The following is a 110,688-nucleotide window of genomic DNA, read 5'->3' as shown; positions in this document are numbered from 1 at the left end:
GATCCGCGGCGCACAGGCCTTTCTGCGGATCGAAGCGGAGCAAGGGTTTTCGCAGTTCCTGTGGTCCTTCACCAAGGGCGAACCCCTGCAGCCGCGCAGGCAACGCATGTCGGATGTCCCGGGCCATACCCCCGACTCTCTTGCCATGTCGAAGGCGCTCAAGGCGCAGGGGTTCAACTTCGTCGGCCCGACGATCACCTATGCCTTCATGCAGGCGTCCGGCATGGTGAACGACCACCTTGCCACCTGCCCCTGCCATGCAACCGTTGCGGGCCTTGCCTGATCTTCCCCTTGGCCTTTCCCGGGGCAGTCGCCATATATGGGCAAAGCAGCCGCCATGAGGGATGTCATGCTCAATCTGGGCGAAAAGCCGCAACCGCACGCCGATCTGATCAAGGAAACGACCGAGGCCAGCTTCATGGCCGACGTGATCGAAGCCAGCCAGACCGTGCCCGTCATCGTCGATTTCTGGGCCACCTGGTGTGGCCCGTGCAAGACGCTTGGCCCGATGCTGGAGGCCGCGGTTACCGCCGCCGCTGGCAAAGTGAAGATGGTCAAGGTCGATGTCGACAAGAACCAGCGCATCGCAGCACAGCTTCGGATCCAGTCGATCCCCACGGTCTATGCCTTCTGGCAAGGTCAGCCTGTCGACGGGTTTCAGGGCGCGGTTCCGGCCTCTGAGCTCAAGGCCTTCATCGACCGCACCGCAGCCCTTGCCGGGGATGGCGGCCTTGCTGACGCCCTGCAGGCGGCCGAGGATATGCTGACCGAAGGCGCCGCTGTCGATGCCGCCGAAACCTTTGCCGCCATCCTTGGGGAAGAGCCCGAGAATCCTTCCGCCTACGGTGGTCTGGTCCGGTCGCATCTTGCCCTTGGCAACCTTGATCAGGCGCAGGGCTTGCTGGATGCCGCCCCCGCGAAAATCGCCACCGCCAAGGAACTGGACGCCGCCCGCGCGCAACTGGAACTGGCCCGGCAGGCAGCCAATGCGGGGCCCGAGGCGGAACTTCGTGCCGCCGTCGAAGCCGATCCGCAGGACCATCAGGCCCGCTTTGACCTTGCCGCAGCGCTTCTTGCCGCCGACAACGCGGCCGAGGCGGTGGACCAGCTGCTTGAACTCTTCCGCCGCGACCGCGAATGGAACGATGGCGCGGCAAAGACCCAGCTTTTCACCATCTTTGACGCCTTGAAGCCGCAAGACCCCATCGTTCTGTCCGGTCGCCGCCGACTGTCGTCAATGATATTTGCCTGAACCTAACCCCGGCCTATCTAACCCTTATGATAAACGCGGCCGACCTGCCGGATACCATTCCGGTCTTCCCCCTGCCCGGGGCGCTGATGCTCCCCCGGGCACGCCTTCCTCTGCACATCTTCGAACCGCGCTACCTGGCGATGATCGAAGACTGCATGAAGACCAAGCACCGCTTGATCGGCATGATCCAGCCGCGCGAAACCCCCGCCGCTGGCAACCGCCCGGCCGAAAAGCGCCTGCAGGCGATCGGTTGTGCCGGACGCCTGACCGGGTTCTCGGAAACCGAGGATGGGCGATACATGATCACCCTGTCAGGGGCCTCGCGCTTTCGCGTGCGGGAAGAGGTGCAGGGTTTCACCCCCTACCGCCGCTGCCTTGTCGACTGGGCCCCCTTCGTCCGTGATCTTGGCCCGACCGAAGATGACCCCGCCTTCCGCAGGGGCGAGTTCATGGACCTCTTGGGCCGCTACTTCACCCAGATGAACCTGTCGACAGATTGGGACAGCCTGAAAGAGGCAGAGCCGGAGCTGCTGATCAACTCGCTGTCCATGCTGTGCCCGTTCAGCCCCGAAGACAAACAGGCGCTGCTTGAGGCACCAACTCTGGATACCCGGCGGGAAACGCTGGTGACCTTGATCGAATTCGCCCTGCGCGGCGGTGCCGATGAAGAGATGATGCAGTGACCGACCCTGCACCCCAAGCCACGATCACTGATCGCCGGATGCTTGAGGCGCTGGTTTGCCCCGTGACGAACGCGGTCCTCACCTATGATGCGGATCGGCAGGAGCTGATCTCGAAGGCCGCACATCTCGCCTTCCCGATCCGCGACGGTATCCCCGTGATGCTGGTCAGCGAGGCGCGGGAACTGGACTAGGCACCCGGTTGGCAGACTATTGCCAGCGGTGGTTGTGTCGGGCCTTGGCGTGTCGGCAACAAGCCGGGCTCTGCCGCACCAAAAGGCACCGCATCATTGATCCCGGCGGGTCGGCCTTGTATCACAGGGCAATCAGCCAAAGGCTTGCCCGATGAACCGTTTATACCACGTTCCCCTTTCCCCCTTCTGCCGCAAGGTGCGTCTGACGCTGGCGGAAAAGAAGATCGAGGTGGAACTGGTCGAAGAGCGGTACTGGGAACCCTCGCCCGATTTCCTGCGCCGCAACCCGGCAGGCAAGGTGCCGATCCTGAAGATGGGCACCCGCACGATGAGCGAAAGTCAGGCAATCTGCGAATACCTTGAAGAAATCTCGCCCCAAGTTCCCCTGATGCCGAAGGATGCTGACGGCAGGTATGAGGTGCGCCGCCTCTGCGCCTGGTTCGACGACAAGTTCCAGAATGAGGTAACGTCGAAGCTGCTCTATGAACGGGTGAACAAGAAGGTGACGGGGCAGGGCTACCCGGATTCCAAGAACGTCAAACAAGGGTCGGCGCGGATCAAGTATCACCTTGATTACATGGCATGGCTGCTGGATCAGCGGCGCTGGCTGGCCGGGAACGAGATGACGCTGGCCGATTTCACCGCCGCCGCACACCTGAGCTGTCTGGACTACATCAGCGATGTCGACTGGCATCGGCATGCCGTGCTGAAGGACTGGTACGCCAAGATCAAGTCGCGGCCCAGCTTCCGGCCCTTGCTGGCCGACCAGATCTCGGGCTTTCCGCCAGCTGCGCATTATGCCGATCTGGATTTCTGAACCTGACCGGGCGGGGGCCAGCCCCCGCACCCCCGGGATATTTGGGCCAGAATGAAAGGGCTTACGAAAGAAGAGTTGATGGCTCGGGCCCTGGAGGAGGGGTTCGTGAAGGTTGGGGTCTGTCGGCCTGACGCGGTGCCAGAGGCGGCTGGGCGGTTGCGCGCCTTTCTGGATGCGGGGCGGCACGGGCAGATGGGCTGGATGGCAGATCGTGAGGCGTGGCGGGGGTCAGCGGCGGCGCTGTGGCCCGAAGCGCGGTCGGTGGTGATGCTGGCCGAGGCCTACACGCCCGAGGTCGATCCGATGGCGGGACTGGAGGAGCGGGACCGGGGGGTGGTTTCGGTCTATGCGCAGGGCAAGGATTACCACGATCTGGTGAAGCGGCGGCTCAAGCGGCTGGGGCGGTGGCTGGTGGATGTCGCTGGCTGTGAGATCAAGGTGTTCGTCGACACGGCCCCGGTGATGGAAAAGCCCTTGGCCCAAGCGGCGGGGTTGGGGTGGCAGGGCAAGCACACGAACCTTCTGGGCCGCGACCTTGGGAACTGGGTATTTCTGGGCGCGATCTTCACGACGCTGGAGCTGGAGCCGGACTTGGCCGAAGTCAGCCACTGCGGGACCTGCACGGCTTGTCTGGACATCTGCCCAACCCGGGCCTTCCCGGCGCCCTACCAACTGGATGCGCGGCGGTGCATCTCGTACCTGACGATCGAGCATCGGGGACCTGTGGATGTGGAGCTGCGCGGGCTGATGGGCAACCGCATCTACGGCTGCGACGATTGTCTTGCCGTCTGCCCGTGGAACAAGTTCGCCGTGGCGGCGCGGGACGTGGGGTACCAGCCGCGCGTGGGGTTGCCGGAGCTGGCGGACCTGGCGGCGCTGGACGACGCGGGGTTTCGGGCGCGGTTCGCGGGGTCGCCGATCAAGCGGATCGGGCGGGACCGGTTTGTGCGGAACGTGATGTATGCGGTGGGAAACTCGGGGATGGCGGAGTTGATCCCGGTGGCAAAGGCGCGGCTGGGGGATGCGGACCCGGTGGTGGCCGAGGCGGCGCGGTGGGCCTTGGGCAGGCTTTTGCAGGCGCAGGATCACGGGGTGGGGTGATCAGGCGAATCGTGTTAGTCTGGCGATCCATCTGGAAGGAGACGCAACCATGACCAAGCACCTGGCGGATCATCGGACGGCGAGCGGTGGCGGGAAGCTGCGGCACTTCCTGCAGCTGTCAAAGACCCCGCGTGAGACGTGGCACCGGCCGCGGTCGGCGGCAGGCAAGGCCAGGCTGGTGCAGTTCCTGCGGATCGCGCGGGGGCGGACGGCCTGACTGTCCCTGCCGGGGACAGATTCCTAACCTTTGTAAATCAATGGGTTGCGGGCGGGCGTTAACCCAACGTCAAGGTTTGGCGGGCTTTAGCCGGTCGCGCAGCACCGCAAGAATATCTCGCAGGTCGGCAATCTGGGACGGCTCCAAGCCCGTCTTGGCCGCGAAGGCGCGGGGTACCGCAGCGGCTTCGACGGCGAGGGTGCGGCCTGCGTCGGTCAGGGCAAGTCGCACCTTGCGGTCATCCTGACTGTCGCGGCTGCGGGTCAGCCAGCCCGCGCCTTCCATCCGTTTGAGAAGCGGGGTCAGGGTGTTTGAGTCCAGCCGCAGATCGGCACCAAGGTCACCGACAGTGGGCCGATCATTCGCCGCAAGCGCCGACAGGACGAGGTATTGCGGATAGGTCAAGCCAAGCGGTGTCAGCAAGGGTGCATAGGCCGCATGCACGGCATGAGCAGCGGAATGCAGCGCGAAGCAGAGCATGTCGGAGGGCGCGAGTGTCATCCTTGAAATATACATCGCGCGCGATGCAAGCGCAAGCGATTGACACGCGCGCGATTTATATCTACTATTGATCGTGCACGATTTAATCGCAGACGACTAGGAGCATGCAATGACAACGGACGTGAAATACTGGACGGAAGCCAAAGCCACCGGTGGCGGGCGCAACGGTGTGTCGGGGCTGGTCAATGGCCAGCTGACCGTGACGATGACCAGCCCGAAGGAACTGGGCGGGTCCGGTCTTGGGCATAATCCCGAGGAACTGTTCGCCGTCGGCTATGCCGCCTGCTATCTGGGCGCGATGCGCTTTGCGGCCAGCAGTGAAAAACTGGGCACGGTTCCCGACAACGCGACGGTGAACGCGCATGTCGGCATTGGCGGACGTTCGGACGGCGGCTTTGGCCTGAAGGTCAAGCTGGTGGTCAATCTGCCGGGCGTTGACCGCGCCGTGGCCGAAAAGATCGCCGAGCGCGGGCACTTCATCTGCCCGTATTCCAACGCGACCAAGGGGAATATCGAGGTTGTGACCGAGGTCGTCTGACCCTTTGGTGCACTCGTCGTCGCACTTTGTGCGCTCCTCGTGATGTTGCGAGGAGTGCACGAAGTGTTCGACGAGCGGTGGTCAGGCGCGGACCAGCTTTTCGTATTCGGTGGCGACGCGCTTGGTCAGATCACCGACCTCGAAGTTGTAGTCGCCGATCTGGCCGACTGGGGTCACCTCGGCGGCAGTGCCGGTCAGCCAGCACTGTTCGAACCCTTCCAGCTCTTCCGGCATGATGTGGCGTTCGTGGACCTTGATCTGCATGTCTTTCAGCATGCCGATCACGGTCTGCCGGGTGATGCCGTTCAGGAAGGCATCGGCCAGCGGGGTGTGCACTTCGCCGTCCTTGACGAAGAAGATGTTCGCCCCCGTCGCCTCGGCCACATAGCCGCGATAGTCGAACATCATGGCGTCAGAGCAGCCCTTCGCCTCAGCCGCGTGTTTGGACATGGTGCAGATCATGTAAAGACCGGCGGCCTTGGCGGCGTGGGGGATGGTTTCGGGCGAGGGGCGCTTCCACTTCGCGATATCGAGTTTCGCGCCTTTGAACTTGGCGTCGCCGTAGTAGTTGCCCCAGGTCCAGCAGGCCACGGCCATGCGGATCGGGTTCTTGTTGGCCGCGACCCCCATCATTGGCCCAGCACCACGCCAGGCGATGGCGCGAACGTAGGCGTCGGTCAGGTTGTTGGCCTTGAGCGTGGCCTCTTTCGCGGCGTTGATCTCGGCCACGCTGTAGGGCAGCGGCATGTCGAGCAGCTCACCCGACATCCGCAGACGTTCGGAATGTTCGGTCGATTTGAAGATCTTGCCGTTGTAGCAGCGTTCGCCTTCGAACACGGACGAGGCGTAATGCATCGCATGGGTCAGGATGTGGACATTGGCGCTGCGCCAGTCCACCAGTTTGCCGTCCATCCAGATGAACCCGTCACGATCGTCATAGCCCGCCATTTCGCCCACTCCTTTGCGAATGTTGCGCCTGAAAGGTCCGCTTCGGACAGATTCTTGCGCGAAATCGGGGCAGAGTTATGGGTTCATGCTTGGAAAGTCAACAAGGCTGACGTAAATTCACGCCAAAGAGGAGGGCGCGATGGCCGAGACAGCCGGGGGCGAGGGGCTGCTGTTCCTGACGGATGAGCAGTTGCGCAAGGGGATCGAGGCGATGTTCTTCGCCTATCGCGGGTTCACGGCTGACCCGGACCGGATTCTGGAAGGCATGGACTATGGCCGCGCGCATCACCGGGCGATCCATTTCGTGCACCGCAGCCCGGGGACGACGGTTTCAAACCTGCTTTTGATCCTTGGTGTTACAAAGCAATCGTTGAATCGTGTGTTGCGGACGTTGATTGATGACGGTCTGGTGCGCAGTGAAAAGGGCCGTGTTGACGCAAGGGAAAGACATTTGTTCCTGACGGAGAAGGGATTGATCCTGGAACGCGAATTGTCGGATGCGCAGCGGGCGCGGATGCGGGCGGCCTATCGCGCGGCGGGGCCGGCGGCGGTGCAGGGCTTCCGTCAGGTGCTGGAGGCGATGATGGACCCCGAAATGCGCAAGCAATACAACCGTCTGAAGGAGGGCGGCTGATGGTTCCGGATGCGCATCTGCTGATCGTTGACGATGACGAACGGATCAGGGGGCTTTTGCAGAAGTTCCTGATGCGGAACGGGTTCATGGTGTCCGTGGCTCGGGATGCGGCGCAGGCGCGGCGGATTCTGGCGGGGCTGGAGTTTGACCTGATCGTGATGGACGTGATGATGCCCGGCGAGGATGGGGTGACGCTGACGCGCGATCTGCGCAAGAAGCTGCAGACGCCGATCCTGCTGTTGACCGCCAAGGGCGAGACGTCGAACCGGATCGAAGGGCTGGAGGCGGGGGCGGATGACTATCTGGTCAAGCCGTTCGAGCCGAAGGAGCTGCTCTTGCGGATCAACGCGATCCTGCGGCGGGTGCCGCAGGCGAAGCCGGCAGAGCCGGTGCGACAGGTGATCCACCTTGGCGATGTGCGCTATGATCTGGACCGGGGCGAGATGTGGCGCGGGGACGCGATGGTCCGGTTGACGGCGACCGAGGCGGCCTTGATGCGGATCTTCGCAGCAGCGCCGGGCGTGGCGATCAGCCGGGAGCGGTTGGTGGGCGACAGCGCGGGCGCCGATGCCGCGCAGGAACGGGCGGTGGATGTGCAGATCACCCGGTTGCGGCGCAAGATCGAGGTGGACCCCAAGGCCCCGCGCTATCTGCAGACAGTGCGGGGCGAAGGGTACATGCTGCAGCCGGATTGAGCGGTTTCCGCCAAGCCGGGTGTGATCAGAGCGGGATCCGCAGGCCGATTGAGATCACCTGATCGGTGAGATCGAAGTTCAGCGCCTCGACCGGGTTGCCCCCGGCGCCGCTGCCGGGCAGGGGCGTGGTTCCGCCAGTGACCGAGCCAAGGTCGAAATAGCGCCAGGTCAGTTCCAGCTTTGCCGGGGCCGAGCCAAGCACCGGGCCCACGTCCCATGCGACGCCCGCGCCGACGGTCCAGGCAAGGCTGGTGTCGGTGTCCCCTTCAAAGCTGCGGCGGGTGCGGCCTGAATCGGGGTTGATGCGGGTCCAGTCGTCCATCCTGTTGCGGGCGACGCCAAGGCCTGCGGTCAGGAAGGGTGTGGCTTTGCCGGCCATCGCGAAATCGTAATAGCCGTTTGCGAACAGCGCGACGGACGAGACCGCGCCTTCCACATCTGCATGCGGGCCGGGGGTGGCGGGGGCGGTATAGCTCCACGGGCCAGAAAAATCGGCGCTGCCGAACAGGTTCAGCGCGGCTTCGGCGCGCCAGCCGTTGCCGTAGTTGTGGCCGATTGCGATGGATCCCATGGCGGCGGAGTCGAGGTCCAGATCGAAGAAGACCTGCGGGTCGGCGGGATAGCCCGGGGGCAGCCAACTGGCATCGCCTGCGCTGGGCTGGGCCGCGCCTAGTTCGATACGCATGTAGGTTCCGGCTGTGGGCGCAAGGTCCTTGGGACCACCTTTATCCTGACCGGTGGCAGTGCTGGCGCCAACTGCCTGCCCCGCGTCCTCTTGTGCCCAAGCCGGGGCGAAACCTGCTGTGGTGAGTCCGAAGATCCATGCCGCGCCAAGCACAAGTTTGAGCGGCGTATTTGTCCGTTTGTCCTGCATGACAATCCTTCTTTGCTTGTCGGATATCTGCGCCGGCCAAGATATGGCTGGCAGGAAGGCCCCCGGCCGGTAGGTCCGACCGGGGTGCGGAGTTTTCAGCTGTCGTGGCCAACGACAACGGCCAACCGGATCGATTCCGCCTCGATAGCAACGGCCACCGCGTCATCGCCGGTGATGGGGGTGCCGAGGATCGTGCTGACCGCTTCGACGGTGGCAGCGGTGATGCCTTCACCATCCTTGTCGGCGGCAACAGCAAGGAATGTCGCCATCAGCGTGTCGGGATCGGTCGTCACCCCCAGCGCCGTCAGGGCCGACGTTCCATCAAGCGCATCCTTCAGCAGCGCGAGGTTCTGCAAGGGCGAGTCGATGTAGGCCACGTTGTCAAAGTTGAACGAAAGCTCATCGATCATCTCGGCCGTCGTCAGATTGTAGAATTCGATCATTTCCGGGGTGAGGGACGCCAAAGCCTCGGCATAGGCGCGGGCAAGGACCGAGTCCGGGGACCTTGCAACGTTCAGCCGACCAAGTTCGACGACGGGAATTCCTTCCTGCGCCCAGACCGGCTTGCCGCCCGTATTGCCGGCACTGCCAGCCTTCGGACCTTTGCCATCAGAGTCTTCGCCCGGGCCGCCCTGACCGGCACCTTCGCCGCCTTTGCCCTGCCCACCTTCACCCTGACCACCTTGGCCTTGGCCGCCCTGACCCTGACCGCCCTTGCCGCCGCCTTCACCGCCTTCGGTTTGTGCGAAGGCTGTGGAGGCGTTGGGATAAAGGATCTGCGACCCAAGTGTCACAACAGCGCTTAGCGTCAGAACAGCTGCAGTACCGGCAAGGAACTTGGTAATGGTGGAACTCTTGGTCGTCTGCATGATTTCACCCTTTTGCTTACCCGGACACCTCGTCCTCTGGTTCAAATATTATACATTCGAAGATTATAATATGACATTGACGCAGATCAAACACCGTGCAGAAACTGGGGCTTGGCGTCGCAACTTGGGCATGTCAGCCTTGGCTGGTGCGCCGTAACCCTGTCGGATTGTCGAGGTGACATGTCTTGCATCGTATTCTCCCATGCGGACTGTGCCCGCCATGTAACGCCCCCCGGTCACCCCGAGCGGGTGGAACGGCTGACGGCCGTTGAGCAGGTGCTTTCCGGCCTTGGTCTGACGCGGCGCGATTGTCCGGTGGGGGCGGAGGAGGAGGTGCTGCGGGTCCATCCAAAGCGGTATGTCGAGCGGGTCAGGGGAGCCGTTCCGCGCGAGGGGTGGGTGCAACTAGACGGCGATACCTATCTGTCGCCGGGGTCATACGATGCGGCGATGCGGGCGGTCGGGGGGATTTGCGCGGCTGTCGATGCCGTGGTGACCGGCGAGGCGAAGACGGCCTTTGTCGCCGGGCGGCCGCCGGGGCACCATGCCGAGCGTGAAACGGCGATGGGTTTTTGCCTGTTCGGCACAGTGGCGATTGGCGCCAAGCGGGCACTGGATCATCACGGGCTGTCCCGCGTGGCGATCGTGGATTTCGACGTGCATCACGGCAACGGCACGCAGGACCTGTTGTGGGATGAGGGTCGGTGTCTGTTCGTCTCCAGTCACCAGATGCCGCTTTATCCCGGCACGGGGCGGGCGGATGAGCGCGGCGCGCATGGGCAGATGTTGAACGTGCCGTTGCGGGCAGGGTCCGGTGGCAAGGCGATGCGGGATGTCTATGAGCGGGTGGTGTTCCCGTTGCTCAAGGCCTGGGGGCCGGAGCTGCTGCTGATCTCGGCCGGGTTTGATGCGCATGCGGATGATCCCCTTGCGGGGTTGGAGTGGCAGGCAGAGGACTACGCCTGGCTGACCGACCACTTGTGCGATTTTGCCGGGGGGCGGGTGGTGTCGACACTTGAGGGCGGCTATGATCTGGATGCGCTGGCGGCATCTGTTGCCGCGCATGTGGGTGTGCTGAAGGAGCGGGGCTGATGACCGACAAACCGATCGAAGGGATGAGCTTTGAAGAGGCGATGGCCGCTTTGGAGCAGGTCGTCGGTGCCCTGGAGCGGGGCGAAGTGCCGCTGGAGCAGTCGATTGCGCTGTATGAACGCGGGGCGAAGCTGAAAGCCCATTGTGCGGCAAAGCTGGCCGAAGCGGAAGAGAAGGTGGAGCTGATCCGGGCGCAGGAAGGCCGGGCCGTGGGGACGACGCCCGTGGAGGGGATGTGAACTTTCCCGAACGGTTGGCGGCGGATGCCGGGCTGATCGAGGCGCGGCTGATGGCGGCGCTGGCGGGCAAGGCGGATCAGCCGGTGACGCAGGCGATGCGCTATGCCATGCGCGGCGGCAAGCGGCTGCGCGGGTTTCTGGTGCTGGAAGGCGGGCGGATGCTGGGGGTTGACCCGGCATGCACAGTCAGCGCAGCGGCGGCGATCGAGGCGCTGCACGCCTATTCGCTGGTCCATGACGACCTGCCTTGCATGGACGATGACGACCTGCGCCGGGGCCAGCCGACAGTGCATGTGAAATGGGACGAGGCGACGGCGGTTCTGGCGGGCGATGCGCTGCAGACGCTGGCGTTTGAGCTGCTCTGTGATCCGGCGATTGGGTCTGCGGAGGTGCGGATGGCGCTGGTCGACGGGTTGGCGCGGGCCTCGGGCATTGACGGCATGGTGCTGGGGCAGGCGTTGGACATTGCGGCGGAGACGGCGGGGCATCCGCTGACGCTGAAGGAAATCACCACTCTGCAGGCGGGCAAGACTGGTGCCCTCATCGGCTTTGCGGCCGAGGCGGGGGCGGTGATTGCGGGCGCGGACCGGGGGCCGTTGCGCGCCTATGCGGCGGCGCTGGGGCTGGCGTTCCAGATTGCGGATGACATTCTGGATGTGACGGGCGATGCGGCCAAGACCGGCAAGGCCGTTGGGAAAGATGCTGATGCGGGGAAGGCGACATTTGTCTCTCTGCTGGGGCTGGAGGGCGCGCGGGCGCGGGCCGTGGCCTTGGTGGACGAGGCCTGCGCCGCCTTGTCGCCTTACGGGCCGGGCGCGGACCTGCTGAAACAGGCGGCGCGATTCACCATCGCGCGGGAGAGTTGAATGAAAGATCTGAAGACACCGCTGCTGGACCGGGTGACGCTGCCTGCCGACCTGAAGGGCCTGAGCGACCGCGAGTTGCACCAGCTGGCTGATGAGCTGCGGGCCGAGACGATCTCTGCTGTGTCGGTGACGGGTGGGCATCTGGGGGCCGGTCTGGGCGTGGTGGAGCTGACGGTGGCGATCCACGCCGTCTTCGACACGCCGCGCGACAAGCTGATCTGGGATGTCGGGCACCAGTGCTATCCGCACAAGATCCTGACCGGGCGGCGGGACCGGATCCGGACGCTGCGGATGGAGGGGGGCCTGAGCGGCTTCACCAAGCGGAGCGAGTCGCCCTATGACCCGTTCGGGGCGGCGCATTCGTCGACGTCCATCAGCGCGGCGCTGGGCTTTGCCATGGCGGCGGAACTGGGCGGCGACCCCGGTGATGCGATTGCGGTGATCGGCGACGGCGCGATGAGCGCGGGGATGGCATTCGAGGCGATGAACAATGCGGGGCACCTTGGTCAGCGGCTGTTCGTGATCCTGAATGACAATGAGATGAGCATCGCGCCACCTGTGGGGGCACTGTCGGCCTATCTGTCGAAGCTTTATGCCGAACCGCCGATGCAGGACCTGAAGCAGGTGGCGAAGGGGTTTCTGGGCCTGTTGCCTCCGCCGCTGCAAGAGGGGGCGAAGCGGGCCAAGGACATGCTCAAGGGCCTCGCCATTGGCGGCACCTTGTTTGAGGCGCTGGGCTTTTCCTATGTCGGGCCGATTGACGGGCATGATCTGGATACGCTGCTGCCCGTCTTGCGCACGGTGAAGGCGCGGGCGACGGGGCCGATGCTGATCCATGTGCTGACGAAGAAGGGCAAAGGCTATGCCCCCGCCGAGGCTGCGCGGGACAAGGGCCATGCGACGGGCAAGTTCGACGTGCTGACCGGGGTGCAGGCGAAGGCGGTGTCGAACGCGCCGTCCTACACCAAGGTCTTCGCGCAAAGTCTGGTGGCCGAGGCGGAGCGGGATGAAAAGATCGTCGCCGTGACGGCTGCGATGCCGGACGGGACGGGGCTGAACCTGTTTCAGGACCGCTTCCCGAAGCGCTGCTTTGACGTGGGCATTGCCGAACAGCACGCGGTGACGTTCAGCGCGGCGCTGGCGGCGGGGGGGATGAAGCCGTTCTGCGCGATCTATTCCACCTTCCTGCAGCGCGGATACGATCAGGTGGTGCATGACGTGGCGATCCAGCGCTTGGCGGTACGGTTTGCGGTGGATCGCGCCGGGCTGGTCGGCGCGGATGGGGCCACGCATGCGGGGGCCTTCGATGTGGCCTTCCTGGCCAACCTGCCGGGGTTCGTGGTGATGGCCGCTGCCGATGAGGCGGAACTGGTCCACATGGTTGCCACCGCCGTGGCGCATGACGCGGGGCCCATCGCTTTCCGGTTCCCGCGGGGCGATGGCGTGGGGGTCGAGATGCCGGCGCGCGGTGTGCCGCTGGAGATTGGCAAGGGCCGGGTGCTGCGTGAGGGGGGCCGCGTGGCGATCTTGTCGTTTGGCACCCGTTTGGCCGAGGTCTTGAAGGCCGCTGAGGCGCTTGAGGCGCGCGGGGTTTCGGTGACGGTGGCAGATGCCCGGTTTGCCAAGCCGCTGGACCGCGACCTGATCTTGCAATTGGCAAGCCAGCATGAGGCGCTGATTACGGTTGAGGAGGGTGCTATCGGGGGGTTCGGGTCCCACGTCGCGCAACTTCTGGCGGATGCAGGGGTCTTCGACCGGGGGCTGAAGTATCGCAGCATGGTTTTGCCGGATATCTTCATCGATCAGGCCAGCCCGGAGGCGATGTATCGGGTGGCCGGGATGGAAGCGACCCAGATCGAGACCAAGGTGCTGGACGTGTTGGGCGTGGCCGTGGTCGGGAAACGGGCCTGAGAGGGTTTGTGGCTGGGTTTGCCTGCGGCGGACCCCCCCACCCTATCCCTCCCCCACGGAGGGGGGAGGCGCCTTGGCGGGGGCGGTGTGCTTGTGGGTTGGGGCGCAAGAGTCGGGCTGAAGCCCGACCTACGGGTTGCTACGATTTGCGCAGGCCGTCCATTACCTTGACCAGCGCTTCGCTGATCCCCGGTTCTGACAGCGCATGACCGGCGAGGGGGACCATGCGCAGGTCGCAGCGGTGCCAGCCATCGGCCAGATTCCAGGCCGAAACGGGCGGGCAGATCATGTCATAGCGACCCTGGATGACAGTGGCATCGATATGTTCGATCCGCTTGCGCTCTTGCAGGATCCAGCCGTCACATTGCAGGAAGCCGCCGTTCTGGAAGTAGTGATTCTCCAGCCGCGAGAAGGCGCGGGCATAGTCTGACGGGCTTTCGCCCATCGGGCCTTCGTGGTGGATGGACGCCAGCGCGTTTTCCCAGTTCGCCCAGATCCGGCCGAAGCGGGTTTCCTCCATCAGGTTGCCGGAAAAGAGGCGGCGGTTGTAGGCGTTGATCAGGTTGTCGCGTTCCGAGGCGGGGATGGCGGCAACGAAGCGGCCCCAGATTTCCGGGAAAAAGGCCCCGGCGCCGCCGCCGTAGAACCATTTCAGCTCTGACTTCGTCATCAGGAAGACACCGCGCAGCACAAGGTGCCGCACCCGGTCTGGATGGGTGATGGCGTAGATCAGCGCAAGGGTCGCGCCCCAGCTGCCGCCAAAGGCAATGAAACGGTCGATCCCGAGGGCTTTGCGGATCACCTCGACATCTTCGATCAGGTGCCATGTGGTGTTGGCGATGATGCTGGCATGGGGGCGGGACCGGCCACAGCCGCGCTGGTCAAACAGGATGATGCGGTAGACCGTGGGGTCGAAGTACCGGCGCATGGCAGGCGAGCAGCCGCCGCCCGGTCCGCCGTGAAAGACGATGACAGGGATGCCATCCGGCCGCCCGCATTGTTCCATGTAGACGCGGTGGCCATCGCCCATGTCGATGACGCGCTGATCGAACGGATCGATCGGCGGGTAAAGAAACTCGACTGCGCGCTTTTGACCTGATCTTTGATCCATCGCCGTCCTATATAGCGCCGTAAGAGCCCTGTGTCGAAGGGCAATCAGTCGAACGACGGAGCGGAGGCAGCGATGACGACAACGACGGTTGATGCGGCAGAGGTTGCCAAGTTCGAGGCGATGGCGGCGGACTGGTGGGACCCGACCGGGAAGTTCAAGCCGCTGCACATGCTGAACCCCTGCAGGCTGGACTATATCTGCGCGCAGATTGCCGCCGAATTCGGGCGCGACCTGACCTTGGCCGAACGGTTCAAGGGCCTGCGGCTGTTGGATATCGGCTGCGGCGGGGGGCTCCTTAGCGAACCGATGGCGCGGCTTGGCGCGGATGTGGTGGGTGCGGACGCGGCGCCGCGGAACATCCCGGTGGCCCGTCTGCACGCTGAACAATCGGGGCTGAAGATCGACTATCGCCACACCACCGCCGAGGATATGGCGGCGGCAGGGGAACAGTTCGACGTGGTCCTGAACATGGAAGTGGTCGAGCATGTGGCCGATCCGCAGGGCTATCTGACGGCCTGCCAGCAATTGCTGAAGCCCGGGGGGCTGATGATCTGTTCGACGCTGAACCGGAACCCCAAGTCTTTCGTGATGGCGATTGTCGGGGCGGAATGGGTGATGCGCTGGCTGCCGAAGGGCACGCATGACTGGCGGAAGTTCATCACCCCCGATGAGCTTTACAAGCTGATCGAGGGCGCTGGCCTGCGGCCGGTGGATCGCAAGGGGATGGTCTTCAACCCGGTGACATGGCGGTGGAGCCTGTCGGACCGTGACCTGAGCTGCAACTATGTGACCGCCTCGGTCAAGGCGTAGGGCCGCCTACCAGCGCACGACGTCGCGGACCATGTCGGCAAGGCCATCGATATCGGCGGGGCCGTGGTCGGCAGACAGTTGCAGACGCCAGCGCGGCGCATGAAGTGCTACGGTCGGCGGCCCCAGAAGCGTGACCGCCAGACCCGCGCTTTGCAGCAATGCCGTGCGGGCCAGGGCGGTGCCGGGTGGCAGCCGAACCGGCACAAGCGGCGAAGGCTGGCCCATCACGCGTACGCCGTCAGCCATCAGGTGATTGCGCAGGCGCAGGCTGTTGGCGTGCAGGCGGCGACGGCGGCGGACACCTTCCGGGCTGTCGATGATGTCGAAGGCGGCAAGGATGGTGGCGGCAAGGACGGGGGACAGGGCAGCCGTCGTGCCCTGCTGGTCGCGCAGGCGGGCCTTCAGGTTCGGGTCCTGAACGGCGGCAAAGCCACCCGGCGCGCCGAAGCATTTGGCGAAGCTGCCGATGACCACGCTGGGCCGACCGAGGCAGCCCTGAATCTCCATCACCCCGCCGCCGGATTGTCCCATGGCCCCAAGGTCATGGGCCACATCGACGATCAGCCCGGCACCGTGGCGGTTGCACAGGGCGGCAAGGTCGGCCAGATCGGCCATGACGGACGCATGCGCCGAAATCGCGGGCACGGCCACCCAAAGGCGGCCCGCACGGCGCGTCCGAGACAGGCGGAGCAGGCGACGCTCCACCCCCTCAACCGATCCGGGAGGGGAGCGGTGGGGCCGGGCGCCAGCGGTCAAGACAGTCTCGAACATGGCGGGATGTGCGCCTGCATCGACGATCACCGCATCTCCGGGCGACAGGATCGCGCGCAGGGTGGCGCGGATCGCCTCGGCACCTGATGGAAAGACCACGGCTGCGGAAAGGTGCAGGAAGCGCGCGGTGCGATCTTCCAGCGCAAGGACCGGGACGGTCAGGCCAAGGCAAGTTGCAGTGCCGGCTGGGCAAAGCCGGTGCTGGGACAGCGCGGCGGTGGTTGCCGCGCGCAGCCCGGGATGATCCGCGAGGGCAAGGTAATCCTGCACGGCGAAGGTGCGGCAGGGGTTGCCATGCGTTCCGGGGTCGAACGGGGTTGGTCGGTTGGCCGACTGGCCGGGGCGCACGAGGCGGAAGCGGTCATCCCCCCGCGGGTGCAGGTGGGGGCTTTGGGTCAGGAGGTCGATGACCACAGGCGACGCAGGGACAGAGCCGGGCATGGAAATACCTTTGGCAGGAGGGACGTCGGGCGGCACAGGGGAAACTGACTACCCAGAACCGGAACACGCGTTCTGGAGACCAAACGGTTGCAGTTTGGTCGCGGGCTCAACCTGCCTTGGAAGCAGGGAAATCCGCGCGTTAATTCCCCGTGAAATCCGCTAAATCCCAAGGATTGCGGCGCGACAGCGGCAAAACCTGTGGCATGCTGCTGCAACGGCAGGCAAGAGGGTACGCAGATGGCGGCTTGGGAAAGGGTGTCGGCGGGGCTGGACTACGGCGGCTATGTCGCTTGGGAGGCCGCGGTGTCCGAGGCGCAGGGTGACGGTGGGCGTGACCACGTGCCCGTTTTTCTGGTGCTTCAGCCGCCAGCGGGAAGTGCCATGACACTGGCCGAAGCGATTGACGCAACGCTGGCCCTGCCGGACGTGCGCTTTAGCCAGCACGAGCGAGACCTCCTCGCGACCGAGCGGGCGCTTGCCGGGACGGGCTGGCCGCATGAGGTGCGGGTGGTCCTGTTCTGTCCAAGGGCGATGCTGGCGGACTGTCCGGCCTTCTGGCGTGTGCTGCAGGTGGGGCCGGGGCTGGCGATGCCCGATGCCTCAGCCAGCGGAGAGGGCAGGAACCTTTGCACCCTGAAGGGCGATCTTGTTCCGACAGTGCCGCTGGCGGCGGTGATTGATGACGGGATCGGCTGTCTGAACGCCCGGTTCCGGCGCGATCTTGGCCACAGCCGGATCAAGGCCGTCTGGCTGCAGGCACCGGAACGCGTTGCCGAAGCGGACGACGGCCTGCGGGAAGATGTCGTCTGCGGTCGGGTGCTGGACGAGGCCGAGATCAACGCCCATCTTGCCGACGGCGGCGATGAGGCTGAGGTTTACCGGGTGGTCAACCGTGCCCTACTGCCGGTGACGGATGGTGCGTTGACGAACCGGAGGACGGCACATGGGACGCATGTACTGGACCTTGCGGCCGGTGCGGCCCCTTGGGGGGATGACCCCCTGACCGCCGTGCCGATCCTTGCGGTGCAATTGCCCCCGGCCAGCGTGCGCGAAACCGCGGGACGGCGGATGGAGACCTATCTGGTGCAAGGTCTGCGCTGGATCATGGCCGAGTCGCTGCGGCTGGCCAACGGGACGGACGTGCCCCCGGTCGTGGTGAACATCAGCCTTGGGTCATTGGCCGGGCCGGGGGACCGCCACGCCTTTCTGGCCGACTGGTTCGATCATGAGGTGGCGCGCCATGACCGGCTGACCGGTGGGGGCAAGCTGCGGCTGGTCATCGCCTATGGCAATGCGCGGCTGGCCCGGCTGGTCGCCCGGGACGAGATGCGCCGGTCATACCCGCTGGAACTGATCTGGCGCGTGCTGCCGGATGACCACAGCTCCAGCCATCTGGAGGTGCGTGTCGATACGAATGTGGTTGCCGGGCTCAAGCTGGAATTGCAGCCCCCTGCGGGATCGGGGCTTTCCGCGTTGGAGGTCGATTGGCCCGAGACGGGAACCGGTTGGCGGCTGGCCGGGCCGGTGGCGGCCGTCGCATCAAGTGCCGAGGCGGGGGGGCAATCGCTGCTGCACCTGTCGCTGGGGCCGACAGTCGGGATGGGCGCGCTGCCGCCGGCCCCGGCTGGGGCGTGGCGTGTAGTGCTGCGCACGACCTTGGCCGAACCGGTGCGGGTGACGGCCCGGGTGCAGCGCGATGACACACCGCCGGGGTACCGGACGCTTGGCCGGCAAAGCTGGCTGGATCATCCGCAAGGCTGGGACTGGGATGATGAGGCGCGGGGCTATCTTGCACCCCGCCCGGCCAGCGATGCGCCTGGCTGTCCGGTCACGCGTGAGGGGACTTGCGTGGCCTATGCAGGGGCCGAAGACCCGGCGATCCTGTTCGTGGGGGCCGTTCGGCCAACGCTTGGTGCGCCGGGGTCGGTGCGGCCAGCGGGCTATTCCTCCGAAGGGGTGGGGCATCTGGCAAGACCGGGCGAATCGCTGGGGCCGGACCTCGTCGCGCTTGGGGATGACGGGACGGCCTTGCCCGGCCGACGCGCGGCGGGCGTGGTCAGCGGGTCGGTCACCCGGATGTCAGGAACCAGCATGGCCGCGCCGCAGGTCGCGCGGGCGTTGCTGCGGTATTTCCTGATGGTGCCGCCCGAGGTGCAAAGCCCTGAAGGCGAGCGGAGTGCGCTGACCGGGAACAGTGACTGGGATGTGCCGGACCGCCGGATGGGGCACGGGGTGCTGGTGGGCTAGGCCTTCGGTGGTTGGCGGCCCCATTCCGCAGCAGCGGCACGCCAGAGCGGTGGAAGCACCTGCCAGTTTTCGGCGCGCGGCAGCGTGGTAGTGCCGTTGCGCCAGCCCGGTTGGGCGCCGTTGCCAAGGGATCCACACCATTTGCGCAGTGTGAAATCGCCCGACCAGTCGTTGCCATCCGCTGCCCATTCCGGGACCGGAAGGTCAGGCCCGCCACCAAGGCAGTGCGCGACAAAGGCAAGCGTGGTGGACAGGCCCAGCAGGGCACCATGCGCGCTGTCGACGGGGTAGTGCACGCCGGCCACGGTGCGGTTGTCCGCGATGCGCGCTGCAAGACGGTACAGCAGGATAACCGGGTCCGTCACTGGGGCGCTTTCGGTGACGGGGGAAAGTTTGGCCAGCGTCGCTTCGACCAGTTCGGCGTCCGGCGTGCCTGCGCCGGTCAGCTTTAGCGCGGCGAGAAGGGTGGCCGTGGCAAACGCCTCGGTCGCGTGGCCGGAGGGGTAGGCGGAATGGCCGGGGGTTTCGATCACCGGCTGGATCTGCGGCGACAGGTCCACCGGACGCGCGACCGAACACAGGTGCTTCATCCGCTGTTCAACCGAAATCACGGTGTCCAGCATCGCCTGAATCAGGTGGACGGTGTAGGGCCGCCGGTTCATGCCAAAGGGCATCTGCGCGGCGAAGAAGGGCAGGAAGCCATCAGTCTGGGCGATAATCTCGGGCAGGCGGTCGGCGCGCAGGTCCATCGCGGCGCGGACATCGGCCATCTGTTCGGCGATCTTGCCGGCCTCGGGCGGGGTCAGGCTGACAAGGTCGCTGTCGGTGCGGACAACGTGGCGCGGCTTTGGGCCGGGGCGGACGGTAAAGAGCGAGATCCCTTCATGCGCAAGGACCGAGGCGCGGGGGAAGGCGGCAAGCCGCATCAGGCGGGTCAGGTCATCAGCGCCATCCGGGTTCAGGACCGGGACGGTGCCATCCCAGAAACCCATCAGCGCTTCGGCTGTCTGGCCAAGGGCAGAGGCGAGAAGGGGAGAGGACCCTCCACCATGGGTTCCATGGGTTCCATGAGTGCCGTGGGTACCATGTGTCCCATGGGTACCGTGGGTCCCGTGCGTACCGTGGGTCCCGTGCGTACCATGTGTCCCGTGCGTACCATGTGTCCCGTGAGTACCATGGGTGCCATGTGTCCCGTGGGTTCCATGTGTGCCGTGGGTTCCGAATACCGACATTGCGGGCTCCCCTGTTCGATCGGCGCTACGGTGCACCGGAATTGAATGTCGGCAAAGACGGCACATACTGCCCGATGTTGAATTGACGCAGAATTCACGAAGATTGCACCTGCTTGTGTGACCGCTTAGCCTTGCGTCAAGTGGTTCGGGGATCAGAATGTTCATACGCCTTGTGGGCGTCTTTGAAGTGCGCGACGACAGCGGGCGGGACTGCACGCCGCGGGGGGCGAAGGCGCGGGCCATTCTGGCCATGCTGTGCCAGACGCCGGACCGCAGGCGGGCCCGCCGCTGGCTGGAAGCGCGGCTATGGTCTGACCGGGGCGCGGAACAGGCCAGCGGCAGCTTGCGCCAGGCCCTGATGGAGATCAGGAAGGCCCTGAACGGTGAGGCTGACCGGCTGGAGACCGACCGCGACACGGTGCGGCTGACCGGTGTCGTCACCGATCTGGAGCGGGACAGCGCAGCCTCGATCAACGCGCTGCAGTCCGGGCGCGAGTTTCTGGAAGGCATCGACATCATCGATCAGGCCTTCGAGGATTGGCTGCGCGATGAACGGGCGCGGGTGGAAAGCCAGCTTGGTATCCGTCGACCGGATCAGGCGCGGATGTCCGTCTCGCAGACGGCGCGGCTGCCCTTCGTCATCCGGATGGGCGGGTTGCCACCGGGGCTTGGTGCCTTTGCCGGGCGGGCCTTGGCCGATGCCATCGGGCGGCTCTTGGCCGAGTTCGCGCATATCGACGTCTACGGGTCTGGCGGGACCCCCATTCCCCCGGACCTGCCGCGCGAAGGCATGGCGCTGCATGTCGAAGGGGCCGAGATTCAGGACCGGGTGCATGTGCTGGTCAGCCTGTCCTCGATCGCCAATGGGCAGATCATCTGGAACCAGCGCGCGGCGATCCCCTTGGCCGAGGCGGATTTCATCGGGGCGGGCGACCTGCCGCCCCTTGTCTATCAGGCGGCGGATGCGGCGCTGGCGCATTTCCCGCAGTTGCCGGAATGTCAGGATGGACCGCGGCGGGCCAATGCGCTGATCGCCAATGCCCTGACCGAGATGTTCAGCTATGACGGCGGGCGACTGCGCAAGGCTGATCGGCTGCTGGCCGAGGCGGGCGAAATTGCCAGCTCTGCCCGGATCTATGCCTGGCGGGTGCTGGTCCGGCAGATCATGTATGTCGAGCGGACCGAGCCGGATTATCCCCGCCTGACCCAAGAGATCGACGATTATTCACGCAAGGCGCTGGAACTGTCGAAGGCCAACCCGCTGGTTCTGTCCCTTGTCGGGCTGGCGCGGGTGATGATCGACGAAAACCCCGATGCGGGCGCGGTGCTGGCGCGGGATGCGCTGGCGCTGTCGCCCTATAACGCCCATGCGCATCTGGCGCAGGCGGCAGCGCTGGGTCGGATGGGGGACCAGATCGCCTCGCTTGAGGCGGCGCGGCGCGGGGCTGAGATTGCCGCCCGCACGGCCCATGTCCATTGGTGGGAGGCGCTGTCGGGTCTGGTGGCGATGCGTAGCGAAAACTACACCGCCGCGATTGCGCATTACGAAGCCGCGCATTACCGCGCGCCGGGGTTCCGGGCGGCGATGCGGCACTTGCTGTTCCTGTATCTTTGGGCGGGCGAGCGGGACAAGGCCAGCCGCGTCTACAAGGCCCTGCTGCGGGCCGAACCGGACTTTACGGTCGATCGCATCCTGTCTGAACCGGATTACCCTGCCGTCACCTTGCGCCGAAGCGGTCTGTTGGAACGCTTCGGCGGCGATGTAGACGGGCTCTGACCCTAGTCAGATGAGGATTTGGCCCAGAGGTTGATGGCCTTTTCTTCGGAAATCGCGTCGATCCCGGCCAGTTCTTCTGCCGAGAAGTCAAGGTTGCGGATCGCGGCGGCGCAGTCTTCCACCTGTTCCGGCTTTGACGCCCCGATCAGCGCGCTGGTGACGCCACCGCCCCGCAAGACCCAAGCCAGCGCCATCTGCGCCAAGGTCTGCCCCCGCGCAGTCGCCATGTCGTTCAGCTTGCGGACTGAAACAACCGCCTTTTCCACCACGGCAGGATCCAGCGATTTGCCTTGTGTCGCGCGGCTGCCTGCAGGGATGCCGTTCAGGTACTTGTTCGTCAGCAGGCCCTGCGCCAAGGGAATGAAGGCGATGGAGCCGACGCCAAGGTCGGCCAGCGTGTCCTTCAGCCCATCGGTTTCCACCCATCGGTTCAGGATGTTGTAGCTGGGCTGGTGGATCAGCAGCGGTGTGCCAAGGTCTTTCAGGATCGCCACAGCCTCGCGCGTGCGCTGGCTGTTGTAGCTGGAGATGCCGACATACTGCGCCCGGCCTGACCGCACGATATGATCCAAAGCGCCCATGGTTTCTTCCAGCGGCGTGTCGGGGTCGAAGCGGTGGGAATAGAAGATGTCGACGTAATCAAGGCCCATCCGCTTCAACGACTGGTCGCAGGAGGCGATCATGTACTTTCGGCTGCCCCATTCCCCGTAGGGGCCATTCCACATGTGGTAGCCGGCCTTGGAGGAAATGATCAGCTCATCCCGGTGGGAACGGAAATCGGTGCGGAGGAGTTCCCCAAACGCCTCCTCGGCGCTGCCGGCGGGGGGGCCGTAGTTATTGGCAAGGTCGAAGTGGGTGATGCCATGGTCAAAGGCAGTGCGGCAGATCGCCTGCTTGGTGGCATGCGGCGTGTCGTGGCCGAAGTTGTGCCACAGGCCAAGGCTGATCGCCGGTAGTTGCAGGCCGGAGCGGCCGCAGCGGCGGTAGATCATCCGGTCATACCGGTCTTCGCGGGGGGTATAGGTCATCGGGTCCTCCAGTTGGCGCACCATTTCACGCGCGGGGGACGGCTTCAAGTTGCGCAAGGGGGCGATCCGGGGGATGCTGACGGGATGATCTGGATCGGACGGTTTTGGAAGTTCCTGGTGGCGGTCTCGACGCGGGTGGGCAACGGCCACTTTGGGTTGATTGCTGCCGGCGTGGCGTTTTACGCGATGTTCGCGGTGTTTCCCGGCCTTGGGGCGGCGGTGGCCCTGTGGGGCTTGGTGGCGGACCCGAATGTGATCACCGGCTATCTGGCCATAGCCGAGCGGTTCCTGCCGCCGGACGCCCGCACCCTGATCCATGACCAGGTGATTGGGCTGGTCACTGCACCAAAGGCGACGCTGGGCTGGACGACGGCGCTGTCGGTTGCCATTGCGCTTTATTCCGCGCGGGCGGGGGTGTCGGCACTGGTGCAGGGGCTGGACGTGGTGCACCGGGCGCAGCCTCGGGGCTGGATCCGGGGCGTGGCGGTCGATCTGCTGCTGACCGTGGCGCTGATCGGTGCGCTGTTCGTGGCGCTGTTGACGGTGGTCGTGGTGCCGATCCTGCTAAGCTACATCAAGCTGGGGACCTTTGGTGCCTGGCTGTTGCAGGTGCTGCCTTGGGTGGCGATGTTCCTGCTGGTACTGACCTGCCTGTCGATCCTGTACCGCTTTGGCCCGAACGTCGGGCGGCGGCGGCGGTCGACCTGGATCACCGTGGGGGTGCTGGTGGCGGCAATTGCTTGGGCGATCGTGTCGTTCGCCTTCTCGACCTATCTGGCGAACTTCAACAATTACAACGCGATCTACGGGTCGATCGGGGCGGTCATCATCCTGATGGTGTGGCTGTACCTGAGCGTCTGGGCCGTGCTGCTGGGCGGCGCGATCAACGCCGAGCTTGACGCCGAGGAATGGTGAGGGGCGCCCGTTTTCCGGGCGCCCAACCTGTCAGACGTAGCGATTCCACAGGTTTTCCAGCCGCTCTTGCCGGCCGGATTTCGGCTGCGGTTCGATCTTTTCGGCGATCACGCGGGCCGCTGCGTCTTCAAGGCTGCCCTTCAGCATCGCTTGCGCCTTGGGGTCAGACCAGCCTGCGTAGCGGGCCTTCACAGCCGCCTCCATCTCACCGCTTTCCATCAGGGCAGCGGCCGATTTCAGCGCGCGGGCGCAGGTGTCCATGCCGCCGACATGGGCAAGGATCAGGTCCTCCGGGTCCAGCGACTGGCGGCGGATCTTGGCGTCAAAGTTCACGCCGCCGGTGGTGAAGCCGCCTGCTTTCAGGATCTCATAGAAGGCCACGGCCTTTTCGGCGTGGTTGTTCGGGAACTGGTCGGTGTCCCAGCCGGACTGATAGTCGTTCCGGTTCATGTCGATGGAGCCGAAGATGCCCAAAGCCGCCGCGAGCCCGATCTCATGCTCGAAGCTGTGGCCAGCAAGGATGGCGTGGCCCTGTTCGATGTTGACCTGAACTTCCTTTTCCAGCCCGAACTCCACCAGGAAGCCGTAGACCGTGGCGACGTCGTAGTCGTACTGGTGCTTTGACGGCTCCTGCGGCTTCGGTTCGATCAGGATCGCGCCGTTGAAGCCGATCTTGTGCTTGTACTCCACCACCTGCTGGAGGAACCGCCCGGCATGGGCGCGTTCGGCCTTGAGGTCGGTGTTCAGGAGCGTCTCATACCCCTCACGCCCGCCCCAGAGGACGTAGTTCTGCCCGCCAAGGCGGTGCGTCACGTCCATGTTCGCCTTCACGGTGGCGGCGGCGTAGGCGTAGACGTCCGGGTCGGGGTTGGTGGCGGCACCCGACATCCAGCGGCGGTGGGAGAAGAGGTTGGCGGTGCCCCAGAGGAGCTTGGTTTTGTGCTTGGTCTGCTTTTCGCCAAGGTAATCGGCAATCTCGTTCAGGTTCTTCAGGCTTTCGGCGAAATTCGCGCCCTCGGGGCGCATGTCGGCGTCGTGGAAGCAGTAGAAGGGCTGGCCGAGGATATCGAACATCTCGAAGGCCACATCGGCCTTCATCTTCGCCAGTGCCATGGTGTCGCCGAACCAAGGACGGTCAAAGGTCTGACCGCCGAAGGGGTCACCACCCGGCCAGGCGAAGCTGTGCCAATAGGCGACGGCGAAGCGCAGATGGTCTTCCATCCGCTTGCCAAGGATCACCTCATCCGGGTTGTAATGGCGGAAGGCGAATTCGTTCTTGGACGAAGGGCCTTCGTATTTGACGGCGGGGATGCCTTTGAAAAAATCGGTCATTTCAGATCCTTGATGGCAGATTGGGCGGCGCGGAAGCGGGCGTGGCCTGCATCGAATGCGTCTTTCAGGGTGGGGTCGGGGTCGATGACCCGGGCGATCTTTGGCAGGGTGGCAATCTCGGCCCCCGCGCCGGTGGCGGCCATCAGGCCAAGGCGGGCCGCCCCGAAAGCACCGCCGAAGTCCCCCGCGACGGGGAGTTGGACGGGGCAGTCGAGTGCCGTGGCGATGAGGCGTAGCCAGTAGTCCGAGCGTGAGCCGCCGCCGACGGCCAGCAGATGCTCCAGCTGGGTGCCGGTGGCGGCAAGGGCGTCGCGGCTGTCGCGGATGGCATAGGTCACGCCTTCCAGCACAGCGCGGGTGCCTGCGGCGCGGTCGGTGGCATGTTCGAGCCCGGTGAAAGCGCCACGGACGGTGGCGGAGTTCAGGGGGGTACGCTCACCGCCGAGGTAGGGCAGGAACACGGTCTTGCCGGGGGCCTGAAGCGCCCCAAGCTCGCCCGTCAGCTTGGCGGCATCGGTGCCGGTCAGCTTGGCGTACCAATTGAGCGCGTCGGTCGCGGCCAGGATCACGCCCATCTGGTGCCAAGTGTTTGGCAGCGCGTGGCAGAAGGTGTGGACGGCAGTGGCGGGGTCGGGCTGGTAGCCGTCATTCGCCGCGAAAAGCACGCCGGACGTGCCAAGCGAGACAAACGCCTCCCCCGCCCGCACGACGCCGACACCCACGCCCGAGGCCGCGTTGTCACCGCCACCCCCGGCGATGACCACGCCTTTCGGCAGGCCCCAGCGGGCGGCCAACGCATCGCGCAGCTGGCCGGAGATGGCAGAGCCTTCGACAAGCCGGGGCATGTGGCTGCGGGTCAGGCCAGTGGCGGCCAGAAGATCATCGGACCAGTCACGCTTGCCGGTATCCAGCCAGCTTGTGCCAGCGGCATCCGACATCTCACCGACATGATCGCCGGTCAGCCAGAGGCGCAGGTAATCCTTCGGCAGCAGGATTTTCGCCACACGGTCCCAGATCCGGGGCTCGTGCGTGCGGACCCACATCAGTTTCGGCGCGGTGAAGCCGGGGAAGACGATGTTGCCGGTCAGGCGGCGGAACATCGGGTCGCCGTCAAGCTCGGCTGCTTCCTCGTGGCTGCGGGTGTCGTTCCACAGGATGCAGGGGCGCAACACTTCGTCCCCGGCGTCCAGCAGGGTAGCGCCGTGCATGTGGCCAGAAAGTCCGATGCCACGGACCTGCCCAAGGCCCTTGGCGGCAAGCTGGTCCAGCACCGCCTCGGCCGCGGAGATCCAGTCGGAGGGGGATTGCTCGCTCCAACCCTCAGCCGGGCGTTGGACGGTAAGGGGGGCGGTCGCCTCGGCGAGAACGGTCTGATCCTCGCCGATGAGAATGCCCTTCAGGCCGGAGGTGCCCAGATCAAGGCCGATATACATCTCAGGCCGCCAGTGCCGGCTTCTTGCCCAGGATGATCATGCCAAGGATGTCTTCATCGGTCACTTCGTTGACGTTCACGGTGCCGACCAACTGGCCGTTCTTCATCACGCTTGCCCGGTCGCACAGCTTCATCACGTTGTGGATGTCATGTTCGATCAGGAAGATGCCAAGACCTTGCGCCTTCAGCTCCTGGATCAGTTCCGACACCATCTGCGTTTCATGCGGGCCAAGCGCGGCGGTGGGTTCGTCCATGATCAGGATCTTGGCGTTGAAGTAGACCGCGCGGGCGATGGCGACCGACTGGCGCTGACCGCCGGACAGGGCCGACACTGGCACGTTGAACTTGCGGAAGTTGGGGTTGAGACGGCCCATGATCTTGCGGGTTTCAGCTTCCATCGCGGATTCGTCGACGAAGCCCATGCCGTTCACCAACTCGCGCCCCAGGAACAGGTTCGAGGCGGCGTCAAGGTTATCGGCCAGCGCAAGGGTCTGGTAGATCGTCTCGATGTTTTGCGTGCGGGCGTCGCGGGGGTTGTTGATCTCAACCTCCTGCCCGTTGATCAGGATCTGCCCGGCATCGGCCTTGTAGGCGCCGGACAGGCACTTGATCAGCGTCGACTTGCCCGCGCCGTTATGGCCCAGCAGGCCCACAACCTCACCCGGGTAAAGATCGACGGTGACGTGATCGACGGCCTTGATCCCGCCGAAGGAGATCGAGATGTCGCGCATCTCGACCAGCGGAGTTCCCGTTTTGGTCATCTCAGCCCCTCCCTTATTTCGCGCGGCGGCGGTAAACGTTGTCAAGATAGACGGCCACCACCAGAACGGTGCCCACCACGATCTGCTGCACGGCGGTGTCGAACCCGATCAGCACCATCCCGGATTTCAGCGATTGCATCACGAAGGCGCCAAGGATCGCGCCGTAAATCGTGCCGACGCCCCCGGCCAGCGAGGTGCCCCCGATGACGGCGGCGGCGATGACGTAAAGCTCGTCCAAGAGGCCCAGTGCGTTGGTGGCAGAGTTCAGGCGGGCCGAGGCGATGACGGCGGAAAGGCCGGCCAGCGCACCCATCAGGGCGAAGATCTTAAGCGTCATCCATTTGACGTTGATGCCGGACAGGGCCGCCGCTTCGGGGTTGCCGCCGATGGCAAAGACATAGCGGCCAAAGCGGGTGCGGTTCATCAGGATGGTCATCGCGATGGCGACGGCCACCATGATCAGGACGGGGATTGCGAAGCCGTGGCTGACGAAGGTATCCTCGGGCAGGTTCTGCTGCTTCAGGATGCCTTTGGGCCATGGGTAGGCGTTCACGACCAGCACTGCGCCAATCACAAGGCCGCAGCCAAGGATCGCCATCGTCACTTCGGCCCACATGGGGCGCAGGGGGAAGTCGTGGCGTTTACGCGATTGGCGGCCCGAGTAGATCAGGTAAAGGATCGCCACGATGGCAATCGCACCAACGATGTAGCTGCCGGTTTCACCCACAGCGCCATAGGGCCCGCCGCCCAGCAACTGGAAGGTGCTGTCAACGGGCGAGATCGTGCGGCCGTTGGCCGACAGGAAGGCAAAGCCGCGCCAGATCAGCAGACCGCCCAGCGTGACGATGAAGGACGGGATCCCGCGATAGGCAATGAGCGAGCCTTGGAAGGCCCCGATCGACCCGCCGACGAAGATGCCAAGGATCACGGTCAGCACCCAGATCATCGGGTGGCCAAGGCCAAGGTATTGCGGCAGCCATTCGACCTGGAAAAGGCCCATCATCATGCCGGTCACACCCAGAATGGCCCCGACCGACAGGTCGATGTTGCGCGTGATGATGACCAGCACCATCCCCGTGGCCATGATGCCGATCGACGCGCTTTGCACGCTAAGGAACCACAGGTTCTGCGGGGTCAGGAACGACCCCTTTTCCCACACCACCACCGGGTTCAGCAGGGCGAAGGCCTCGCCTACGCTGCCTTCGCCGCCGAAGACCGCCCCCAGCAGGGTCTGAACGAAATCGCGCAGGCCGGGGTAGAGATGGAACCCGATCCAGATCAGCAGCAGCGCACCGAACATGCCCAGAAGGCGGGTGTCGATTTCAGTTGCGCGCAGAAAGCGGGTCACAGGGCCCGGCTGCGCGTCATGGGAGATTTTCAGGGATGTGTCGGTCATGTCCTCGTCCGGCGGTCAGAGGGAAAGACGCCGTGACCCCGAACCGTGGCACAAGGCCAGATGACTGGCTGCCAGAAGATCCGTGTCGCGTCTTGGGAACGGCGCAAAGCCGTCAGGATTTGAAAAGGTGGGTGCCGGGACAAGCCCGGCACCCGTTGTCAGACGATCACTCGCAGCCGACGACGCCGGCCATGGCGCCTTCGCAGGCTTGCTCTTTGGTGATGTGACCTGCGTCGATGGCGACGTTCAGGTTGTCCTTGGTCAGCGGCGTCGGAGCCAGCAGGATGGCGTTCATTTCAACGCCCTTCTCACCGCCCGAGAACTTGGTCGCACCTTCGATGCTGTCCAGCGATGCACCGTCAGCCAGAGCCGAGGCGATTTCGCCAGCGGCCTTGCCAAGCTGACGCGCGTCTTTCCAGACCGAAACGGTCTGGGTGCCGCGGGCCACACGGTTGATGGCTGCAAGGTCACCGTCCTGGCCACCGACCGGGATCACCAGACCTTGTGCGCCAAGTGCTGCAACCACACCGCCGGCCATGCCGTCGTTCTGGGACAGGACCGCGTCAACCTCGTTGTTGTTGGCGGTCAGGATCTGTTCCATGTTGGTCTGGGCGCTTTCCGGCTTCCAGCCGTCCGAGAACGCTTCGCCGACAATCTTGATGTCGCCCGAATCCACGGCACCCTGAATGACGGACATCATGCCCTGCAGCAGGAAGCCGGCGTTCGGGTCACCCGGGTCGCCCTTGATGATGGCGTAGTTGCCGGTCGGGACCTGGGCAAAGATGGTTTCGGCGATGATCCGGCCGACGCCGACGTTGTCGAAGGTCAGGTAGAAGGTGCGGTCATCTTCGATCAGGCGGTCATAGCCGACGACCGGGATGCCCTGAGCGGCGGCCAGTTCGATGGCCGGGCCGATGGCGTCCTTGTCCCAGGCGTTGATGATCAGGGCGTCAACACCCTGGGTGATCAGCGCTTCGATGTCGGCCAGCTGCTTGGTGGACGACGACTGAGCGTCAGCGTTCACATAGGTGTTTCCGGCAGCCTCGATGGCGGCGACCATCGCGGCTTCGTCGATCTTCCAGCGCTCTTCCTGGAACGAAGCCCAGCTGACGCCGATCTTCTTGCCTTCAGCAAGCGCAGCCGACGAAAAGCCAGTCACCGCCATCACGGCGACGAGAATTGCGTTACGCATAGTATCCTCCCTATGGACATCGGCCTGCGAGGGGCCGGCCCGGCAGATTCGCCGGAACGGGCGGAAAAATGCCGCGAATAATTTCAGTTGTCAAAATAAAAAAGCGCGGGGCGGCGACCCGTACTGGATCGCCGCCCCTGTTCCGGCCCCCTGCAGAGGGGGTATCTCGTCGACCTGACCGCCTGCCTAGCAGCCGGCGACACCCGGCACGGCACCGGCGCAGGCCGCTTTCTGGGTGATGATATCCGCCTCGATCACAAGGTTCAGGTTCTCCTTGGTGATGGGTGTCGGGTTCAGCAGAATGGCGTTGAAGGTCAGGCCTTTCTCGCCGCCGGTAAAGCGGATCGCCTCGGGAATCCGTTCCATCGAAACGCCATCGGCCAGAAGTCCGGCGATCTTGCCGGTGGCCTTGCCAAGTTCGAGGTTGTTCTTCCAAACCGACACGACCTGCGTGCCCCGCGCCACCCGGTTCAGCGCTGCCGGGTCGCCATCCTGGCCGCCGACTGGAATGCTAAGCCCGCGCGCCGCCAGCGCCTCGATCACGGCGCCGGCGATCCCGTCATTCTGGGCAAGCACGGCGTCGACCTGGTCATTGTTGTCCGCAAGGATCTTTTCCATGGCCGCATAGGCGCTGTCCGGGCTCCAGCCATCGGCATTCGCCTCTCCGACGATCTTGATCGTCCCGCCTGCAACGGCGGCGCCGATCACTTCTTCCATGCCCTGCCGCAGGAATCCGACGTTTGCATCGGCCGGATCGCCCTTAAGGATCACATAATTCCCCTCTGGCTGGACCTGCCGGATGATCGCCGCGATGATCCGCCCGACACCCACGTTGTCGAAGGTGATGTAGAACACGCGGTCATCTTCGATCAGGCGGTCATAGCTGATGACCGGGATGCCCGCTTCGGCCGCAAGGTCGATGGCTGGAAGGATCGCTTCGCGGTCGACGGGCAGGATGACCAGCGCGTCAACGCCCTGTTCGATCATCGTGCGAATGTCGTCCAGTTGCTTTTCGGCAGACGCCTCGGCATTGGCGGTGATGTATTCATTGCCGTCGCGCTGGATGGATGACCGCATGGCGGCAGCGTCGAACTTCCAGCGCGGTTCCTGAAAGTTTGACCAGGACACCCCGATCTTCCTGCCTTCGGCAAACGCTGCCGTCGAAAAACTGGTAACCGCTACAACCGCTGCGAGAATGAGCTTGCGCATCAATCTTCTCCTCCCTGTTTCGGTCAGAATGTGACCGCCCGGCCATAAAGCTGAAATCCAGCAAAAGCGTGGCGGTCACAATTTCAGTTGTCAAAATAAAAAAGGTGATCAAAACTTGGGCAGAGTGTGTATCCGTCGGATTTGGGGTGTTTACACCCAGCCATGACGGTGAATCTGGCCAAATGGCCACAACATTACTTCGGAGACTGAATAAATGCCGCGGGCGATCCGGCCGGAAGCAAGTGAGGGGCGCAAGGGCGTGGGCCCGCTGATCCCGCCGCTGGCCAAATCCCAGCGCCCCCTGCGCCAGCAGGTGTTTGAACTGGTGCGTGCGGCGGGCCTGATCCCCCGGGTGCAGGTGGCCAAGGATCTGGGGGTAAGCCCTGCCAGCGTGACCACCATCACTTCGGAGCTGATCGAGACCGGGCTGATCGAAGAAGTCGCCGCCCCGCGCGAAGGCGATGCGGGTCGCGGCCGCCCTGCTGTGGCGCTGGGCGTCCGGGCGGATGCGCACCGGGTGGCCGGGATGAAGCTGTCGGACCGCGAACATACCGCCGTGATCGTGGACTTCGCTGGCAACCTGATTGCCGATGATGTGATCCCCCGGCGTCCGGGACCGATGGCGGTGGCCGAGATTCTTGACGCGATCGAGCATCTTCTGGACCGGGTCTGCGCCAAGGCGGGGCTGATGCGCGCCGATCTGTCGGCGGTGGGCATCGGGGTGCCGGGCTTTGTCGATTGCGCCGAAGGGGTGGTGCTGTGGTCGTCGGTCCTGGCCGAGCGGGCCGTGCCGTTGGCGGCGGCAGCGGGGTCACGGCTGGGGCTGCCGGTGACCATCGACAATGACGCGAACCTCGTGGCGCTGGCGGAACTGTGGTTCGGCGCCGGGCGCAGCCTGTCGGATTTCGCGGTGGTGACCATCGAGCATGGCGTGGGCATGGGGTTCGTGATGAACCACCGTATCTATCGCGGGTCGCAGCGTCTGGGGATGGAGTTGGGCCATACCAAGGTGCAGTTGGATGGTGCCCTTTGCCGCTGCGGGCAGCGGGGGTGCCTGGAGGCATATGTCGCCGACTACGCCCTTGCGCGTGAGGCGACGACGGCGCTGAACTGGGGCCACAAGGAAGGCCAATCCATCGGGGTGCTGCTGGAAAGCCTGTACGACCACGCCAAGGCCGGGAATGCGACGGCCAAGTCGATCTTCCGTCGCGCCGGGCGCTATCTGGCGGTGGGATTGTCCAATGTCATCAACCTCTTTGACCCCGCGCTGATCATCCTGTCGGGCGAGCGGATGCGCTACGACTATCTTTATGCCGCCGAGACCCTGGCCGAGATGGAGAACCTGACCATCAATACCGGTCGCCCGCGCCCACCGATCGAGATCCACGCCTGGGGCGATCTGCTTTGGGCACATGGCGCGGCGGCGCTGGCGCTGTCTTCGGTCAGTGAGGCGATCCTGAACGGGCAAGTGCTGGGGGTTGCAGCCGAATAGGGCTGCGCCTGTGCCCGACCGCCGGGGGTTTCACACCCCCGGACCCCCGTGGGATATTTGGAGAAGAGAAAGCGCAATTTGAATTAAATTCAATGCGTTAGCTTGCTTCATCGCGGAGGAGTGCGGCAAGGCCTGCGGGGTAATCGGGGTATAGAAGGGTGACCCCAAGCTCGGTCTTGATGCGGTCGTTCCGCGTACGTTTGGATTCGCCGTAGAAGCTGCGCGCCATCGGCGACATCTCGGCCTGATCGAAGGGGATTGCGGGCGGGTCGGGCAGGCCCAGAAGGCGGGCGGCGTGGCTGAGCACGTCTTCCGGAGGGGCGGGGTTGTCGTCGCAGACGTTGTAGGCGGCACCCGGGTTGGGGCGGTGGATCGACGCCTCAAGCACTTGCGCGATGTCATCGACATGGATGCGGCTGAAGAACTGGCCGGGCTTGAGGATCCGCCGGGCAGTGCCATCGCGCACCTTTTCAAACGGGCCGCGTCCGGGGCCATAGATGCCGGCAAGGCGGAAGATGTGGACGGGCAGGCCGGTTGCCAGCCATTGGGATTCGGCAAGCACGCGCTGGCGGCCACGGTCTGATACCGGGGTCAGCGGGGTGGTCTCATCCACCCATCCGCCCTGATGGTCGCCATAGACCCCGGTGGTGGAGAGGTAGCCGACCCAGGTGGCCCCAGACTGTGCCAGATCGGGGACGTCGCGCAGGAACGGATCGCCCCCCGCATCGGGCGCGGCGGAGGCGAGGATGTGGGTGGCCTTTGCCAAGGCGGGGCCAAGGTCGCCCGGCAAGAGGAGCGGTTGGACCCCGTCTGCGCGCATGGCTTCGGCCTTGGCGGCGCTGCGGGTGGTGCCGATCACCTGCCACCCCTGCGGGATCAGGCGGCGGGCGAGGGCTTGGGCGGAATAGCCGTGGCCAAGGGAAAGCAGTGTTGACATGGGCGCGACTATCGGGGGCGGCGCGGCGGGGTGCAAGGGCCTGTGAGGGGATTGCAGGGTGCATGGGTCGGGCGCATGCTGCGGTCTGGGGGTGCTTGGATGGATCAGGGATTGAAGGGCGCATTGGGTTTGACCGGGCCGGAGGCGTGCCTTGCCTATTACCGGGACTGGGCGGACACCTATGATCAGGGCTTTGCCGAGGGCATGCAGTACCGTCTGCCTGCCCATGTGGCGGCGGCCTTTCTGGGCGCAGGGGGGCAAGGGCCGGTGCTGGACGTCGGGGCTGGCACGGGCCTTCTGGCCGAACGACTGCGCGAGATGGGATTTCAGGGGGACATCGATGCGGTGGATTTCTCGGCCGAGATGCTGGGACGGGCGGCGGAAAAGCGGCTCTATTCCGGGCTTTTTCGTGCGGATATCACCCGGCCCCTGACCTTGCCACGGCGCTACGGCGGTATCGTGAGTTCCGGCACCTTCACTGCTGGGCATGTCGGGCCGGAGGCCTTGCCGCACCTGCTGGACGTGGCAGAGCCCGGCGCGTTGGTGGCGCTGTCGATCAATCGAAGAGTCTGGACCGCGGCCGGGTTCGAGCGGGTGCTGGCGCAACTGGCGGATGAAGGGCGGATTGCCGACCTGCGTCTGCCGGAGGTTGAGGTGTACGGGGCAGCGGCGGCTGACCTTGACGCAGACCATGCCGGCGACCGGGCGCTGGTGGCCCTGTTCGCGGCGGCTTAAGCCTGCCTTGTCATGACGGCGTCACTTGCGAAGGGATAGGGGTTTCGGCTTATATGCCGGATCAACTTCAGGACGCAAAATGCAGGACGACCCACAGACCGCCACCCTTTGCCCGCCGTCGCGGCCGCATCAAAGCTTTACCGACGCCGCTTTGGCCGTTGATCTGCTTGAGGAGCTTTATTCCGAAGCGACGGCGTTTCTGGTGGAGCAGTTTTCACGCACCATCGCCAAGGGCAATCCGGGCCGCCGCATCCGCAGCTATTATCCGGAAATCCGCCTGACGGTGACCAGCTTTGACAAGGTGGATTCGCGGCTGTCCTTTGGCCATGTCTCCAGCCCCGGCACCTATGCCACCACGGTGACAAGGCCGGACCTGTTTCGCAACTACCTGATCCAGCAGATCGAGCTTCTGGTGCAGAACCACGGCGTTTCGGTAGACATTGGCCCCTCTGACACACCGATGCCGGTGCATTTCGCGGTCGCTGGCAGCGCTGGCCTGTCGGTGCCGCAGGAAGGGGTGATGAACTTCTCGCTGCGCGACGTGTTTGACGTGCCGGATCTGGCGACGACGAATGATGACATCGTGAATGGCATCATGACGCGCTATGCCGACGGGTCGGCCCCGCTGGCCCCGTTCACTGCGCAACGGGTGGACTACTCGCTTGCCCGGCTGTCGCATTACACTGCGACGGACCCGACGCATTTCCAGAACCATGTCCTGTTCACCAACTACCAGTTCTACGTGGATGAGTTCGAGGCCTATGCCCGCGCGGCCTTGGCGGACCCTGCCAGCGGCTACACCGCCTTTGTGGCCACCGGAAACCAAGAGATCACGACGCCGGACGGTGTGATCCACCCGATCACCAAGCTGCCGCAGATGCCGACCTATCACCTGAAGCGTGCCGACGGGCAGGGGATCACGCTGGTGAACATCGGCGTGGGGCCGTCCAACGCCAAGACGGCAACGGACCATATCGCCGTGCTGCGCCCGCATGCCTGGCTGATGGTCGGGCATTGTGCGGGCCTGCGAAACTCGCAGTCCTTGGGCGATTTCGTGCTGGCCCATGCCTATTTGCGCGATGACCATGTGCTGGATGATGATCTGCCGGTCTGGGTGCCGATCCCGGCCCTGGCCGAGATCCAGATCGCGTTGGAGCGGGCCGTGGCCGATGTTACCCAGCTGGATGGCTATGAGCTGAAACGCATCATGCGGACTGGCACGGTTGCCACCATCGACAACCGGAACTGGGAACTGCGCGACCACTCCGGCCCCGTGCGCCGCCTGTCGCAGTCGCGTGCCGTGGCGCTGGATATGGAATCGGCCACGATTGCCGCCAATGGGTTCCGGTTCCGGGTGCCTTACGGCACGCTGCTTTGTGTGTCGGACAAGCCGCTGCATGGCGAATTGAAGCTGCCCGGCATGGCATCGGACTTCTACAAGACGCAGGTCAGCCGGCATCTTCAGATCGGCATCCGCGCGATGGAACGGCTGCGCGCGACACCGATCGCCCGTCTTCACAGCCGCAAATTGCGCAGCTTTGAAGAGACAGCCTTCCTGTGACGGTGCGAAAAAGCCGTCAATTGCGCCGGACCGCGCGTTCCGGGGTTGATTTTGCGACAGGAACCGTGTGTTTGGGCCGTGGCCTCGCTTTCGAGGGGACGCCCAAACCATAAGGGCCGCATTCTTGCCAAGAACAACACAGAGGATGATCAGATGTCCAAACCGATGACCAAGACCCAGCTGGTGGCCGCTGTTGCCGAAGCTATGGGCAGCGACAAGAAGACTGCCAGTGCTGCGCTTGACGCCATCGCCTCGGTCGTGGCGCGTGAAGTTGCCGATGGCGGGTCCGTGGCCCTTCCCGGCCTGGGCAAGGTGGCCTGCAAGGCCCGGCCAGAGCGTCAGGTTCGCAACCCCGCAACGGGTGAGACGATGACCAAGGCTGCCGACAAGCAGGTGAAATTCGCCATCGCCAAGGCGCTCAAGGATGTGGTGAACGGCTAAGCCTTCCCGCATTCCTGGAAATGTGGAAGGGTCGCCTATCGGGCGGCCCTTTTGCTTTGGGGGCCCATTTGCTTTGGAGGTCGTGCCATGGCGCGTGTGACCGGGATCGGCGGCATCTTTTTCAGGGCGCGGGACCCTGCGGCGTTGAACGACTGGTATCGCACCCATCTGGGGCTGACCCAGCCAGACCACGCGGTCTGGATGCAGGATGCCGGGCCCACGGTCTATTCCGCCTTTGCGGCCGACAGCGATTACTTCCCCGCCGACAAGCAATGGATGCTGAACCTGCGAGTGGATGACCTGCCCGGCATGATTGCCCAGCTGCAGGCTACCGGCATCGCGGTTGAGACCCGGCCCGACTGGGATGGCGATGGCAGCTATGGCTGGTTTGCCCGTATACATGATCCCGAAGGCACCCCGATCGAGCTTTGGCAACCGCCAGCGACTTGACCTTGCCGGTCTGGGAAGGCACCACGGCGTGATGGACCTGCGCGCGATCCTGATCGGTACTGTCTTTGCGGCGATGTGGTCCTCGGCCTTCGCCACGGCGCGGGTGATCGTTGCCAATGCCCCGCCCCTTGGGTCCTTGTCGGTGCGGTTCCTGATTTCGGGCCTTGTGGCGGTGCTGATCGCCCGCGCGTTGGGCCAAAGCTGGCGGCTGGCACCAGCGCAGGCCCGGGCGGTGATCCTGTTCGGCCTGTGCCAGAACGCGCTTTACCTTGGCCTGAACTTTGTCGCGATGCAGTGGGTCGAGGCATCGCTGGCCGTGATCATTGCCGCCTCGATGCCGCTGATGGTTGCAGCGCTGGGCTGGCTGATCTGGCGCGAACGGATCGCGCCCTTGGGGATCATGGGGCTGGTCGCCGGGGTTTCCGGCGTCGGGGTGATCATGGGCACACGGCTGTCGGCGGGGGCCGATCCCTTGGGGATCGTGCTGTGCCTGCTTGGTGCCTTGGCGCTGGCCGTGGCCACGTTGACGGTGCGGGGCGCGTCGTCCGGCGGCAATCTTCTGATGGTCGTCGGTTTGCAGATGCTTGTCGGATCGCTGGCACTCGGGCTCGTCTCCGCGGCGACCGAGACGATTGCGGTCAACTGGTCCCCGACGCTGGTAGCGGCTTTTGTCTATCAGATCTTCATCCCCGGCCTTGCGGCCACGCTGTTGTGGTTCGCCCTGGTCGGCCGGATCGGTGCCACGCGGGCGGCCACGTTCCACTTTCTGAACCCGTTCTTCGGCGTGGCCATCGCCGCCGTCCTGCTGGGCGAGGCGGTTGGCGCCTTGGATGCCCTTGGCGTCGCCATCACCATGGCGGGCATCCTTGGCGTGCAACTGTCCCGCCGCCCAGCCCAGCGCGAAACCCTGCCGTGACGGGAGCTTCCCTCCCCCTTGTCCGGGGAGGGGTGGGGCGCTGGTCGTCACGCCACCCGCCGCGCGGCCTCGGCCTCTACAACCCGCAGTCTGGCGGGGCGGGCCTTGCAACGGTCAACCCAGTCGCGGATCAGGGGGTCATCGGGCGTCGCCTCGGGGAACCAGGCGAAGGGGGAATGCAGCAGGATATCCGCCGCGCTGAACCGACCTCCCAGAAGCCACGGCCCCCTTTCCAGCGCAGCGCGCAGGCGGGCGGCCATTTCCTCCGGGCCACGGAAGGTGGCGGTCAGCCACGGGTGGCTGATCCCGGCGGCCTGAAAGATCACCACCGGTTCGACCACGCCCTGATACCAGGTCAGCCAGGCGACAAAGGCCCCCCAGTCCGGCGAGCCGATCTCGGGCGCAAGGCCCGCATCCGGAAACATCGTGGTCAGCGTCAGGATGATGGCCGCCCGTTCGGTGATCACCGTGCCGTCCTGCACCAGAACGGGCACCTTGCCCTCAGGATGCGGATTGGCTGGGTCCCGCCCGCCCGAACCGTCCATCCGCGGAATGGTGACCTCTTGCAGGGTAATCCAGTCGGCGATCCCCATCTCTTCGATCAGCGAAAGGATGGTGGACGACCGGCTTTGCGGGGAATGGTACAGGGTCAGCATCGGTATCTCCAATCAGTTGCGATGCGGTTGGTCTATGCCTAAACTCCTGCCAGAACCTGTCAGGATGCCATGGCCCGCGCCGACCGCCTTTTTCGCCTGCTAAGCGCCCTGCGGATGCTGCCGCAGCCGGTGACAGCCGCCCGTCTGGCGGATGAGACGGGCGTGTCCGAGCGCACCCTTTACCGTGATATCAATGCCTTGCGCGCAGGCGGGGCCCTGATTGATGGCGAGGCGGGGGTGGGCTACACCCTGACCGAAGACCCCGCCCTGCCACCGCAGATGTTCACCCGGCTGGAAGTTGAGGCGCTGGTCCTTGGACTGGCCGAGGTTGGCATGGCCCGTGATCCCGCGCTGGCCAAGGCCGCAGCACAGGCGCAGGCCAAGATCATCGCCACCCTGCCCGACCGGGTGCAGCGCCAGGCAATCCACGCCGTCAGCCGCACGTACCGCTATGAACGCCGCGCCCCCCTGCCGCCGCATATGCAATTGCTGCGCGAAGCCGCCTGGGACGAATGCGCGCTGGATCTGACCTACCGCGACCTCGCCGGTCAGGTGACGGACCGGCGTATCTGGCCCCTTGGCGTGGTCTTTCTGGACCGTGAGGTGCAATGCCTGGCCTTTTGCTGCCTGCGTCAGGATTTTCGCCGCTTCAAGGTGGCGCAGATGGACGCCGTGCGCCTGACCGACGAGAGCTTTCGCCCGCGCCGCGTGCCGCTGCTCCGCGATTTCATCGGCCAACTGCGTGAGACGCGGCGCTGACGCGCGATTGCGCGCGTGCTAACCTGACACCATGCCCAGCCTCTGCCGCGATTGCCTGACCCTGACGGAAAGCACGCCCCCGCGCTGCCCGGTCTGCCGGTCACCGCGGATGGTGGCGCATGCGGAACTGACCCAGCTGTCCATCGCCCACATGGACTGCGACGCCTTCTACGCAAGCGTGGAAAAGCGCGACAACCCGGCGATTCGCGACCAGCCGGTGATCGTGGGGGGCGGCACGCGCGGCGTCGTGTCGACCTGCTGCTACATCGCCCGCATCCACGGGGTGCGCTCGGCGATGCCGATGTTCCAGGCGCTGAAGCTGTGCCCGCAGGCCGTGGTGGTAAAGCCCCGCTTTGCCGCCTACACCGAAGCCAGCCGCGCGATCCGTGCGATGATGAAGGACCTGACCCCCGCCATTGAACCCCTGTCCCTGGACGAAGCGTTCCTTGACCTGACCGGCACTGCCCGCCTGCATGGGGCATCCCCCGCCGTTCTGCTGGCAAGGCTGACCAAGCGGATGGAGGACGAGCTGGGCCTTACCGGCTCAATCGGTCTGTCGCACAACAAGTTTCTGGCAAAGATCGCCTCCGACCTCGACAAACCCCGCGGCTTTTCGGTGATCGGCAAAGCGGAAACCGAGGCGTTCCTGAAACCGAAACCCGTCCGCATCATCTGGGGTGTCGGCCAGGCTACCCAGACGGCGCTTGAGGCGGCGGGCATCCGCATCATCGCCGATCTCTTGCGCTGGGACCGCGCCGACCTTGGCGCGCGATTCGGCAGCATGGGCGACCGGCTTTGGCATCTGGCGCGCGGACTGGACACCCGCCGCATCACCCGGGACGAGAAACTGAAGTCGATCTCGAAGGAAACCACCTTTGGCGAGGATACGTCGGACCCCGACCTGCTGGACGGCCATATCTGGCGGCTGTCCGAACAGGTGGCCGACCGCGCCAAGGCCAAGGGTCTGGCCGGGCGCACAGTGACGCTGAAACTGAAGCGCGGCGATTTCCAGCTGGTCAGCCGCCGCCACGCGCTGACCGACCCCACCCAATTGACCGACCGCATCTACCGGGCGGCGAAGGACCTGTACGACCACGCCGGGACGAAAGGGCCCTTCCGGCTGATCGGCGTCGGCATTTCCGACCTCGCACCCGAAGCGCAAGCCGACCTGTCCGAGGACCTGCTGGACCCCGAAGCCCGCCGCCGCGCCGCAGCCGAACGGGCAACCGATGCGATTCGCGCGAAATTCGGGACAGACGCAATCATCAAGGGCCGCGCCCTGCGCTGAAGGCCACTTTTCCCGCGCTAGCCTGCGGCCATCGCTGCCCGGGCGCTTCCGTCCGGCAGCTTACTCCGCCGCCAGCGCAACCTCGGACGGACGCAGAAGGTCGGCAACGACGCCCCCCATCAGCTCGCGGAAGGCGGCGAAGCCCGGCAAAGGCTCGACCCGCGCCTCGTCCATGTAAAGCGCCCGGTCAATCTCGACCTGTACGACATGCACCCCGCGTGACGGGCGACCGTAGGCCTGCGCCACATAGGCCCCCGCGAAAGGCGCGTTGCGCACCACCCGCAGACCCGCTGCGGCAAATGCCGCTTCGACGCGGTCCATCACCTCACGCCCGGCGGCCACGCCATAGCGGTCGCCCAGCACCACTTCCGGTCGGGGTTGGCCGGGACGGGTATGCGCCTCGATCGCCTCATGTGGCATCGAATGGCAGTCGATCAGCACCGCCGACCCGAAATCCGCCTGCGCCTCTTCGATCAAGGCGGCAAGCGCCTGATGATAGGGGTGCCAGAATCGGGTGATCCGCGCTTCGGCCTCGGCCAGAGTCAGCTTGCCGCGATAGATCGCCCTGCCACCAGCGACCACCCGGGGAATCACCCCCAGACCGGAACTGATGCGAGGATTGTGCGGCACGCGCTGGATGCCTTCGATCACGCCGGGGTCAAGCTCATCCGCCGCGCGGTTCAGGTCCAGAAACGCCCGTGGCGCCCGCGCGGTCAGAAGCGGCGCGCCCATGTCCGGCGCCATATCAAAAAGCCGGTCCACAAAGGCATCTTCCGACGACCGGATCGCCTTGCGGTCCAGCACCACCTGCGCCAGAAACTCTGCTTCGTAGTCGCGCCCGGAATGTGGTGAAGCAAAGATCACGGGCCCCACCTGCTCTGTGGGGCGGATCAACCTGTAGGCCTCGGACGTCGTTTGCCGCACGCGCACCTCCTGCACTTCCTTCCGATATAGCCGCAGTTTCCTGAAAAGCCAAAACCCCTTGCAGGCCCGAAGACGACTCAGTATAGCACCGCCCTGACCGACGCGGTTCCGCCCGCGTCCTTTTCGTATAATGGAACGGGCACGGCGGGACGTTTTGGCAAAGTGGGCGGTTAGCTCAGCGGTAGAGCACTACGTTGACATCGTAGTGGCCACTGGTTCGATCCCAGTACCGCCCACCATTCGCCGCCTCCCATCCGGGGGGCATGGGTTTCAATCTGGCGCAGGTCCGCGCCGCGAAATGGGAGGGTCGACCATGAAAGTCGCCAACTCGCTCCGCTCGCTGAAGACGCGTCACCGCGATTGCCAGGTCGTGCGCCGTAAAGGCCGCGTCTATGTGATCAACAAGACGCAAAAACGCTACAAAGCCCGCCAGGGCTGAGACTGCGTTCAGCAGACCGGATCAACAGGCCGCCCAGGGGCAACCCGGGCGGCCTTTGTCATTCGTCTTTGCCCAAACGCGACCGCAACCACAGTTGCTCTTTTCCAAATACTCCCAGGGGGTTTGGGGGCAGGATGCCCCCATCGACCCAGCCGGTTGCGCGCTTGCGCGCAGAGGCGCAGGGAAAAGGCTTGCGGCGCAAGCCGCTCGATTCGATAAACGCTGGTGTTCACCAATCAGGTTGCCCGCCTTGCACCCCAACCCCGCATTCCGCCAGTCGCCCGCCGACCAGAACCTTGCCTTCGCCCGCGTCCGGGGCTTTGGCACCCTTGTGGTCAATGGCCCGGATGGTCCACTGGCCGCACATGTTCCCTTTCACCTGTCCGACGATTCCGCGACAGCCGATCTGCACCTTGCGCGCTCCAACGCCATAGTCCGCGCCGGTCTGCCTGCGCCTGCGCTTCTGGCCGTGTCCGGGCCTGACGCCTATGTCTCGCCCGACTGGTATGGCCCGCATGCCGAGGTGCCCGATCAGGTGCCAACCTGGAACTACATCGCCGTTCACCTGCGCGGCGTGCTGGAGCCTTTGCCGGAAGACGCCCTGCGTCCGCATGTCGATGCGCTTTCGGCAGAGCATGAGCAGCGAATCGCAGGGAAGGCCCCCTGGACGTCGGCAAAGATGACCGAAGGCGCCATGCCAAGGATGATGCGGATGATCCTGCCATTCAGGCTGCGGATCACCAGTGTCGATGGGACCTGGAAGCTGAACCAGAACAAGCCCGCCGACGTGCGTGAACGGGCCGCGGCGGCCTTGGCCAAGGGGAATGAGGCCGCTCAGGCCATCGCCGCCCTGATGCGGGCAGTGCCAAAGGCTTAGGTCCAACACCCTCACGACCTGGCCACACGACCTGTCGGTTTCAGTTTACAGCACAATGCGACGGCCTTAATCTCAAAGTCCCGACCAAGGATCGTCCGATGCCCCTTCCGCTTGCACCGCTGTTGCCCCTTGCCTTGCGCCTTGGGGCCGTTGCCTCGGCCGGATACGCCGTGACGCGGTTGATCCGCGCGCGGACCCACCCCGGCCGCACCGACCAGCGGGTCGAGGATGCTCTGGACGACATGGGAGAGGGGCTGTCAGTCCATCAGCCGGAAGATCGCGCAGCGGACGGCATGACGCAGACCAACGCTTCGGCACGGATGGTGCGCGTGATCCGGATCGGTGGGCGGACGTTTTCGGTGGACGCGGCCTTCATTGCCCGCTTCCGCATTGCCAAGGGTGACTGATGCGCCTTTACCACGCCGCCGCCTCGCCCTTTGTCCGCAAGGTCATGGTGCTTTTGCACGAAACGGGCGCTGTTGACCGGGTGACGCTGGTCCCTGCTTCTGGCAACCCATTGAACCCCGGCACCTTGCCGGTGGATCGCAACCCGTTGGGCAAGATCCCCGCGCTGGAGCGGGAGGATGGCCCAACACTGTATGACAGCCGGGTGATCTGCCGCTATCTTGACGATACGCTTGGTGCAGGCCTTTACCCCCCGGCACCTCGCCTGTGGGATACCCTCGTGCTGGAGGCAACGGCAGACGGCATCTCGGATGCGGCTGTGCTGATGCGGTACGAAGAACATGTTCGCCCGGCGGCCAGCCAGTCCCCCGAATGGGTTGAGGCGCAGTGGACCAAGATCGACCGCGCGCTCAGCGCCATCGAAGACCGCTGGACAAGCCATCTGGCCGGACCGCTGGACATGGGGCAGATCGCGCTGGGCGTGGCCTTGGGCTATCTCGACTTTCGGCAACCCCAGCGTGACTGGCGTGGCGCGCGGCCTGCGCTGACGGCATGGTGGGGCGAATTTGCCCAGCGTCCCGCGATGGTCGCAACGCAACCTGTCCAGGCCTGATCCGGCGGCCTGCCCGGTCGGCAAGGCCCCCAACCCCACGGAAAGTGCGACGCTTTGGCAGCGGTATCGGGGAATTTGATTGCCCTGCGCGCCTTTGTCCGCTGGACGAGTCCGCAACGCCCCGCTAGATAGCGCGGCGGAGGGGTCGGTCCATGCGCGGCCCCGTCATGATATAGGGCTGGCTGTTGCCGGTCTGGTAGGGGAGAAAATCTCGTGTCGCACGCAGACGATCACGCAGGCACCGGCGAAGGCACTCGGCGGGATTTCCTGTACTATGCAACGGCAGGTGCCGGGGTGGTTGCCACTGGGGCCGCCGTCTGGCCGCTGGTAAACCAGATGAATCCTTCGGCGGATGTGCAGGCCCTCGCCTCGATCCGTGTCGATGTCTCGGCGGTTGAGGTTGGGACGCAACTGACCGTGAAGTATCTGGGCAAGCCGGTGTTCATCCGTCGCCGCGCCCCCGAAGAGATCGAGGCGGCGCGCGCCACCGATGTGGCCGAACTGCCTGATCCGCTGTCGGAAAACCCCAACAAGCCGGGTTCCGACGCCTCTGACGCCAACCGTACGCTGGACGATGCCGGCGAATGGCTGGTGATGATCGGCGTCTGCACTCACCTTGGCTGCGTCCCGATCGGCGATGGCGCGGGTGAGTTTGGCGGCTGGTTCTGCCCTTGCCACGGGTCGCACTATGACAGTGCCGGCCGGATCCGCAAAGGCCCCGCCCCCCGCAACCTGCCCGTGCCGGTTGCGGTGTTTGAAGACGAAACCACCATCAAGCTCGGGTAAGGAACAGCATCATGGCCGGAATTCCGCACGACCATTACGAACCCAAGACCGGTGGTGAAAAGTGGCTGTACAAGCGGCTGCCCATCGTCGGGCTTGCCTATGACACCCTGATGCTGCCAACCCCGAAGAACCTGAACTGGATGTGGATCTGGGGCATCGTCCTGACCTTCTGTCTGGCGCTGCAGATCATCACCGGGATCGTTCTGGTGATGCACTACACCCCGCATGTCGATTTCGCCTTCGCGTCGGTCGAACACATCATGCGCAACGTGAATGGCGGTCACATGATCCGCTATCTGCACCAGAACGGTGCCTCGCTGTTCTTCCTTGCCGTCTACCTGCACATCTTCCGCGGCCTCTACTACGGCAGCTACAAAGCCCCGCGTGAGGTGACGTGGATCATCGGCATGCTGATCTATCTGGCGATGATGGCGACGGCGTTTATGGGTTACGTTTTGCCTTGGGGCCAGATGTCGTTCTGGGGCGCCACGGTGATCACCGGCCTCTTCGGCGCGATCCCGGGCATTGGCGAACCGATCCAGACCTGGCTTCTGGGCGGCCCTGCCGTGGACAACGCCACGCTGAACCGCTTCTTCAGCCTGCACTATCTGCTGCCCTTCGTGATCGCCGCGCTGGTTGCGGTGCATATCTGGGCCTTCCACACCACCGGCAACAACAACCCCACGGGTGTTGAAGTGCGCCGCGGGTCGAAGGAAGAGGCCGAGCGTGACACCCTGCCGTTCTGGCCCTACTTCGTGATCAAGGATCTGTTCGCGCTGGCGGTGATCCTGACGGTGTTCTTCGCGGTCGTCGGCTTCATGCCGAACTTCCTTGGCCACCCTGACAACTACGTTCAGGCCAATCCGCTGTCGACGCCTGCGCATATCGTGCCGGAATGGTACTTCCTGCCGTTCTACGCGATCCTGCGGGCCTTTACCGCGGACGTCTGGGTTGTCATCGCGGTTGAATGGCTGTCCTTCGGCATCATCGACGCCAAGTTCTTCGGCGTGCTGGCGATGTTCGGTGCCATCGCGGTCATGGCGCTTGCGCCTTGGCTGGACACCTCCTCGGTGCGGTCGGGCCGGTATCGCCCGATGTTCAAGTGGTGGTTCGCCCTTCTCTGCGTCGACTTTGTCGTGCTGATGTGGGTCGGTGCCATGCCGGCGGAAGAACCCTATGCCACGATCAGCCTGATCGCCTCGACCTACTGGTTCGCGTATTTCCTGATCATCCTGCCGCTTCTGGGCGTGATCGAGAAACCGCTGCCACAGCCTGCGACGATCGAGCAAGACTTCAACGCCCACTACGGCCCCAAAGCCCACCCGGCCGAGTGAGAAGGAAACTGAAAATGTTCAGGAAAATCGCACTCACTGCCGTATCGGTCATGGCGCTGTCGGTTGGTGCCGTCCATGCGGCCGGCGGCGAAGGCCATGTCGAGGATATCGACTTTGCCCATGAAGGCCCGTTCGGCCGGTTCGACCAGTTCCAGCTGCAGCGCGGCCTTCAGGTCTATACCGAGGTTTGCTCGGCCTGCCATGGCATGAAGTTCGTGCCGCTCCGCACGCTGGCCGATGAAGGCGGGCCGATGCTGCCGGAAGATCAGGTCCGCGCCTATGCGGCCCAGTTTACGGTGACTGACCGGGAAACCGGCGAAGACCGCGACGGCATCCCGACGGACCACTTCCCGATGTCCAGCATGGAAAACGCCCCCGACCTTAGCCTGATGGCCAAGGCAAGGGCGGGCTTCCATGGCCCCTATGGCACTGGCATCAACCAACTGACCAAGGGGATGGGCGGTCCGGAATACATCTACTCGATCCTCACCGGCTACACGGGTGAGGAAAAGGAAGAGTTTGGCAGCTACTTCTACGAAAACACCGCCTTCCCGGGCGGCTGGATCGCGATGACGCAGCCTTTGTACGATGACCAGGTCACCTATGCCGACGGCACCGCTGCGACCCTTCCGCAAATGGCCGAGGATGTGGCATCGTTCCTGATGTGGGCGGCCGAGCCCAAGCTGATGGCGCGGCGTGAGGCGGGCTTTGTCAGCGTGATCTTCCTGATCATCCTGTCGACGCTGCTGTATCTGACGAACAAGCGGCTCTGGTCCGGCGTCAAGGGGCGCAAGACCGCCTGATCTGTCGCCCAACTTCCAAGGAAAACCCCGCCAACAGGCGGGGTTCTTCATTTCAGGGTCAGCCCGGGCCCAGATAGGCGCGCAGGGCTGGTGGCGGTGCGTCGAACAACTGACGTGTCTCAACGGGCGGCTGCGCGACCCCGTCGGCGACAAAGCAGGTCTTGCCACCCAAAGCGATGGCGTCATCGGGATCGTGCGTCACCATCAGGACCAATGCGCCGGTTTCACTGGCCACGTCGCGCACCAATGTCAGCATTTCAGCCCGCAGAGCAGGGCCAAGGGCGGCGAAGGGCTCATCCAGCAACAGGATCGGCCTTGCGCGGAGGAGAGCGCGGGCCAATGCGGCCCGGCTGGCCTGCCCGCCCGAAAGCTGCGCCGGGCGGCGCGGGCCAAGGCCCGCAAGCCCGGTGCGGGCAAGGGCAGCCTCGATCCGGGCATGGTCGTTAGGCGACAGCCGAAGGTCGGGCCGCACCCCAAGGCCAAGGTTCTGCGCGATGGTCAGATGCGGAAACAGGTTCTGGTCCTGAAACAGGATCGTCACCGGCCGGTCCCCCGGCGGAACGGCGACAAGATCCTGACCCTGCCACAGGATACGCCCCTCTGCCGGGGTCAGGAACCCGGCGATGGCCGACAAAAGCGTGGATTTCCCTGCGCCTGACGGCCCGATCACCGCGATATGCTGACCGGCCGTTGCGGTCCAATCGGCGGTCAGGGTGAAATCACCCATGCGCAGGGTCAGGTGGTCAAGCTGCAGCACGGCGGCCTCCGGCATCGCAGGCCCAGAACAGGGCGAAGGACAAAGTGACCAGAACCAGCGAGGCGGCGGAAGCGGCCTCCAACCGGTAGGCACCCGTAAGTTGCTGGACGACCAGCGGCAAGGTGGCTTGCCGTTCGCCAGCAAAAAGCGCGATGGCACCAAGGTCGCCCATCGAAAGGGCGGCGGCAATCCCGGCGCCAAAGCCCAAGGGTCGGGCAAGGCGGGGCAGGATCAGCCAGCGCAGGCGGGACCAGCCCTGAAGGCCAAGACTGTCGGCCAACCGCCCATAATCGGACCGCAGCGCCCGGGCCTGCGGCAACAGGATGCGATAGAGGTACGGCAGCGTCAGGGCCATGTTGACCAGAATCGTCACGGGCAGGGCAACGGTCATCGGCGGGGTGAAGGGCTGGACGATCAGGAACAGCCCGGTTCCCAGCACTAGACCAGAGGTGGCCAGCGGCAAGGTCGCCGCAGCCCCGGCCAGAACGCTTGGCTTGCGGGCGACGGCCAGCGCCAGTGCGAGTGCGGCAGCGCTGGTCAGTGTGGCCGAGGCCAGCGCCACAAGGACTGACCGCAACGCGGCTGGCAGGACCGAGGGCGGCAAGTCAGCCAGGCCGGGCACCCCGCGCAGGGCGACGGCCAGCAGCGGCAGGATCAGGAACAGCGTGGCGGCGGCCAGCGTTGCTCCATCTGCCATGCTCCGCCACCCGCCGGGGGCCGGGATCTGCGCTTGACGGTCCAAACCCGCGCCGAACCCGGCAGGACGCATCAGCACCCATGCGGCAAGGGCGGCCAGTGCACAGATCACAACCTGCACCCCCGCCAGCCCCGCCGCGCGGGCAAGATCAAAGTCAAAGCGCACCGCCTGATAGATCGCCAGTTCGATCGTGGTGGCGGCAGGCCCGCCGCCAAGCGTCAGGACCACGGCAAAGCTGGTCAGGCAGATCACCAGGATCACCAATGCAACGCCGGGAACAACCTCACGCAGCATCGGGGCTTCCAGATGGCGCAGCATCTGGGCCGGGCCAAAGCCAAGCGACTGGGCCAGACGGAACCGCTCCGCCGGGATGGCCAGCCAGCCTTGCAGGATCATTCGCACCGCCAAAGGCAGGTTCAGGAACACATGCGCCAGAAGCACGCCTTGAAGGCCAAAGATCGAAACGGGCGGCAGGCCAAGTGCCGCAAGGCCGCTGTTCAACAACCCCGACCGACCAAACACCGCCAGAAGGCCAAGCACCGCGACAACGGCAGGCAATAGGAAGGGGGCCCCCATCAGCGTAACCAAAGCCCCCCGCCCAAAGAACCGCCGCCGCGCCAGCGCCCGCGCCACGGGGATGGCAAGGACGGTCGATATCAATGCCGACAGCACCGCTTGCGTCACAGTAAAACGCACCGCCGCCCAGTCCGCCGGGCCAAGCGACACGCCCGCCCCCCGGAGCGCCACCGCGACCAAGGGCGCGATCACCAGCGCCAGAAGGCAAAGCGCAATAATGGAGGGCACAGCGCGGGTCATGCCGTCTGCGCCCCCTCTGCAAGGTGACCCCCACCCCCCTCCCCTCCCCACAAGGGGGAGGGGAGGGGCGAGACTGCAAAGGGCCGGTTGCGTTGCAAGGTCAGCGTGCCAGGGCTGCTTGCCACTCGGCCAAGGCCGGGTCGCGGGCGGCCTGCGCATCCAAAGGCGACAGGAGCAGTGATTTTGCCGGGCGGAAGGTGTCAAACCCTTCCGGCAGCCCGGCCGTCGGGGTCACGGCGGGGTACATCCAGTTGGTCTGCGGGATCACCGACTGGAACGCATCGGTCTGCATGAAGGCCAGAAACTGGTCCGCCAGTTCCGGCTGGTCGCTCGCGGCCAGCTTCCCGGCCACTTCGATCTGCAGGTAATGGCCTTCGTCGAACAGGGCGGCGGCCTTGGTGTCATCGCTTTCCGCGATCAGGTGATAGGCGGGCGAGGTGGTGTAAGACAGCACCATATCCGCCTCACCTTCCAGAAACAGGCCATAGGCTTCGGACCAGCCGGGGGTGACCGTCACGATATTGTCGGCAAGGGCGGCCCAAACCTCGGCCGCGCGGTCGCCGTGGGCGGCCTTCACCCACATCAGCAGGCCAAGGCCGGGGGTGGAAGACCGCGGGTCCTGAATAACGATCTTCAGGTCGGACGCGGCAAGCGCGTCAAAGGACGTGGGCGCTTGCGGCAGCTTGCTGCGGTCATGGACAAAGGCGAACCAGCCCCAGTCGAAGGGCAGAAACAGCGGGTCTGCAAAGTCCACCGGCAGGGTATTCGCAACCGTCTGACCATGCGGCGCAAACAGACCGGTCGCGGCAGCGTCGGCGGTCAGGTTGCTGTCAAGGCCAAGGACAACATCCGCTTCGGACGCGGCCCCTTCCAGCTGGATGCGCGCCAGAAGCGCCGCGCCATCACCTGCGGGCACAAAGCGCAGGTCGCAGGCGCAGGTCGCCTCGAACGCGGTCTCGATCGCGGGGCCGGGGCCCCATTCAGAGGTGAAACTGTCATAGGTCAGGACAGTCAGGACGGGTGTTTCCGCCAGCGCCGGGATGGCAATGACAGACAGGCCCGCAGCAAGGAGTGTGGTTCTCATAGGTCTCTCCATGATGCGACGGAATGGTCGGGGATGGAGAAGCCCATGCACCTTCCCTCCGCCGGTATGATCCGGTTCAGGTTCGACGGGTTCGCTTTCGCATCTCAGCCTGTTGCCAGGCACCCCGAGGTAACGCCAAGAATAGGCAAAGGCTCCGCAGGCGCAAGGGGCGCTGTTGCCGCGGCTTGCCGAAGGGGCTTTATCCCGCAAAGGCCATGGCTTAAGGGAAGACATCCCTGCGACATGAGCCTGACATGAGCCTGAACACCTTCGGCCACCTCTTCCGCGTCACCACCTGGGGCGAAAGCCATGGGCCGGCCATCGGTTGCACGGTGGATGGCTGCCCGCCGGGCGTCGCGCTGTCGGAAGCTGACATCCAGCCTTGGCTGGACCGGCGCAAGCCCGGCCAGAACAAGTTCACCACCCAGCGGAAAGAACCGGATGAGGTGCGCATCCTCTCGGGCGTGTATGAGGGGCGGACGACTGGAACGCCCATTCAACTGATGATCGAGAACACCGACCAGCGGTCAAAGGACTATGGCGACATCGCCCAAAGTTTCCGCCCCGGTCATGCCGACATCACCTATCACCAGAAATACGGCCTGCGTGACCCGCGCGGTGGCGGACGCTCCAGCGCGCGCGAAACGGCCAGCCGGGTTGCCGCAGGCGGCGTGGCGCGGGCCGCCTTGGCGGCACTGGTGCCGGGGCTGAAGATCACCGGTTACATGGTGCAGATGGGCGTCAAGGGCATCGACCGCAGCCGCTTTGACGCGGAGGAGATCGAGCGGAACCCGTTCTGGGTGCCTGATCCCGTCGCCGCAGCCGAATGGGCGGAGTATCTGGATGACCTGCGCCTGTCGCACAATTCCGTCGGCGCCGTGATCGAGGTCATGGCAGAAGGCGTCCCCCCCGGCCTTGGCGCGCCGATCTATGGCAAGCTGGACAGCGATCTTGCCGCCGCGATGATGTCGATCAACGCGGTCAAGGGGGTCGAGATCGGCGAAGGCATGGCCGCCGCCGCGCTGACCGGCGTGGAAAACGCCGACGAGATCCGCATGGGGCCAAACGGGCCAGAGTATCTGTCGAACCACGCCGGCGGCATCCTTGGCGGCATCTCGACCGGCCAGCCGGTCGTTTGCCGCTTTGCGGTCAAGCCCACCTCCAGCATCCTGACCCCCCGCCAGACCATCACCACCGGCGGTGCCGAGGTGGACCTTGTGACCAAGGGCCGCCACGACCCCTGCGTCGGCATCCGCGCCGTGCCGGTGGGCGAGGCGATGATGGCCTGCGTCCTCCTAGACCACCTGCTGCTTGACCGGGGCCAGACCGGCGGGGTCCGGGGCCCGATCGGTCAATAGGCGGCGCGGGTCGCCTCGGTCGCAGTCGTACCGCTCAGGCTGCGAAATTCGGCCACCGCTGCGGCCGCCGCGGCTGACAGGAACCGCGTGTCCCCGCCGACGGTGACCATCCGGTAGCCCCAGCCGATGGCGCGGTTGGCATAGTCCGCTGTTCCACAATGCAGCGCGGCGATGATGCCATGCGCCTGACAGGCGGCGGCGATGCGTTGCAATGCGGCAACCATCTCGGGTTCGTCCCGGTCCAGCTTGGGGGCCAGCCGCCCCGCGCTGAGCGACAGGGTCAGGTCCGTCGGCCCGACATAGATGCCGTCCAGCCCGGGTGTCGCGGCGATGGCGTCAAGGTTGGCAAATCCCTCCGCCGTCTCGACCATCGCAAAGGCCAGAAGCCGCGCATTCGCCGTCTCGGCATAGCCCGCGCCATGGGCAAAGGCGGCGCGTGTCGGGCCAAAGCTGCGCGTACCATGGGGCGGATAGCGCATGTAGCTGACCAGTGCTGCCGCCTCATCGCCCGTGTTGACCATCGGGCAGATGATCCCCTCGGCCCCTGCATCAAGCGCCTTCATCACATGGGCCGGGTCCAGCCACGGCACCCGGGCCAGCAACGTGGCCCCGCTGCCGCGCATCGCCTGCAGCATGGGCAACAGGTCGCTGTAGTCCAGCGCGCCGTGCTGCATGTCGACGGTGACAGAGTCGAACCCCTGCGCCGCCATGATTTCCGCCGTGAAGGCATTGCCGATGGAACACCAGGCATTCAGGCTTGGTTTGCCTGCGTCCCAGATCTTGCGCAGCTTGGTCATACTGTTCCCCCCGAAACCGACGTCTCATTGCGTGGCGGAAACCCTGCCGATATGCAAGTCGGACAACAACGGGGGACGGAACATGAACCGGATGGATGGCAAGGTTTGCGTGGTCACCGGATCGACGCAAGGCCTTGGCGCGGCGATTGCCCGCAGGCTGGCGGCGGCGGGGGCGGCGGGCGTCGTGGTGACAGGCCGCAATGCCGCGCGCGGGCAGGCAGTGATGGACAGCCTGCCATGCCCGGCGGTCTTTGTGGCTGGCGATCTGGCACAGGTGGATGACTGCCGCCGGATCATCGCCACGGCTGACCAGCGCTTTGGCCGGATCGACGTTCTGGTGAACGCCGCCGCGATCACCGACCGGGGCACGATCCTGACCACCTCACCCGACCTTTTCGACGCTATGTTCGCCACCAACGTCCGCGCGCCGTTCTTCCTGATGCAAGAGGCGATCCGCCTGATGATCCGCGATGGCATCGCAGGCGCGATCCTGAACATCGGGTCAACCTCGGCCATGGCGGGGCAGCCCTTCATCAGCGCCTATTGCGCGTCGAAAGGGGCGCTGGTCACGCTGACCGCCAACACCGCCTTTGCCGTTATGGGCAACCGCATCCGGGTGAACCAGCTGAACCCCGGCTGGATGTCCACCGATCAGGAGCGCGCCCTGCAACTGTCCGAAACCGGCGATCCGGAGTGGGAGGCAAAGGCCAGCGCCCGCCTGCCCTTTGGCCGTCTGATCGACCCGGATGAGGTGGCCCGCGCGGTCAACTTCATCGTGTCGGAGGACGCGGGGCTGATGACCGGGGCCATCGTCAATCTGGACCAAGGGGTTTGGGGGGCCTTTCCCGCAGGCCCGCCCGTGCCCACCGGCCCGATGACGCTTTAGCGCAGCGCCGCCTCGATATTGCCGCCGTCCACGGTCATCACATGGCCCGTGGTCCGTTCGGCCCGCGCCAGCATCACGAAAGCCTCGGCCACATGCCGGGCTTCCACTTCAAGCCGCAGCAGGTTGCCGGCCATATAGGTCGCCTCATCCACCCCCCGGGCGGTGGACCGGGCGGCGATCATGTCGGCCGACAGCAGGCCAGACCGGATGCGGTCAGCATTGATCCCGTTGACGCGGATACCCTCAGCCCCCAGTTCCAGCGCAAGCTGGCGCAGCAGAAAGAAGGTCGTGGCCTTTGGCAGGCCATAGGCGGCAAAGCCCTTGCCCGGGTTCACTGCCTGCTTGGAGACGTTGAACAGGATCTGCCCCGGTTCCGCCCCCCGAACCCCGCGCCCCGCCACTTGCGCCCGGAAGACCGCGATGGCGGCTTGTGAGAACGCCAGATGGGCGAAGAAGTTCAGCTCAAAACTTTCCCGCAGGGTCTTGTCGTCCAGCGTGGCAATGTCGCCCGTCACCGCAGCGCCTGCGTTCGAAAGCAGGATATCCACCCCACCAAACCGCGCTACACAGGCCTGAACCGCCGCCGCCGCCGCCCCAGGCGCGGTGATGTCACAGCCAAAGCCGCCATGGTCCCGCCCCAGCGCGGCGATAGCCTTGTCCAAAGCCTCACCCGGCCGGTCCACCAGGAACACCGTCGCCCCCTGCGCCGCGAAGGCGCGGGCCGAGGCCATGCCAATTGCCCCCGCCCCGCCGGTCACCAGCACCACGCGCCCCTGCAACGGCGGGGCCTTGCCGCTGCCCAGCTTCGCCTGCTCCAGTGACCAGTATTCCATGTCGAACAGGTCGCTTTGCCCGATGGGAAAGAACCCCCCCGCCGCCTCGCCATCCGCTCGCACACGGGCCGATTGCAGGCCGATGTCGGCGGCAATCCGGGCTGCGGCGGCGGTGGCCCCCACCCCCACGATCCCCGCGCCTTCCAGCCAGACAAGGCCGGGCATCGGGGCCAGCATGGTTTTCTTCTCTGTCGCCATCGGTGCATGGGCGTCGAAATAGGCGCGGTAGCGGGCGGTGAATTCCTGCACCGCCGCGCGCATGCCGTCAGCCGTCTGCACGGCGCGGCGCAGGACCAAAGGCTCCGCCTTGGTGCGGATCACATGGTCCGGCGTCGCCACGCCCCGCAACGCCAGCGCCTCAAGATCAGCGCGTGCGCAAAAGGCCCGCGCCCCATCATCCGCCCGCAGGTCCAGGACTGGCAGCGGAGCACTCTCCGGCAAGGCCAAAGCCAACGCCCCCCGCAATGCGGCCAACACCGGCGCGACGCGGTCCGCAGGCAATGCCGCCGCAGGCACCAAAGGTGCCGGGCGGCGGTCGGCCAACCATGCCTCCACCAGATTGGTATGCTCCACGATCCGGTCATAGCTGGCCTTCGCGTCAGGCCCCCAGGCGAAGTGGCCGTGGTTGACCAGCAGCAGCCCCTCCGCCTCAGGGTTCCGCTCAAACGCCTCAGCCGCCGCCTTGGCCAACGCAAAGCCCGGCATCACATAGGGCACCAGCGTCAGCCGGTCGCCGAACAGTTCCTTCGTGGCCGCCGCCACCTCAGGCAGGTTGGCCAGCACCAGAAACGCCGTCGCATGCGTGTGGTCCACATATTTGTGCGGGATCCAGGCGTGCAGCAGCGTTTCCACCGACGGGTTCGGCGCGCTTGGGTCCAGAAGGTTCAACCGCTGGACATTCACCATCGCCTCATCCGACAGGGCGACCAGCCCCCGCAGCCGCATCAACGGCTCCATCCGCACGGCAGGCAGACCCTTCGCCTCGATCACCTCAAGGTCCCAGCCCGATCCCTTGATGTGCAAGACTTCAACCGCGTCGCCGAACACGTCCAAAGCCGTGGATTTCAGCGAGGTATTCCCCCCGCCATGCATCACCAGATCCGGGTCCCGCCCGATCAGCCGTGACGTCAGCACCCGCAGCGCCAGTTCCCGCGCCAAGGGGTCAGCGCCCGCCGTGTCCTGCATCGCCTTGGCCTCAGCATCCGTCCAGAGATTGGCGATCATCGGGGTCTCCTGCTATGTCTGGTCATGACACGCGCCACGCTTGGTTTTTTTACTTTTGTCACTTAGCATTGTCAAAGGTCAAAGACCTGCTGCAACTGGGGTTGGGCATGAACGGAATGACGCGGCGGCGCAATCTGGCGCAGGTAAGCGGTGAGAATGCGGTCATTCAGGTGGCCTGGATGTATTATCAGGATGGCCGCAACCAGCAGGACATCGCCGAGGCGCTGGGCATTTCCCGCGCCACCGTCGTCAACTACCTGCAAGAGGCGCGGGAAAAGGGCCTGATCCGCATCACCCTTGCCGCGCCCGCCTTCACCACCCACCGCCTTGCGCTGGAACTGTCCGACCGTTTCGGCCTGCGCGGTGCCTATGTCATCCCGGATGAGGGGACGACGACCGAAGAAGCCTTCCAGCGCATCGTGCGCGGTGCGGCCAACTGGCTTCTGGACCTGATCGCCCCCGGTGACCGGCTTGGCGTGGCTTGGGGCCGCACGGTCTACGAACTGGCGGAAATCGTTGAGGCGCGGCCGGTGGACGATCTGACGGTGCTGCAACTCGTCGGCTCGATGGCCACGCCTTACGGCTTTACGGCCGAGGCGTGTTCGACCCGCCTTGCCCAACGCCTTGGCGCGCGGTGCTTGAACTTGCATGCGCCCGCGATCCTCAGCCGCGCCGCCCTTGCGGCGGAACTGCGCGAGGAACCCATCCTGCGCACGCAGCTCGACCAGCTGGAGACGGTCAACAAACTCCTCTTCTCGGTCGGCACCGCCACGGCGGACAGCCATATCGTCCTCAGCGGCCTTGCCACGCGCGAGGATCTGGATTGGAACGTCGCCCAAGGGGCCGTCGGCGTGATCTGCGGGCGGTTCGTCGACAAGGACGGCCAACAGCTTCCCGGCCCGATGGAGGAGAGGATGATCGGCATCCCGCTCCCCCGCCTTGTGGGGCTGGAGATGGGCATCTTGGTCACCCCCGGCCTCGACAAGGTGGAGGCGACGCGCGCTGCGATCCGGGGTGGCTATGTCACGCATCTGGTGACAGGCAGCACGGTGGCCGAGGCGCTTCTGGCCACCGACTAGGGCCGTCATGCCGCGACAGCGGCCTTCAGGTCCGGAAACATCGCCGCCATTCCGGCTTCGGTCGCCGGGCAAAGCCCCCGTTCGGTCAGCAGTCCCGTCACCAGTTCCGCAGGCGTCACGTCAAAGGCCGGGTTCCGCGCGCCGGTGCCATCGGGGGAAATCTGGACACTTTCGATCCGTCCGTCCTTCGTGCGGCCCTGCACAAGCGTCACCTCCGCCCCGTTCCGCTCCTCAATCGGGATCTCGCGCACGCCGTCATGCACGCGCCAGTCGATGGTGGGCGAGGGCAGCGCCACGTAGAACGGCACCCCATTCGCGCGTGCCGCCAGCGCCTTGAGGTAGGTCCCGATCTTGTTGCACACATCGCCCCGCGCGGTGGTGCGGTCGGTGCCGACGATGACCATATCCACCTCGCCATGCTGCATCAGATGGCCACCGGCGTTATCGACGATCAGGTCATGGCTGATGCCATGGCTGTTCAACTCCCACGCGGTCAGCTGCGCGCCCTGATTGCGGGGGCGGGTCTCATCCACAAAGACATGCACCGGGATGCCCGCCGCATCGGCATGGTAGATCGGGCTGGTCGCAGTGCCCCAGTCCACCGTTGCCAGCCAGCCCGCGTTGCAATGGGTCAGGATGTTGACCGGCCCCGACTTCCGCGCCGCAATCGCCTTGATGATCTCCAGCCCGTGCAGCCCAATCTGACGGTTGATCTCCACATCCTCATCACAAATCTCTGCAGCCCGCCTGGCGGCAGCCGTCGCCCGCATCGCAGGCGGCAAGGGCGATAGCACCCGCCGCATCTCATCCAGCGCCCAGCGCAGGTTGATGGCCGTGGGGCGCGTGTCGTGCAAGACCTCCCACGTCTCGGCCAGCGAGGCGTCTGAGGCATCGACGGCCATCTGCACCGCCACCCCCCAAGCCGCCGTCGCCCCGATCAGGGGCGCGCCCCGTACCCACATGTCGCGGATCGCGGTGGCAAACTCGGCCCGTGTCCGCAGGGGCACCACACGAAACTCGTGCGGCAGCCAGCGCTGGTCGATCACCTGCACCACGCCACCAGCGTCTTGCCAGATGGTGCGGTAGGGGGTTCCATCGATCTTCACAGGTGATCCTCCTTGTCCATCCGCCGCGCCATCGCGGTCAGCGCCGTGATCCCCGGCATCGATGCCGCTCCCACCATCAACTGCCGCCCCATCGCCAGCGCCCGCGCCTCACAGGCCGCGCGGCGGCCCTCATCCGCGATCCGCTCAAAGTCGGCGTTATGCGCCAGCCCAAGGATACGCCGGTGCATCTCCACCCCGCAGAACCCTACGGTATCGACCCAGATCCGCCCGATCACATCCGACAGCGCCTGCTCTGACCCCAGCGCATGCCCCTGATCCTCATAAAGGCTGGCCTGATACAGGATCCCCCGCCGCTCCGTCCGCCAGAGGTGCGAGAATTCGGCGACAAACGTCTCCCAAATCCCTTCCACCACCGACAAAAGCCAGTCCTGCTGGCCTGCCCGGTCGCCGGCGCGCGCCTCATGCCCCGGCTGGGACAAATGCGCCATCAGGAAGTTGGCGATCAGCATGCCGACGTCAAAGCCGATGGGGCCATAGGTGGCAAACTCGGGGTCGATGACCTTGGTCTCGGTATCCGTCACCATGATCGACCCGGTGTGCAGATCACCATGCAGCATCGTCTCGGCCCGACTGGTGAACGCCATCTTCAGGTGCTGCGCCGCGACCTTCAGCGACAGGTCCGCCCGCAGCCGCGCTACTATGCCATCAAGCCCCGCCGTATGCCGGTTCATCGGCGCGTCGAAATACGGGTCGGAGAACACCAGGTTTTCCGTAATGTCGCACAGCGCCACATTCCCCGCGAACAGCGCGAGGTCGGCCTTCCGCGCCGCTGCAGTCATCGAAAGGTCCGACCCCCGGAACAGCGTGCGCGCGCAGAACTGGCCCAGCCGTTCGGCCAGCCCCTCCACCCGCCGCCCCTCCACCAAAGCGTGGCGCAGGATGACATGGGGCGTCAGATACTCCATCACCACAATCGCCTGCACTTCATCGAAGTGCCAGACCGAAGGGACTGACCCCGGATCCCGCGCCTCTTGCCGGATCAGGGCGTTGTATTCAAAGAACGACCGGCTTAGCGGCAAGGGCCAGCTTTCGCCCACAAGCCGCACATAGGGCAGCGCCTGCTTCACCACCGCCGACCCGGCCGACCCGGTCACGATGAACACCAGGTTCAGGTTGCCATCCCCCACCTCACGCACCTGCCAACTGTCCGCCGGACCCACCCGGTCCCCCAAGACGGCAAGCCCCCCCAGCCGGTCCGGCAGCGTTGCCGGTGACAGTGGGGAATAGTCATGGGCGACATAGCCTTGCGCGATCATGTAATCCTCCCTGATCCCGTCTTTGTGGAAAGGATTTCCAAAAAACCAGCATATGTCAAATTATATTGACAAATGATGATCGGCAGATAGCGTACGGCCTTGGGAGCGAGGATCAATGACACGCCAGGCCATCACCATCCGTGGGCTGACCAAGGCCTTTGGCCGCAACGCGGTGCTGCGTGGCGTTGATCTGGACCTGCCAGCAGGGCAAGTGACCGTGCTGATGGGCGCCAACGGCGCGGGGAAATCCACGCTGGTCAAGGTCCTCTGCGGCGTCCACCGCGCCGATGCCGGGCAGGTGCTGCTGGACGACAAGCCCTTCGCCCCCGAAGGCCCGGCGCAGGCGCTGCGGTCGGGGGTGGTGACGGTTCACCAGAACATCAATGACGGCGTGGTGCCGGGGCTGGATGTGGCCTCGAACCTCCTCCTCGATTCGCTGGCCGAAGGCGGCAGCCTGTTCCTGAACGCCCGCCGCATGCGCGAGGATGCCCGCCGCATCGCCGCCGCCGTGGGGCTGACGATTGACGTCACCCGCCCCGTTGCTGGCCTGCCGCTGGCCGACCGCCAGCTTGTCGCCATCGCCCGCGCCATGGCCCACAAGCCGCGCCTTCTGATCCTTGACGAACCCACCTCCTCCCTCTCCATCGCCGAAGCGCAGCGTCTGTTCACCCTGATCGACCGTCTGCGCGCCGATGGGGTGGCGATCCTGTATATCTCGCACCGCATGTCCGACATCCGCCGCCTGGCCGACCGGATCATCTCCATGCGCGATGGTCAGGTGTCGGGCCTGTTCGAAGGCGCTCCGCTGGATTACTCCGCCGCCGTCCGCGCCATGCTGGGGCATGAGATTACCGAGGTGGACATCACCATCCCGCCCCCCGGCCCGGTCATGCTGCAAGCCACCGGCCTGCAGCTGAAACCCGAGGCGCGGCCCTTTGACCTTGCCCTCCGCGCGAATGAGGTGGTGGCAATCACCGGCCTTGTCGGCTCCGGCAAATCCGCCCTCGCCTCGGTCCTGTTCGGGCTTGAGGCCCCGGTTGCGGGCAGCCTGACCCTGAACGGCACCCCCTACCGCCCAGCCAACCCCGCGCAAGCCGTGGCCTCGGGCGTCTTCCTTGCCGCGAAGGACCGCCTCATCAACGCCGTCATCCCGGCCTTCGACATCCAGTCGAACCTCAGCCTGCCCTTCACCGCCAACCACTCCGGCCCGCTTGGCCTGATCCGCCGCGCCGCCGAACGCGCCGCCGCACAGCGCAGCATTCAGGCGATGGGCGTCGTCTGCCAAGGCCCGCGCGACGGTATCCTGACGCTGTCCGGCGGCAACCAGCAAAAGGTCGTCGTCGGCCGCTGGATGGCCGAAGCCAGCCGCCTGCTGATCCTGGATGAGCCCTTCCAGGGCGTCGACATTCAGGCCCGCCGCGACATCGGCCGCCGCATCCGTGACAGCGCCGCCACCCGCGCCACGCTGGTCCTCTGCGCCGAGATTGATGAGGCGCTGGAAGTTGCCGACCGCATTCTGGTGATGAGCGAACACACCCTTGTCGGCGATCACCGGAATGAGGCCATCGACCTTGGCCGCCTGATGGCGCAGGTCGCAGGCTCCCTCGACGACAGAATGGACGTGCCGGCATGAAGACCTTTTCGCCCACCGAATTCGCCATCCGCTACGGGTTCCTTCTGCTGATGGCGGGGCTGATCCTGGTGTTCTCGGTCCTGAAACCCGCCTTCATGTCTCCGCAAAGCGCGGTGTTCATCCTGCAATCGGTGGCGATCACCGGCATCCTCGCGCTGGGCGTCACGGCCACGCTGGTGGTGGACGGGTTTGACCTTTCCATCGGCGCCGTCGCGACCTCGGCCATGATGCTGTCAGCCTATGTGATGGTGATCTGGGAAATGGGGGCGGTTGCCGCCGTCCTGTTCTGCCTGGCGATGGGCGCGGTTGTGGGGCTGATCAATGGGCTTTTGATCGTCAAGATGAAGGTGCCGGACCTCTTGGCCACGCTGGGGATGATGTTCCTGCTGGTCGGGCTCCAGCGCATTCCCACCCAAGGCAACTCCATCTCCACTGGCATGGTCCTGACGGATGGCACCAACGCGACAGGCGGCTTTTCCGAAGGCTTCCTGATGCTGGGCCGCCACCGGATTGATTTCATCCTGCCTGACCTTGTGCCCTTGTCCGTGGTGTTCCTGATCGCCATCGCCGTGCTGGTCTGGGGGTTTCTGGAACTGACCCGGCATGGCCGCGTGATGTATGCCATCGGGTCCAACGCGCAGGCCGCGCGGCTCGCGGGGATCAACGTCGCGGGCTACCGGATCCTGGCCTACATGATTTCGGGCGTGCTCGCCTCGGTCGGGGGGATCCTGCTGTCCGCCCGGCTGGGACGGGGTGACATCGCCTCGGGCAACAACCTGCTTCTGGACGCGGTCGCAGCGGCGCTGATCGGCTTTGCCGTCCTTGGTGCGGCCAAGCCCAACGCCTTTGGCACCGCCATCGGGGCGCTGTTCGTCGGCATCCTGCTGCAGGGCCTGACGATGCTGAACGCGCCTTACTACACGCAGGATTTCATCAAGGGCGCGGTTCTTGTCGTCGCCCTTGTCTTCACCTTCGCGCTGTCCGGCCGTGCAGGCCGGGGGCGCGGTTGAACGCCCCGGACAACCGCCCGCAGAAGCGGCAAACCCGGACCCATTACGACCTTGGAGAATAGGGAGGAACCAATGATCTCCAGACGCACTTTCGCAGCCCTCGTGACCAGCGTGGCACTTGTGCCAACCCTCGGCCTTGCGCAAACCGCCCCCGCGCCCTTCGACAACCCGGGTGAGGTGAACATCGCCCTTGTCCGCTATCTTTCCACCGGTGACTTCTTCCAGGCCTACCTCTCTGGCGTGGAAAAGCAGGCCGCCGCCCTTGGCGTGAACCTGCAGGTCTTTGACAGCCGGCAGGATGCCGCCCTGCAGGCTGACATGGTGGATCAGGCCATCGCCCTGGGCGTGGACGGCATCATCATCCAGCACGGCCTGACCGAATCCATGAAGGAAGCCGCCCAGCGCGCGGTGGATGCGGGGATCAAGGTCGTGGCCTTCGACGTGAACGTCGAAAACCCGGCCATCCCGCAGGTCGAACAGTCCGACCGTGACCTTGCCCGTCTGGCGCTTGAGGCGGCGCTGGCCGACAACGGCAACGAATGGGTCGCGGGCTACGTCTACGTTCCCGGCATCGCGCCCTTGGATCGCCGGGATGAGACCTGGAAAGAGGTGAAGGCCGCCAACCCCGGCATCAACGAAGTCGCGATGTTTGGCACGCTCGACAACCCCATCGCCAACTCCGTCGCCAACCAGGCGCGGTCGGTGCTCTCGGCCAACCCCAACATCCAGGTCATGTTCGCCCCCTATGACGAATTCGCCAAGGGCGTGAAGATCGCCGTGGATGAGGCGGGAATGTCCGGCCAAGTCTCGATCTACTCGGCCGACGTGTCCACCGCTGACATCCAGCTGATGCGCGAGGCGGGGTCGTCCTGGAAAGCCACCGCCGCCACCAACCCCGCCGTGGTGGGGGAAGTGTCGGTGCGCACCCTCGCGCTGCTGCTGGCCGGGGAAGACCCGGGCGCATCCGTGATCGTCCCGCCAACGCTGATCACCCAGGCCATGCTGAATGAGCTGAACATCACCAACATGGAAGAACTGGGCGCGAAACTGCCCGCCTTCGCCCATGCCGATGTGGCCATGGCCCCGTGGATGACGCTGCCGCCACGCTGACCCCCTTCGGTGGGCCGCCAACCAGCGGCCCACCGCACCACCAGACAGGAGAGGACCCTTGCGCAACGAAAAATCCACCGAAGCCATCGCGCATGCCATCCGGTCCCGTGTCTTCGAACACACCATCCGCAACAATGGCGGCTACCTCAGCCAGGCTTGTTCGGCCGCCGAACAGCTGGCGTTCCTTTATAACGAAGGGCTGAACCTCGGCCCTTCCACCATGCCGATGATCCCGCCGCCCTTCTCCGGCGTGCCCTCGGCTGACAACCCCGACTATGTCACCGGCGCTGGCTACAACGGCCCCTTCGACGCCGTGCATGATCGCCTGTTCATCGCCCCCGCCCATTACGCCCTCGTCGCCTACGCCTGCCTGATCGAGGTTGGCCGCATGGCGCCCGAGGGGTTGGAGATGTTCAACAAGGACGGCACCTCGGTCGAGATGATCGGCGCCGAACACTCCCCGGGGATGGAGGTGCACAACGGCACCCTCGGCATCGGCTTTTCCACTGCTGCCGGTTTGGCGTGGGGCCGCAAGCGCCTTGGCCACACGGGCCGCGTCTGTGTCTTCATGTCGGATGGTGAGGTGCAGGAAGGTCAAACGTGGGAGGCCGTTCAGGCCGCTGCCCACCATGGCATCGACAATCTCTGGGCCATCATGGACGTCAACCGCCAGCAATGCGACGGCGCGATGGACGATGTGATGACCGTGGGCGACATCGCCACCAAACTGCGCGATTTCGGCGCTGTGGTGGCTGAGGTTGACGCCCATGACCTGTCCGCCATGCGCGCCGCCGCCGCCACCCCGCACACTGGCCGCCCGCTGATCGTGCTGGCCCATTCCCGCCCTACCCAAGGCATGGAAAGCCTGATGAGCCGCTTTCCCCGCCTCCACTACGTCCGCTTCAAGTCGGATGAGGAACGCGCCCGCATGAACCTTGAGATTGCCGCCGAACTGGGCATCGCCCCGGTAAAGCTGGAGGCCCACTGATGGAAATGGTCAACCGCCCCTACGCCTCGGCCTTCGAAGCCTACGCCGTGCAACACCCCGAGGTGCTGTGCCTCTCCGCCGACCTTACCTCATCCTGCGAAATCGACGGTTTCCGCGACCGCCACCCCGATCAGTTCCTGTCCCTCGGCATGGCCGAACAAAACATGCTCTCCTTCGCGGGCGGCCTTGGCCTTGCCGGGTTCCGCCCCTTTCTCCACTCCTTCGGCGTCTTCCTCTACCGCCGCCCCTATGACCAGCTGATGGCCTCCATCGCCTACCCCCGCCGCCGCGTGCGCCTCATGGGGTTCCTGCCCGGCGTCACCACCCCCGGCGGCATGACCCATCAGGCGATTGAAGACATCTCCGTCATGCGCACCATTCCCAACATGACCGTGCTGGAAGCAGGCGACGCGACCGAGGTGGAATCCATCGTGGCCGAGGCCGACACCGTCGATGGCCCCGTCTACTGCCGCATCCTGCGCGGTGCTGTCCCGCGCCTGTTCGACACGCCCCTGAAGATCGGCCAGATGCGCGTCCTGTCTGAAGGCGATGACGTGTTGGTCATCACCGCAGGGATCACGACGGAAGAAGCGATCCGCGCCCGGGGTGCCCTGTCCCGCGCTGGGGTGTCGGTCCGCCACCTGCACCTGAACACCCTGAAACCCTTCGACGCCGCTCAGATCGTCGAACACGCGGCCTCTGTCCGCCACGGCGTCATCACCCTTGAAAACCACCTCGTCGCCGGGGGCATCGGCTCCATGGTGGCCGAGGCTTTGGCCGAAGCCGGTCTTGCCCGCCGCCTGATCCGCCTTGGCCTGCAGGATACCTACGCCCACGGCGGCTCGCGCCCCTACCTCATGCGCCACTACGGGATGGACGCCCTGTCCCTTGTCCGCGCGGTGGAGCGGCTGACCGGCCAGACCACCGGCATTGACGAAGCAGCGCTTGAAGGCGTGCGGATCGACGCCGTCCATTCGCTGGTCAAGGCCGAAGCCCTCTGATGCAGCGCTTCCGCGTCACTTACCGCCTGCGGGCGGCGTCCCTTGCCGAGGCCACCGCCCGCGCCGAAGGCATCGCGCTGGAGCAGACCGTGGAAATCCCGCGCAAAGTAGTTCCCGCTGGGTACGTCGAAGATGAAATCCTTGGCCGGGTGGAAGATGTAACCCAACTGGCCGAAGGCCAATGGCAAGCCACCCTCAGCTATTCCCCCGACAGCGCGGGGGATGAACTGACCCAATTCCTGAACGTGGTCTTCGGCAACTCCTCCATCCAGCAAGGCATCCGCGTCACCGGAGTTGACCCCGGCCCCACCATGGCCGCCCGCTTCCCCGGCCCCCGCTTCGGCATCCCCGGCATCCGCGCGCTGTGTGGCCGCGCCACCGGTGGCCTTATCGCCCCGGTCCTGAAACCCATGGGCCTTCCCCCAGAGAGCTTCGCCAAACTCGCCGCAGGCTGCGTCCACGGAGGCGCAGACATCGTCAAGGAAGACCACGGCCTAGCCGGCCAACCCACCGCCCCCTTCCGCGCCCGCGTGTCTGCGGTGGTCAAAGCCATGCGGCAGGCGAGGGAGGAGACCGGCCGCCAAACCCTCTACTTCGCCAACCTCTCCGGCCCCGCCGACCAGATCGAAGGCAACCTGCGCTTCCTGAAAGACGCAGGTGCGGATGGCGTCCTCGTCATGCCCGGCCTCTTCGGCTTTGGCCTCGTCCAGCGCATTGCGGCTGACCCAAGCCTGAACCTGCCCGTCATGACCCACCCCTCATTCCTCGGCCCCTACGTCCTTGCCCCCGACACTGGCATCGACCACGGCGTGATCTTCGGCACCCTCCAGCGCCTTGCGGGCTCCGACATCTCGGTCTTCCCCAACGTCGGCGGCCGCTTCGGGTTCAGTGCGACCGAGTGTCAACAAATCGCCCATGCCTGCCGCACCCCCGCTGGCCCCGGCATCCCCATGCTCCCCAGCCCCGGCGGCGGGATGAGCGTGGCGCGCGCCGCTGAGATGCAGGCGATGTACGGGCAGGACGTCGTCTACCTCCTCGGCGGCAGCCTCCTGAAAGACCCCGACAGGATCGATCACGCCGTCGCCGCCATGCGCGCAGCATTGGATGCCTCGGCCTGAACCGGCCAAGGCAAAAGACGCGCCCTTGCGCCCTGTTATGTTATAACCTAGTTACACCCTGCAACCGCTGATCCGAATCGGGACAGCGGCGTTTGCCACCCAATGCAGGACCGCCATGCGTGATGGACTGACCCGGAATGAGACCGAAGTGCTTGCCCTTCTCCGGGCGGCAGACGGCCCCATGTCCGCCTATCAACTGCTCAGCCAGATGCAGCACGGGCCAGGCGCGGTCGCCCCGCCCACGGTCTACCGCGCGTTGAAGGGGCTGGAGGATGCGGGTCTGGTGCGCAAGATCGAAACCCTGCGCGCCTGGGCTGCGGTCAAGACCGATGCGTCGGGCGTCGTGGTGATCTGCGATGACTGCGGCACGGTCCGCACCGTCACCGCGCCAAACCTGTTCGAAACGCTGCACCAAAGCCTTGAGGCGGAGGGCTTCACCGAAGCCCGCCAGACGATCGAGGTGCATGGCAGTTGCAGCGACTGTACCGCGGGGCACCGCGCATGAACCGCGACCTGCTTCTTTCGGGCATCTTTGGCCGCCTTGCGCTGGCCTTGGGCCTTTCCTCGCTTCTCTGGTTTGGCCTCTGGCTGGTGGTAGGCTGACCATGGCACTGAAACTCCGCGACCTGACCTTGGGCTATGACCGCCACCCCGCGGTGCATCACCTGAACCTTGACCTCCTCCCCGGCAGCCTGACGGCCGTGGTCGGCCCCAATGGTGCCGGGAAATCCACCCTGCTCAAAGGTCTGATCGGCGAGATTGCGCCTTTGGAAGGCCGGATCGACCGCACCGCCCGCCGCCTTGCCTATCTGCCGCAACTGTCCGAGGTGGACCGCAGCTTTCCCGTTTCCGTCGGGGCCTTTGTCGCCATGGGCCTGTGGCACAGCGCCGGGGCCTTTGGCCGCATCTCCGGTTCAGCCGCCGCCAAAGTCGCCGATGCACTGGCCGCTGTCGGTCTGACCGGCTTTGACCGCCGCCCGATTGCCGCCCTGTCCGGCGGCCAGATGCAGCGCGTGATGTTCGCGCGGCTGCTACTGCAGGACGCCGACCTGATCCTGCTGGACGAACCCTTCACCGCGCTGGATACCCGCACGGCGGGGGAACTTCTGCAGGTCGTCAAGCGCTGGCACGGCGAAGGCCGCACTGTCCTCGCCGTGCTCCATGATCTTGAGGCAGTCCGCAACCACTTCCCCGATACGCTGCTTCTGGCGCGGGAAAAGGTGGCGCACGGTCCGACCGCCCAGGTCCTGACCGCCGAAAACCTGTTCCGCGCGCGGCAAAACTCCGAAGCCTTCGTCGAATCCGCCCCCGTCTGCGACCGGGTTGAGCTTGGCGCGGCATGAGCTGGCTGATCGACCCCTTCGCCGACTTCGCCTTCATGCAACGCGCCCTTCTCGGCTGCCTTGCCATTTCGCTGGGCGCGACCCCCGTGGGCGTCTTTCTGATGCTGCGCCGGATGAGCCTGACGGGCGATGCCATGGCCCATGCCATCCTGCCGGGGGCTGCCGTCGGCTATCTGGTCGCCGGGCTGAACCTTGGCGCAATGACCATCGGCGGCGTTGTTGCCGGGTTGGCGGTTGCGCTCCTCACCGGGGCAGTTGCCCGGGTGACGGCGCTGCGCGAAGACGCCTCGCTGGCCGCCTTCTACCTGATCTCGCTGGCGCTGGGCGTGCTTCTGGTATCGCTGAAAGGCTCCAACGTTGATCTGATGCATGTCCTGTTCGGCACCGTCCTTGCGCTGAATGACGCTGCGTTGATCCTGCTCTGTGCCATCACCACCGTCACCCTTGCCACCCTTGCCCTGATCTTCCGCCCGCTGGTCATGGAATGCGCCGACCCGCGTTTCCTCGCCTCGGTCAGCCGGTGGAGCGGGCCTGTCCACTTCATCTTCCTCGCCCTTGTGGTCCTCAACCTTGTTGCCGGGTTTCAGGCGCTGGGCACGTTGATGGCTGTCGGCATCATGATCCTGCCCGCCGCCACCGCGCGGTTCTGGGCCAACAGCATCAGCGGGATGCTGGTTGTCGCCGCCCTGTCGGCCAGCATCGCCTCGGTCATCGGGCTTCTGATGTCCTACCACGCAGGCCTGCCCTCGGGCCCCGCGATCATCCTCTCTGCCGGTTGCCTGTACCTTCTGTCGCTGGGCTTTGGTCCGGTCGGCAGCCTTTACACCCGCGCCTTCCCGCGCCCGCATCTTGACGCCTGAAAGGTTCAGACCATGCTGACACGCCGCCTCCTCCTCGCCTCGGCCGCCGCTGCCACCCTTGCCTTTGCCAGCCCCGCCTTGGCGCAAGACCGCCTGAAGGTTGTCGCCACCTTCTCCATCCTTGGGGACCTTGTCGCCCAGGTCGGTGGCGACCGGGTAGAGCTGGTCACCCTTGTCGGCCCGGATGGTGATGCGCATGTCTACCAGCCGTCGCCCGCCGATGCGCAGGGCGTGGCCGATGCGGCGGTGATCGTGGCCAATGGCCTTGGCTTCGAAGGCTGGATGGACCGTCTGGTCGAAGCCTCCGGCACCAGTGCCACCATCGTCACTGCGACTGACGGCATAACGCCGCTGGCCTTTGCCGAGGCGGCCGTGGAAGAGGGCCACGACGATCATGAAGATCACGAGGCCCATGATGACCACGCCGATCACGATGACCACGCTCACGAAACCGCCAAGGCGGATGCCCATGACGATCACGACCACGACCACGCCCATGACCACGGTGCCGAAGACCCGCACGCCTGGCAAAGCGTGACCAACGTCGCGATCTATGTCGAAAACATCGCCAAGGGCCTGTCTGCCGCTGACCCGGAAGGCGCTGCCGTCTATCAGGCCAACGCGACCGCCTATCTGGAACAGCTGTCCGCGCTGGATGCCGAGATTGTCGCCGCCGTCGCCGCCCTGCCCGCAGACCGCCGCACGATCGTCACCTCGCATGACAGCTTTGGCTACTTCGCCGCCGCCTACGGCCTGACCTTCGTCTCGCCGCAAGGTGTGTCGACCGAGGCGGAGGCATCGGCCCGCGACGTCGCCGGCCTGATCACCCAGATCCGTGAGGCTGGCATCAACGCCGTCTTCGTCGAAAACATCGCCGACCCGCGCCTTCTGGACCAGATCGCCAACGAAACCGGCGCCAAGATCGGCGGCACCCTGTTCTCCGACGCGCTCTCGGGCCCCGAAGGCGAAGGGCCGACCTATCTGGCGATGATGCGCCACAACCTCAAGCAACTGACCGCAGCACTTGGGTCATAACCGTAGGTCGGGGCCTGCCCCGACCCACTCACCCGCTCAGATCGGCCGCCCGGTCAAAAGCTTTGGCAATTCCCCCGTCAGGCCCGCCGCCTGACGGATGAACCCGCGCCGAAGGCCGGGCATCGCACCCACGATCCCCATCCCCAGATCGCGGCCCAGCCGCAGGATCGGGTTGTCGGTGGAAAAGATCCGGTTCACCGTATCCATCCCGAGCGCCAGCGCCGTGGCATCGAACCGCCGCCAGCGCTGGTATTCCTCCAGCGCCACGGGCGACCCCGGCTCTTCCCCGCGCCGCCGGGCCAGAATCAGGACTTCGGCCAAGGCCGCGACATCGCGCAGGCCAAGGTTCAGGCCTTGCCCGGCAATCGGATGCACCCCATGCGCCGCATCGCCCACCAGCGCCACGCGCGGGGCAACAAAACGTTCCGCCAGCGACAGGCTAAGCGGATAGGTAAACCGCGCCCCTGCCAAGGAAATCTCGCCCAGAAAGTCACCGAACCGCGGTCGCAGCGCCTCAAGATACTGGTCATCCGGCAGCGCCTGAATGGCGGCGGCCGTCTCAGCATCCTCGCTCCATACGATGCTGGAATGATGCCCGCCCTTCAGCGGCAGAATCGCCAAAGGCCCCGAGGGCATGAAGAACTGCTGCGCCACGCCGCCATGGTCCCGCTCATGCGCAATCGCCGTGACCAGCGCCGTCTGGCCATAGCCCCAGCCCACCCGCTTGATCCCGGCCCGGGAGGCAACACCCGACCCGCGCCCGTCACAGCCGACGAGCAGCCCCGCCGTCAGCACCTTGCCACTGGCCAGCGTCACCGAAACCCCGGTTGGGGAGACCTCTTGCGCGACCACCGTCTCACCCGAAAGCAGCGTCACGCCGGGTGCGGCCTGCATGGCCTGCAGGAAAGCCGCATAGAGGAACCGGTCCTCCAGCAGATGCCCCATCGGGCCATCCTCTATTTCGGCATGGTCGAAGTGCAGGAAGAAGGGCGCAGCCCCTTCACCGGCGCGGCCATCGCTGGCCTTGATCTCAAGGATCGGTTGCGCCTTGTCCGCCACCGCCCCCCAGACCCCAATCGCCGTCAACAGGCGCGTCGACGCAATCGCCAGCGCATAGGCCCGCCCGTCAAACCCCGCCTCTGCCCGATCCGGCGCCGGGCGGGTGTCGACCACCGTCACCCGAAACCCCCCTTGTGCCAGCGCCAAGGCCAGGGCCGGGCCGTTCAGCCCTCCACCCGCAATCACGATATCGGTGTCCCATGTCATGCCCCAGACATACCTTGCGCTGGCGGATTGTCCATGCGTCCGCAAGCCGCTACCGTCACCACAAACGGGGGATAAACATGATCGGCACTTGGGCAAACATGACCGCCACTGAACTGGGGCGAGAGATCGGCACAGGCCGCATCCACCCGGTCGAACTGGCCGAGGCGTTCCTTGACGTCATCGACACCCACACCCATGCCCCCCGCATCTACGCCCGCACCACCGCCGACCGCGCGCGGGGCGAGGCGATGGCCGCCGCCGGCCGCGCCAAGGCTGGCCTCCGCAAGGGCCTGCTGGACGGGGTTCCGATCAGCTGGAAGGACCTGTTCGACACCGCAGGAATACCGACCGAGGCGGGCTCGGCGCTCCTTAAGCACCGCACCCCCACCCGGGACGCCGCCGTGCTGGAAACCGCAACGCTTCAGGGCCTTGTCTGCCTTGGCAAGACCCATATGTCGGAACTGGCCTTCTCCGGCCTTGGCCTGAACCCCGTCACCGCCACACCCCCCTGCCTGAACGACGACCGCGCCGTGCCGGGGGGCTCGTCCTCCGGCGCTGCCGCCTCGGTCGCCTTTGGTCTGGCCCCCGCCGCCATCGGGTCTGACACCGGCGGCTCCGTCCGGATCCCTGCCGCCTGGAATGATCTTGTCGGCCTCAAGACGACCGCCGGCTGCCTGCCCCTGACCGGCATCGTCCCGCTGTGCGAGACGCTCGACACTGTCGGCCCGCTGGCCCATTCGGTGGAAGACTGCGCCCACCTGCTTGCCGCGCTGCAAGGCGCCCGCGTCGCCGATCTGTCCGGGACCGACCTGACCGGAAAGCGCCTTGCCGTGCTGGAAACCGTGGCGCTTGACGATATCCGCGACCGTCCGGCCAAGGGGTTTGACGACGCCATAGCCCGCCTTGCCCGCGCCGGGGCGCAGATTGACCGGATCGCTGCCCCTGAGGTGGCCGAGGCCTTGAGTCTTGCCGCCATCATCTTCACCGCCGAAGCCTATGGAATTTGGCGTGAAACCATTGAAAAGGCACCGGAAAAGATGTTTTCCCGCATTCTGGAACGCTTCCGTTCTGGCGCCAGCTTCTCCGCGACCGATTACGTCGCCGCCTGGCGTCGCGTGCGCGACATCCGCGCGATCTGGGCCGACCGCACAGCCGCCTATGATGCCGTCCTGCTTCCCACCTCGCCCATCCTGCCGCCTGATGCCAACCGGCTGATGACCGATGATGCCTATTATGTGACGGAAAATCTGCTGGCCCTGCGCAATACCAGAATTGGCAACATGCTGGGCCTGTGCGCGCTGACCCTGCCCACGTCGCAACCGTCCTGCGGGATCAGCCTGATGGCCCCGCCGAACGCCGAGGCGCGCCTGCTTCGTCTGGGTGCAGCCGCCGAACGCGCACTGCGGTAGGTCGGGCTTCAGCCCGACTGATTCCACCTCTGCCAAAAAGCCACAGCCTTGCCCGCCAACCCCCTAACCCGGCTGGTTTTTCTGGACCTGCGCGCAGCACCCGGCTATCGTCCCCCCAAATGGGGCACATAGACCCCGACCTTGAGGCAGCAATGGCTTTTCCTGAGCGGTTTTCGAACCTGCCAGAATATGCGTTTCCGCGCCTGCGGAAACTTCTCGACGCGCACGCCCCCGGCGGCGATCTCATCGCCATGACCATCGGCGAGCCGCGCCATGCCATGCCTGATTTCGTCGGCCCGATCCTTGCAGCCAACCTTGCGGGTTTCGGTATCTACCCGCCCAATGACGGCACGCCTGATCTTCTGGCAGCCATCTCCGGCTGGATCGCCCGCCGCTATGGCGTGACGGTGACCGAAGACCGCCTGATGGTCCTGAACGGCACGCGTGAAGGCCTTTTCAACGCCGCCATCGCGCTCTGCCCCGAGATGAAGAACGGCAAAAAGCCCGTCATCCTGATGCCGAACCCGTTCTATCAGGTCTATGCCGTGGCCGCCTTGGCCGTGGGGGCTGAACCCGTCTACGTCCCCGCCACCGCCGCGACTGGCCACCTGCCGGACTATGGCAGCCTGCCCAAGGATGTGCTGGACCGCGTGGCGCTTGCCTACATCTGCTCACCCGCCAACCCGCAAGGGGCGGTAGCGTCGAAAGACTACCTCGCCGATCTGCTGGCCTTGGCGGAACGGCATGATTTCACCGTTCTTGCCGATGAATGCTATTCCGAGATCTGGCGCACCTCCCCGCCTCCCGGCCTGTTGCAGGTTGCGGCGGGGCAGGGGGCCGATCCGGAACGTGCGGTGGTGTTCCATTCGCTGTCGAAACGGTCAAACCTGCCCGGCCTCCGGTCCGGCTTTGTGGCCGCTGGCCCGCAATCCATGCTGCGCCTGCGCCAGTTGCGCGCCTTTGCCGGGGCGCCCTTGCCCCTGCCGTTGCAAAAGGTGGCCGAGGCCTGCTGGCAGGATGAGGGCCACGTCACCACATCGCGCGCGCTCTATCAGCAGAAGTTCGATGAGGCTGACACGATCTTTGCGGGACTGCAGGGCTATCAGACCCCGGAGGGCGGCTTTTTCCTGTGGCTGCCCGTCGATGATGGCGAGGTGGCCACGCTGAAACTTTGGCGCGAAACGGGGGTGCGGGTTCTGCCCGGCGCTTACCTGTCGCGCGATGTCGGGGGCCAGAACCCCGGCGCAGGCTATATCCGGGTCGCCCTTGTGGCCCCGGCAGAAGAAACGCAGCGCGGGCTGACCCAGCTTCGCGATTGTCTTTACGGGTGAGGTGACCATGGCTTCCTTTCAGGCTCGGCAGCGCGATCCACTTCTGGACCAAGGCACGCAGGCAATGCTCGAACGCCGCGGGCGTGAGCTTCTGGGTCTGGCCCTGTTGCTGGTGGCCTTGGCCTTCGCGCTCATGCTGGGCAGCTACTCGCCGGAAGACCCCGGCTGGATGGTCGCGACGGAAGAACCGGCCCGGAATTTCTTTGGCCGCTTCGGCGCGGCGGTGTCCTCGACCCTGATCATCCTGATTGGCCGCGGCGCCTGGGCCTTCCCGGTGATCTTCGCCCTGTGGGGCGGGCGGTTCATGCTGCACCGGGGGGGTGAGCGTGCCTTGGGCCGGGTGGTCTTTGCCGTGATCGCCGTGGCCTTTGCCGCCGTGCATTGCGCGACACTTGTGCCGGGTGACAGCTGGACCCACACCTTTGGTCTGGGCGGGTTGTTCGGCGACACTGTCCTTGGGTCGCTGATCGGCGTCCTTCCCGGCAGCGCAGGGTTCGGGCTGAAACTGCTGTCGGTTCTGACCTTCGCCGGGCTTGTGGTGATGATGCTCTACGTCACCGGCTTTGACATGGCCGAACTGAGGGCAATCCGCCGCTTTCTGCTTCTGGGCACGATCATGGGCTACTCGGCCCTGGCGCAAGGTCTTGGGACGGGCGCGCGCGGCGCTGTCATGGGGGCCCGCACGCTGCAAGACCGCGCCCGCAACCGCGCCGCCGCCCCGCTTGTGGCGCGCGACGGCGGTGCCATCCACCGCACGCTGCCGCCTGTCACCAGCCATGGGATGACGCCGGAACCCCTGCGCGCCGCCCCGTCGCGCAGCATGCCGTCTGCCCTGCGCGCCGACCCGCGCGCGCATGTACCCGAAGCCGCCCCGGCCCCCCAGAAGCCCAGCTTCCTGTCCCGCCTGCGCCGCGCGACCGATCCGCAGCCGGAACTTGTGGACCAGCCGATTGCCGACGCCGCCTGGGATGCCAGCCTGCCCAGCGAAGACCGCATCAAGGCCCGCATCTCGGACGTCATCCGGAACCGCGTCCAGCGCGCGCCCGACCCCCTGCCCACCACCCCGACCGCCCGCATCGAACCCCCCGTCATGCGCCCGCGTGGCCCTGTCGTCCTGATGGCCAACACCCGCCCGCTGCCTGCCACGCCGCCCGTGGCAGCCCCCGTTTGGCAGCCCGAGGTGGATGAGGATGAAGACCCCACCGCCCCGGTGAACATGTTCGCCGAAGACACCGCCTGGGATGACGACGACGCCGTGGTCGAAGACGAAAACCCCGCCCTGCGCCGCTTTGCCGCCCCGGCCGACCGGCGCGCGGTCGTCCAGCACGCGGCCAAGAAGCCCGCCCCCTCGCGGCAGGCGATGGCCGAAACCCAGCCCGGCCTGCGCTTTGACGACACCGCCCCGGTCTACGAACTTCCGCCCCTTGGCCTGCTCTCTGCCCCCGTCGCCATCCAGCGCACCCAGCTGTCGGATGAGGCGCTGGAGGAAAACGCCCGCATGCTGGAATCCGTCCTCGACGATTACGGCGTCAAAGGCGAAATCACCGCCGTCCGCCCCGGCCCGGTCGTCACCATGTACGAGCTGGAACCTGCCCCCGGCCTGAAAGCCTCCCGCGTGATCGGCCTTGCCGATGACATCGCCCGCAGCATGTCGGCGCTGTCCGCCCGCGTTTCAACCGTGCCCGGCCGCACCGTGATCGGCATCGAACTCCCCAACGCCGTGCGTGAGAAAGTGGTCCTGCGCGAAATCATCTCCGCCCGCGACTTTGGCGACAGCCAGATGCGCCTGCCCCTTGCCCTTGGCAAGGACATCGGCGGCGATCCCATCGTGGCCAACCTTGCCAAGATGCCCCACCTTCTGATCGCGGGTACCACCGGCTCCGGCAAATCCGTCGCGATCAACACCATGATCCTGTCACTGCTTTACAAGCTGACGCCGGAAGAATGCCGCCTGATCATGATCGACCCGAAGATGCTGGAACTGTCCGTCTATGACGGCATCCCGCACCTCCTCTCCCCCGTCGTGACCGACCCGAAAAAGGCCGTCGTCGCCCTGAAATGGGTGGTCGGAGAGATGGAGGAACGCTATCGCAAGATGTCCAAGATGGGCGTCCGCAACATCGAAGGCTACAACGGCCGCGTGCGTGAGGCGCTGTCGAAGAATGAGATGTTCAAGCGCACCATCCAGACCGGGTTTGACGAAGAAACCGGCGACCCGATCTTCGAGACGGAAGAATTCGCCCCCGTCACCCTGCCCTACATCGTGGTGATCGTGGATGAGATGGCCGACCTGATGATGGTCGCCGGCAAGGAAATCGAAGCCTGCATCCAGCGTCTTGCCCAGATGGCCCGCGCCAGCGGTATCCACCTGATCATGGCCACCCAGCGCCCGTCCGTTGACGTGATCACCGGTACGATCAAGGCCAACTTCCCGACGCGGATCAGCTTTCAGGTCACCTCGAAGATCGACAGCCGCACGATCCTTGGCGAACAGGGGGCGGAACAGCTCCTCGGCATGGGCGACATGCTTTACATGGGCAACGGCGCCAAGATCACCCGTATCCATGGCCCCTTCGTCAGCGATGAGGAAGTGGAGGAGATCGTCAACCACCTCAAATCCTTCGGCCCGCCGGTCTATATGTCCGGTGTCGTCGAAAGCGTGGATGACGAGCGTGACAACGAGATTGACACCGTCCTTGGCCTGAACTCCGAAGGCGATGACACGCTTTACGATCAGGCCGTCGCCATCGTGGCGAAGGACCGCAAATGCTCCACCTCCTACATCCAGCGCAAGCTGGGGATCGGCTACAACAAAGCCGCCCGTCTGGTGGAGCAGATGGAGGATCAGGGTGTCGTCACCCGCGCCAACCACGTCGGCAAGCGCGAGATTCTGGTGGAAGAACGCTGACCGAACGCCCCGGCGCTGCGTCCCGATAGCGAATCGGTCCTGCGGGTCCGGGCGTTCGTTGGGCGCTCTTTTCCCATGCCCCGGTGAATTCCCCGCTTTGCATGTGTCAGCGCGTTAACAAAATCGCCCGAAATCCGGCCAATCCACGGCGCGGGGTCATTATGCGCCCCGAGTCTGCCCAAAAAATGTTGCAATCCACGGTTGCAGACCCATAGTCATATTCATGCCCGGGATGGTGCTGCCTGCCTTGACCCGGGTCAGGTTTCCGCTGCTGGGGAGTGATGGATACCATGGCCTTCGACCGTTCCACCGACGACGACAATGATGCCGACCTTGACGATGTGCTGCTGCCCGGAACCGCACTGTTTCATGGCCAGTACCGCGTCGGTTCGTTCCTGAACAGCGGCGGCTTTGGCATCACCTATCTGGCCAAAGACAACCTGAACCGGGACGTTGTGTTGAAGGAATGTTTTGTCCCCACCTTCTGCCGCCGCAGCCAGACCCGCGTCCGCGCCCGGTCGGAAGCCAACAAGCCGCATCTGGATAAGGCCATCCGGGGCTTCATGGCCGAAGCCCAGATCCTTGCGGCCCTGTCGCACCCCAACATCGTGCGCGTGCATCAGGTGTTTGAAGACAATGACACCGCCTACATGGCGCTGGAATACATCAAGGGCCACGACCTTCTGGAAATCATCGACGAAAAGAAGGCCAGCCTGACCCCTGACCAGATCGTCACCATGGCGCGCAAGCTGGTTTCGGCGGTGGCACACATCCATGACCAGAACTTGCTGCATTGCGACATCTCGCCCGACAACATCTGCATCCGGGCCGATGGCGAGCCGGTGCTGATCGACTTCGGCTCTGCCCGCAAGACGTCGCTTGGCATCGGGCAGAAGCATACCGGTTTCAGCATGGTGAAAGATGGCTACTCCCCGCAGGAGCTTTACGCGACCGGCGGCACCTGCGGGCCCTACAGCGATATCTACTCGCTGGGCGCGTCGCTCTATCACGCGGTGATGGGCAAGGCTCCGGTCGATTGCCAAAGCCGGATTTCGGCGATCATCGAAGGCCGGCCAGACCCGGTAAAGACCCTTGCCAGAACAGTCACGGGCTATCCGCCGGGCTTTCTGGCCGCCATCGACAAGGCGCTGGCGGTCCAGCCTTCGGCGCGGCACCAGTCGGCCGGCGAATGGCTGGAGGCTATCGCACCACATCACGCCAACGTCTACCGCAACGTGGCCCTCCTGCGTCGCGTGGTCGTGACGCATCCGGCCGGACAGCCGCAGGCTCAGACCGCATAGGCTGTATCCCTGCGGCCGGCGTGCCGTCGGCAGCCAACGTGATTAACCAAGGGTTACCGGCTTAGGGAAATCTGTTCAGGATCAGGCTCTTGCACAAATGTCCCTGCCCGGGACATCACGCCGGAACAGGCATCCCCGCCCCAGCCCCGCGGCCCTTCCGCCCCTCGCGAAGGTAGCGGGCATAGCCCAGGTCGGCTGACTCAATCGCGGTCCGGCGCCCGCTGACGATATCCGCCAGCACCCGCCCCGACCCCGCCGCCATGGTCCAGCCCAGCGTCCCGTGCCCGGTGTTCAGGAACAGGTTCTGGATCGGAGACCGGCCAACAACCGGCGTCCCGTCCGGGGTCATCGGCCGAAGCCCACACCAGAACTGCGCCCGGCCCTGATCCCCCGCTCCGCCAAACAGATCCTCGACCGAATGGGTCAGCGTCGCCTGCCGCTTGGGGCTAAGCGACATGTCGAACCCGGCGATCTCGGCCATCCCGCCCACCCGGATCCGGTCGCCCAGCCGGGTGATCGCAATCTTGTGGGTTTCGTCCATCACCGTCGACACCGGCGCGCGGGCTTCGTCCACCACCGGCACGGTGATCGAGTAGCCCTTCACCGGATAGACCGGCAGCTTGATCCCCAAAGGTGCGGCCAGAATCGGCGAATAAGACCCCAGCGCCACCACGAAACTGTCCGCCGTCACCCGCCCTTCCGAGGTATGGACCGCAACGATCCGGCCGGCCTCAGCCTCCAGCCGCTCGATCCCGACGCCGTAACGGAAAGTAACCCCCGCCGCAGCGGCCATGTCCGACAGGCGCGCGGTGAACTTGAAGCAATCCCCTGTCTCATCCCCCGGCAGACGCAGCCCGCCCGCGATCTTGCCCTTTGCCGCCGCAAGCCCAGGTTCCGCCGCCACGCATTGATCGGCATCCAGCACTTCGAACGGCACGCCGTCCGCCTTCAACACCGCGATATCCTTGGCCGCAGCCGCCACCTGCTTTTCGGTCCGGAACAGCTGCAAGGTGCCTTGGGTCCGCTCGTCGTAGGAAATCCCCGTTTCGGCCCGCAGGTCGATCAGGCAATCGCGGCTGTATTCTGCCAGCCGCACCATCCGGCTTTTGTTCACCGCATAGGCCTCAGCCGTGCAGTTCATCAGCATCCGCGCCATCCATGACAGCTTGGTCCAATCCATCCGCGGCTGGATGATCAGGGGTGCATGTTCCATGAACATCCACTTCAGCGCCTTCAGCGGAATGCCCGGAGCCGCCCAGGGCGAGGAATAGCCGGGGCTGATTTCGCCCGCGTTGGCAAAGCTGGTCTCAAGCGCTGCGGCAGGCTGGCGGTCGATCACCGTCACCTCATGCCCGGCCTGCGCCAGATACCAGGCCGATGTCACCCCGATCACGCCCGCGCCAAGCACCACGACCTTCATCTTTGCCATCCCGTCAAGATTGATTGCGTTCTGGCGAAGATACATGCGTCACATTGGAATATCTTGGGGATTTCAGTGGCTGGCATCCCCCATGTTCGAAGAAAACATCACGTAAATGGCAGTATGGCGAAGAAAACGGCGCAGCCTGCGAATCCGGCCGAAACTTCCTGCGCTTCACGCTGCCTCACGCCATCGGCACGTCCTTGCGACCTTGCGTTGCTTGGGGGTGCATCCGACCGGCGGCATGGCTATATCTGCGCAATGAACCGCCGTTTCGCCATGCTGGCCCCGCTTGCCCTGCTTTTGCCGCTGCCCGCAGCGGCTGAGCGGATTCCCCTGTCTGAAATCTCGGACTATCTGAACAGCCTCAGCACGGTCGAATCCGATTTTACGCAAGTCAACTCGGACGGCACCATCTCGACGGGCAAGATCTACATTCGCCGCCCTGGGCGCATCCGGTTCGAATACGCGCCGCCAGACCGTAGTCTGGTGATCGCCGGCAGCCAGACGGTTGCGATCTTTGACGCCAAGTCGAACCAGGCGCCCGAGCAGTACCCGCTGAAACGCACGCCGCTGAACCTGATCCTGTCCGACAACGTTGACCTTGGCAGGGCCAGCATGGTTGTCGGCCATACGGATGACGGCACCTCGACCCGCGTGCTTGCGCAGGACCCAGAGGCGCCGGAACAGGGCACGATCGAGCTGGTCTTCACCGCCAATCCGGTAGAGCTGCGCCAGTGGATCATTACGGATGATCTGGGTGCCCAGACCACGGTCATCCTGGGTGAGATGAAGAAGGGCGGCCAGCTTTCCGCGCGCCTGTTCGACATCAACGCCGAGGTTGAGGCGCGCGGCAACCGGAACTGACGTCAGCCGCGCGATCAACCCAGTCGGCGGTCGCTTTACCTGCAGTACTGCAACTGCTCGCGGTACATCTCGGACCTTGCGCCAACCCGGGCGGCGACTTCGACCAGCCATGGCTTGGCAAGGTATGACTGGTTGGCAAAGCCCGTGCGGCCTTCGTGATAGGCCAGATATTGCGACGCGGCGTCGGTTTTCGAGATGCCCAGCCTTTGGGTGGACCCGTCCATGTACCAGCCCATGAAATCGGTGGCATCGCGGATATCGTCCCGTGTCGACCGGCGCCCGCCCGCGCTGTTCTGATATTCTTCCCACGTCGCGTTCAGCGCCTGGCTATAGCCGTAGGCCGTGCTTTGCCGACCCATCGGGATCACCCCAAGCGCAAAGGTATGGGGCGTCCGTGCGTTGCCGATGAACTTCGATTCCTGATGGATTGTTGCCATCTGCACATGCACGGGAATGCCCCAGCGCCGTTCAGTGGCTTGCATCGCCCGCAGATACTGCGGCCGTTCGCGGACGATCGCGCAGGCGTCGTCCAGCTGCTTGGGCGCCGAATAGCTGCCACCGCCCCCACAAGAGGCAAGGAACATCAACAGCAACGACGCACGGAGAAACCTGCTCATTTGCCCCTCGTGCCTTTTTTTCTTGTGGCGACAGTATCGCAAAGCCAGTGCCGATGAAATGGGGAAGACTTCCCCCGGTCATCAGAAAACCGTTAGCGCTGCGACTGTATGGCACAGGTTCACAGACTGTTTCCCTTGTTGTTGGCGCGGATAGGTGGACAAGGAATCCCCCAACGGCGTATTAATACTTATGGGGAACGCTCGAATGCAGACCACCCGCGCCAAGTACAACCTGGGTCAGGTGCTCCGACATCGGAAGCACCCGTTCCGTGGTGTCGTGTTCGATGTCGATGCGATCTTCTCCAACACGGAGGAATGGTACGACAACATTCCCGCCGAAAGCCGCCCCTCGAAAGACCAGCCGTTCTACCATCTGCTGGCCGAAAACGACCAAAGCTATTACGTCGCCTATGTCTCGGAACAGAACCTTGTCCCGGATGAGACGGGCGAACCCGTGGATCACCCCGACCTCTCCGATCTGTTCGGAGATTTTGAAGATGGGCGCTATCCTTTGGGCTTTCAACTGAACTGACGCTTACGGGTTGATAACCCTTTGGCCCTAGCCTGCGGTGGAACCATTGGGGACCCCGCGATGCAGTTTCAAACCCAGACCCGACCCAACCTGCTGTCCGTTCTTGTGATGGATGACAGGATTGATGCCTCATCGGCCATTCAGTTCAAGGAACGCCTGCGCGACCTTACGCAGAACGGCGAACCGCGTGTGGTGCTGGATCTGGCAAGGGTCCAGTTTCTGGATTCCAGCGGCCTTGGCGCGATTGTTGCCGTGAAGAAGCTGCTTGGTCCGGACCGGGTGCTTGAACTGTCCAGCCTGACCCCGAGTGTGGAAAAAGTGTTCCGTCTGACGCGGATGGATACGATCTTCACCATTCACGCCAGCCATGCTGTGGCCCTGTCCCATGATGCCGGCGCCTGATCCCGGCGGCACGGGTGCAGGCTTTGCCTGCGTTCTGGCCGCGGACCCCCTGTCGGTGCGGGCTGGCCTTGCCTTGATGTTTTCCAAGGCGCCGCTGTCGCTGCTTGCGCCCGACCACCGCACAACGGCTGAGGTTGTCTTGGCCGAAGTGCTGAACAACATCGTGGAACACGCCTATGCCGAACGGCAGGGGTCAATCTCGGTCACCATGCGGCGGACCGGGGCAGGGCTGGAATGCCTGGTGACCGATGAAGGCAACCCGATGCCCGGCGGCCAACTGCCTGTCGGCAAGCACCCTGCGCAGCGCGAAGGGTTTCCTGATCTGCGTCTGGGCGACATGCAGCTTGGCGACCTGCCCGAAGGCGGCTTCGGCTGGTATCTGATCCGCCGCCTGACGCGGGACCTGGAATATTCCCGCCACGGGCAGCAGAACCGGCTTGGCTTCGTGGTCCCCATCTGAAGGCTGGATGACTGCAATGCCCAGTCTTGCTGCCCAACCTCCACTGCGCAGCGAAAGCTGGTCCTTCGCCATCGTCAGACGCAGTTTCCAGAACCTCTTTTGACTGTTCAAAGCCCGCCGTCCCTGCAGCCTGCCCCTCGCATCCGGACCCCCCAGCGCCGACCCCGTGCGGGGTACCTTGGCGCTTCTCCCTCTTGGCATTGCCGGCCCGGGGTCCTAGCTTGGCCCCAAACCTTTGGGGGGTATCATGCGCGATCTTCATCTTCCGGGCCGCTCTGCCGTCTATGCGCGGAACGGGCTCTGTTCCACTTCGCACCCCATCGCGGCCCAAGTCGCGATCGAGGTGCTGAAATCCGGTGGCAACGCCGCCGATGCCGCCATTGCCGGGGCGCTGGTGCTTGGCATTGCCGAACCGCAGATGACCGGGATTGGTGGTGATTGCTTCGTGCTGGTGAAGCCCGCCGGAAGCGAAGAAATCGTCGCCCTGAACGGCTCCGGCCGCGCGCCGAAAGGTCTTGACGCCGCAGCCCTCCGCGCCCGTGGCCTGACCGCGATGCCGATCCAGGCGGTTGAGGCCGTCACCCTGCCCGGCGCGATCGACGCCTTCTGCCGCCTGAATGCCGACTACGGTCTGAAGCCCCTTGCCGACATCGTCGCCCCCGCGATCCACTACGCCGAGGAAGGCATCCCCGTCGCTCCCCGCGTGGCCTTTGACTGGGCCGATGATCTGCCCAGCCTGAAAGGCGCCGCCCGCGACTTCTTCACCCTGAACGGACAGGCCCCCACCGTCGGCCAGATTTTCCGCGCGCCCGGTCAGGCCGAAGTCTTCCGCCGCATCGCAAAGGAAGGCCGCGCCGGGTTCTACGAAGGTGAGGTGGCCGAGGATATGATCACCTCGCTTCAGGCGCTTGGCGGCACCCACACGCTGGACGATCTGGCCAGCACCGCCTGCGATTACACCGCCCCGGTCTCTGGCCCCTATCAGGGGATCGAACTGGTCGAACACCCGCCAAATGGCCAGGGTGCGACGGCCATCCTGCTTCTGAACATCCTGAAACACTTTAATATCAAGGCGATGGACCCCTTCGGCACCCAGCGCGCCCATATCGAGGCTGAGGCGACGAAGCTTGCCTACGATGCCCGCAACCGCTTTATCGCCGACCCTGCCCACACCACACGGCTGGATCACATGCTGTCGCCCGACACCGCAGCCAAACTTGCCGCGCTGATCGACCCCAGCCGCGCCATGGCGCAAGCCGCCCCCCTGACCGAGGCTGTGCACAAGGACACCATCTATATTACCGTGGTTGACCGTGACCGCATGGCTGTCTCGCTGATCTATTCGGTGTTCTGGGGCTTCGGCTCCGGCCTCGCGTCGTCGAAATTCGGCATCAACTTCCAGAACCGCGGTGCCGGGTTTACACTGGCAGAGGGGCATCCGAACGAGGCTGGCCCCGGCAAGCGTCCGATGCACACCATCATCCCCGGCATGATCCGCAAGAACGGCCGCGTCATCATGCCCTTTGGCGTCATGGGCGGAGCCTACCAGTCCACCGGCCACGCCCGTTTCGTCTCGAACCTCACCGATTTCGACATGGACCCGCAATCGGCCATCGATGCCCCGCGCTGCTTCTCGGGCGCCGAGGGGATGCAGGTCGAACGCGGCTATTCCGACGCCGTCCGCGCCGACCTTGCCGCCATGGGCCATGACGTCAACATCCCCGAAACGCCCATCGGCGGTGCCCAGGCGATCCTGCTGGATGGAGATATCCTGATCGGCGCCTCGGACCCCAGAAAGGACGGCTGCGCCCTTGGCTACTGATCTCGACCGTCCCGCCATCACCGCCGCCATCCGCGCCCTCACGCAGGGGGAGACGGACACCGTCGCCCTTATGGCCACGGTGGTCTGCGAGATTCACCACGCCCACCCCTTCGCCGACTGGACGGGCTTTTACCGCGTCGTGGCCCCTGACCTGCTCAAGATCGGCCCCTACCAGGGCGGCCACGGCTGCCTTGTCATCCCCTTCTCGCGCGGCGTCTGTGGTGCGGCGGCCCGTACCGGCCAAGTCCAGAACGTCCCCGACGTGGATGCCTTCCCCGACCACATCGCCTGCGCCTCCAGCACCCGCAGCGAACTGGTCCTGCCGGTCTGGAACGGCAAAGGTACCCTCCTCGGTGTCCTCGACCTTGACAGCGACACCCCCGCCGCCTTCACGCCCGAGGATGAGGCATGGCTCGTCCCGCTCCTCGCCGAAGTCTTCCAAGATGCAACACTTTGAGGGGGTCTTGGGGGTGTGAAACCCCCCGGGGCCGGGCAAAGTAGACCCCCCAAAAGGACCAAGACCCATGACCACAATCACCCTTCTTGACGGCGGAATGGGCCAGGAACTCATCGCCCGCGCGGGTGCCGACCCCGGCCCCCTTTGGGCCACCCGCGTCATGCTGGACCACCCCGGCCTTGTCCGTGCCATCCATGAAGATTACTTCGCCGCCGGTGCCAGCCTTGCCACCACCAACACCTACAACATCCTGCATGACCGGCTGCAGCCGCACGGCCTTGACGCGCTTTACCACGCGCTCCACCTGCGTGCCTTGGCAGAGGCGCATGAGGCCCGCGCCACCGCCGGCCGTGGCCTGATCGCAGGTTCCATGGGCCCTTTGGGTGAAAGCTACCGCCCCGATCTTACGCCGCCCGTTGAAGTTTCCACCAGTCTCTACGCCGAGAAAGCCCGCCTCCTTGCCCCGCATGTCGATGTCATCCTGATCGAGACGATTTCATCGCTCGACCTCGCGCGTGGCGCCCTGAAGGGTGCCCGCACGACCGACCGCCCGGTCTGGCTCAGCGTCTCGGTGCATGACCGCGACGGCACGCGCCTGCGGTCCGGCGAACCCGTCGCCGCCTTGGCCGAGGTGCTTTGGGAGACACCCGCAGATGCCATCCTCGCCAACTGTTCGATGCCCGAGGCGATGTCGGCCGCCCTTGACCAGCTCAAAGCCTTTGGCCTGGCCTTCGGCGCCTATGCCAACGGCTTTTCGGAAATCGAGCCCCACACCCATGGCACCAGCGCTCCCGCCTATGGTGCGCGGCATGACCTGACGCCAGAACGCTATACCGCTTTCGCGCTGGGCTGGGTTGCGCAAGGGGCCACCCTGATCGGCGGCTGTTGCGAGGTTGGCCCCGCCCATATCCGCCACCTTCACGCCCGCCTGACAGCCGAGGGGCACCAGATTGCATAAGCCCTCACTGATCCCGGATTTCGCCTATGATCCGCCGGACACGCCGCTGCAGATCCTGCATGAGGATGCCGCCATCCTTGTTCTGGACAAGCCTGCGGGTCTTCTGACCGTGCCGGGCAAGCTGGAAAACCGGCAGGACTGTCTGATCACCCGCCTGCAGGCCGCGCGCTGGGACGCGCTGACGGTGCATCGGCTGGATTGCGATACGTCGGGTGTCATTATCTTCGCCCGGACCAAGCAGGCGCAGGGTTTTCTTGGGCAAGAGTTTGAGCACCGCCGCGCGCAGAAGACCTATATCGCCCGGGTCCACGGGCGGGTGGAGGGGGACAGCGGCACGCTGGATCTGCCGCTTGCCAGCGACTGGGACTATCGCCCGCGCCAGAAAGTTGATCCCGCCGGTCGCCCCGCGCAGACTGACTGGCAGGTCATCGACCGTGGCGAGACCGAAACGCGGGTGCGGCTGACCCCGCATACCGGGCGCAGCCATCAGCTTCGCGTCCATATGCTTGCCCTTGGTCACCCGATCATCGGCGATCAGATCTACGCCCCCGAAACCTCACGGCTGTACCCCCGCCTGATGCTGCATGCCGAGACGCTGTCCCTGCACCATCCCACCACGGGCGACCGCGTGACCTTTACGGCCCCGACGCCGTTCTAGCCCGCTAAAGCGCCAGCCCCAGCTTTCGCCCCTCATGAAATGCATAGGCCGCAAGCCTTGGGGCGGAGCAATCGCCGATCCGGTGCAGCGCCTTGCCGGGGATGGTTTCGGGCAAAGGGTCAAAGGCGCGGTTGGTGGTGGCCATGACAAGGGCAGAGGCCGGGATCACCTCATCCTCACCCGTCAGGAAGGACCGCACCGTCACCCCGTTGCCATGCCAGCGCACCAGCCGGTGTTCAGCCAGCATCCGCACGCCAAGCGCCCCCATCCGCCGCCGCGCTGGGCCGTCGGCGGCCGTCCGGGCAATCTCCTTGCCGACAAAGGGGTCGGGGGTGACCACGGTCACCTGCTTGCCCTGTTCAGCCAGTGCCCAGGCCGTGCCAACCCCGCGCCAGTTGCCGCCCTCGTCATAGACCACGACCGCATCGCCCAGCCGGGCCTCACGCCGCAAGACCGCTTCGGGCGACCAGACGCCCCCGGTCTCGATCCCCGGCAGCCGCGCCTCAGCCGGAACCCAACGTTGAAAGCCGCTCTCGTCTGGCAGGGACCCTGTGGCCACCACGACCACCCCCGCTGGGTGGGCTGCGACTTCCTCAGCCTCAAGGAAGGTGTTCAGCCGCAGCACCACGCCCAGCCGGTCAAACTGCCGCTCGTACCAGTCCAGCAGGTCAAGGATTTGCCCGCGCCGGGGCTGCATCCCTGCCAGCCGGAACTGCCCGCCGACCATGCTGGATGCCTCCACCACCTCCACCCGGTGCCCGCGCTCCGCCGCCACCCGCGCCGCCTCCAGCCCGGCGGGCCCGGCGCCGACAACCAGCACATCCTGCGGCTTTGCCGTGGGGGTGAACCGATCTCCGCCCCATTCGAACTCACGCCCTGCCGAGGGGTTGATGAGACAGGAGATCCAGTAATCGCGCGACCGTCGCCCCCAGCACATCTGGTTGCAGGAGATGCAGCCCCGGATGTCCTGCGGCCGCCCCTCCGCCACTTTCCGCGCCAGATGCGGGTCGGCGATCTGGCCCCGCACGATGCTGACCAGATCGGCAAGGCCTGAGGCGATGATCGCCTCGCCATTCTCGGGGGTCCGGACTCCGGCCTCTGACGTGACGACCGCGTGTGTCAGCACCGATTTCAGCTGTTGTGTAAGGGGTGTCGTCAGCTTTTCCGCATGGGTGAACGGCGGGATGATTGCCTCGAAGTCAAGGTAGGAGCCTGACCCTACGGTCACATAATCCACATGCCCGGTGCGGTCGTGCAAGGCCACGATCTCGCACAGCGCTTCGGCTTGCAGCGTGACCTCATAGGCCGGGGAATAGCTGATCGCCAGACCAACGATGAACCCATCGCCACAGGCGCGCCGCACCCGTTCGATCAGTTCGCGCGAAAAGCGCGTGCGGTTTTCAAGGCTGCCACCCCACTTGTCCGTTCGCTGGTTCGACCATGGCGTCCAGAACTGGTCCAGCAGCGAATGATAGGCCGCCCAGACCTCAACCCCCTGAAACCCCGCCGCCTTGGCCCGCACCGCTGCGGCGACATGGGCTTCCAGCAATTCCTCGACCTCGGCCCCGGTCATCGCATGGCTGCCGTCGCTGTCATGGTAGGACGGCCCGCCGGACGGTGACCAATGCGGCGCAAAGCTCAGGTCCGCATCGCCATGCGCGCCGATGTGGTAAAGCTGCTGCAGGATCACCGCGCCTGCGTCCTTCACTTCATCGGTGATGGTCCGGAACGCCGGGATCACCGCATCGTCGGCATGCAGGAAATTCCCCCGGGTCAGCACGCCGGTCCGGTGCACCGGCACTGGTTCCGCCACGATCATCGCCGCCCCCCCAAGGGCCCGCTCCAGCAGGTACTTGCCAAAGCGCGGCCCCGGTATGCCCTGATCCGACATGTTGGCCGTGTGCGCGCCGAACACGATCCGGTTGCGCAGCGTATGATCGCGGAGCTTCAGGGGGGACATCAGGCGGGGGTGCTGGGTCATGGCGGCCTCCATTCGCCGCCATGCCAGCAGGTCTCGACACATGTGTCAAGTTTCGGATGTGTGCCGGAGTTTTGGAAAACTCCGGACCGGAGCCTTCAAAGGCTCCGGTGCGATTTCTTCGAAGAAATCGCTTACTCTGCCGCCACGTCCTCGCTTACATCCCAGCCGGAGATGGCCTTGACCTCAAGGAACTCCTCAATCCCCCAGACGCCGCCCTCGCGGGCGCGGCCCGAGGCCTTGACCCCGCCGAAAGGTGCCCCTGCGCCGCGGGATTTCCCGTTCATCTCGATCATCCCGGCGCGCAATTGCCGCGCCAGACGGTTCCGCCGCGCGCCGTCCTGGCTTTGGACATAATTCGTCAGCCCATAGGGCGTGTCATTGGCGATGGCGACCGCCTCAGCCTCGGTCTCGAACGGGATCATGCACATCACCGGGCCGAAAATCTCTTCCCGCTCGATGGTCATGCCGGGTTTCACATCGGCAAAGATCGTCGGGCGCACGTAGAAGCCCTTGTTCATCCCTTCGGGCAGGCCCAGACCACCGGCCACCAGCTTGGCGCCTTCATCAATGCCCTTCTGGATATAGCCCTGAATCTGGTCCCACTGCCGCTTATTCACCACCGGGCCGATATGGCCGCCGGGCAGGCTGGCGGGGCCGACCTTGATCGAATTCGCCACTTCGGTCGCGATCTCGACCGCGCGGTCGTAAAACGGGCGCTCCACCAGCATCCGGCTGGGCGCGTTGCACGACTGGCCCGAGTTGTTCATCATATGCCGCACGCCACGTTCCACCGCCTTGGGATCGGCATCGGCGAATACGACATTCGCCCCTTTACCGCCAAGTTCCAGTGTGACGCGCTTCAGCGTCTGCGCAGCGGCGGCAGAGATTGCCCGCCCCGCGCGAGTGGACCCGGTGAAGCTGATCATTTCGACATCCGGATGGCTGGACAGCGCTGTGCCCACCCCGGTACCATCGCCGTTGACCAAGTTGAAAACGCCCGCTGGCACCCCGGCGTCATGGCAGAACTCGGCGAACAGCATCGACGACAGGGGCGATTCTTCCGACGGTTTCAGCACGCAGGTGCACCCCGCCAGAAGCGCCGGGATGACCTTGAGCGTGACCTGGTTCATCGGCCAGTTCCATGGCGTGATCAGGCCGACAACGCCAATCGGTTCCAGCGCGATGCGGGTGTCCGGCGCATGCGGGCCAAGCGGCTTGATCCATTCGATATGGTCAAAGGCCTTGAGGAAGTTCTTCAGATGCCAGGGCAGACATTCGGCCTGATCGTCCCGGCTCATGTCGATGGGCGCGCCCATTTCAAGGCTGATCGCATGGGCCATTTCCTCTTTGCGCAAGTAGTATTGCGCCAAAATCCCCTCAACCACTCGACGGCGCTCGGCTGGCGGGGTCGCGGCCCAGCCCGGCAAGGCCGACTTGGCGGCGGCGACGGCGGCATTGGTATCCGCCTCGCTGCCCAAGGAGATGACGGCGCAGACATCTTCCGTCGAAGGATCAATGACCGGGCAATCCCGCGCCACCTTTGGTGCGACCCATTCCCCGTTGATATAGAATTCGCGCTTGGTGATCATGGCCATCTGGCTCCGCTTGTGTTGGGGATTTGATCATATTCTGACAGGCCCGCCGCCAAGGGGCAAGGGCGACGGTCCGTGGGCGGCAAAACCTTGACAATGTGTGAACGGTGGGAAGCTAAGCCATTGATTCCATGTGCAAGGCGGCCTGTCCCGCCCTGGACGATCAATCTTCCTGCGGTTCCAGCGGCCGCACCATGGTGGTCGAGGTCGCGAATCCGAACAGGTGCCGCAGCATCCCAAGGCTTTCCGTCCGGGTCGCCACGAACCCCTGCCGCTCATACAAGGCGCGCGCCCGCCAGTTCGCGTCGACCACATCCAGCCGGATCGACCGATACCCCCGCGCCGCCGCTTCATCAAACAGCGCCCCCAGAAGACGCGTGCCGATCCCCATGCCCCGGTACTTGCTCGACACGCAGATTCCGTCGACCAGAAAGCGGTCGTTGTCCACCTCCCGGTTCAGGGTCCACAGCACCCAACCCCGCCAGCGCCCGCCGATGGGGCCATAAATCGCGATCAGGTCGGCCCAGGCACCGCCTGCAAAGCTGCCGGCGGGGGTCTTGAAACCGGCAAGGCCAAGCAGCCGTCCGGTATCATCCAGCGCGGCAAGGCAAAGATCGGCACGGATCACCCTCTCAAAGAACGCCAGTGCCCGGGGTTCGGGGCCAAGGACACGGCCCAACTTGCCGCCGAACGCCTCCCAATAGATGCGGGCGGCGGCTGGCCGCAGATGGGGATGGAGGCCAGAGAAGATGGTCACGCCCATGACAGCGCCTTTGCCAGAAGGGAGGCATGCCCGGCACCAAGGATCCAGCCTTCCTCGGCCGCGATGGGCGGGGTGACGAAAAGCGGGCTCAGCTGATCGGTCTGCGACAGGGCATAAAGGGCGCGGGACAGAAGCCGGACCTGCGCCTGATCGGCTGGCAGGTTCTCGGCATTCGCAAGGATGGCCACGGGGCCGGCCAGAAGCGACGGGTAGACCTCGACAATCGTGACCGGCGCGCTGGACGGTGGATCGAAGGGCCAGACCGCCACATCCGGGCGCTGGCTGAGCCGGTGGATCATGGGCAGCCCCAGGAGGCTTTGCGACCCTACGGAGCCGGGATTGAACAGCATCCACGGACTTTTCGCCCCCGGAACGGCCGCCTCTGCCGCGCGGCCCATGGCAAGGCCAAGCGCGTCATAGTCGATGCCGGCGCGTCGGAAGGGCAGGCCGGGCCAGGACTGGCCGGTCGGATGGCTCCAGAACGGGCCGGCACCTTCGGGAAAGGCGGCGTTGATCCGGGCGGCGACGGCAAAGCGGTTGTTGCGGTTGTCGGGCGTGTCGGTGATAGCTACCGCCAGCCAGTGCCAGACGGCGCGCGCCGTGGGGCTGCCGGTCAGGCGGGCGGCAAAGCCCGCAGGGTAGCCCATCGCAAAGTCGAACCCGACCAGCACCCGAAGGCCATCAGCGCGGGCGGTGTCGATCAGGGTGGCTATCTGCGCCTCAGCAGCCATGCGCGTGCGGTGGTGCCATTCGATGCCGCCTTCGGCGTCGTGGCAGCCAACCCAGATCGAGTTTGACAGCTTGGTCGGACTGGTCGGCAGGTTCGCCGCTGACCAGTCCACGACGATCACGCGGTCAAACTGCAAGGCCCGCCTCGCGCAGGATGAAGTCGGCCACTGCCTTGGTGTCGTTAAGATCCAGCACCGGAACCGGCAGGGCCAGCGCCGCATCGGTGGCAACGGCCCGCACCAAGGGGTCGGCGGGCTGGATCAGCGGTTGGCCGGTTTCGGCGCGCCAGACCTCGATCTTCCGGTGGGCGTCGCGCTTGTAGCCTTCGACCAGCACCAGATCGACGGGGGCAAGGCGGGCGAGGATCGCAGCAAGCTCCGGCTCCGGCCCGCGATGTTCTACCATCAGGGCAAAGCGATCGGCCGAGGCAAGCACCACCTCGGAAGCTCCAGCCTGACGGTGGCGGTAGGTGTCTTTGCCGGGTTGGTCCAGATCGACGGCATGGTGGACATGCTTGACGGTGGACACCGAATAACCGCGCCCGGTTATGTCGGCCACCAGCCGTTCCATCAGGCTGGTCTTGCCCGAATTCTTCCACCCGATGACGCCATAAACCTTCATACCGCACCTTTCAGCAGGGCTTCGGCAGCGGCAAGGTCTTCCGGCGCGTTCAGGTTCAGAAAGGCGCGGGCGTCGGGGAAATCGGCGTGGGTGGCGTTGTGGGCATTGGTAAACCGGGTAACCTTGGCTTCGCCTCTTGCAAGGAAATCCGCCAAGGCCGGGGCAATCGTCACGGGCCAAAGTGCCGTGGCCGGATGGTCCCCATCCGTGGTGCGGGCAAGGGCCAAGCCTTCGGCAGAGCCTTCTGCCGCAAGCAGAAGCTGCGGCACAAGATCACCCGGCAGAAACGGCGTGTCGACGGGGGTGGAGACCAGATGTGTCGCCCCCAAGGTGGCGGCACGGGTCAGCGCGGCAAGGATGCCCGACAACGGGCCTTGCGATGTGGCATCCGCGATGACCGGGCAGCCAAAGCGGGCAAACCGGGCCGGGTCGCCATTGGCCGAGATCAGCACCCGTTCCACCTGCGGTTCCAGACGGTCCAGCACATGGGCGATCAACGGCCGTCCGGCCAGCGTGACAAAGGCCTTGTCCACACCGCCCATCCGCCGGGCCTGACCGCCCGCAAGGATGACCCCGAAGATCCGCACGCTGGTCCCCTTCCAGATATGGCTTCGGCACGGACCCTAGTGGATCATCCGCAGGGCGCAAGCACCGGCAGTCCCGCCGGAACGGTCAGCCCTCCAGCGGATCGCCGTTGGCTTGAACCAGCAGCACGCCATGGTTGCTGTCATCATCATCATCGGTGATCACGCGGGTGGTTACCCCGGGCAACGCCCCGAACGCATCCGCGAGCTTTTTCGGGTACCAGGTCGAGGGCAAGGATTCGAACCCCGGAACGCCGCGCAGGACGCTGGAGGTGGCGGCAGTGCACATCGCCTTTGGCACGGCGCCATATTCCTTGACGCGGCGCAGGACCAGTTCGGCAATCTCGGGCGAGACGGTGATCTGCTGTTCGATCACGTCATACGTCTCACGCGCGTGGTAATCGACGTAGAAGGCAATGCCCCTGTCGGTCATCCCGAAATGCACATCGTTGCGTTCCGGCAGGCGCGGATGCGTCCAGGTGCCCGCGGGATCAAAGATCACCCGTTCCGATCCGTTGACAAGGATGGCCGAATGCGCGCCCGAGCCGGTGGATTTGTTCACCACGGTGTAAAGCGTGACGTAGGTCGGCGGCCCTGCCACAAATCGCGCGGCCTGAACCTGTTCTTCCGGGGCCCATTTCGGTTCGGCGCCACAGGCGGCCAGACCCAGAAGGGCCACAAGGCTAAGGACTAGACGCAACATGGAACCACCGGGCTGAATACGGATCAGGAATTGACCAAAGCCATGAAGATCAGAATTCCGATCGAGATCGCCACCACCCAGACCGACATGCGGATGAAGCCGCCAAAGGTTTTTTCCTGGGCGCGGATGTCCATCGAGCCGTGCTTGTGTTCGGGGTTGTGGTCAGCCATGGCAGGTTCCCTTTTGTCTGCTTTCCTAGCCCCATAGCCTATTCGCCCGCCCCTGTCACGAGGGGTTGGACCATGGCGCAACCCCTCAGGCCGAAGCGTCGCCCGCGCCGCCGCCCACCCAGCCGGAGGTCAGCTGAAAGCCGATCCGGCGCGGGGGATCGTCCCCTTCTGCGTCTTTCGGCACCGCACGCAGGGTGACGGAAAGCTGGCTGACATGCTGGATCAGCTGCGTCTGGGTCCCCATCTCGTCCTGGCCATAGAAGGTGATGATGTCGGGCGGGCAGAAGCCGATCCCCTCAATCCGCAAAACGCCCGAGGCGTCGCCAGCGAAACCCATGGCAATCTCTTGCGCGGCGTCCAGCTGCGATTCGAAATCGCGGATGTACAGGACGAGCTGGTCATGCGCCCGTTCGGCGGGGCTTTTGACCGGTTTGGCCCGCTTTGCTGGCGTCTTTGTCATTCGTGCTGCACCCAGACCCACGCCCCTGTCCTCGACAGGGAACGGGAAACCTTGCCGCGCTGCAAGAGACAGTTCAGATGCGCAACCGCCTCGACCAGGGCAAGCCCGTGTTCGGCGGGCCCAACCTCGCGCTTGAAAAGCGGCAGGAAACATTCGGCGGCGGTTCGGGGCGTGGCGAGGTGGTCCAGCAGCCGGTCCAGCGCGCTTTCGTGGTTTTCGATCATCTGGACAAGCCGGAAGGGCAGGCCGGTGAAGGGCAGCTTGTGGCCCGGCAGGATAAGCTGATCATCGGTCGCATGGGCCATGAAGGCGCGGCAGCTGTCCAGCCAGTCGGTCAGCGGGTCGGCGTCGGGTTCCGTCGGATAGACGCCGATATTGGCGGAAATGCCCGGCAAAAGCTGATCACCGCCCAGAACGATGCCGTCATCGGACCAAAGCGTCGCATGGTCGGGTGCATGGCCGTGGCCGATGCGGATCGTCCAGTCCCGGCCCCCGACGCGCAGGCGTTGGCCTTCGGTCAGACGGGTAAAGCCCAAAGGCATCGGATCGACGACATCGGCAAAGTTGAACGGGCGTTCGCTGGCCCGGTTGGCAAGATCGGCCTCGGACAGACCGGCGCGGCGGTAGAAGGTCAACGCCTCGGTCGTCGGGCGGTCCTGTACGTCAAGGGTCAGCATCCGGGCATAAAGCCAGGCGGTGCGGGTCGCCAGAAGCTCGGCCCCGCGGGATTGGAACCAGCCCACCAGACCCACATGGTCGGGGTGGTGATGGGTCAGGATCACGCGGGTGACAGGCTTGCCCTGCAAGGGGCCTGCAAGGACCTGATCCCAGATCGCCTTTGACCGGCGCGAAGAAAGCCCGGCGTCGATGATCGTCCAGCCGCGGCCATCGTCCAGCGCGTAGATGTTCACATGGTCCAAGGCCATCGGCAGCGGCAAGCGCAGCCAAAGGATGCCGGGCGCCACTTCGATCACCCCGCCCTCAGCCGGTGGTGCGGCGAACGGGTGGCGGATGCCTTCGGTCAAGCGGCGAAATCCTCATGGGTCAGGGCATAAAGCCCGGCGGCACCTTCGCGCCCTTGCGCGAAAAGCGCCAGATGCTCCGGCATGATCCGGCGGATCATCACGCGGGCCAGCGGTTCGCGGGTGGGGTCAGCGACCGCGGCCTTCAGATGCGCATGGCCGCCAAGGATACGGGCAAAGCCGCGCAGATAGGGGACAGCCCCGGCAAAGCGGTCGTTCAGCGGTTGGGCCAGCAACCCTTCGGTGGCTTCGCGCAGCGCCTTGGCCGCCTGCCAGACATCGCCGGCCAGATCGGGCAAGGCAGGCCGCGCGGCTTCGGCATCGCGCTGCACTTCGTCGATCAGACGGAACGCGGCCTCGCCCCCGTCTGCCATCTTGCGGGCGACAAGGTCCATTGCCTGAATACCGTTGGTGCCTTCATAGATCGGCGTGATCCGGGCATCACGGCTGAACTGGGCCGCGCCGGTTTCCTCGACAAACCCCATGCCGCCATGGATCTGCACGCCAAGATGCGCCACCTCACAGCCGATGTCGGTCCCATGCGCCTTGGCAATCGGGGTCAACAGGGCCGCCCGCGCCTGCCAGTCGGCGCTGCCGGTCGCGGTGGCCATGTCGATGGCGACAGCGCAGGACAGCGCGATGGACCGGGCGGCAAACACCTCGGCCCGCATCAAGGCCAGCATCCGCCGCACGTCGGCATGGTCGATGATCGCCCCATCCGGCGACAGGGGCGTTGCGCCCTGATGCCGGTCGCCAGCATAGGCCAAGGCGTGTTGCAGTGCCGCTTCGGCCACGCCGACCCCTTGGGCAGCGACCGAAAGCCGGGCGTTGTTCATCATCGTGAACATCGCCGCCATGCCTTTGTGCGGCGCGCCCACCAGCCAGCCCTTGGCCCCTTCGAACTGCATCACGCAGGTCGGGCTGCCGTGGATGCCCAGCTTGTGTTCAAGGCTGACCACGCGCAGGCTGTTCCGTTGTCCCGGCTGTCCGGCGGCATCCGGAATGAACTTCGGCACCATGAACAGGCTGATGCCCTTGGTCCCCTCTGCCCCGTCGGGCAGTCGCGCCAGCACAAGGTGGCAGACGTTGGACACCAGATCACTGTCGCCCCAGGTGATGTAGATCTTCTGCCCGGTCACCGCATAGGTCCCGTCGCCCAGCGGTTCCGCCTTGGACCGCAGCGCGCCCACGTCAGACCCCGCCTGCGGTTCGGTCAGGTTCATCGTGCCCGACCATTCCCCTGACGTCAGTTTCGGCAAGTACAGCGCCTTCATGTCGTCCGAGGCATGATGCTCCAACGCCTCGATCTGGCCCTTTGACAGCAGCGGCTTCAGTTGCAGCGCAAGGCAGGCGCCGGACATCATGTCATCCACGCCCAGTGCCAGGCTGATCGGCAGGCCCATGCCGCCATGGTCGGGGCTGGCCGCCATGCCGACCCATCCGCCCGTTGCAATCGCCCGGTACCCCTCGGCAAAGCCGGGCGACGACACGACCGCGCCGTTTTCCAGCCGCGCGGGGTGCTGATCCCCCGCCCGGTTCAGCGGGGCGAGGATGCCGGTCGCGATCCGCCCGGCTTCGGTCAGGATTGCTTCGGCCATGTCGGGGGTCGCCTCGGCAAAGCGCGGCGTTGCCGATACCTGTGCAAAGCCGACAACGTGATCCAGGATAAAGCGGATGTCCCGGACCGGGGCGCGATAGGGCATGGGGTCCTCCCTCGGACGGCTTGGCAAAGCGGGGGGGCTGCCGTATGGACGGCCCCAAAGTCAGGCTATTCCTTTCGCATGGCCCTTCAAGCAGGACGCTGCGTCAGACCGATGACCGATACCCTTGAACCAGACGACGCCGGAATTGCCAAGGCCGCAGGGCTGCTTGGCGCCGGGCAGTTGGTCGCATTCCCGACCGAGACGGTCTACGGTCTTGGTGCCGATGCCCGGTCAGACTTGGCCGTGGCGAAGGTGTATGAGGCGAAGGGGCGGCCCAGCTTCAACCCGTTGATCGTGCATCTGCCCGACCTTGCGGCGGTTGAGGCGATTGCCATCGTCGGGCCGAATGCCCGCGCCTTGGCGGGGGCGTTCTGGCCGGGGCCGCTGACGCTGGTTCTGCCCTTGCGGGCCGACGCCGGGATTTCACCGCTGGTCTCGGCGGGGCTGACGACCGTGGCCGTGCGGGTGCCGGAACATGCCTTGGCGCAGCGCCTGTTGCGGGCATTTGGCGGGCCTGTGGCAGCCCCTTCGGCCAACCCGTCGGGCCGGGTGTCGCCCACCCGCGCCAGCCATGTGCTGGAGGGTCTTTCAGGACGGATCGCCGCCGTGCTGGACGGTGGCCCCTGCGCCGTCGGGCTGGAATCGACCATCGTGCTGCCCGACCCCGACCCGGTGCTGCTTCGCCCCGGAGGATTGCCGCTTGAGGCGTTGGAGGCCGCGCTGGGCGGGCCGCTGGGGATGGGTGGCGATGCGGACAAGCCCACGTCACCCGGCCAGCTTATGTCCCACTACGCCCCGGCCGCCGGGGTGCGGCTGGAGGCGACGCAGGCCCGGGTGGGCGAAATTCTGGTCGGTTTCGGCCCGGTCAAAGGCGCGCTGACCCTGTCCGAAAGCGGCGATCTGGTTGAGGCTGCAGCGCATCTGTTCCAGACCCTGCGTGAGGCCGACCGTCTGGCCGGCCCCGGTGGCCACATCGCCTTTGCCCCGGTGCCCGAGACCGGCCTTGGCCGCGCGATCAACGACCGTCTGCGCCGCGCCGCCGCGCCACGCCCTTAGGACCGGGGTGGCTGCACCAGCCCGCGCTGGACGGCGGGACGCGCAAGGAACCGGTCCAGATAGGCCGGGACATGCTTCAACTGGTGCCACCCGGCAATATCCGCCGCCTTGTAGAAATCCCGTAGCGTGCGCAGCCACGGCCCGATTGCGATGTCAGCGATGGAATAGTCACCGACGATCCAGTCCTTCCCGGCAAGCGCGCCATCCAGCACTTTCAAAAGCCGCTCCGCCTCGGCCCGGTAGCGTTCCTTGGGGCGGGGGTCGTCCACCTCTTTCCCGGCGAAGTGGTGGAAGAAACCCAGCTGCCCGAACATCGGCCCGATGCCGCCCATCTGGAACATCAGCCACTGGATCGTTTCCCAGCGTTTCCCCTCGGGGATCAGCTGGCCCGACTTTTCCGCCAGATACAGAAGGATCGCCCCGCTTTCGAACAGCGCCAGCGGCTGGCCCCCCGGACCGTTCGGATCAATGATCGCGGGGATCTTGTTGTTGGGGTTCACGCTCAGGAATTCGGCGCTGGTCTGGTCGTTCTTCGCAAAGTCGATCAGATGCGCGTCATAGGGCAGCCCCGTCTCCTCCAGCGCGATCGAGACTTTCACACCATTCGGGGTTGGCAGTGAATAAAGCTGGATCGCGTCAGGATTGCGCGGCGGCCAGCGGCGAGTGATCGGGAAATCGTCAAGCTTGGACAAGACATGCTCCTTGTGACGTGCAAGACGCAGCTTAGGGAAAAATTCCCCGTTCGGAACCCCGTTAAGCTGTGCAATAGTCCCGACGCGCCTGTGCGCCTGTGCAATCAAAATGCCCGCCGTTCAAGACGGGCAACATCGAGGGAACCGTTTTATGCTTAACGAATTCAAGACGTTCATCGCCAGAGGCAACGTGATGGACCTGGCTGTTGGTATCATTATCGGTGCTGCGTTTACGGCGATCGTCAACAGTCTGGTTGGCGATCTGATCAACCCGATCATCGGTCTCATCCTTGGGGGTGTGAACTTTTCGGACATGTTCTTCGATTTGTCGGGCACCAACCCGGCATCGCTGGCCGCCGCCAAGGAATCCGGTGCTGCGGTATTCGCCTATGGCGCCTTCATCACCGCGCTGATCAACTTCCTGATCATTGCCTGGGTCGTGTTCCTTCTGGTGAAGGCGATGAACAAGATCATGCCGAAGAAAGCCGAGGAGCCTGCAGCGCCCGCCGGTCCAACCGAGGTTGATCTTTTGCAGGACATTCTGGCCACGCTGAAGAAGCAAGGCGCGATGTGACATGAAAGCGGCCCGCAGGGGTGATCTTGCGGGCCCGGTTCCACTTTACGCGGTTGCAGCCGGGGCGCGCGGCCGCAGGTACCAGTACCACAGCCGATAGACCCACAGCGCCACCAGCGGCCCGAAATGCACTGCTGCCGGGGGCCAGCTGCCCCAGTTGTGCAGGGCGGCCCAGTGGATCAGCACCAGAACGGCAGCCGGGTAGGCCAGCCGTTGCAGCGTCTTCCACCCCGCATGCAGCCAGCGCTGCGTGGCGTTGTTCGACGTGATCGCCAGCGGAATGAAGATCAGCATGGCCAGCCACCCGGTCCAGATTTCGGTATGCGGCAAGGCGGCGATGATCCGGTCCAGCGTGCCCCGGTCAATCACATAGACCAGCGTGTGCAAGGCGGCATAGACGAAGGCCGCAACCTCGATGTCGCGGCGGTGGTGGACCAGCCAACGCGGCCAGCTGCGGCCCTTGAACAGCAGCATCAGGCCCGAAGCCATCATCCCGATGATCATGAACCGCGCCGACCATTCGCCTGTCGGGTGCAGCAGGCGGTGAAAGGCGCGGGCATCGTCTCCGAACAGCGGGCCGATCAGGGGGAGTGCGGGCAAGGCAAGGATGACCCACAGGATCAAGGTCGCGGGCTTGTAGCCAAGAATTGTCATGGGGCACCTTTGCTGTGGTGCCCCATATACGCGGGACGGGAAGGTTTCCGCCGTGATCTATGTCAGAGTTTCAGCGCCTCGGCACCGGTGATCGTGGGAAGGCCAAGGGCCACGCCCACCGCCGCATAGGTCAGATGCCCGGCGTGGACGTTCAGGCCTGCCAGCAAGTGCTTGTCCTCGGCGCAGGCCTTTTTCCAGCCCTTGTCGGCCAGTGCCAGCATGAAGGGCATTGTGGCGTTGCTCAGCGCCTGTGTCGAAGTCCGCGCCACCGCGCCCGGCATGTTGGCCACGCAGTAATGCATGATCCCGTCCACTTCGTAGATCGGGTCCTGGTGGGTGGTGGCCTTCGACGTCTCGAAACAGCCGCCCTGATCAATGGCCACATCGACCAATGCCGCCCCGGGCTTCAGCTCTTTCAGTTGCGCCCGGCTGATCAGCTTGGGCGCTGCAGCCCCGGGGATCAGGACGGCGCCGATGATCAGGTCCGCCTCGCGGGCAAGCGCGATCGTGTTCCCGGCGCTGGCATAGGCGTTCTTGAACGCACCGCCGAACACATCATCCAGATAGCGCAGCCGGTTGATCGACCGGTCGATCACCGTCACATCCGCGCCCATCCCGGCGGCGATCTTGGCGGCATGGGTGCCCACCACCCCGCCACCGATGACCAGCACCTTCGCGGGCAGCACGCCCGGCACGCCGCCCAGCAGCACCCCGCGCCCGCCATTCGCCTTTTGCAGCGTCCACGCCCCAACTTGCGGGGCCAGACGGCCTGCCACTTCGGACATCGGGGCAAGGAGCGGCAACCCGCCCCGGTCATCCGTCACCGTTTCATAGGCAATGCAGGTGGCGCCGGATTTCAGCAGGTCCTTGGTCTGCGCAGAGTCCGGCGCAAGGTGCAGGTAGGTGAACAAAAGCTGCCCTTCACGCAGGCGCTTCCTCTCCACCGCTTGCGGCTCCTTGACCTTGACGATCATGTCGGCCTTTTCGAACACTTCTTCAGCCGTCGCGACGATCTTGGCCCCCGCTGCCTTGTAATCGGCATCAGAAAAGCCCGCGCCAAGCCCGGCGCCTTTTTCGATCATCACCTTGTGGCCATGAGCCACCGCTTCACGCGCGGCGTCGGGGGTCATTCCGACCCGGAACTCCTGCGGCTTGATTTCCTTCGGGCAACCGATCTTCATGATTCTCTCCCTGCGGGACGGATCCCGGAATTGTCTGATTGTGGGATCAGTCTTTGCCTGTTTCACCGGCAATGCTTTGAATTCTGGGTGACTTGGGGTGGCTCTGGCGGTAGATTTCACCACCTAAACCCATTTCAGCCGAAGAAATCGCCAAAAACATGGATCTTGACGCCACAGACCGCCGCATCCTGACGGTGCTGCAAAAGAACGGCCGGATCACCAACGCCGAACTGTCCGAGGTGGTGAACCTGTCCCCCTCCGCCTGCCACCGCCGCGTCCAGCGGTTGGAGGAAGAGGGGTATATCGCCGGTTACGTGGCCCTTCTGGACACCCGCAAGATGGGCCGGCTGACGACAGTCTTTGTGGAAATCACCCTGCAAAGCCAGGCCGAAGACCTGCTTGACGCCTTCGAGCGTGAGGTGGCCCGGGTGCCCGATCTGCTGGAATGTCACCTGATGGCGGGGACGGCAGACTACCTTCTGAAGATCATGGCCGAGGATACCGAGGATTTCGCCCGCATCCACCGCCAGTTCCTGTCGCGCCTGCCGGGGGTGCGGCAGATGCAATCGTCGTTTGCGCTGCGGACAGTGGTCAAGACAACAGCGCTGGCGGTCTGAAAGAGGGTCCGACGCTACACGAGAAGGCGCTTCCCTCCCCCCTCGTGGGGGAGGGAGAGGGTGGGGGGCTTCGCAGCATCTGCCGAAAGGCCCCCCACCCCCATCCCCTCCCCACAAGGGGGAGGGGAGGCGCATAGCCTGTGACGGCACGGCAAATATCAAACCCGGTAGTAATCCCGGTACCATGCCACAAAGGCGGTAACCCCGTCGCGGACGGTGGTTTCGGGCTGATAGCCGGTCAGGCGTTTCAACAGGCTGCAATCGGCCCAGGTTTCCGGCACGTCGCCTTTCTGCATGTCCATGAAATTCTTGCGCACCGGGATCCCCAGCGCACGTTCGATTTCCGTGATGAACTCCAGCAGCGGCACCCGCGTGCTGTTGCCGATGTTCACCGTGCGGAACGGGGCGGCGGGGCTGAGGCTGTCGCCGGGAAGAATGTCCTCAGGGGTTGCGGGCTGCACTGGCGGCTGGTCCACCAGCAGGCGGATGCCGCGCACCAGATCCGTCACATAGGTGAAGTCCCGCGCCATCTGGCCGTGGTTGTAGACGTCGATCGCGTCCCCCTCCAGCGCAGCCTTCACGAACTTGAACAACGCCATGTCGGGCCGCCCCAACGGGCCATAGACGGTGAAGAACCGGAACATCGTGGTCGGCAGCTTCCACAGATGGGCATAGCTGTGCGCCATCACCTCATTCGCCTTCTTGGTCGCGGCATAAAGGGTCAGCGGCGTTTCCGTCCTCTGCACTTCGGCAAAGGGCATCTCGGTATTCGCGCCATAGACTGATGAGGTGGAGGCCATCAGCAGATGCTGCACCCCCAGGCTGCGCGCACATTCCATGATGTTGAACGTGCCGATCAGGTTCGACTCCACATAGGACCGGGGGTTTTCCAGCGAATAGCGGACGCCCGCCTGCGCGGCGAGGTGGATGATGACATCCGGCCGCTCGCGGTCACACAGGGCCTGCAGTCGGGCCATGTCTTCCAGCATCCCTTCCTCGCAGGAAAAGCCGGGGGACTGCATCAGGATCTGGTGCCGGTGCCGCTTCAGCGCGACGTCGTAATAGGGGGTCATCCCGTCATACCCGATGACGCGGAAGCCATCCTTCAACATCAGCTGTGCCAGATGAAATCCGATGAACCCGGCCGTTCCGGTGATCAGAACGCTGCGCATCTGCCTGCTCCTTGCTGGTGTGAAAAACCCCCGGCCTCACGGACGGGGGTTGATCGGGCGGGTATCGCTACCCCAGTGTCGCTGACGCCTTAAAGGCCGCCTTCACGCTGAAGCTTCTTCCGGGCAAGTTTCCTTGCACGGCGGACGGCTTCGGCCTGTTCGCGTGCTTTCTTGACGGAGGGTTTCTCGAAATGCTGCTTAAGCTTCATTTCCCGAAACACCCCTTCGCGCTGAAGTTTCTTCTTCAGGGCACGGAGAGCCTGTTCGACGTTATTGTCGCGGACGCTGACCTGCATGTGGTTGTCACCACCTTCCTAAGTTAGAGTTGCACTATGATGTGCAGGCCCGCGCCCTATAACAAAGGGGGGGTGGCTTGTCCACAAAAGCTGGAAGCGGGGGTAAGGATGACCGAAGACACCAAAGACCGGGTTCTGGACGCGGCGCTTGTTCATGTGCCGTTCGACGGCTGGTCCGACCGCACACTGAAGGCAGCCCTGGCCGATGCCGGGGTGGCCGCAGGCCTTGGCAAGGCGCTGTTCCCGCGCGGTGGAGTAGACCTCGCGCTGGCCTATCACGCCTGTGGCGATGCCGAAATGCTGGCAACTCTGGCGGAAACCGACCTTGCCGCCCTGCGCTTCCGCGACCGCATCGCCAAGGCCGTGCAGATCCGGCTTCAGCTTGCAGATCAAGAGCTTGTGCGCCGTGGCAGCACGCTTTTCTCCCTGCCGCAGCACGCAGGCGACGGGGCGAAGGCGGTCTGGGGAACCGCCGACAAGATCTGGACCGCGCTGGGCGACACCTCGACCGACGTGAACTGGTACACCAAACGCGCCACCCTGTCGGCGGTCTATGGTGCCACGGTCCTTTACTGGCTGGGCGACACCTCACCCGGGCATCAGGCGACGTGGGAGTTTCTGGATCGCCGCATCGATGGGGTGATGCAGTTCGAAAAGCTGAAAGCGGCTGTCCGCGAAAATCCGCTGGGCAAGGCGATTCTCGCAGGCCCCGGAAAGGTTCTGGAAACTCTCCGTGCCCCAAGATCGCCTGACAACCTGCCCGGCCGCACCAAGGGCTGATCCGACTGCCGAATACCCTGCCTTGAAAGACCTGATGATGTCCCTGTCCCACTCGATGCTTGCTATAGAAATCTCGGTCCCTGGCGGGCCGGATGTGCTGCACCCCTGTTCGGTTCCTGTCCCGGTGCCCGGCCATGGCCAGATCATCATCCGCGTGGCCTATGCGGGGGTGAACCGCCCCGATGCGCTGCAACGCTCTGGCGCCTATGCGCCGCCGCCCTCCGCCTCGCCCCTGCCGGGGTTGGAATGTTCCGGAACGGTGGTTGAGATTGGCCCCGGTGTCAGCCGCTGGCAGATCGGGGATCAGGTCTGCGCCTTGCTTCCGGGGGGCGGCTACGCCGAATACGCCCTTACGCATGAAGCGCACGCCCTGCCCATTCCCCCCGGCCTTTCCATGGCGGAAGCCGCCTGCCTGCCGGAAACCTGCTTTACCGTCTGGTCCAACGTGGTGATGCGCGGCGGCCTGCAGGCGGGGGAACGGTTCCTCGTCCACGGCGGAACCTCTGGCATCGGCACCAGCGCCATCCAGATCGCTGCCGCCCTTGGCGCCCGTGTCTTCACGACGGCTGGGTCGGATGAAAAATGCGACGTCTGCCGCGATCTTGGGGCAGAGGTGGCGTTGAACTACCGTACCACGGATTTCGTGCCCGCCATCCAGGCCGAAGGCGGGGCCAACCTGATCCTCGACATGGTCGGCGGCCCCTATATTGAACGGAACATCAAGGCCCTCGCCGATGATGGCCGCCTTGTGCAGATCGCCTTCCTGCAAGGGCCGAAGGTCGCCCTCAACCTGGCTGAGGTGATGACCCGCCGACTGACCTTTACCGGGTCAACCCTGCGTCCGCAGTCTGATCTTGCCAAGGCGCGGATTGCCCACGCGGTCGAAAGCCATGTCTGGCCGATGATCGCCCGCGGCGCGTTCCGCGTCGTCATGGACAGCGAATTCGCCCTTGCCGATGCCGCCGCCGCACATTGGCGGCTGGAATCGGGCACCCATGTCGGCAAGATCGCCCTGCGCGTCGAGGAATAGGGCAGCGGCGGCACCCTAAGAACGGCTTTCACCCCACGTTAACGGATTAACGTTTCTTTCACGCGCAAGCTGTGGGCGGGTTTGGTAAACCAATGTCAGGCGGGATCAATTGTTTCGATCCAGAACTAGGCCGAATGACAGTTCCCCAGCTGTCCCGGCACCGGATATTTTAGCAAGCCATTTCCCCGACTTCCCCAAAGAACTGTATTTCACACTGATCCCGCCGCCCTTTCAGCGTACCGGCTCCAGCACAGCATCCGAAAGACGGCAGTCGCGGATCACATCCGCACCGCAGGTCCTTGGGTCCAGGTCACGGGTCAGGCAGATTCGCGCCTCCTGAATCAGGCCATCCTTGCAGGTTATGGTGATCTCTTCGGGCCCAAGGCCCGGGTTCGCCTCCAGAAACGCCTCTTCAATCACGCTGGCGGGCAGGGTCAGCGACCGGTCGATCTGGCGGAAGAGTTCAGGAATTTCAATGCTGTCATAGGCTTGGCGCGCCGTGCGGTAGTAATCCGTTGCAGAAAGCCCGGAACAGCGCCCGTGTTTCTTCCACTGATAGAACGCCAGACCGGAGCCGCCCATGATATCGGCCATAGCGGCCGTTTCGGCGCGTGACGGGTCACGCTGGCCCGTGCGGCAGAAGGACGGCCACCCCGCCTCATGCTGGGGCCAAAGTCCGTGGAGGATGAAGGTCAGCCCCCGGCCCGTATCGCACTGCGGATCGTCCCGCGCATCACCTTCCAGCGCGCACCAGGCGGCGGACCATGACAGCGACAGGACATAATAGTCGAAGTCGCCCGCCCGGTCTTCCTGTGCGCTGACGCCGGTTGCCCAGAACAAAGCCGCAAGAGTCATCAGCGTCCGGCGCATTTCCGCTTTTCCTTCCTGCTGCAAGGCCCTATATGGCGATTGAATTCCCAGAAAACGTGGAACTCGCGGGCCTCGCCCGCCGCCGTTTTCCCGGCCTGCGGAAGATTTGTAAAGGAGAGATCCGATGTCGATGTCAAAGCCGCTCATGGCAAAGGCCACTGCCGTCTGGCTGGTGGACAACACGACCCTCAGCTTTGCCCAGATCGCCGATTTCTGCGGCCTGCACGAGCTTGAGGTGCAGGGCATCGCTGACGGGGACGTGGCTGGTGGCGTGAAGGGCTTTGACCCCATCGCCAACAACCAGCTTGACCCGGTCGAGATTGACCGTGCCCAGGCAGACCCGCTGTATCGCATGAAGCTGAAGTTCAACGCCGCTGCGGTGGGCGAGGAAAAGCGTCGGGGGCCGCGGTACACCCCGCTGTCCAAGCGGCAGGACCGCCCGGCCGCGATCCTGTGGCTGGTGAAGTTCCACCCGGAATTGTCGGACGGGGCGATTGGCAAGCTGGTCGGCACCACCAAGCCCACCATCCAGTCGATCCGGGAACGCAGCCACTGGAACATCTCGAACATCCAGCCGATCGACCCGGTGGCGCTGGGGCTTTGCAAGCAGTCAGAGCTTGATACCGCCGTGCAGGCCGCTGCGCGGAAGAAGGCGGCTGATGGTGTGGTGATGTCGGACGATGAGCGGCGCAAGTTGGTGTCGACCGAACAGTCGCTGGGCATGGACCCGGCGCCGAAAGTCCCCTCGGGGCTGGAGGTCTTTGGCGAGGATGAGAAGGACGACAGCCTGGCAGGCAATTTCTCGGACGCGGAGAGCTTCTTCAACCTGCCCGCAGGGTCGCATGATGATGACGAGGATGAAGAAGACAACGGCCGCCGTCGGTAAAGCCAGGGTGTCCCGGGCAGGGACACCTATGAACCATTAGGTATATCAATGGCTTGGGGGTTGGGGTTTGCGAAGCCTTAACCCCTTTTCTGTTGCGCCTAGCCGTGCTTGATCATCACATGCCGGACCACGGTGTAATCCTCAAGCGCGTAGGCGGACATGTCCTTGCCGTAGCCGGATTGCTTCAATCCGCCGTGGGGCATTTCGTTGGTCAGCATGAAATGGGTGTTGATCCAGGTGCAGCCGTAGCGAAGCCGCGCGGCGGTGGCCATCGCGCGGCCCACGTCGCGGGTCCAGACCGATGAGGCAAGGCCATAGTCGCTGTCATTGGCCCAGCCAACAGCATCATCGACATCGCTGAACGGGGTGACCGACACGACGGGACCGAACACTTCACGCCGGACGATTTCGTCGTCCTGCTTCGCTCCGGTGACGACGGTGGGGCGGTAGTAGAAGCCTTGATCCATCGCCTCACCCCCCGTTGTCACCTGAACATGGTTCAGCTCGCGCGCGCGGTTGACGAAGCTGGCGACGCGGTCGCGCTGGCGCTGGCTGATCAGGGGGCCGATTTCGTTTGTCGTGTCATCCTCGGCCCCAAGGGTGATCGAGGCGGCGGCGGCGGTCAGGTCGGCAACCAGAGTGTCGTAGACCTTCTTCCCGGCATAGACGCGGCAGGCGGCGGTGCAATCCTGCCCGGCGTTGTAGAAGCTGAAGGCGCGCAGACCTTCGACCACGCTGTCGATATCGGCGTCGTCAAAGACGATGACCGGGGCCTTGCCGCCCAGTTCCAGATGCGTGCGCTTGACGGTCTTGGCGGCGGCGTCCAGCATCTTCTTGCCGGTGGCGACGTCGCCGGTCAGGCTGATCATGTCCACCAAAGGGTGATTGATCAGATAGTTGCCGACAGTCTGGCCGCGCCCGGCGACAACGTTGACCACACCTTCGGGCAATTCCTCGGCCAGAATCCGGGCCATCTTCAGCGCGGTCAGGGGGGTCTGTTCGCTGGGCTTGAAGATCACCGTGTTGCCGCCGCCAATGGCGGGGCCAAGCTTCCACGCCATCATCATCAGCGGATAGTTCCACGGCGCGATGGAGGCGACGACACCCACCGGATCGCGGCGGATCATGCTGGTGTGGCCGGTCAGATATTCGCCGGCCACCGTGCCATGCTGGCAGCGGACCGCCCCGGCGAAGTAGCGGTAGCAATCGACGATGGCGGGGATTTCATCGTTCAGGGCGGCGTTGATTGGCTTGCCGCAGTTCAACGCCTCAAGCGCTGCGAAGGCGTCAGCTTCGGCCTCAACCCGGTCAGCGATGCGCAACAACGCGGCAGAGCGTTCTGCCGGGGTGGTGCGCGACCATGTGTCAAAGGCTTTGCGGGCGGCGGCGACGGCGCGGTCCACCTGCGCGGTCGAGGCTTCGGGGACATCAAGGATCAGACCACCGGTGCGGGGGTTCAGGATCGGTTCGGGCGTTTCCTGTCCGGGTTCGAAGCTGGCGCCGATAAGGAGTGCGGTGTCCATGCGGGATCTCCGTTATTTGCCCATGCCTGCCGTCTCGGACCCGCCGCGGGTGAGGTAGTAGGCAATGAGGATGGGAAAGAAGGTGGCCGCGAAGACCACGATGGCGACGACATTGGTCACCGGGCGTTGGCGCGGGCGGACCAGTTCGTTCAGCATCCAGATGGGAAGGGTGCTTTGCTGGCCCGCGGTGAAGGTGGTGACGATCACCTCATCGAACGATAGTGCAAAGGCCAGCATCCCGCCCGCCAGCAGGGCCGAACCAAGGTTGGGCAGCAGGACGTAGCGGAAGGTCTGGAAGCTGTTGGCGCCAAGGTCGGCCGAAGCCTCCATGATCCCGCCGGAGAGGCGGCGCATCCGGGCGACGGCGTTGTTGTAGACAATGACGATGCAGAAGGTGGCGTGGCCGAGGACGATGGTCCAGGTGCTGAACGGGATGTCCATGATCCCGAAGGCCGACCGCAGCGACATGCCGGTGATGACGCCGGGCAGCGCGATGGGCAGCAGGATCAGAAGGCTGATCTGGTCGCGCCCGAAGAACCGGGCCCGGGCCATGGCGGCGGCGACAAGCGTGCCAAGGATCATCGCCAGCGCGGTGGAGATCGCGGCGACCTTGAGGGAAAGGTAGAGGGGCGGCCAGATGTCTTCGCGGTTCCAGGCGACGCCGAACCACTGGGTGGTCAGGCCGGGGGGTGGGAATTCGTAGGTGCGTTCTTCGGTCGTGAAGGCGTAGAGGAAGATGAGGAGGATCGGCAGGTGCAGGAACAAAAGCCCGCCGATGGCCGCGACCTTCAGACCGAGTGAGGCTTCAGAGCGCATCGAAAGCCCCCGCGCGTTTGGCAAGCGTCAGGTAGATCAGCATGATCAGGATCGGGACCACGGCGAAGGCGGCGGCCAGCGGGATGTTCCCGGCGGTGCCCTGCAACTGGTAGACGGCAAGGCCGATGAAGCGGGCAGAGTCGCCGACGATCTGGGGGATGATGTAGTCACCCAGCGTGAGCGAGAAGGTGAAGATCGACCCTGCGATGACGCCGGGAAGCGCCAGCGGCAGGATCACGGTGCGAAAGGTTTGCGACCGGGTGGCACCAAGGTCAGCCGAGGCTTCCAGCATGGTGGTGGGCACCCTCTCCAACGCGGCCTGCATCGGCAGGATCATGTAGGGCAGCCAGATGTAGACGAAGACAAGGAAGGTGCCGAAGGGCGAGGTGGACAGGGATGACCCCTCCAGCCCCGGGATCGACAGGATGCCGGTGATGATGAAGCCGGTGCCAGTGCCTTCAGCGGCCCAGCCAAGGATGCCCTCCTTGGCGAGGATCAGTTTCCAGGCGTAGACCTTGACCAGATAGCTGGACCACAAAGGCAGCATGACGCCAAGGTAGAAGGCCGCTTTCCACGGGCCCTTGGCGTAGCGGGCGGCGTAATAGGCGATGGGAAAGGCAAGGATGGCGCAGGTGAGGGTGACGGCGGCGGCCATGACCACGGTGCGCAGGATGATGTCGAGGTTCTGGGGGCGGAACAGCTCGGCATAGGTCTTGAGCGTGAACTCTTCCTTCACGACGCCGGAGAATTCGTCGATCGAGTAGAAGGACTGAAGGAGGAGGGCGGCGAGGGAGCCGAGGTAGACCACCCCTAACCAGAGCAGCGGCGGGGTGATGAGGAGGAGAAGGAGGAGGCCGGGGCGGCGCCAGAACAGCCCGGTCAGCCGGTCAGCAGGGCCACGGGGGCGAAGGATGGCGGAGGCGGTCATGGGCGCGCGCCCCGACCGTCAAAATCCTTGAAGAAAGGATTTTGGGCGCTTTGTTCCGGGCTGCGGTGCGGGTGGGGGGTGTGGGAGCCTCCGGCGGGGATATTTGGGGACAGAAAATGCTTGGCGTGGGAGGGAATTTTCTGTCTGGAAATATCCCGGGGGTGAGCCTGAAGGGCGAGGGGGCAGCGCCCCCTGCGCGGGCTGTTGGGGGCTGTGCGGGGGGGCATCACGCGCCCTCCATCAGGTGGAGGGCCTTTTGGTCAAAGGCGATGGCGGTCCGGTCTCCTTCGGCGGGGACGGGCAGGCCGGCGGGGACGAGGGCGGCGATTTCGGTGCCGTTGGCATCGAGCACGACGCGGGTGCCGGAGCCGAGATAGCGCAGCGCGGTCACGGTGCCGGTAATCGGGCCGGTGGCGGCAAGGCGGGTCGCTTCGGGGCGGAGGCTGGCCCATTGCGCCGGTCCGCCGAGGGCCTGCGTCATTTCGGGTGGCAGCACGTTGGAGGAGCCGACGAAATCAGCCACGAAGCGGGTGGCAGGGCGGTCGTAGATGTCTTGCGGGGTGCCGATCTGGGCGATGCGGCCTTCGTTGAAGACGGCAAGGTGATCGGCCATCGACAGCGCCTCGTGCTGGTCATGGGTCACGAAGACGAAGGTCAGGCCCAGCCGGTGCTGCAGAGCCTTCAGCTCATCCTGCATCGCCTCGCGCAGTTTCAGGTCAAGCGCGCCGAGGGGTTCATCCAGCAACAGGACGCGGGGTTCGTTCACCAAGGCCCGTGCAAGGGCCACGCGCTGGCGCTGGCCGCCGGACAGTTGCGCCGGTTTGCGGTCGCCGTAGCCGTCGAGTTTGACAAGGGCAAGCATGTCATCGGCCTTGGCATAGCGCTGGCTGCGGCCGACGCCCTTGACCATCAGCCCGTAAGCCACGTTGTCGCGCACGTTCAGGTGCGGAAACAGCGCGTAGTCCTGAAAGACGGTGTTGACGTTGCGCAGGTGGGGGGGCGTCGTCGACACATCCTCGCCAAAGATGCGGATCTGGCCGCCGGTGGGTTTCTCAAACCCCGAGATCAGCCGCAGGCAGGTGGTCTTGCCGGACCCGGACGGCCCGAGCATGGCAAAGAAACTGCCTTCGGCAATCGTCAGGTCCACCCGGTCAACGGCCTTTACCGGGCCGAAGTGGCGGGAGACGTTCTGGAATTCGACGGCAGCGTTCATGTTTGGGGATCAAGCCATCTGAAGGAGGCCCCCCTACCCCATCCCTCCCCCACAACGACGGGGGAGGGAGGCGCAGAGGTCAGCCGTCTGTGCGGGACGTGGGGTCAGGGTTGTCCCCCTGCCCGATGTGGGAAGGGGGGAAGGGTCGGCGGTCCTTAGCGGCCGCCGATCACGCCGATGTAGTCGGACACCCAGCGATAGTAGGGCACGCAGGCACCGTCACCCTGGCTGCAGTTCGACACCGGGGTGGTCCAGAAGCGGATCTTTTCAAAGTCATCCATGCCGTTCGCAGTGCAGGTTTCGGCCGTGGACATCCCGCGACCATCGGTGCAGGCGGCGGGCACGGCGGGGTTGGCGCCGAACCAGACCGCAAGGTCAGCCTGAAGGTTGGAGCTGAGCGAATGTTCCATCCACATGTAGGCACAGTTCGGGTTGGCCGCATCGACATGCATCATCGTGGTATCAGCCCAGCCCGTTGCGCCTTCCTGCGGGATCACCGACGCGATCGGCTGGTTGTCCGACTGCAACAGGTTGCGCTGGAATGGCCAGGAGCCGGAGGCGACCACGCCTTCGTTCTTGAAGTCGTCGATCTGGATGAAGGCATCGTGCCAGTAGCGGCTGACCAGCGTGCGCTGGGTGCGCAGCAGGTCAAGCGCTGCCTTGTACTGATCCTCATTCAGCTCATAGGGCGAGGTGATGCCGAGTTCCGGCTTGTGGAACATCAGGTACTGCGCGGCGTCGGCGATGTGGATCGGGCCGTCATAGGCCTGCACGCGGCCCTTGTTCGACTGGCCGTCGGGCAGTGTCATTTCCTCGAACACCACGTTCCACGAGGTTGGCGGTTCCTTGAACACCTCGGTGTTGTACATCAGGACGTTCGGTCCCCACATGTACGGCACGCCGTAGTGGACGCCGTCGACGGTGTGCCAGGGCGCGTCTTTCAGCCGTTCATCCACGGTGGACCAGGACGGGATCAGGTCGATATTGATAGGCTGGACGCGGTCCCCTGCGATGAGGCGAAGCGAGGCGTCGCCCGAGGCGGTGACAAGGTCAAAGCCGCCTTCGTTCATCAGGGCCACCATCTCGTCCGAGGTGTTGGCGGTCTTCACATTCACCTTGCAGCCCGAGGCGGCCTCGAACTTGGTAACCCAGTC

113 protein-coding genes, 1 tRNA gene and 1 riboswitch (2 of these 115 only partly in view) are annotated in these 110,688 nt (G+C 65.0%); of the genes, 65 read left to right on the top strand and 49 right to left on the bottom strand.

The features are described from left to right. The 7 genes from EI545_RS10315 to EI545_RS21350 form a co-directional block, all read left to right on the top strand. Nucleotides 1-283, top strand: partial view of a DNA-3-methyladenine glycosylase I gene (locus tag EI545_RS10315; RefSeq protein WP_125325394.1) — the end only. Its footprint begins 293 nt before the window's first position; only the last 283 of its 576 coding nucleotides appear in the window; its start codon lies beyond the left edge, outside the window; its stop codon occupies nt 281-283. Between the two features lie 66 nt (nt 284-349). Then, a complete protein-coding gene (gene trxA / locus EI545_RS10310; RefSeq protein WP_125327377.1) occupies nt 350-1,252 on the top strand; it encodes a thioredoxin in 903 nt (300 codons plus the stop codon). 26 nt (nt 1,253-1,278) lie between these two features. After that, nucleotides 1,279-1,935, top strand: a complete 657-nt coding sequence (locus EI545_RS10305; protein WP_125325393.1) for an LON peptidase substrate-binding domain-containing protein — start codon at nt 1,279-1,281, stop codon at nt 1,933-1,935. A gap of 38 nt (nt 1,936-1,973) precedes the next feature. Next, entirely contained in the window at nt 1,974-2,126 is a 153-nt protein-coding gene (locus EI545_RS10300; RefSeq protein ID WP_125327375.1) for a Trm112 family protein, read from the top strand. A 151-nt stretch (nt 2,127-2,277) separates the two neighbouring features. Continuing rightward, a complete protein-coding gene (gene fzlA, locus EI545_RS10295) occupies nt 2,278-2,943 on the top strand; it encodes an FtsZ-binding protein FzlA (RefSeq protein ID WP_125325392.1) in 666 nt (221 codons plus the stop codon). Nucleotides 2,944-3,021: 78 nt separating this feature from the next. Continuing rightward, nucleotides 3,022-4,044 carry a tRNA epoxyqueuosine(34) reductase QueG gene (queG, locus tag EI545_RS10290; RefSeq protein ID WP_425471548.1) on the top strand — a complete coding sequence of 341 codons (1,023 nt, stop codon included), beginning with the start codon at nt 3,022-3,024 and terminating at the stop codon, nt 4,042-4,044. A gap of 49 nt (nt 4,045-4,093) precedes the next feature. After that, nucleotides 4,094-4,261 (top strand): hypothetical protein, encoded by a 168-nt coding sequence (locus EI545_RS21350; protein WP_164517263.1) that lies wholly within the window; start codon nt 4,094-4,096, stop codon nt 4,259-4,261. 69 nt (nt 4,262-4,330) lie between these two features. Here the strand turns inward: EI545_RS21350 and EI545_RS10285 are convergent, their stop codons facing one another. Continuing rightward, nucleotides 4,331-4,762 carry a MarR family winged helix-turn-helix transcriptional regulator gene (locus EI545_RS10285; RefSeq protein WP_125325390.1) on the bottom strand — a complete coding sequence of 144 codons (432 nt, stop codon included), beginning with the start codon at nt 4,760-4,762 and terminating at the stop codon, nt 4,331-4,333. 109 nt (nt 4,763-4,871) lie between these two features. Between EI545_RS10285 and EI545_RS10280 the strand changes: the two genes are divergently transcribed. After that, entirely contained in the window at nt 4,872-5,300 is a 429-nt protein-coding gene (locus tag EI545_RS10280) for an organic hydroperoxide resistance protein (RefSeq protein WP_125325389.1), read from the top strand. Between the two features lie 81 nt (nt 5,301-5,381). On the opposite strand, the gene EI545_RS10275 is transcribed toward EI545_RS10280, so the two are convergent. Next, nucleotides 5,382-6,248, bottom strand: a complete 867-nt coding sequence (locus EI545_RS10275) for a branched-chain amino acid aminotransferase (protein WP_125325388.1) — start codon at nt 6,246-6,248, stop codon at nt 5,382-5,384. Between the two features lie 139 nt (nt 6,249-6,387). Between EI545_RS10275 and EI545_RS10270 the strand changes: the two genes are divergently transcribed. Together EI545_RS10270 and EI545_RS10265 are read left to right on the top strand one after the other, a co-directional pair. Further along, a complete protein-coding gene (locus EI545_RS10270) occupies nt 6,388-6,882 on the top strand; it encodes a MarR family winged helix-turn-helix transcriptional regulator (RefSeq protein ID WP_125325387.1) in 495 nt (164 codons plus the stop codon). After that, nucleotides 6,879-7,577, top strand: a complete 699-nt coding sequence (locus EI545_RS10265) for a response regulator (protein WP_125325386.1) — start codon at nt 6,879-6,881, stop codon at nt 7,575-7,577. Before EI545_RS10270 ends, EI545_RS10265 begins: the two co-directional genes overlap by 4 nt. Before the next feature lie 25 nt (nt 7,578-7,602). Here EI545_RS10265 and EI545_RS10260 read toward each other — a convergent pair whose 3' ends face one another. Continuing rightward, nucleotides 7,603-8,262 (bottom strand): outer membrane protein, encoded by a 660-nt coding sequence (locus EI545_RS10260; RefSeq protein ID WP_125325385.1) that lies wholly within the window; start codon nt 8,260-8,262, stop codon nt 7,603-7,605. A gap of 284 nt (nt 8,263-8,546) precedes the next feature. After that, complete coding sequence (locus EI545_RS21540) at nt 8,547-9,320, bottom strand: hypothetical protein (protein WP_216842436.1); 774 nt, start codon at nt 9,318-9,320, stop codon at nt 8,547-8,549. Nucleotides 9,321-9,500: 180 nt separating this feature from the next. On the opposite strand from EI545_RS21540, the gene EI545_RS10250 reads away from it, so the two are divergent. From EI545_RS10250 to dxs, 4 genes are read left to right on the top strand one after another with little or no spacing between them, the layout of a single operon-like run. Beyond that, nucleotides 9,501-10,412, top strand: a complete 912-nt coding sequence (locus EI545_RS10250) for a histone deacetylase family protein (protein ID WP_125327373.1) — start codon at nt 9,501-9,503, stop codon at nt 10,410-10,412. After that, entirely contained in the window at nt 10,412-10,651 is a 240-nt protein-coding gene (locus EI545_RS10245) for an exodeoxyribonuclease VII small subunit (RefSeq protein ID WP_125325384.1), read from the top strand. Before EI545_RS10250 ends, EI545_RS10245 begins: the two co-directional genes overlap by 1 nt. Before the next feature lie 50 nt (nt 10,652-10,701). Then, nucleotides 10,702-11,517, top strand: coding sequence for a polyprenyl synthetase family protein (locus EI545_RS10240; RefSeq protein ID WP_125327371.1), 816 nt, complete (start codon nt 10,702-10,704; stop codon nt 11,515-11,517). Then, entirely contained in the window at nt 11,518-13,428 is a 1,911-nt protein-coding gene (gene dxs, locus EI545_RS10235; RefSeq protein WP_125325383.1) for a 1-deoxy-D-xylulose-5-phosphate synthase, read from the top strand. 139 nt (nt 13,429-13,567) lie between these two features. On the opposite strand, the gene pip is transcribed toward dxs, so the two are convergent. After that, nucleotides 13,568-14,539: a prolyl aminopeptidase gene (pip, locus tag EI545_RS10230; RefSeq protein WP_125325382.1), complete on the bottom strand. Its 972-nt coding sequence runs from the start codon at nt 14,537-14,539 to the stop codon at nt 13,568-13,570. A 72-nt stretch (nt 14,540-14,611) separates the two neighbouring features. On the opposite strand from pip, the gene ubiG reads away from it, so the two are divergent. Further along, nucleotides 14,612-15,349, top strand: coding sequence for a bifunctional 2-polyprenyl-6-hydroxyphenol methylase/3-demethylubiquinol 3-O-methyltransferase UbiG (gene ubiG / locus EI545_RS10225; protein WP_125325381.1), 738 nt, complete (start codon nt 14,612-14,614; stop codon nt 15,347-15,349). A 6-nt stretch (nt 15,350-15,355) separates the two neighbouring features. Here ubiG and EI545_RS10220 read toward each other — a convergent pair whose 3' ends face one another. Continuing rightward, nucleotides 15,356-16,561, bottom strand: coding sequence for an aminotransferase class I/II-fold pyridoxal phosphate-dependent enzyme (locus EI545_RS10220; RefSeq protein ID WP_125325380.1), 1,206 nt, complete (start codon nt 16,559-16,561; stop codon nt 15,356-15,358). A gap of 237 nt (nt 16,562-16,798) precedes the next feature. Between EI545_RS10220 and EI545_RS10215 the strand changes: the two genes are divergently transcribed. Beyond that, nucleotides 16,799-18,808 carry a S8 family serine peptidase gene (locus EI545_RS10215; protein ID WP_125325379.1) on the top strand — a complete coding sequence of 670 codons (2,010 nt, stop codon included), beginning with the start codon at nt 16,799-16,801 and terminating at the stop codon, nt 18,806-18,808. Here EI545_RS10215 and EI545_RS10210 read toward each other — a convergent pair. Further along, nucleotides 18,805-19,800, bottom strand: a complete 996-nt coding sequence (locus EI545_RS10210; RefSeq protein ID WP_164517262.1) for a phosphatase PAP2 family protein — start codon at nt 19,798-19,800, stop codon at nt 18,805-18,807. The genes EI545_RS10215 and EI545_RS10210 overlap by 4 nt on opposite strands. Nucleotides 19,801-20,197: 397 nt before the next feature. On the opposite strand from EI545_RS10210, the gene EI545_RS10205 reads away from it, so the two are divergent. Beyond that, complete coding sequence (locus EI545_RS10205; protein ID WP_125325377.1) at nt 20,198-21,817, top strand: AfsR/SARP family transcriptional regulator; 1,620 nt, start codon at nt 20,198-20,200, stop codon at nt 21,815-21,817. A 2-nt stretch (nt 21,818-21,819) separates the two neighbouring features. On the opposite strand, the gene mgrA is transcribed toward EI545_RS10205, so the two are convergent. Continuing rightward, the gene (mgrA, locus tag EI545_RS10200) at nt 21,820-22,845 is read right to left on the bottom strand and encodes an L-glyceraldehyde 3-phosphate reductase (RefSeq protein ID WP_125325376.1); all 1,026 of its coding nucleotides are present in this window, start codon (nt 22,843-22,845) and stop codon (nt 21,820-21,822) included. 84 nt (nt 22,846-22,929) lie between these two features. On the opposite strand from mgrA, the gene EI545_RS10195 reads away from it, so the two are divergent. Next, nucleotides 22,930-23,760, top strand: a complete 831-nt coding sequence (locus tag EI545_RS10195; protein WP_125325375.1) for a YihY/virulence factor BrkB family protein — start codon at nt 22,930-22,932, stop codon at nt 23,758-23,760. A 30-nt stretch (nt 23,761-23,790) separates the two neighbouring features. Here EI545_RS10195 and xylA read toward each other — a convergent pair whose 3' ends face one another. The 6 genes from xylA to EI545_RS10165 all read right to left on the bottom strand — a co-directional run bounded on the left by xylA (nt 23,791) and on the right by EI545_RS10165 (nt 31,082). After that, the gene (gene xylA / locus EI545_RS10190) at nt 23,791-25,092 is read right to left on the bottom strand and encodes a xylose isomerase (RefSeq protein WP_125325374.1); all 1,302 of its coding nucleotides are present in this window, start codon (nt 25,090-25,092) and stop codon (nt 23,791-23,793) included. Further along, nucleotides 25,089-26,525, bottom strand: coding sequence for a xylulokinase (gene xylB, locus EI545_RS10185; protein ID WP_125325373.1), 1,437 nt, complete (start codon nt 26,523-26,525; stop codon nt 25,089-25,091). The genes xylA and xylB overlap by 4 nt, the downstream gene beginning before the upstream one ends. A 1-nt stretch (nt 26,526) precedes the next feature. Continuing rightward, entirely contained in the window at nt 26,527-27,285 is a 759-nt protein-coding gene (locus tag EI545_RS10180) for an ATP-binding cassette domain-containing protein (RefSeq protein ID WP_125325372.1), read from the bottom strand. 13 nt (nt 27,286-27,298) lie between these two features. Beyond that, a complete protein-coding gene (locus tag EI545_RS10175; protein ID WP_125325371.1) occupies nt 27,299-28,681 on the bottom strand; it encodes a sugar ABC transporter permease in 1,383 nt (460 codons plus the stop codon). 166 nt (nt 28,682-28,847) lie between these two features. After that, on the bottom strand, nt 28,848-29,873 hold the full coding sequence (locus tag EI545_RS10170; RefSeq protein ID WP_125325370.1) for a substrate-binding domain-containing protein: 1,026 nt from the start codon (nt 29,871-29,873) through the stop codon (nt 28,848-28,850). Between the two features lie 186 nt (nt 29,874-30,059). Next, the gene (locus EI545_RS10165; RefSeq protein WP_125325369.1) at nt 30,060-31,082 is read right to left on the bottom strand and encodes a substrate-binding domain-containing protein; all 1,023 of its coding nucleotides are present in this window, start codon (nt 31,080-31,082) and stop codon (nt 30,060-30,062) included. Between the two features lie 214 nt (nt 31,083-31,296). Between EI545_RS10165 and EI545_RS10160 the strand changes: the two genes are divergently transcribed. Beyond that, entirely contained in the window at nt 31,297-32,574 is a 1,278-nt protein-coding gene (locus tag EI545_RS10160; RefSeq protein WP_125325368.1) for an ROK family transcriptional regulator, read from the top strand. 97 nt (nt 32,575-32,671) lie between these two features. Here the strand turns inward: EI545_RS10160 and EI545_RS10155 are convergent, their stop codons facing one another. Beyond that, the gene (locus tag EI545_RS10155; RefSeq protein ID WP_125325367.1) at nt 32,672-33,511 is read right to left on the bottom strand and encodes an SDR family oxidoreductase; all 840 of its coding nucleotides are present in this window, start codon (nt 33,509-33,511) and stop codon (nt 32,672-32,674) included. Between the two features lie 99 nt (nt 33,512-33,610). On the opposite strand from EI545_RS10155, the gene EI545_RS10150 reads away from it, so the two are divergent. The 5 genes from EI545_RS10150 to EI545_RS10130 all read left to right on the top strand — a co-directional run bounded on the left by EI545_RS10150 (nt 33,611) and on the right by EI545_RS10130 (nt 37,614). After that, nucleotides 33,611-34,246: a class I SAM-dependent DNA methyltransferase gene (locus tag EI545_RS10150; RefSeq protein ID WP_125325366.1), complete on the top strand. Its 636-nt coding sequence runs from the start codon at nt 33,611-33,613 to the stop codon at nt 34,244-34,246. A gap of 79 nt (nt 34,247-34,325) precedes the next feature. Continuing rightward, nucleotides 34,326-35,807, top strand: coding sequence for an AMP nucleosidase (locus EI545_RS10145; protein WP_125325365.1), 1,482 nt, complete (start codon nt 34,326-34,328; stop codon nt 35,805-35,807). Nucleotides 35,808-35,960: 153 nt separating this feature from the next. Further along, entirely contained in the window at nt 35,961-36,248 is a 288-nt protein-coding gene (locus EI545_RS10140; RefSeq protein ID WP_125325364.1) for an HU family DNA-binding protein, read from the top strand. 87 nt (nt 36,249-36,335) lie between these two features. Beyond that, nucleotides 36,336-36,698 (top strand): VOC family protein, encoded by a 363-nt coding sequence (locus EI545_RS10135; RefSeq protein ID WP_125325363.1) that lies wholly within the window; start codon nt 36,336-36,338, stop codon nt 36,696-36,698. A 31-nt stretch (nt 36,699-36,729) separates the two neighbouring features. Continuing rightward, nucleotides 36,730-37,614, top strand: coding sequence for a DMT family transporter (locus tag EI545_RS10130; protein WP_125325362.1), 885 nt, complete (start codon nt 36,730-36,732; stop codon nt 37,612-37,614). A gap of 47 nt (nt 37,615-37,661) precedes the next feature. Here the strand turns inward: EI545_RS10130 and EI545_RS10125 are convergent, their stop codons facing one another. Beyond that, nucleotides 37,662-38,270, bottom strand: coding sequence for a glutathione S-transferase family protein (locus EI545_RS10125; RefSeq protein ID WP_125325361.1), 609 nt, complete (start codon nt 38,268-38,270; stop codon nt 37,662-37,664). Between the two features lie 69 nt (nt 38,271-38,339). Between EI545_RS10125 and EI545_RS10120 the strand changes: the two genes are divergently transcribed. Further along, nucleotides 38,340-39,029 carry a helix-turn-helix transcriptional regulator gene (locus EI545_RS10120; protein ID WP_125325360.1) on the top strand — a complete coding sequence of 230 codons (690 nt, stop codon included), beginning with the start codon at nt 38,340-38,342 and terminating at the stop codon, nt 39,027-39,029. 31 nt (nt 39,030-39,060) lie between these two features. After that, nucleotides 39,061-40,317, top strand: a complete 1,257-nt coding sequence (locus tag EI545_RS10115) for a DNA polymerase IV (protein WP_125325359.1) — start codon at nt 39,061-39,063, stop codon at nt 40,315-40,317. Between the two features lie 60 nt (nt 40,318-40,377). Here EI545_RS10115 and EI545_RS10110 read toward each other — a convergent pair whose 3' ends face one another. Then, nucleotides 40,378-41,181 carry an N-formylglutamate amidohydrolase gene (locus EI545_RS10110; RefSeq protein WP_425471641.1) on the bottom strand — a complete coding sequence of 268 codons (804 nt, stop codon included), beginning with the start codon at nt 41,179-41,181 and terminating at the stop codon, nt 40,378-40,380. Between the two features lie 224 nt (nt 41,182-41,405). Here EI545_RS10110 and EI545_RS10105 point away from each other — a divergent pair. From EI545_RS10105 to EI545_RS10070, 8 genes are all read left to right on the top strand, one after another. Next, nucleotides 41,406-41,480 (top strand) — tRNA-Val (locus EI545_RS10105). A 74-nt stretch (nt 41,481-41,554) separates the two neighbouring features. Next, nucleotides 41,555-41,680, top strand: coding sequence for a type B 50S ribosomal protein L36 (ykgO, locus tag EI545_RS10100; protein WP_023666132.1), 126 nt, complete (start codon nt 41,555-41,557; stop codon nt 41,678-41,680). Between the two features lie 250 nt (nt 41,681-41,930). After that, nucleotides 41,931-42,557, top strand: a complete 627-nt coding sequence (locus tag EI545_RS10095; protein ID WP_125325357.1) for an FMN-binding negative transcriptional regulator — start codon at nt 41,931-41,933, stop codon at nt 42,555-42,557. A 98-nt stretch (nt 42,558-42,655) separates the two neighbouring features. Then, on the top strand, nt 42,656-42,964 hold the full coding sequence (locus tag EI545_RS10090; protein WP_125325356.1) for a hypothetical protein: 309 nt from the start codon (nt 42,656-42,658) through the stop codon (nt 42,962-42,964). Continuing rightward, complete coding sequence (locus tag EI545_RS10085; RefSeq protein WP_125325355.1) at nt 42,964-43,575, top strand: glutathione S-transferase; 612 nt, start codon at nt 42,964-42,966, stop codon at nt 43,573-43,575. Before EI545_RS10090 ends, EI545_RS10085 begins: the two co-directional genes overlap by 1 nt. A 213-nt stretch (nt 43,576-43,788) precedes the next feature. Further along, a complete protein-coding gene (petA, locus tag EI545_RS10080; protein ID WP_125325354.1) occupies nt 43,789-44,361 on the top strand; it encodes a ubiquinol-cytochrome c reductase iron-sulfur subunit in 573 nt (190 codons plus the stop codon). A gap of 11 nt (nt 44,362-44,372) precedes the next feature. Next, nucleotides 44,373-45,695 (top strand): cytochrome b, encoded by a 1,323-nt coding sequence (petB, locus tag EI545_RS10075; RefSeq protein WP_125325353.1) that lies wholly within the window; start codon nt 44,373-44,375, stop codon nt 45,693-45,695. Nucleotides 45,696-45,709: 14 nt separating this feature from the next. Then, nucleotides 45,710-46,498, top strand: a complete 789-nt coding sequence (locus EI545_RS10070; RefSeq protein WP_125325352.1) for a cytochrome c1 — start codon at nt 45,710-45,712, stop codon at nt 46,496-46,498. A gap of 58 nt (nt 46,499-46,556) precedes the next feature. Here the strand turns inward: EI545_RS10070 and EI545_RS10065 are convergent, their stop codons facing one another. The 3 genes from EI545_RS10065 to thiB all read right to left on the bottom strand — a co-directional run bounded on the left by EI545_RS10065 (nt 46,557) and on the right by thiB (nt 49,852). Further along, a complete protein-coding gene (locus EI545_RS10065) occupies nt 46,557-47,255 on the bottom strand; it encodes a thiamine ABC transporter ATP-binding protein (protein WP_125327369.1) in 699 nt (232 codons plus the stop codon). Then, nucleotides 47,242-48,768: a thiamine/thiamine pyrophosphate ABC transporter permease ThiP gene (locus EI545_RS10060; RefSeq protein WP_125325351.1), complete on the bottom strand. Its 1,527-nt coding sequence runs from the start codon at nt 48,766-48,768 to the stop codon at nt 47,242-47,244. The genes EI545_RS10065 and EI545_RS10060 overlap by 14 nt, the downstream gene beginning before the upstream one ends. A gap of 100 nt (nt 48,769-48,868) precedes the next feature. Further along, entirely contained in the window at nt 48,869-49,852 is a 984-nt protein-coding gene (thiB, locus tag EI545_RS10055; RefSeq protein WP_125325350.1) for a thiamine ABC transporter substrate binding subunit, read from the bottom strand. 36 nt (nt 49,853-49,888) lie between these two features. Then, a riboswitch (TPP riboswitch) is annotated at nt 49,889-49,989 on the bottom strand. A 117-nt stretch (nt 49,990-50,106) separates the two neighbouring features. Between thiB and aroC the strand changes: the two genes are divergently transcribed. Beyond that, a complete protein-coding gene (gene aroC, locus EI545_RS10050) occupies nt 50,107-51,210 on the top strand; it encodes a chorismate synthase (RefSeq protein ID WP_125325349.1) in 1,104 nt (367 codons plus the stop codon). On the opposite strand, the gene EI545_RS10045 is transcribed toward aroC, so the two are convergent. Then, nucleotides 51,204-52,007 carry an HpcH/HpaI aldolase family protein gene (locus EI545_RS10045; RefSeq protein WP_125325348.1) on the bottom strand — a complete coding sequence of 268 codons (804 nt, stop codon included), beginning with the start codon at nt 52,005-52,007 and terminating at the stop codon, nt 51,204-51,206. The genes aroC and EI545_RS10045 overlap by 7 nt on opposite strands. An 82-nt stretch (nt 52,008-52,089) precedes the next feature. Here EI545_RS10045 and EI545_RS10040 point away from each other — a divergent pair, with 82 nt between their 5' ends. Beyond that, entirely contained in the window at nt 52,090-52,893 is an 804-nt protein-coding gene (locus tag EI545_RS10040) for an SDR family oxidoreductase (protein ID WP_125325347.1), read from the top strand. Here the strand turns inward: EI545_RS10040 and EI545_RS10035 are convergent. Then, nucleotides 52,890-54,950 carry a bifunctional aldolase/short-chain dehydrogenase gene (locus EI545_RS10035; protein ID WP_174258174.1) on the bottom strand — a complete coding sequence of 687 codons (2,061 nt, stop codon included), beginning with the start codon at nt 54,948-54,950 and terminating at the stop codon, nt 52,890-52,892. The genes EI545_RS10040 and EI545_RS10035 overlap by 4 nt on opposite strands. 107 nt (nt 54,951-55,057) lie before the next feature. On the opposite strand from EI545_RS10035, the gene EI545_RS10030 reads away from it, so the two are divergent. Next, on the top strand, nt 55,058-56,029 hold the full coding sequence (locus tag EI545_RS10030; RefSeq protein ID WP_125325346.1) for a sugar-binding transcriptional regulator: 972 nt from the start codon (nt 55,058-55,060) through the stop codon (nt 56,027-56,029). 5 nt (nt 56,030-56,034) lie between these two features. On the opposite strand, the gene mtnA is transcribed toward EI545_RS10030, so the two are convergent. Together mtnA and mtnK are read right to left on the bottom strand one after the other, a co-directional pair. Next, on the bottom strand, nt 56,035-57,135 hold the full coding sequence (gene mtnA, locus EI545_RS10025; RefSeq protein WP_125325345.1) for an S-methyl-5-thioribose-1-phosphate isomerase: 1,101 nt from the start codon (nt 57,133-57,135) through the stop codon (nt 56,035-56,037). Continuing rightward, nucleotides 57,132-58,412, bottom strand: coding sequence for an S-methyl-5-thioribose kinase (gene mtnK / locus EI545_RS10020; RefSeq protein WP_125325344.1), 1,281 nt, complete (start codon nt 58,410-58,412; stop codon nt 57,132-57,134). Before mtnK ends, mtnA begins: the two co-directional genes overlap by 4 nt. 115 nt (nt 58,413-58,527) lie before the next feature. Here mtnK and EI545_RS10015 point away from each other — a divergent pair, with 115 nt between their 5' ends. The 10 genes from EI545_RS10015 to EI545_RS09970 all read left to right on the top strand — a co-directional run bounded on the left by EI545_RS10015 (nt 58,528) and on the right by EI545_RS09970 (nt 68,510). Beyond that, complete coding sequence (locus EI545_RS10015) at nt 58,528-60,045, top strand: sugar ABC transporter ATP-binding protein (RefSeq protein WP_125325343.1); 1,518 nt, start codon at nt 58,528-58,530, stop codon at nt 60,043-60,045. Continuing rightward, nucleotides 60,042-61,055: an ABC transporter permease gene (locus EI545_RS10010; RefSeq protein WP_125325342.1), complete on the top strand. Its 1,014-nt coding sequence runs from the start codon at nt 60,042-60,044 to the stop codon at nt 61,053-61,055. Before EI545_RS10015 ends, EI545_RS10010 begins: the two co-directional genes overlap by 4 nt. Nucleotides 61,056-61,127: 72 nt before the next feature. Beyond that, nucleotides 61,128-62,165 carry a substrate-binding domain-containing protein gene (locus tag EI545_RS10005; RefSeq protein ID WP_125325341.1) on the top strand — a complete coding sequence of 346 codons (1,038 nt, stop codon included), beginning with the start codon at nt 61,128-61,130 and terminating at the stop codon, nt 62,163-62,165. 58 nt (nt 62,166-62,223) lie between these two features. Further along, on the top strand, nt 62,224-63,153 hold the full coding sequence (locus EI545_RS10000) for a transketolase (RefSeq protein WP_125325340.1): 930 nt from the start codon (nt 62,224-62,226) through the stop codon (nt 63,151-63,153). Further along, a complete protein-coding gene (locus tag EI545_RS09995) occupies nt 63,153-64,154 on the top strand; it encodes a transketolase family protein (protein WP_245990355.1) in 1,002 nt (333 codons plus the stop codon). The genes EI545_RS10000 and EI545_RS09995 overlap by 1 nt, the downstream gene beginning before the upstream one ends. Further along, nucleotides 64,154-65,272, top strand: coding sequence for a RuBisCO large subunit C-terminal-like domain-containing protein (locus tag EI545_RS09990; protein WP_125325338.1), 1,119 nt, complete (start codon nt 64,154-64,156; stop codon nt 65,270-65,272). The genes EI545_RS09995 and EI545_RS09990 overlap by 1 nt, the downstream gene beginning before the upstream one ends. A gap of 115 nt (nt 65,273-65,387) precedes the next feature. Beyond that, nucleotides 65,388-65,777: a Fur family transcriptional regulator gene (locus tag EI545_RS09985; protein WP_125325337.1), complete on the top strand. Its 390-nt coding sequence runs from the start codon at nt 65,388-65,390 to the stop codon at nt 65,775-65,777. 100 nt (nt 65,778-65,877) lie between these two features. Then, complete coding sequence (aztA, locus tag EI545_RS09980) at nt 65,878-66,615, top strand: zinc ABC transporter ATP-binding protein AztA (RefSeq protein WP_125325336.1); 738 nt, start codon at nt 65,878-65,880, stop codon at nt 66,613-66,615. Further along, nucleotides 66,612-67,475 carry a metal ABC transporter permease gene (locus EI545_RS09975; RefSeq protein ID WP_125325335.1) on the top strand — a complete coding sequence of 288 codons (864 nt, stop codon included), beginning with the start codon at nt 66,612-66,614 and terminating at the stop codon, nt 67,473-67,475. The genes aztA and EI545_RS09975 overlap by 4 nt, the downstream gene beginning before the upstream one ends. A gap of 12 nt (nt 67,476-67,487) precedes the next feature. Further along, entirely contained in the window at nt 67,488-68,510 is a 1,023-nt protein-coding gene (locus EI545_RS09970) for a metal ABC transporter substrate-binding protein (RefSeq protein ID WP_125325334.1), read from the top strand. A gap of 36 nt (nt 68,511-68,546) precedes the next feature. Here EI545_RS09970 and EI545_RS09965 read toward each other — a convergent pair whose 3' ends face one another. Beyond that, nucleotides 68,547-69,776, bottom strand: a complete 1,230-nt coding sequence (locus tag EI545_RS09965) for an FAD-dependent monooxygenase (RefSeq protein ID WP_125325333.1) — start codon at nt 69,774-69,776, stop codon at nt 68,547-68,549. A gap of 77 nt (nt 69,777-69,853) precedes the next feature. On the opposite strand from EI545_RS09965, the gene EI545_RS09960 reads away from it, so the two are divergent. The 4 genes from EI545_RS09960 to EI545_RS09945 all read left to right on the top strand — a co-directional run bounded on the left by EI545_RS09960 (nt 69,854) and on the right by EI545_RS09945 (nt 76,725). After that, on the top strand, nt 69,854-71,185 hold the full coding sequence (locus tag EI545_RS09960) for an amidase (protein WP_125325332.1): 1,332 nt from the start codon (nt 69,854-69,856) through the stop codon (nt 71,183-71,185). A 152-nt stretch (nt 71,186-71,337) separates the two neighbouring features. Then, the gene (locus EI545_RS09955; RefSeq protein WP_125325331.1) at nt 71,338-72,516 is read left to right on the top strand and encodes an aminotransferase class I/II-fold pyridoxal phosphate-dependent enzyme; all 1,179 of its coding nucleotides are present in this window, start codon (nt 71,338-71,340) and stop codon (nt 72,514-72,516) included. A 7-nt stretch (nt 72,517-72,523) separates the two neighbouring features. After that, nucleotides 72,524-75,424, top strand: coding sequence for a DNA translocase FtsK (locus EI545_RS09950; RefSeq protein ID WP_125325330.1), 2,901 nt, complete (start codon nt 72,524-72,526; stop codon nt 75,422-75,424). 281 nt (nt 75,425-75,705) lie between these two features. Continuing rightward, nucleotides 75,706-76,725, top strand: a complete 1,020-nt coding sequence (locus tag EI545_RS09945) for a serine/threonine-protein kinase (RefSeq protein ID WP_125325329.1) — start codon at nt 75,706-75,708, stop codon at nt 76,723-76,725. A 115-nt stretch (nt 76,726-76,840) separates the two neighbouring features. Here EI545_RS09945 and EI545_RS09940 read toward each other — a convergent pair whose 3' ends face one another. After that, a complete protein-coding gene (locus tag EI545_RS09940; protein WP_164517377.1) occupies nt 76,841-78,145 on the bottom strand; it encodes a D-amino acid dehydrogenase in 1,305 nt (434 codons plus the stop codon). A 261-nt stretch (nt 78,146-78,406) separates the two neighbouring features. Between EI545_RS09940 and EI545_RS09935 the strand changes: the two genes are divergently transcribed. Then, nucleotides 78,407-79,012: a LolA family protein gene (locus EI545_RS09935; protein ID WP_125325327.1), complete on the top strand. Its 606-nt coding sequence runs from the start codon at nt 78,407-78,409 to the stop codon at nt 79,010-79,012. A gap of 35 nt (nt 79,013-79,047) precedes the next feature. Here EI545_RS09935 and EI545_RS09930 read toward each other — a convergent pair whose 3' ends face one another. Continuing rightward, nucleotides 79,048-79,629, bottom strand: a complete 582-nt coding sequence (locus EI545_RS09930) for a transglycosylase SLT domain-containing protein (protein WP_125325326.1) — start codon at nt 79,627-79,629, stop codon at nt 79,048-79,050. 205 nt (nt 79,630-79,834) lie between these two features. Here EI545_RS09930 and hspQ point away from each other — a divergent pair, with 205 nt between their 5' ends. The 7 genes from hspQ (at nt 79,835) to EI545_RS09895 (ending at nt 84,918) form a co-directional block, all read left to right on the top strand. Beyond that, nucleotides 79,835-80,161 carry a heat shock protein HspQ gene (gene hspQ / locus EI545_RS09925; protein ID WP_125325325.1) on the top strand — a complete coding sequence of 109 codons (327 nt, stop codon included), beginning with the start codon at nt 79,835-79,837 and terminating at the stop codon, nt 80,159-80,161. Between the two features lie 60 nt (nt 80,162-80,221). Continuing rightward, a complete protein-coding gene (locus EI545_RS09920) occupies nt 80,222-80,563 on the top strand; it encodes an STAS domain-containing protein (RefSeq protein WP_125325324.1) in 342 nt (113 codons plus the stop codon). After that, a complete protein-coding gene (locus tag EI545_RS09915; protein ID WP_164517261.1) occupies nt 80,547-81,023 on the top strand; it encodes an ATP-binding protein in 477 nt (158 codons plus the stop codon). The genes EI545_RS09920 and EI545_RS09915 overlap by 17 nt, the downstream gene beginning before the upstream one ends. 247 nt (nt 81,024-81,270) lie before the next feature. Beyond that, the gene (locus tag EI545_RS09910) at nt 81,271-82,845 is read left to right on the top strand and encodes a gamma-glutamyltransferase family protein (protein WP_125325322.1); all 1,575 of its coding nucleotides are present in this window, start codon (nt 81,271-81,273) and stop codon (nt 82,843-82,845) included. Beyond that, nucleotides 82,835-83,302: a GAF domain-containing protein gene (locus EI545_RS09905; RefSeq protein ID WP_245990354.1), complete on the top strand. Its 468-nt coding sequence runs from the start codon at nt 82,835-82,837 to the stop codon at nt 83,300-83,302. The genes EI545_RS09910 and EI545_RS09905 overlap by 11 nt, the downstream gene beginning before the upstream one ends. Before the next feature lie 67 nt (nt 83,303-83,369). After that, complete coding sequence (locus EI545_RS09900) at nt 83,370-84,260, top strand: homocysteine S-methyltransferase family protein (RefSeq protein ID WP_125325321.1); 891 nt, start codon at nt 83,370-83,372, stop codon at nt 84,258-84,260. Next, nucleotides 84,253-84,918, top strand: coding sequence for an RluA family pseudouridine synthase (locus EI545_RS09895; protein WP_245990353.1), 666 nt, complete (start codon nt 84,253-84,255; stop codon nt 84,916-84,918). The genes EI545_RS09900 and EI545_RS09895 overlap by 8 nt, the downstream gene beginning before the upstream one ends. A 4-nt stretch (nt 84,919-84,922) precedes the next feature. Here the strand turns inward: EI545_RS09895 and EI545_RS09890 are convergent, their stop codons facing one another. The 11 genes from EI545_RS09890 to EI545_RS09840 form a co-directional block, all read right to left on the bottom strand. Further along, a complete protein-coding gene (locus EI545_RS09890) occupies nt 84,923-86,899 on the bottom strand; it encodes an FAD-dependent oxidoreductase (RefSeq protein WP_125325320.1) in 1,977 nt (658 codons plus the stop codon). Between the two features lie 131 nt (nt 86,900-87,030). Next, the gene (locus EI545_RS09885) at nt 87,031-88,488 is read right to left on the bottom strand and encodes an aldehyde dehydrogenase family protein (RefSeq protein ID WP_125327361.1); all 1,458 of its coding nucleotides are present in this window, start codon (nt 88,486-88,488) and stop codon (nt 87,031-87,033) included. A gap of 166 nt (nt 88,489-88,654) precedes the next feature. After that, nucleotides 88,655-89,254, bottom strand: coding sequence for a GNAT family N-acetyltransferase (locus EI545_RS09880; RefSeq protein ID WP_125325319.1), 600 nt, complete (start codon nt 89,252-89,254; stop codon nt 88,655-88,657). Continuing rightward, nucleotides 89,245-90,120: a hypothetical protein gene (locus tag EI545_RS09875; RefSeq protein WP_125325318.1), complete on the bottom strand. Its 876-nt coding sequence runs from the start codon at nt 90,118-90,120 to the stop codon at nt 89,245-89,247. The genes EI545_RS09880 and EI545_RS09875 overlap by 10 nt, the downstream gene beginning before the upstream one ends. Further along, a complete protein-coding gene (gene mobB, locus EI545_RS09870) occupies nt 90,110-90,604 on the bottom strand; it encodes a molybdopterin-guanine dinucleotide biosynthesis protein B (RefSeq protein WP_125325317.1) in 495 nt (164 codons plus the stop codon). The genes EI545_RS09875 and mobB overlap by 11 nt, the downstream gene beginning before the upstream one ends. Next, on the bottom strand, nt 90,601-91,191 hold the full coding sequence (mobA, locus tag EI545_RS09865) for a molybdenum cofactor guanylyltransferase MobA (protein ID WP_125325316.1): 591 nt from the start codon (nt 91,189-91,191) through the stop codon (nt 90,601-90,603). Before mobA ends, mobB begins: the two co-directional genes overlap by 4 nt. Nucleotides 91,192-91,276: 85 nt before the next feature. Next, the gene (locus tag EI545_RS09860; RefSeq protein WP_125325315.1) at nt 91,277-91,891 is read right to left on the bottom strand and encodes a hypothetical protein; all 615 of its coding nucleotides are present in this window, start codon (nt 91,889-91,891) and stop codon (nt 91,277-91,279) included. Between the two features lie 23 nt (nt 91,892-91,914). After that, entirely contained in the window at nt 91,915-92,061 is a 147-nt protein-coding gene (locus tag EI545_RS09855) for an aa3-type cytochrome c oxidase subunit IV (protein ID WP_125325314.1), read from the bottom strand. An 85-nt stretch (nt 92,062-92,146) separates the two neighbouring features. Then, entirely contained in the window at nt 92,147-92,521 is a 375-nt protein-coding gene (locus EI545_RS09850; RefSeq protein ID WP_125325313.1) for a DUF6173 family protein, read from the bottom strand. Beyond that, nucleotides 92,518-93,546 carry an MBL fold metallo-hydrolase gene (locus EI545_RS09845; protein ID WP_125325312.1) on the bottom strand — a complete coding sequence of 343 codons (1,029 nt, stop codon included), beginning with the start codon at nt 93,544-93,546 and terminating at the stop codon, nt 92,518-92,520. The genes EI545_RS09850 and EI545_RS09845 overlap by 4 nt, the downstream gene beginning before the upstream one ends. Continuing rightward, nucleotides 93,543-95,246 carry an acyl-CoA dehydrogenase gene (locus EI545_RS09840; protein ID WP_125325311.1) on the bottom strand — a complete coding sequence of 568 codons (1,704 nt, stop codon included), beginning with the start codon at nt 95,244-95,246 and terminating at the stop codon, nt 93,543-93,545. The genes EI545_RS09845 and EI545_RS09840 overlap by 4 nt, the downstream gene beginning before the upstream one ends. 111 nt (nt 95,247-95,357) lie before the next feature. Between EI545_RS09840 and EI545_RS09835 the strand changes: the two genes are divergently transcribed. Continuing rightward, a complete protein-coding gene (locus EI545_RS09835) occupies nt 95,358-96,302 on the top strand; it encodes an L-threonylcarbamoyladenylate synthase (protein ID WP_125325310.1) in 945 nt (314 codons plus the stop codon). Here the strand turns inward: EI545_RS09835 and EI545_RS09830 are convergent. After that, the gene (locus EI545_RS09830; protein WP_125325309.1) at nt 96,299-96,994 is read right to left on the bottom strand and encodes a glutathione S-transferase N-terminal domain-containing protein; all 696 of its coding nucleotides are present in this window, start codon (nt 96,992-96,994) and stop codon (nt 96,299-96,301) included. The genes EI545_RS09835 and EI545_RS09830 overlap by 4 nt on opposite strands. 151 nt (nt 96,995-97,145) lie before the next feature. On the opposite strand from EI545_RS09830, the gene mscL reads away from it, so the two are divergent. Beyond that, nucleotides 97,146-97,568, top strand: coding sequence for a large conductance mechanosensitive channel protein MscL (gene mscL, locus EI545_RS09825; RefSeq protein WP_125325308.1), 423 nt, complete (start codon nt 97,146-97,148; stop codon nt 97,566-97,568). Between the two features lie 45 nt (nt 97,569-97,613). Here mscL and EI545_RS09820 read toward each other — a convergent pair whose 3' ends face one another. Together EI545_RS09820 and ald are read right to left on the bottom strand one after the other, a co-directional pair. Next, complete coding sequence (locus EI545_RS09820; RefSeq protein ID WP_125325307.1) at nt 97,614-98,222, bottom strand: protein-methionine-sulfoxide reductase heme-binding subunit MsrQ; 609 nt, start codon at nt 98,220-98,222, stop codon at nt 97,614-97,616. Between the two features lie 62 nt (nt 98,223-98,284). Beyond that, nucleotides 98,285-99,403, bottom strand: coding sequence for an alanine dehydrogenase (gene ald / locus EI545_RS09815; protein ID WP_125325306.1), 1,119 nt, complete (start codon nt 99,401-99,403; stop codon nt 98,285-98,287). Nucleotides 99,404-99,561: 158 nt separating this feature from the next. Here ald and EI545_RS09810 point away from each other — a divergent pair, with 158 nt between their 5' ends. Beyond that, nucleotides 99,562-100,020, top strand: a complete 459-nt coding sequence (locus tag EI545_RS09810; protein WP_125325305.1) for an Lrp/AsnC family transcriptional regulator — start codon at nt 99,562-99,564, stop codon at nt 100,018-100,020. 158 nt (nt 100,021-100,178) lie between these two features. Here the strand turns inward: EI545_RS09810 and EI545_RS09805 are convergent, their stop codons facing one another. Next, entirely contained in the window at nt 100,179-101,192 is a 1,014-nt protein-coding gene (locus EI545_RS09805; RefSeq protein ID WP_125325304.1) for an NAD-dependent epimerase/dehydratase family protein, read from the bottom strand. A gap of 89 nt (nt 101,193-101,281) precedes the next feature. Then, the gene (rpsU, locus tag EI545_RS09800) at nt 101,282-101,488 is read right to left on the bottom strand and encodes a 30S ribosomal protein S21 (RefSeq protein WP_008027119.1); all 207 of its coding nucleotides are present in this window, start codon (nt 101,486-101,488) and stop codon (nt 101,282-101,284) included. Nucleotides 101,489-101,596: 108 nt separating this feature from the next. On the opposite strand from rpsU, the gene EI545_RS09795 reads away from it, so the two are divergent. Then, nucleotides 101,597-102,268 (top strand): COQ9 family protein, encoded by a 672-nt coding sequence (locus tag EI545_RS09795; protein ID WP_125325303.1) that lies wholly within the window; start codon nt 101,597-101,599, stop codon nt 102,266-102,268. A gap of 37 nt (nt 102,269-102,305) precedes the next feature. Further along, nucleotides 102,306-103,298: an NAD(P)H-quinone oxidoreductase gene (locus tag EI545_RS09790; RefSeq protein ID WP_125327359.1), complete on the top strand. Its 993-nt coding sequence runs from the start codon at nt 102,306-102,308 to the stop codon at nt 103,296-103,298. 231 nt (nt 103,299-103,529) lie between these two features. Here EI545_RS09790 and EI545_RS09785 read toward each other — a convergent pair whose 3' ends face one another. Further along, nucleotides 103,530-104,168, bottom strand: coding sequence for a ribonuclease T2 family protein (locus EI545_RS09785; RefSeq protein ID WP_125325302.1), 639 nt, complete (start codon nt 104,166-104,168; stop codon nt 103,530-103,532). 130 nt (nt 104,169-104,298) lie between these two features. On the opposite strand from EI545_RS09785, the gene EI545_RS09780 reads away from it, so the two are divergent. Beyond that, complete coding sequence (locus EI545_RS09780) at nt 104,299-105,054, top strand: DUF1013 domain-containing protein (protein WP_125327358.1); 756 nt, start codon at nt 104,299-104,301, stop codon at nt 105,052-105,054. 98 nt (nt 105,055-105,152) lie between these two features. On the opposite strand, the gene EI545_RS09775 is transcribed toward EI545_RS09780, so the two are convergent. The 5 genes from EI545_RS09775 to EI545_RS09755 all read right to left on the bottom strand — a co-directional run. Continuing rightward, a complete protein-coding gene (locus EI545_RS09775) occupies nt 105,153-106,577 on the bottom strand; it encodes a gamma-aminobutyraldehyde dehydrogenase (RefSeq protein ID WP_125325301.1) in 1,425 nt (474 codons plus the stop codon). Between the two features lie 12 nt (nt 106,578-106,589). Next, entirely contained in the window at nt 106,590-107,393 is an 804-nt protein-coding gene (locus EI545_RS09770; RefSeq protein WP_125325300.1) for an ABC transporter permease, read from the bottom strand. After that, the gene (locus tag EI545_RS09765; RefSeq protein WP_125325299.1) at nt 107,383-108,321 is read right to left on the bottom strand and encodes an ABC transporter permease; all 939 of its coding nucleotides are present in this window, start codon (nt 108,319-108,321) and stop codon (nt 107,383-107,385) included. The genes EI545_RS09770 and EI545_RS09765 overlap by 11 nt, the downstream gene beginning before the upstream one ends. Nucleotides 108,322-108,547: 226 nt before the next feature. Next, complete coding sequence (locus EI545_RS09760) at nt 108,548-109,534, bottom strand: ABC transporter ATP-binding protein (protein ID WP_125325298.1); 987 nt, start codon at nt 109,532-109,534, stop codon at nt 108,548-108,550. 155 nt (nt 109,535-109,689) lie between these two features. Beyond that, a protein-coding gene (locus EI545_RS09755) for an ABC transporter substrate-binding protein (protein ID WP_125325297.1) crosses the window boundary here: on the bottom strand, nt 109,690-110,688 show its 3' portion. 159 nt of this gene lie beyond the right edge of the window; only the last 999 of its 1,158 coding nucleotides appear in the window; the start codon falls outside the window, past its right edge; it ends in the stop codon at nt 109,690-109,692.

This window comes from Tabrizicola piscis (genome assembly GCF_003940805.1).
Taxonomy (GTDB): domain Bacteria; phylum Pseudomonadota; class Alphaproteobacteria; order Rhodobacterales; family Rhodobacteraceae; genus Tabrizicola; species Tabrizicola piscis.
Note: the sequence above shows the minus strand (reverse complement) of the source record. Positions and strands in the feature narration are given on the sequence as shown.

What these genes read in the sequence shown, in the direction of transcription:
- EI545_RS09790 (WP_125327359.1), top strand. Translation starts at nt 102,306, where the DNA reads ATGTCCCTGTCCCACTCGATGCTTGCTATAGAAATCTCGGTCCCTGGC.
- EI545_RS10040 (WP_125325347.1), top strand. Translation starts at nt 52,090, where the DNA reads ATGAACCGGATGGATGGCAAGGTTTGCGTGGTCACCGGATCGACGCAA.
- dxs (WP_125325383.1), top strand. Translation starts at nt 11,518, where the DNA reads ATGAAAGATCTGAAGACACCGCTGCTGGACCGGGTGACGCTGCCTGCC.
- EI545_RS10140 (WP_125325364.1), top strand. Translation starts at nt 35,961, where the DNA reads ATGTCCAAACCGATGACCAAGACCCAGCTGGTGGCCGCTGTTGCCGAA.
- EI545_RS10010 (WP_125325342.1), top strand. Translation starts at nt 60,042, where the DNA reads ATGAAGACCTTTTCGCCCACCGAATTCGCCATCCGCTACGGGTTCCTT.
- EI545_RS10125 (WP_125325361.1), bottom strand. Translation starts at nt 38,270, where the DNA reads ATGCTGACCCTGTACCATTCCCCGCAAAGCCGGTCGTCCACCATCCTT.
- EI545_RS09965 (WP_125325333.1), bottom strand. Translation starts at nt 69,776, where the DNA reads ATGACATGGGACACCGATATCGTGATTGCGGGTGGAGGGCTGAACGGC.
- hspQ (WP_125325325.1), top strand. Translation starts at nt 79,835, where the DNA reads ATGCAGACCACCCGCGCCAAGTACAACCTGGGTCAGGTGCTCCGACAT.
- EI545_RS09955 (WP_125325331.1), top strand. Translation starts at nt 71,338, where the DNA reads ATGGCTTTTCCTGAGCGGTTTTCGAACCTGCCAGAATATGCGTTTCCG.
- EI545_RS09915 (WP_164517261.1), top strand. Translation starts at nt 80,547, where the DNA reads ATGATGCCGGCGCCTGATCCCGGCGGCACGGGTGCAGGCTTTGCCTGC.
- aroC (WP_125325349.1), top strand. Translation starts at nt 50,107, where the DNA reads ATGAGCCTGAACACCTTCGGCCACCTCTTCCGCGTCACCACCTGGGGC.
- EI545_RS10260 (WP_125325385.1), bottom strand. Translation starts at nt 8,262, where the DNA reads ATGCGTATCGAACTAGGCGCGGCCCAGCCCAGCGCAGGCGATGCCAGT.
- EI545_RS10145 (WP_125325365.1), top strand. Translation starts at nt 34,326, where the DNA reads ATGCAGGACGACCCACAGACCGCCACCCTTTGCCCGCCGTCGCGGCCG.
- EI545_RS10150 (WP_125325366.1), top strand. Translation starts at nt 33,611, where the DNA reads ATGGATCAGGGATTGAAGGGCGCATTGGGTTTGACCGGGCCGGAGGCG.
- petB (WP_125325353.1), top strand. Translation starts at nt 44,373, where the DNA reads ATGGCCGGAATTCCGCACGACCATTACGAACCCAAGACCGGTGGTGAA.
- EI545_RS10015 (WP_125325343.1), top strand. Translation starts at nt 58,528, where the DNA reads ATGACACGCCAGGCCATCACCATCCGTGGGCTGACCAAGGCCTTTGGC.
- thiB (WP_125325350.1), bottom strand. Translation starts at nt 49,852, where the DNA reads ATGAGAACCACACTCCTTGCTGCGGGCCTGTCTGTCATTGCCATCCCG.
- EI545_RS10115 (WP_125325359.1), top strand. Translation starts at nt 39,061, where the DNA reads ATGCCCAGCCTCTGCCGCGATTGCCTGACCCTGACGGAAAGCACGCCC.
- EI545_RS09920 (WP_125325324.1), top strand. Translation starts at nt 80,222, where the DNA reads ATGCAGTTTCAAACCCAGACCCGACCCAACCTGCTGTCCGTTCTTGTG.
- EI545_RS09855 (WP_125325314.1), bottom strand. Translation starts at nt 92,061, where the DNA reads ATGGCTGACCACAACCCCGAACACAAGCACGGCTCGATGGACATCCGC.
- EI545_RS09775 (WP_125325301.1), bottom strand. Translation starts at nt 106,577, where the DNA reads ATGGACACCGCACTCCTTATCGGCGCCAGCTTCGAACCCGGACAGGAA.
- EI545_RS10085 (WP_125325355.1), top strand. Translation starts at nt 42,964, where the DNA reads ATGCGCCTTTACCACGCCGCCGCCTCGCCCTTTGTCCGCAAGGTCATG.
- EI545_RS09850 (WP_125325313.1), bottom strand. Translation starts at nt 92,521, where the DNA reads ATGACAAAGACGCCAGCAAAGCGGGCCAAACCGGTCAAAAGCCCCGCC.
- EI545_RS10045 (WP_125325348.1), bottom strand. Translation starts at nt 52,007, where the DNA reads ATGACCAAGCTGCGCAAGATCTGGGACGCAGGCAAACCAAGCCTGAAT.
- xylA (WP_125325374.1), bottom strand. Translation starts at nt 25,092, where the DNA reads ATGACCGATTTTTTCAAAGGCATCCCCGCCGTCAAATACGAAGGCCCT.
- EI545_RS10175 (WP_125325371.1), bottom strand. Translation starts at nt 28,681, where the DNA reads ATGACCGACACATCCCTGAAAATCTCCCATGACGCGCAGCCGGGCCCT.
- ubiG (WP_125325381.1), top strand. Translation starts at nt 14,612, where the DNA reads ATGACGACAACGACGGTTGATGCGGCAGAGGTTGCCAAGTTCGAGGCG.
- EI545_RS10005 (WP_125325341.1), top strand. Translation starts at nt 61,128, where the DNA reads ATGATCTCCAGACGCACTTTCGCAGCCCTCGTGACCAGCGTGGCACTT.
- EI545_RS09945 (WP_125325329.1), top strand. Translation starts at nt 75,706, where the DNA reads ATGGATACCATGGCCTTCGACCGTTCCACCGACGACGACAATGATGCC.
- EI545_RS10285 (WP_125325390.1), bottom strand. Translation starts at nt 4,762, where the DNA reads ATGACACTCGCGCCCTCCGACATGCTCTGCTTCGCGCTGCATTCCGCT.
- EI545_RS09860 (WP_125325315.1), bottom strand. Translation starts at nt 91,891, where the DNA reads ATGTTGCGTCTAGTCCTTAGCCTTGTGGCCCTTCTGGGTCTGGCCGCC.
- EI545_RS09940 (WP_164517377.1), bottom strand. Translation starts at nt 78,145, where the DNA reads ATGAAGGTCGTGGTGCTTGGCGCGGGCGTGATCGGGGTGACATCGGCC.
- EI545_RS09930 (WP_125325326.1), bottom strand. Translation starts at nt 79,629, where the DNA reads ATGAGCAGGTTTCTCCGTGCGTCGTTGCTGTTGATGTTCCTTGCCTCT.
- mscL (WP_125325308.1), top strand. Translation starts at nt 97,146, where the DNA reads ATGCTTAACGAATTCAAGACGTTCATCGCCAGAGGCAACGTGATGGAC.
- aztA (WP_125325336.1), top strand. Translation starts at nt 65,878, where the DNA reads ATGGCACTGAAACTCCGCGACCTGACCTTGGGCTATGACCGCCACCCC.
- EI545_RS10305 (WP_125325393.1), top strand. Translation starts at nt 1,279, where the DNA reads ATGATAAACGCGGCCGACCTGCCGGATACCATTCCGGTCTTCCCCCTG.
- EI545_RS10155 (WP_125325367.1), bottom strand. Translation starts at nt 33,511, where the DNA reads ATGTCAACACTGCTTTCCCTTGGCCACGGCTATTCCGCCCAAGCCCTC.
- EI545_RS09975 (WP_125325335.1), top strand. Translation starts at nt 66,612, where the DNA reads ATGAGCTGGCTGATCGACCCCTTCGCCGACTTCGCCTTCATGCAACGC.
- EI545_RS09890 (WP_125325320.1), bottom strand. Translation starts at nt 86,899, where the DNA reads ATGACCCAGCACCCCCGCCTGATGTCCCCCCTGAAGCTCCGCGATCAT.
- EI545_RS09960 (WP_125325332.1), top strand. Translation starts at nt 69,854, where the DNA reads ATGATCGGCACTTGGGCAAACATGACCGCCACTGAACTGGGGCGAGAG.
- EI545_RS09840 (WP_125325311.1), bottom strand. Translation starts at nt 95,246, where the DNA reads ATGCCCTATCGCGCCCCGGTCCGGGACATCCGCTTTATCCTGGATCAC.
- EI545_RS10195 (WP_125325375.1), top strand. Translation starts at nt 22,930, where the DNA reads ATGATCTGGATCGGACGGTTTTGGAAGTTCCTGGTGGCGGTCTCGACG.
- EI545_RS09910 (WP_125325322.1), top strand. Translation starts at nt 81,271, where the DNA reads ATGCGCGATCTTCATCTTCCGGGCCGCTCTGCCGTCTATGCGCGGAAC.
- mobB (WP_125325317.1), bottom strand. Translation starts at nt 90,604, where the DNA reads ATGAAGGTTTATGGCGTCATCGGGTGGAAGAATTCGGGCAAGACCAGC.
- mtnK (WP_125325344.1), bottom strand. Translation starts at nt 58,412, where the DNA reads ATGATCGCGCAAGGCTATGTCGCCCATGACTATTCCCCACTGTCACCG.
- EI545_RS10070 (WP_125325352.1), top strand. Translation starts at nt 45,710, where the DNA reads ATGTTCAGGAAAATCGCACTCACTGCCGTATCGGTCATGGCGCTGTCG.
- EI545_RS10165 (WP_125325369.1), bottom strand. Translation starts at nt 31,082, where the DNA reads ATGCGCAAGCTCATTCTCGCAGCGGTTGTAGCGGTTACCAGTTTTTCG.
- pip (WP_125325382.1), bottom strand. Translation starts at nt 14,539, where the DNA reads ATGGATCAAAGATCAGGTCAAAAGCGCGCAGTCGAGTTTCTTTACCCG.
- trxA (WP_125327377.1), top strand. Translation starts at nt 350, where the DNA reads ATGCTCAATCTGGGCGAAAAGCCGCAACCGCACGCCGATCTGATCAAG.
- xylB (WP_125325373.1), bottom strand. Translation starts at nt 26,525, where the DNA reads ATGTATATCGGCCTTGATCTGGGCACCTCCGGCCTGAAGGGCATTCTC.
- EI545_RS09900 (WP_125325321.1), top strand. Translation starts at nt 83,370, where the DNA reads ATGACCACAATCACCCTTCTTGACGGCGGAATGGGCCAGGAACTCATC.
- EI545_RS10270 (WP_125325387.1), top strand. Translation starts at nt 6,388, where the DNA reads ATGGCCGAGACAGCCGGGGGCGAGGGGCTGCTGTTCCTGACGGATGAG.
- EI545_RS09820 (WP_125325307.1), bottom strand. Translation starts at nt 98,222, where the DNA reads ATGACAATTCTTGGCTACAAGCCCGCGACCTTGATCCTGTGGGTCATC.
- EI545_RS10030 (WP_125325346.1), top strand. Translation starts at nt 55,058, where the DNA reads ATGAACGGAATGACGCGGCGGCGCAATCTGGCGCAGGTAAGCGGTGAG.
- mgrA (WP_125325376.1), bottom strand. Translation starts at nt 22,845, where the DNA reads ATGACCTATACCCCCCGCGAAGACCGGTATGACCGGATGATCTACCGC.
- EI545_RS10180 (WP_125325372.1), bottom strand. Translation starts at nt 27,285, where the DNA reads ATGACCAAAACGGGAACTCCGCTGGTCGAGATGCGCGACATCTCGATC.
- EI545_RS09795 (WP_125325303.1), top strand. Translation starts at nt 101,597, where the DNA reads ATGACCGAAGACACCAAAGACCGGGTTCTGGACGCGGCGCTTGTTCAT.
- EI545_RS09950 (WP_125325330.1), top strand. Translation starts at nt 72,524, where the DNA reads ATGGCTTCCTTTCAGGCTCGGCAGCGCGATCCACTTCTGGACCAAGGC.
- EI545_RS09970 (WP_125325334.1), top strand. Translation starts at nt 67,488, where the DNA reads ATGCTGACACGCCGCCTCCTCCTCGCCTCGGCCGCCGCTGCCACCCTT.
- EI545_RS10240 (WP_125327371.1), top strand. Translation starts at nt 10,702, where the DNA reads ATGGCGGCGCTGGCGGGCAAGGCGGATCAGCCGGTGACGCAGGCGATG.
- EI545_RS09805 (WP_125325304.1), bottom strand. Translation starts at nt 101,192, where the DNA reads ATGCGCAGCGTTCTGATCACCGGAACGGCCGGGTTCATCGGATTTCAT.
- EI545_RS10275 (WP_125325388.1), bottom strand. Translation starts at nt 6,248, where the DNA reads ATGGCGGGCTATGACGATCGTGACGGGTTCATCTGGATGGACGGCAAA.
- EI545_RS09990 (WP_125325338.1), top strand. Translation starts at nt 64,154, where the DNA reads ATGCAGCGCTTCCGCGTCACTTACCGCCTGCGGGCGGCGTCCCTTGCC.
- EI545_RS09785 (WP_125325302.1), bottom strand. Translation starts at nt 104,168, where the DNA reads ATGCGCCGGACGCTGATGACTCTTGCGGCTTTGTTCTGGGCAACCGGC.
- fzlA (WP_125325392.1), top strand. Translation starts at nt 2,278, where the DNA reads ATGAACCGTTTATACCACGTTCCCCTTTCCCCCTTCTGCCGCAAGGTG.
- EI545_RS10210 (WP_164517262.1), bottom strand. Translation starts at nt 19,800, where the DNA reads ATGGGTTTCTGGGATGGCACCGTCCCGGTCCTGAACCCGGATGGCGCT.
- EI545_RS10250 (WP_125327373.1), top strand. Translation starts at nt 9,501, where the DNA reads ATGTCTTGCATCGTATTCTCCCATGCGGACTGTGCCCGCCATGTAACG.
- EI545_RS09760 (WP_125325298.1), bottom strand. Translation starts at nt 109,534, where the DNA reads ATGAACGCTGCCGTCGAATTCCAGAACGTCTCCCGCCACTTCGGCCCG.
- ykgO (WP_023666132.1), top strand. Translation starts at nt 41,555, where the DNA reads ATGAAAGTCGCCAACTCGCTCCGCTCGCTGAAGACGCGTCACCGCGAT.
- EI545_RS10300 (WP_125327375.1), top strand. Translation starts at nt 1,974, where the DNA reads ATGCTTGAGGCGCTGGTTTGCCCCGTGACGAACGCGGTCCTCACCTAT.
- EI545_RS09780 (WP_125327358.1), top strand. Translation starts at nt 104,299, where the DNA reads ATGTCAAAGCCGCTCATGGCAAAGGCCACTGCCGTCTGGCTGGTGGAC.
- ald (WP_125325306.1), bottom strand. Translation starts at nt 99,403, where the DNA reads ATGAAGATCGGTTGCCCGAAGGAAATCAAGCCGCAGGAGTTCCGGGTC.
- EI545_RS10060 (WP_125325351.1), bottom strand. Translation starts at nt 48,768, where the DNA reads ATGACCCGCGCTGTGCCCTCCATTATTGCGCTTTGCCTTCTGGCGCTG.
- EI545_RS10160 (WP_125325368.1), top strand. Translation starts at nt 31,297, where the DNA reads ATGCCGCGGGCGATCCGGCCGGAAGCAAGTGAGGGGCGCAAGGGCGTG.
- EI545_RS10130 (WP_125325362.1), top strand. Translation starts at nt 36,730, where the DNA reads ATGGACCTGCGCGCGATCCTGATCGGTACTGTCTTTGCGGCGATGTGG.
- EI545_RS09935 (WP_125325327.1), top strand. Translation starts at nt 78,407, where the DNA reads ATGAACCGCCGTTTCGCCATGCTGGCCCCGCTTGCCCTGCTTTTGCCG.
- EI545_RS10090 (WP_125325356.1), top strand. Translation starts at nt 42,656, where the DNA reads ATGCCCCTTCCGCTTGCACCGCTGTTGCCCCTTGCCTTGCGCCTTGGG.
- EI545_RS09985 (WP_125325337.1), top strand. Translation starts at nt 65,388, where the DNA reads ATGCGTGATGGACTGACCCGGAATGAGACCGAAGTGCTTGCCCTTCTC.
- EI545_RS09880 (WP_125325319.1), bottom strand. Translation starts at nt 89,254, where the DNA reads ATGGGCGTGACCATCTTCTCTGGCCTCCATCCCCATCTGCGGCCAGCC.
- EI545_RS10120 (WP_125325360.1), top strand. Translation starts at nt 38,340, where the DNA reads ATGGCCCGCGCCGACCGCCTTTTTCGCCTGCTAAGCGCCCTGCGGATG.
- EI545_RS09810 (WP_125325305.1), top strand. Translation starts at nt 99,562, where the DNA reads ATGGATCTTGACGCCACAGACCGCCGCATCCTGACGGTGCTGCAAAAG.
- EI545_RS10245 (WP_125325384.1), top strand. Translation starts at nt 10,412, where the DNA reads ATGACCGACAAACCGATCGAAGGGATGAGCTTTGAAGAGGCGATGGCC.
- EI545_RS09770 (WP_125325300.1), bottom strand. Translation starts at nt 107,393, where the DNA reads ATGCGCTCTGAAGCCTCACTCGGTCTGAAGGTCGCGGCCATCGGCGGG.
- EI545_RS10215 (WP_125325379.1), top strand. Translation starts at nt 16,799, where the DNA reads ATGGCGGCTTGGGAAAGGGTGTCGGCGGGGCTGGACTACGGCGGCTAT.
- EI545_RS10220 (WP_125325380.1), bottom strand. Translation starts at nt 16,561, where the DNA reads ATGCCCGGCTCTGTCCCTGCGTCGCCTGTGGTCATCGACCTCCTGACC.
- EI545_RS10280 (WP_125325389.1), top strand. Translation starts at nt 4,872, where the DNA reads ATGACAACGGACGTGAAATACTGGACGGAAGCCAAAGCCACCGGTGGC.
- EI545_RS21540 (WP_216842436.1), bottom strand. Translation starts at nt 9,320, where the DNA reads ATGCAGACGACCAAGAGTTCCACCATTACCAAGTTCCTTGCCGGTACT.
- EI545_RS09995 (WP_245990355.1), top strand. Translation starts at nt 63,153, where the DNA reads ATGGAAATGGTCAACCGCCCCTACGCCTCGGCCTTCGAAGCCTACGCC.
- EI545_RS09885 (WP_125327361.1), bottom strand. Translation starts at nt 88,488, where the DNA reads ATGATCACCAAGCGCGAATTCTATATCAACGGGGAATGGGTCGCACCA.
- EI545_RS10135 (WP_125325363.1), top strand. Translation starts at nt 36,336, where the DNA reads ATGGCGCGTGTGACCGGGATCGGCGGCATCTTTTTCAGGGCGCGGGAC.
- EI545_RS21350 (WP_164517263.1), top strand. Translation starts at nt 4,094, where the DNA reads ATGACCAAGCACCTGGCGGATCATCGGACGGCGAGCGGTGGCGGGAAG.
- queG (WP_425471548.1), top strand. Translation starts at nt 3,022, where the DNA reads ATGGCTCGGGCCCTGGAGGAGGGGTTCGTGAAGGTTGGGGTCTGTCGG.
- EI545_RS10170 (WP_125325370.1), bottom strand. Translation starts at nt 29,873, where the DNA reads ATGCGTAACGCAATTCTCGTCGCCGTGATGGCGGTGACTGGCTTTTCG.
- EI545_RS10035 (WP_174258174.1), bottom strand. Translation starts at nt 54,950, where the DNA reads ATGATCGCCAATCTCTGGACGGATGCTGAGGCCAAGGCGATGCAGGAC.
- EI545_RS10205 (WP_125325377.1), top strand. Translation starts at nt 20,198, where the DNA reads ATGTTCATACGCCTTGTGGGCGTCTTTGAAGTGCGCGACGACAGCGGG.
- rpsU (WP_008027119.1), bottom strand. Translation starts at nt 101,488, where the DNA reads ATGCAGGTCAGCGTCCGCGACAATAACGTCGAACAGGCTCTCCGTGCC.
- EI545_RS09765 (WP_125325299.1), bottom strand. Translation starts at nt 108,321, where the DNA reads ATGACCGCCTCCGCCATCCTTCGCCCCCGTGGCCCTGCTGACCGGCTG.
- EI545_RS09835 (WP_125325310.1), top strand. Translation starts at nt 95,358, where the DNA reads ATGACCGATACCCTTGAACCAGACGACGCCGGAATTGCCAAGGCCGCA.